This is a genomic window from Arthrobacter subterraneus, from assembly GCF_900099735.1.
GTDB classification, from domain to species: Bacteria; Actinomycetota; Actinomycetes; order Actinomycetales; family Micrococcaceae; genus Arthrobacter_D; species Arthrobacter_D subterraneus.
In genome coordinates, this window is sequence record NZ_FNDT01000002.1 from 172,525 (window position 1) to 287,867 (window position 115,343).

103 protein-coding genes and 1 tRNA gene (2 of these 104 only partly in view) are annotated in these 115,343 nt (G+C 65.1%); 57 read left to right on the top strand and 47 right to left on the bottom strand.

Annotated elements, in window-relative coordinates:
• Positions 1-732, bottom strand: the 5' portion of a protein-coding gene (gene serB / locus BLS52_RS04050; RefSeq protein WP_425425021.1) for a phosphoserine phosphatase SerB. Its footprint begins 150 nt before the window's first position; only the first 732 of its 882 coding nucleotides appear in the window; it begins with the start codon at positions 730-732; its stop codon lies beyond the left edge, outside the window.
• Positions 733-888: 156 nt separating this feature from the next.
• On the opposite strand from serB, the gene BLS52_RS04055 reads away from it, so the two are divergent.
• From BLS52_RS04055 to lplAB, 5 genes are all read left to right on the top strand, one after another.
• Positions 889-1,674 (top strand): ABC transporter ATP-binding protein, encoded by a 786-nt coding sequence (locus BLS52_RS04055; RefSeq protein WP_026543615.1) that lies wholly within the window; start codon positions 889-891, stop codon positions 1,672-1,674.
• Positions 1,675-1,692: 18 nt separating this feature from the next.
• Positions 1,693-2,469 (top strand): sulfite exporter TauE/SafE family protein, encoded by a 777-nt coding sequence (locus tag BLS52_RS04060; RefSeq protein WP_026543614.1) that lies wholly within the window; start codon positions 1,693-1,695, stop codon positions 2,467-2,469.
• On the top strand, positions 2,470-3,282 hold the full coding sequence (locus BLS52_RS04065) for a TrmH family RNA methyltransferase (RefSeq protein ID WP_026543613.1): 813 nt from the start codon (positions 2,470-2,472) through the stop codon (positions 3,280-3,282).
• Positions 3,283-3,405: 123 nt separating this feature from the next.
• Positions 3,406-3,660, top strand: a complete 255-nt coding sequence (locus BLS52_RS04070; protein ID WP_026543612.1) for a type B 50S ribosomal protein L31 — start codon at positions 3,406-3,408, stop codon at positions 3,658-3,660.
• A gap of 96 nt (positions 3,661-3,756) precedes the next feature.
• Positions 3,757-4,830 (top strand): lipoate-protein ligase LplAB, encoded by a 1,074-nt coding sequence (gene lplAB / locus BLS52_RS04075; protein ID WP_090584624.1) that lies wholly within the window; start codon positions 3,757-3,759, stop codon positions 4,828-4,830.
• On the opposite strand, the gene pepN is transcribed toward lplAB, so the two are convergent.
• A complete protein-coding gene (pepN, locus tag BLS52_RS04080) occupies positions 4,815-7,439 on the bottom strand; it encodes an aminopeptidase N (RefSeq protein ID WP_090584626.1) in 2,625 nt (874 codons plus the stop codon). The two genes, lplAB and pepN, sit on opposite strands and share 16 nt — an antisense overlap.
• A 117-nt stretch (positions 7,440-7,556) precedes the next feature.
• Between pepN and BLS52_RS04085 the strand changes: the two genes are divergently transcribed.
• From BLS52_RS04085 to BLS52_RS04095, 3 genes are read left to right on the top strand one after another with little or no spacing between them, the layout of a single operon-like run.
• Complete coding sequence (locus BLS52_RS04085; RefSeq protein ID WP_026543609.1) at positions 7,557-9,152, top strand: circularly permuted type 2 ATP-grasp protein; 1,596 nt, start codon at positions 7,557-7,559, stop codon at positions 9,150-9,152.
• Positions 9,145-10,071, top strand: coding sequence for an alpha-E domain-containing protein (locus BLS52_RS04090; RefSeq protein WP_090584628.1), 927 nt, complete (start codon positions 9,145-9,147; stop codon positions 10,069-10,071). The genes BLS52_RS04085 and BLS52_RS04090 overlap by 8 nt, the downstream gene beginning before the upstream one ends.
• Positions 10,068-10,919: a transglutaminase family protein gene (locus tag BLS52_RS04095; protein WP_026543607.1), complete on the top strand. Its 852-nt coding sequence runs from the start codon at positions 10,068-10,070 to the stop codon at positions 10,917-10,919. Before BLS52_RS04090 ends, BLS52_RS04095 begins: the two co-directional genes overlap by 4 nt.
• Before the next feature lie 44 nt (positions 10,920-10,963).
• Here the strand turns inward: BLS52_RS04095 and glgC are convergent, their stop codons facing one another.
• Positions 10,964-12,205, bottom strand: a complete 1,242-nt coding sequence (glgC, locus tag BLS52_RS04100; RefSeq protein WP_035777360.1) for a glucose-1-phosphate adenylyltransferase — start codon at positions 12,203-12,205, stop codon at positions 10,964-10,966.
• An 85-nt stretch (positions 12,206-12,290) separates the two neighbouring features.
• Here glgC and glgA point away from each other — a divergent pair, with 85 nt between their 5' ends.
• On the top strand, positions 12,291-13,484 hold the full coding sequence (gene glgA / locus BLS52_RS04105; protein WP_090584630.1) for a glycogen synthase: 1,194 nt from the start codon (positions 12,291-12,293) through the stop codon (positions 13,482-13,484).
• Here the strand turns inward: glgA and BLS52_RS04110 are convergent.
• The gene (locus BLS52_RS04110) at positions 13,481-15,568 is read right to left on the bottom strand and encodes an acyl-CoA dehydrogenase family protein (RefSeq protein WP_090584632.1); all 2,088 of its coding nucleotides are present in this window, start codon (positions 15,566-15,568) and stop codon (positions 13,481-13,483) included. The genes glgA and BLS52_RS04110 overlap by 4 nt on opposite strands.
• Complete coding sequence (locus tag BLS52_RS04115; protein ID WP_173400887.1) at positions 15,565-16,284, bottom strand: TetR/AcrR family transcriptional regulator; 720 nt, start codon at positions 16,282-16,284, stop codon at positions 15,565-15,567. The genes BLS52_RS04110 and BLS52_RS04115 overlap by 4 nt, the downstream gene beginning before the upstream one ends.
• A gap of 138 nt (positions 16,285-16,422) precedes the next feature.
• On the opposite strand from BLS52_RS04115, the gene BLS52_RS04120 reads away from it, so the two are divergent.
• The 5 genes from BLS52_RS04120 to BLS52_RS04140 all read left to right on the top strand — a co-directional run bounded on the left by BLS52_RS04120 (position 16,423) and on the right by BLS52_RS04140 (position 21,491).
• Positions 16,423-17,763, top strand: coding sequence for an acetyl-CoA C-acetyltransferase (locus BLS52_RS04120; RefSeq protein WP_090584635.1), 1,341 nt, complete (start codon positions 16,423-16,425; stop codon positions 17,761-17,763).
• 2 nt (positions 17,764-17,765) lie between these two features.
• Entirely contained in the window at positions 17,766-19,106 is a 1,341-nt protein-coding gene (locus BLS52_RS04125; RefSeq protein WP_090584637.1) for a 3-oxoacyl-ACP reductase, read from the top strand.
• Positions 19,106-20,011 (top strand): MaoC family dehydratase, encoded by a 906-nt coding sequence (locus tag BLS52_RS04130; protein ID WP_090584639.1) that lies wholly within the window; start codon positions 19,106-19,108, stop codon positions 20,009-20,011. The genes BLS52_RS04125 and BLS52_RS04130 overlap by 1 nt, the downstream gene beginning before the upstream one ends.
• An 85-nt stretch (positions 20,012-20,096) precedes the next feature.
• On the top strand, positions 20,097-21,335 hold the full coding sequence (locus BLS52_RS04135) for a kynureninase (protein WP_090584847.1): 1,239 nt from the start codon (positions 20,097-20,099) through the stop codon (positions 21,333-21,335).
• Between the two features lie 72 nt (positions 21,336-21,407).
• Positions 21,408-21,491 (top strand) — tRNA-Leu (locus BLS52_RS04140).
• Positions 21,492-21,603: 112 nt separating this feature from the next.
• Here BLS52_RS04140 and BLS52_RS04145 read toward each other — a convergent pair.
• On the bottom strand, positions 21,604-22,206 hold the full coding sequence (locus tag BLS52_RS04145; protein ID WP_026543599.1) for a DUF6318 family protein: 603 nt from the start codon (positions 22,204-22,206) through the stop codon (positions 21,604-21,606).
• A 180-nt stretch (positions 22,207-22,386) separates the two neighbouring features.
• On the opposite strand from BLS52_RS04145, the gene BLS52_RS04150 reads away from it, so the two are divergent.
• Together BLS52_RS04150 and BLS52_RS04155 are read left to right on the top strand one after the other, a co-directional pair.
• Positions 22,387-23,688, top strand: a complete 1,302-nt coding sequence (locus BLS52_RS04150) for a M20/M25/M40 family metallo-hydrolase (protein ID WP_026543598.1) — start codon at positions 22,387-22,389, stop codon at positions 23,686-23,688.
• The gene (locus BLS52_RS04155; protein ID WP_090584640.1) at positions 23,688-24,848 is read left to right on the top strand and encodes an acyl-CoA dehydrogenase family protein; all 1,161 of its coding nucleotides are present in this window, start codon (positions 23,688-23,690) and stop codon (positions 24,846-24,848) included. The genes BLS52_RS04150 and BLS52_RS04155 overlap by 1 nt, the downstream gene beginning before the upstream one ends.
• Before the next feature lie 8 nt (positions 24,849-24,856).
• On the opposite strand, the gene BLS52_RS04160 is transcribed toward BLS52_RS04155, so the two are convergent.
• Positions 24,857-25,090: a DUF5703 family protein gene (locus tag BLS52_RS04160; protein WP_026543596.1), complete on the bottom strand. Its 234-nt coding sequence runs from the start codon at positions 25,088-25,090 to the stop codon at positions 24,857-24,859.
• 41 nt (positions 25,091-25,131) lie between these two features.
• Between BLS52_RS04160 and BLS52_RS04165 the strand changes: the two genes are divergently transcribed.
• Positions 25,132-25,368 carry a hypothetical protein gene (locus BLS52_RS04165; RefSeq protein WP_090584641.1) on the top strand — a complete coding sequence of 79 codons (237 nt, stop codon included), beginning with the start codon at positions 25,132-25,134 and terminating at the stop codon, positions 25,366-25,368.
• A gap of 22 nt (positions 25,369-25,390) precedes the next feature.
• Here BLS52_RS04165 and BLS52_RS04170 read toward each other — a convergent pair whose 3' ends face one another.
• Positions 25,391-26,326 carry an aldo/keto reductase gene (locus tag BLS52_RS04170; protein ID WP_090584643.1) on the bottom strand — a complete coding sequence of 312 codons (936 nt, stop codon included), beginning with the start codon at positions 26,324-26,326 and terminating at the stop codon, positions 25,391-25,393.
• Positions 26,327-26,430: 104 nt separating this feature from the next.
• On the opposite strand from BLS52_RS04170, the gene BLS52_RS04175 reads away from it, so the two are divergent.
• Entirely contained in the window at positions 26,431-27,255 is an 825-nt protein-coding gene (locus tag BLS52_RS04175) for an undecaprenyl-diphosphate phosphatase (RefSeq protein WP_090584645.1), read from the top strand.
• A gap of 61 nt (positions 27,256-27,316) precedes the next feature.
• A complete protein-coding gene (gene mshC, locus BLS52_RS04180; protein ID WP_090584647.1) occupies positions 27,317-28,600 on the top strand; it encodes a cysteine--1-D-myo-inosityl 2-amino-2-deoxy-alpha-D-glucopyranoside ligase in 1,284 nt (427 codons plus the stop codon).
• Here mshC and BLS52_RS04185 read toward each other — a convergent pair.
• Entirely contained in the window at positions 28,597-29,493 is an 897-nt protein-coding gene (locus BLS52_RS04185) for a proteasome assembly chaperone family protein (RefSeq protein WP_026543591.1), read from the bottom strand. The two genes, mshC and BLS52_RS04185, sit on opposite strands and share 4 nt — an antisense overlap.
• 104 nt (positions 29,494-29,597) lie before the next feature.
• Here BLS52_RS04185 and BLS52_RS04190 point away from each other — a divergent pair, with 104 nt between their 5' ends.
• The 18 genes from BLS52_RS04190 (at position 29,598) to BLS52_RS04275 (ending at position 50,041) form a co-directional block, all read left to right on the top strand.
• A complete protein-coding gene (locus BLS52_RS04190) occupies positions 29,598-30,368 on the top strand; it encodes an HAD family hydrolase (protein WP_425425022.1) in 771 nt (256 codons plus the stop codon).
• Positions 30,365-31,519, top strand: a complete 1,155-nt coding sequence (locus BLS52_RS04195) for a site-2 protease family protein (RefSeq protein ID WP_026543590.1) — start codon at positions 30,365-30,367, stop codon at positions 31,517-31,519. The genes BLS52_RS04190 and BLS52_RS04195 overlap by 4 nt, the downstream gene beginning before the upstream one ends.
• A gap of 55 nt (positions 31,520-31,574) precedes the next feature.
• Positions 31,575-32,669 (top strand): tRNA (adenine-N1)-methyltransferase, encoded by a 1,095-nt coding sequence (locus BLS52_RS04200; RefSeq protein ID WP_051470310.1) that lies wholly within the window; start codon positions 31,575-31,577, stop codon positions 32,667-32,669.
• An 88-nt stretch (positions 32,670-32,757) separates the two neighbouring features.
• Entirely contained in the window at positions 32,758-34,542 is a 1,785-nt protein-coding gene (gene arc / locus BLS52_RS04205) for a proteasome ATPase (RefSeq protein ID WP_425425023.1), read from the top strand.
• Positions 34,543-34,604: 62 nt separating this feature from the next.
• Positions 34,605-36,188: a depupylase/deamidase Dop gene (gene dop, locus BLS52_RS04210; RefSeq protein WP_084033229.1), complete on the top strand. Its 1,584-nt coding sequence runs from the start codon at positions 34,605-34,607 to the stop codon at positions 36,186-36,188.
• A 38-nt stretch (positions 36,189-36,226) separates the two neighbouring features.
• Positions 36,227-36,436 carry a ubiquitin-like protein Pup gene (locus BLS52_RS04215; RefSeq protein ID WP_026543586.1) on the top strand — a complete coding sequence of 70 codons (210 nt, stop codon included), beginning with the start codon at positions 36,227-36,229 and terminating at the stop codon, positions 36,434-36,436.
• 6 nt (positions 36,437-36,442) lie between these two features.
• Complete coding sequence (gene prcB / locus BLS52_RS04220; RefSeq protein ID WP_400583039.1) at positions 36,443-37,255, top strand: proteasome subunit beta; 813 nt, start codon at positions 36,443-36,445, stop codon at positions 37,253-37,255.
• Positions 37,256-37,257: 2 nt separating this feature from the next.
• The gene (gene prcA / locus BLS52_RS04225) at positions 37,258-37,989 is read left to right on the top strand and encodes a proteasome subunit alpha (RefSeq protein WP_026543585.1); all 732 of its coding nucleotides are present in this window, start codon (positions 37,258-37,260) and stop codon (positions 37,987-37,989) included.
• Positions 37,989-39,350: a Pup--protein ligase gene (gene pafA, locus BLS52_RS04230; protein ID WP_026543584.1), complete on the top strand. Its 1,362-nt coding sequence runs from the start codon at positions 37,989-37,991 to the stop codon at positions 39,348-39,350. Before prcA ends, pafA begins: the two co-directional genes overlap by 1 nt.
• Positions 39,351-39,479: 129 nt before the next feature.
• Complete coding sequence (locus BLS52_RS04235) at positions 39,480-40,421, top strand: FKBP-type peptidyl-prolyl cis-trans isomerase (RefSeq protein WP_090584651.1); 942 nt, start codon at positions 39,480-39,482, stop codon at positions 40,419-40,421.
• An 11-nt stretch (positions 40,422-40,432) separates the two neighbouring features.
• Positions 40,433-40,828: an FKBP-type peptidyl-prolyl cis-trans isomerase gene (locus BLS52_RS04240; protein ID WP_090584653.1), complete on the top strand. Its 396-nt coding sequence runs from the start codon at positions 40,433-40,435 to the stop codon at positions 40,826-40,828.
• Between the two features lie 51 nt (positions 40,829-40,879).
• On the top strand, positions 40,880-42,859 hold the full coding sequence (locus tag BLS52_RS04245) for a helix-turn-helix transcriptional regulator (protein ID WP_090584655.1): 1,980 nt from the start codon (positions 40,880-40,882) through the stop codon (positions 42,857-42,859).
• 9 nt (positions 42,860-42,868) lie between these two features.
• Complete coding sequence (locus BLS52_RS04250; RefSeq protein ID WP_090584657.1) at positions 42,869-43,201, top strand: hypothetical protein; 333 nt, start codon at positions 42,869-42,871, stop codon at positions 43,199-43,201.
• A 38-nt stretch (positions 43,202-43,239) separates the two neighbouring features.
• The gene (gene tatA / locus BLS52_RS04255; protein ID WP_051470308.1) at positions 43,240-43,533 is read left to right on the top strand and encodes a Sec-independent protein translocase subunit TatA; all 294 of its coding nucleotides are present in this window, start codon (positions 43,240-43,242) and stop codon (positions 43,531-43,533) included.
• A gap of 47 nt (positions 43,534-43,580) precedes the next feature.
• Positions 43,581-44,366 (top strand): twin-arginine translocase subunit TatC, encoded by a 786-nt coding sequence (gene tatC / locus BLS52_RS04260; protein ID WP_245702684.1) that lies wholly within the window; start codon positions 43,581-43,583, stop codon positions 44,364-44,366.
• 49 nt (positions 44,367-44,415) lie between these two features.
• The gene (locus tag BLS52_RS04265; protein ID WP_090584661.1) at positions 44,416-47,232 is read left to right on the top strand and encodes a DEAD/DEAH box helicase; all 2,817 of its coding nucleotides are present in this window, start codon (positions 44,416-44,418) and stop codon (positions 47,230-47,232) included.
• Positions 47,233-47,259: 27 nt separating this feature from the next.
• Positions 47,260-48,912 (top strand): amidohydrolase, encoded by a 1,653-nt coding sequence (locus BLS52_RS04270; protein WP_090584662.1) that lies wholly within the window; start codon positions 47,260-47,262, stop codon positions 48,910-48,912.
• 373 nt (positions 48,913-49,285) lie between these two features.
• Positions 49,286-50,041, top strand: a complete 756-nt coding sequence (locus BLS52_RS04275) for a polyprenol monophosphomannose synthase (protein WP_026543577.1) — start codon at positions 49,286-49,288, stop codon at positions 50,039-50,041.
• Positions 50,042-50,182: 141 nt separating this feature from the next.
• Here BLS52_RS04275 and BLS52_RS04280 read toward each other — a convergent pair whose 3' ends face one another.
• The 4 genes from BLS52_RS04280 to BLS52_RS04295 form a co-directional block, all read right to left on the bottom strand.
• Positions 50,183-50,530, bottom strand: a complete 348-nt coding sequence (locus BLS52_RS04280) for an RNA polymerase-binding protein RbpA (protein WP_026543576.1) — start codon at positions 50,528-50,530, stop codon at positions 50,183-50,185.
• 227 nt (positions 50,531-50,757) lie between these two features.
• Positions 50,758-51,711: an SPFH domain-containing protein gene (locus BLS52_RS04285; RefSeq protein ID WP_245702685.1), complete on the bottom strand. Its 954-nt coding sequence runs from the start codon at positions 51,709-51,711 to the stop codon at positions 50,758-50,760.
• Positions 51,712-51,746: 35 nt separating this feature from the next.
• A complete protein-coding gene (locus BLS52_RS04290; RefSeq protein ID WP_035777340.1) occupies positions 51,747-52,226 on the bottom strand; it encodes an NfeD family protein in 480 nt (159 codons plus the stop codon).
• Between the two features lie 116 nt (positions 52,227-52,342).
• Complete coding sequence (locus tag BLS52_RS04295) at positions 52,343-53,218, bottom strand: methyltransferase domain-containing protein (RefSeq protein ID WP_139186221.1); 876 nt, start codon at positions 53,216-53,218, stop codon at positions 52,343-52,345.
• Positions 53,219-53,305: 87 nt separating this feature from the next.
• Between BLS52_RS04295 and BLS52_RS04300 the strand changes: the two genes are divergently transcribed.
• Entirely contained in the window at positions 53,306-55,297 is a 1,992-nt protein-coding gene (locus tag BLS52_RS04300; RefSeq protein WP_245702686.1) for a S9 family peptidase, read from the top strand.
• A gap of 41 nt (positions 55,298-55,338) precedes the next feature.
• Here BLS52_RS04300 and BLS52_RS04305 read toward each other — a convergent pair whose 3' ends face one another.
• The 4 genes from BLS52_RS04305 to BLS52_RS04320 all read right to left on the bottom strand — a co-directional run bounded on the left by BLS52_RS04305 (position 55,339) and on the right by BLS52_RS04320 (position 58,094).
• On the bottom strand, positions 55,339-55,923 hold the full coding sequence (locus BLS52_RS04305) for a peptide deformylase (RefSeq protein ID WP_090584667.1): 585 nt from the start codon (positions 55,921-55,923) through the stop codon (positions 55,339-55,341).
• 9 nt (positions 55,924-55,932) lie between these two features.
• Complete coding sequence (locus tag BLS52_RS04310; RefSeq protein WP_090584669.1) at positions 55,933-57,174, bottom strand: MFS transporter; 1,242 nt, start codon at positions 57,172-57,174, stop codon at positions 55,933-55,935.
• A gap of 98 nt (positions 57,175-57,272) precedes the next feature.
• Complete coding sequence (locus tag BLS52_RS04315) at positions 57,273-57,692, bottom strand: VOC family protein (RefSeq protein ID WP_090584671.1); 420 nt, start codon at positions 57,690-57,692, stop codon at positions 57,273-57,275.
• 129 nt (positions 57,693-57,821) lie between these two features.
• A complete protein-coding gene (locus BLS52_RS04320; RefSeq protein ID WP_090584673.1) occupies positions 57,822-58,094 on the bottom strand; it encodes a DUF2277 domain-containing protein in 273 nt (90 codons plus the stop codon).
• Positions 58,095-58,207: 113 nt separating this feature from the next.
• Here BLS52_RS04320 and BLS52_RS04325 point away from each other — a divergent pair, with 113 nt between their 5' ends.
• On the top strand, positions 58,208-58,651 hold the full coding sequence (locus BLS52_RS04325; protein WP_090584675.1) for a DUF3054 domain-containing protein: 444 nt from the start codon (positions 58,208-58,210) through the stop codon (positions 58,649-58,651).
• On the top strand, positions 58,648-58,929 hold the full coding sequence (locus BLS52_RS04330) for an Lrp/AsnC family transcriptional regulator (protein WP_026544050.1): 282 nt from the start codon (positions 58,648-58,650) through the stop codon (positions 58,927-58,929). The genes BLS52_RS04325 and BLS52_RS04330 overlap by 4 nt, the downstream gene beginning before the upstream one ends.
• Before the next feature lie 8 nt (positions 58,930-58,937).
• Here BLS52_RS04330 and trpD read toward each other — a convergent pair whose 3' ends face one another.
• On the bottom strand, positions 58,938-59,996 hold the full coding sequence (gene trpD / locus BLS52_RS04335) for an anthranilate phosphoribosyltransferase (protein ID WP_090584678.1): 1,059 nt from the start codon (positions 59,994-59,996) through the stop codon (positions 58,938-58,940).
• A gap of 147 nt (positions 59,997-60,143) precedes the next feature.
• On the opposite strand from trpD, the gene ctaE reads away from it, so the two are divergent.
• The 4 genes from ctaE to qcrB all read left to right on the top strand — a co-directional run bounded on the left by ctaE (position 60,144) and on the right by qcrB (position 64,471).
• Positions 60,144-60,782 carry an aa3-type cytochrome oxidase subunit III gene (gene ctaE, locus BLS52_RS04340; protein WP_090584680.1) on the top strand — a complete coding sequence of 213 codons (639 nt, stop codon included), beginning with the start codon at positions 60,144-60,146 and terminating at the stop codon, positions 60,780-60,782.
• 111 nt (positions 60,783-60,893) lie between these two features.
• Positions 60,894-61,682, top strand: a complete 789-nt coding sequence (qcrC, locus tag BLS52_RS04345) for a cytochrome bc1 complex diheme cytochrome c subunit (protein ID WP_090584682.1) — start codon at positions 60,894-60,896, stop codon at positions 61,680-61,682.
• A gap of 76 nt (positions 61,683-61,758) precedes the next feature.
• Complete coding sequence (qcrA, locus tag BLS52_RS04350) at positions 61,759-62,784, top strand: cytochrome bc1 complex Rieske iron-sulfur subunit (protein WP_090584684.1); 1,026 nt, start codon at positions 61,759-61,761, stop codon at positions 62,782-62,784.
• A gap of 1 nt (position 62,785) precedes the next feature.
• On the top strand, positions 62,786-64,471 hold the full coding sequence (gene qcrB, locus BLS52_RS04355) for a cytochrome bc1 complex cytochrome b subunit (RefSeq protein ID WP_090584686.1): 1,686 nt from the start codon (positions 62,786-62,788) through the stop codon (positions 64,469-64,471).
• A 109-nt stretch (positions 64,472-64,580) separates the two neighbouring features.
• On the opposite strand, the gene BLS52_RS04360 is transcribed toward qcrB, so the two are convergent.
• The 6 genes from BLS52_RS04360 to BLS52_RS04385 form a co-directional block, all read right to left on the bottom strand.
• A complete protein-coding gene (locus tag BLS52_RS04360) occupies positions 64,581-65,363 on the bottom strand; it encodes a GntR family transcriptional regulator (protein WP_090584688.1) in 783 nt (260 codons plus the stop codon).
• Positions 65,364-65,536: 173 nt separating this feature from the next.
• On the bottom strand, positions 65,537-65,938 hold the full coding sequence (locus BLS52_RS04365) for a cytochrome c oxidase subunit 4 (RefSeq protein ID WP_026544043.1): 402 nt from the start codon (positions 65,936-65,938) through the stop codon (positions 65,537-65,539).
• Positions 65,939-67,666, bottom strand: coding sequence for an aa3-type cytochrome oxidase subunit I (gene ctaD, locus BLS52_RS04370; RefSeq protein ID WP_090584690.1), 1,728 nt, complete (start codon positions 67,664-67,666; stop codon positions 65,939-65,941). It abuts the gene before it with no gap.
• Between the two features lie 4 nt (positions 67,667-67,670).
• Positions 67,671-68,552: an aa3-type cytochrome oxidase subunit II gene (ctaC, locus tag BLS52_RS04375; protein WP_090584692.1), complete on the bottom strand. Its 882-nt coding sequence runs from the start codon at positions 68,550-68,552 to the stop codon at positions 67,671-67,673.
• 220 nt (positions 68,553-68,772) lie between these two features.
• On the bottom strand, positions 68,773-69,156 hold the full coding sequence (locus BLS52_RS04380) for a HesB/IscA family protein (protein WP_026544041.1): 384 nt from the start codon (positions 69,154-69,156) through the stop codon (positions 68,773-68,775).
• Between the two features lie 154 nt (positions 69,157-69,310).
• Complete coding sequence (locus BLS52_RS04385) at positions 69,311-70,723, bottom strand: dipeptidase (protein ID WP_090584694.1); 1,413 nt, start codon at positions 70,721-70,723, stop codon at positions 69,311-69,313.
• 60 nt (positions 70,724-70,783) lie between these two features.
• On the opposite strand from BLS52_RS04385, the gene BLS52_RS04390 reads away from it, so the two are divergent.
• Positions 70,784-71,371 (top strand): DUF3043 domain-containing protein, encoded by a 588-nt coding sequence (locus tag BLS52_RS04390; protein ID WP_090584696.1) that lies wholly within the window; start codon positions 70,784-70,786, stop codon positions 71,369-71,371.
• Positions 71,372-71,397: 26 nt separating this feature from the next.
• On the opposite strand, the gene BLS52_RS04395 is transcribed toward BLS52_RS04390, so the two are convergent.
• A complete protein-coding gene (locus BLS52_RS04395; protein WP_026544038.1) occupies positions 71,398-72,465 on the bottom strand; it encodes a quinone-dependent dihydroorotate dehydrogenase in 1,068 nt (355 codons plus the stop codon).
• A gap of 65 nt (positions 72,466-72,530) precedes the next feature.
• On the opposite strand from BLS52_RS04395, the gene BLS52_RS04400 reads away from it, so the two are divergent.
• Positions 72,531-73,586, top strand: a complete 1,056-nt coding sequence (locus BLS52_RS04400) for an alpha/beta hydrolase (protein ID WP_090584698.1) — start codon at positions 72,531-72,533, stop codon at positions 73,584-73,586.
• A 2-nt stretch (positions 73,587-73,588) separates the two neighbouring features.
• Here BLS52_RS04400 and BLS52_RS04405 read toward each other — a convergent pair whose 3' ends face one another.
• The 3 genes from BLS52_RS04405 to leuA form a co-directional block, all read right to left on the bottom strand.
• Complete coding sequence (locus BLS52_RS04405) at positions 73,589-74,380, bottom strand: isoprenyl transferase (protein WP_026544037.1); 792 nt, start codon at positions 74,378-74,380, stop codon at positions 73,589-73,591.
• Positions 74,377-75,126 carry a DNA repair protein RecO gene (gene recO, locus BLS52_RS04410; protein ID WP_090584700.1) on the bottom strand — a complete coding sequence of 250 codons (750 nt, stop codon included), beginning with the start codon at positions 75,124-75,126 and terminating at the stop codon, positions 74,377-74,379. Before recO ends, BLS52_RS04405 begins: the two co-directional genes overlap by 4 nt.
• A gap of 73 nt (positions 75,127-75,199) precedes the next feature.
• A complete protein-coding gene (gene leuA, locus BLS52_RS04415) occupies positions 75,200-76,930 on the bottom strand; it encodes a 2-isopropylmalate synthase (RefSeq protein WP_090584702.1) in 1,731 nt (576 codons plus the stop codon).
• Between the two features lie 227 nt (positions 76,931-77,157).
• Here leuA and BLS52_RS04420 point away from each other — a divergent pair, with 227 nt between their 5' ends.
• Positions 77,158-79,107 (top strand): M13 family metallopeptidase, encoded by a 1,950-nt coding sequence (locus tag BLS52_RS04420; protein ID WP_090584704.1) that lies wholly within the window; start codon positions 77,158-77,160, stop codon positions 79,105-79,107.
• Between the two features lie 6 nt (positions 79,108-79,113).
• On the opposite strand, the gene BLS52_RS04425 is transcribed toward BLS52_RS04420, so the two are convergent.
• The 5 genes from BLS52_RS04425 to BLS52_RS04445 form a co-directional block, all read right to left on the bottom strand.
• The gene (locus tag BLS52_RS04425) at positions 79,114-80,622 is read right to left on the bottom strand and encodes an LCP family protein (RefSeq protein ID WP_090584706.1); all 1,509 of its coding nucleotides are present in this window, start codon (positions 80,620-80,622) and stop codon (positions 79,114-79,116) included.
• A gap of 117 nt (positions 80,623-80,739) precedes the next feature.
• Positions 80,740-81,669 carry a GTPase Era gene (era, locus tag BLS52_RS04430; RefSeq protein WP_026544032.1) on the bottom strand — a complete coding sequence of 310 codons (930 nt, stop codon included), beginning with the start codon at positions 81,667-81,669 and terminating at the stop codon, positions 80,740-80,742.
• On the bottom strand, positions 81,666-82,985 hold the full coding sequence (locus BLS52_RS04435) for a hemolysin family protein (RefSeq protein ID WP_090584708.1): 1,320 nt from the start codon (positions 82,983-82,985) through the stop codon (positions 81,666-81,668). The genes era and BLS52_RS04435 overlap by 4 nt, the downstream gene beginning before the upstream one ends.
• Positions 82,986-83,016: 31 nt before the next feature.
• Positions 83,017-83,490 (bottom strand): rRNA maturation RNase YbeY, encoded by a 474-nt coding sequence (ybeY, locus tag BLS52_RS04440; protein WP_026544031.1) that lies wholly within the window; start codon positions 83,488-83,490, stop codon positions 83,017-83,019.
• The gene (locus BLS52_RS04445) at positions 83,480-84,526 is read right to left on the bottom strand and encodes a PhoH family protein (RefSeq protein ID WP_035777786.1); all 1,047 of its coding nucleotides are present in this window, start codon (positions 84,524-84,526) and stop codon (positions 83,480-83,482) included. Before BLS52_RS04445 ends, ybeY begins: the two co-directional genes overlap by 11 nt.
• A gap of 370 nt (positions 84,527-84,896) precedes the next feature.
• On the opposite strand from BLS52_RS04445, the gene BLS52_RS04450 reads away from it, so the two are divergent.
• Positions 84,897-85,856: a GerMN domain-containing protein gene (locus BLS52_RS04450; protein ID WP_175460083.1), complete on the top strand. Its 960-nt coding sequence runs from the start codon at positions 84,897-84,899 to the stop codon at positions 85,854-85,856.
• 7 nt (positions 85,857-85,863) lie between these two features.
• Here BLS52_RS04450 and BLS52_RS04455 read toward each other — a convergent pair whose 3' ends face one another.
• From BLS52_RS04455 to hrcA, 3 genes are all read right to left on the bottom strand, one after another.
• Positions 85,864-86,619, bottom strand: a complete 756-nt coding sequence (locus BLS52_RS04455) for a 16S rRNA (uracil(1498)-N(3))-methyltransferase (RefSeq protein ID WP_090584712.1) — start codon at positions 86,617-86,619, stop codon at positions 85,864-85,866.
• Positions 86,620-86,628: 9 nt separating this feature from the next.
• Complete coding sequence (dnaJ, locus tag BLS52_RS04460) at positions 86,629-87,756, bottom strand: molecular chaperone DnaJ (RefSeq protein WP_090584714.1); 1,128 nt, start codon at positions 87,754-87,756, stop codon at positions 86,629-86,631.
• Between the two features lie 66 nt (positions 87,757-87,822).
• On the bottom strand, positions 87,823-88,839 hold the full coding sequence (gene hrcA, locus BLS52_RS04465) for a heat-inducible transcriptional repressor HrcA (RefSeq protein ID WP_090584716.1): 1,017 nt from the start codon (positions 88,837-88,839) through the stop codon (positions 87,823-87,825).
• A 144-nt stretch (positions 88,840-88,983) separates the two neighbouring features.
• On the opposite strand from hrcA, the gene BLS52_RS04470 reads away from it, so the two are divergent.
• A complete protein-coding gene (locus BLS52_RS04470) occupies positions 88,984-89,835 on the top strand; it encodes a DUF3097 family protein (RefSeq protein WP_026544026.1) in 852 nt (283 codons plus the stop codon).
• A gap of 114 nt (positions 89,836-89,949) precedes the next feature.
• The gene (locus BLS52_RS04475; RefSeq protein WP_026544025.1) at positions 89,950-90,378 is read left to right on the top strand and encodes a DUF4870 domain-containing protein; all 429 of its coding nucleotides are present in this window, start codon (positions 89,950-89,952) and stop codon (positions 90,376-90,378) included.
• A 30-nt stretch (positions 90,379-90,408) separates the two neighbouring features.
• Here BLS52_RS04475 and hemW read toward each other — a convergent pair whose 3' ends face one another.
• Both hemW and lepA read right to left on the bottom strand, forming a co-directional pair.
• Complete coding sequence (gene hemW, locus BLS52_RS04480) at positions 90,409-91,638, bottom strand: radical SAM family heme chaperone HemW (protein WP_090584718.1); 1,230 nt, start codon at positions 91,636-91,638, stop codon at positions 90,409-90,411.
• A 27-nt stretch (positions 91,639-91,665) separates the two neighbouring features.
• On the bottom strand, positions 91,666-93,519 hold the full coding sequence (gene lepA, locus BLS52_RS04485) for a translation elongation factor 4 (protein WP_026544023.1): 1,854 nt from the start codon (positions 93,517-93,519) through the stop codon (positions 91,666-91,668).
• A gap of 143 nt (positions 93,520-93,662) precedes the next feature.
• Between lepA and BLS52_RS04490 the strand changes: the two genes are divergently transcribed.
• Together BLS52_RS04490 and rpsT are read left to right on the top strand one after the other, a co-directional pair.
• On the top strand, positions 93,663-94,208 hold the full coding sequence (locus tag BLS52_RS04490; protein WP_090584720.1) for a type II toxin-antitoxin system PemK/MazF family toxin: 546 nt from the start codon (positions 93,663-93,665) through the stop codon (positions 94,206-94,208).
• Positions 94,209-94,411: 203 nt separating this feature from the next.
• Positions 94,412-94,675: a 30S ribosomal protein S20 gene (gene rpsT, locus BLS52_RS04495; RefSeq protein ID WP_026544021.1), complete on the top strand. Its 264-nt coding sequence runs from the start codon at positions 94,412-94,414 to the stop codon at positions 94,673-94,675.
• 179 nt (positions 94,676-94,854) lie between these two features.
• Here rpsT and holA read toward each other — a convergent pair whose 3' ends face one another.
• From holA to leuS, 5 genes are all read right to left on the bottom strand, one after another.
• Positions 94,855-95,865: a DNA polymerase III subunit delta gene (gene holA, locus BLS52_RS04500; RefSeq protein ID WP_026544020.1), complete on the bottom strand. Its 1,011-nt coding sequence runs from the start codon at positions 95,863-95,865 to the stop codon at positions 94,855-94,857.
• A 70-nt stretch (positions 95,866-95,935) separates the two neighbouring features.
• The gene (locus tag BLS52_RS04505) at positions 95,936-98,494 is read right to left on the bottom strand and encodes a ComEC/Rec2 family competence protein (RefSeq protein ID WP_175460084.1); all 2,559 of its coding nucleotides are present in this window, start codon (positions 98,492-98,494) and stop codon (positions 95,936-95,938) included.
• A gap of 27 nt (positions 98,495-98,521) precedes the next feature.
• On the bottom strand, positions 98,522-99,400 hold the full coding sequence (locus BLS52_RS04510; RefSeq protein WP_245702687.1) for a ComEA family DNA-binding protein: 879 nt from the start codon (positions 99,398-99,400) through the stop codon (positions 98,522-98,524).
• 94 nt (positions 99,401-99,494) lie between these two features.
• Entirely contained in the window at positions 99,495-100,418 is a 924-nt protein-coding gene (locus tag BLS52_RS04515) for a DegV family protein (protein ID WP_090584726.1), read from the bottom strand.
• A gap of 24 nt (positions 100,419-100,442) precedes the next feature.
• Positions 100,443-102,935, bottom strand: coding sequence for a leucine--tRNA ligase (gene leuS / locus BLS52_RS04520; protein ID WP_035777771.1), 2,493 nt, complete (start codon positions 102,933-102,935; stop codon positions 100,443-100,445).
• 364 nt (positions 102,936-103,299) lie between these two features.
• Here leuS and BLS52_RS04525 point away from each other — a divergent pair, with 364 nt between their 5' ends.
• A complete protein-coding gene (locus BLS52_RS04525) occupies positions 103,300-106,770 on the top strand; it encodes a bifunctional proline dehydrogenase/L-glutamate gamma-semialdehyde dehydrogenase (protein ID WP_090584728.1) in 3,471 nt (1,156 codons plus the stop codon).
• A gap of 89 nt (positions 106,771-106,859) precedes the next feature.
• Here the strand turns inward: BLS52_RS04525 and glpK are convergent, their stop codons facing one another.
• From glpK to BLS52_RS04540, 3 genes are all read right to left on the bottom strand, one after another.
• Positions 106,860-108,374, bottom strand: coding sequence for a glycerol kinase GlpK (gene glpK / locus BLS52_RS04530; protein ID WP_026544016.1), 1,515 nt, complete (start codon positions 108,372-108,374; stop codon positions 106,860-106,862).
• A gap of 81 nt (positions 108,375-108,455) precedes the next feature.
• Entirely contained in the window at positions 108,456-109,199 is a 744-nt protein-coding gene (locus BLS52_RS04535) for an MIP/aquaporin family protein (RefSeq protein ID WP_026544015.1), read from the bottom strand.
• A gap of 135 nt (positions 109,200-109,334) precedes the next feature.
• Positions 109,335-111,071 carry a glycerol-3-phosphate dehydrogenase/oxidase gene (locus BLS52_RS04540; RefSeq protein WP_425425024.1) on the bottom strand — a complete coding sequence of 579 codons (1,737 nt, stop codon included), beginning with the start codon at positions 111,069-111,071 and terminating at the stop codon, positions 109,335-109,337.
• Positions 111,072-111,285: 214 nt separating this feature from the next.
• On the opposite strand from BLS52_RS04540, the gene BLS52_RS04545 reads away from it, so the two are divergent.
• The 4 genes from BLS52_RS04545 to BLS52_RS04560 are packed head-to-tail and all read left to right on the top strand — an operon-like array spanning position 111,286 to position 115,078.
• Positions 111,286-112,197: a sugar-binding transcriptional regulator gene (locus tag BLS52_RS04545; protein WP_051470407.1), complete on the top strand. Its 912-nt coding sequence runs from the start codon at positions 111,286-111,288 to the stop codon at positions 112,195-112,197.
• Between the two features lie 58 nt (positions 112,198-112,255).
• A complete protein-coding gene (locus BLS52_RS04550; RefSeq protein WP_026544012.1) occupies positions 112,256-113,092 on the top strand; it encodes an aldo/keto reductase in 837 nt (278 codons plus the stop codon).
• A 4-nt stretch (positions 113,093-113,096) separates the two neighbouring features.
• Positions 113,097-113,975 carry an alpha/beta fold hydrolase gene (locus BLS52_RS04555; protein WP_245702688.1) on the top strand — a complete coding sequence of 293 codons (879 nt, stop codon included), beginning with the start codon at positions 113,097-113,099 and terminating at the stop codon, positions 113,973-113,975.
• Positions 113,972-115,078, top strand: coding sequence for a glycosyltransferase family 4 protein (locus tag BLS52_RS04560; protein WP_090584730.1), 1,107 nt, complete (start codon positions 113,972-113,974; stop codon positions 115,076-115,078). The genes BLS52_RS04555 and BLS52_RS04560 overlap by 4 nt, the downstream gene beginning before the upstream one ends.
• Positions 115,079-115,095: 17 nt before the next feature.
• Here BLS52_RS04560 and BLS52_RS04565 read toward each other — a convergent pair whose 3' ends face one another.
• On the bottom strand, positions 115,096-115,343 hold the end of the coding sequence (locus BLS52_RS04565; protein ID WP_090584732.1) for a primosomal protein N'. 1,849 nt of this gene lie beyond the right edge of the window; 248 of the gene's 2,097 nt are visible here — the last part of the coding sequence; the start codon falls outside the window, past its right edge; the stop codon is at positions 115,096-115,098.

Here is a 115,343-nt window from a genome sequence, read left to right on the forward strand (position 1 = left end):
GATCGTGCGCTCCAGGGGAATCCCGGCCGCTTCAGACCACGCGCGCAGGCAGCGCTCCTTCTCCGCACGGTCCACCACCGGACCGATCACCGACCCGGTGAGCGTGCCCGCATCCACGCCGAGTTCGTTGGCTTTGGCATGCGTCAGGTTCAGCCGCGCCGCGAGCGGCTCCAGGATCTGGCTGAAACCCCCGGACACAACCGCAACCACGTGGCCCGCCTCCAGGAACGCCTCGATCAGATGTTCCGCTCCCTCGCTCAGTTCGATCCGTGTTCCCACATCCTCGATCACGCCTTCAGCCAGGCCCGCCAGCACGGCCACCCGGGCATGCAGGCTCTGCGCGAAGTCGAGTTCGCCGCGCATGGCCGACTCCGTGACGGCGGCAACCTCCGCTTCGCGGCCTGCATGGGCGGCGAGAAGCTCGATCACCTCCTGCTTGATCAGGGTGGAATCCACGTCCATGATCAGCAGCTTGGTTCCCTCGCCGAGCAGCGCCGGCGGCACCACCGCGATCCCCGTACCGTCCGAGGCCAGCGGAGCGACCGCCGTCCGCAGCGTGTCGATCCCGTGGTCGGTACTGACGGTCAGCCCGGCGACCTGGTACCTGCCGGAATCGCTCCGGCTTTCACCGACGACGACGGCGCCGGTCTCCTGCAGTGCCCGGCGCACCTTCGCCGAGTGGGAATCCTCCAGGCGGGTGCCGAAGCTGACAACCCTGTACATCTCCGTCACGTGCCTGCGGCCTTTCCTCGATCCGACTCCTCACCAGCCATTATGGTGCCCGCCGCAGCCGCCGTGAAACGGGTGGGCGATCCCCGGCGGACCCCCTTGCGCACGCTGGCGTTTCATTTAACGTTCCGGGCCGCTCTTGGCCTAGTGTCTACTCTCATGAGTGATGTTCTTGAACTCTCCGGGGTGAGCCTTGTCCGCGGCGGAAAGGCGCTGCTGGACGACATCGACTGGCAGGTCCGGGAAGGTGAGCGCTGGGTCATAATGGGCCCCAACGGCGCCGGGAAGACCACTCTGCTGCAGATTGCCGGTGCCCGGATCCACCCCACGCGGGGCGTTGCGGGCATCCTCGACGAGGTGCTCGGCGCCGTTGACGTCTTCGAACTGCGTCCGCGGATCGGCCTGGCCTCCGCCTCTCTGGCAGCACAGATCCCCGAACATGAAACAGTCCTCAACGTTGTGGTGACGGCCTCCTACGGAGTTACCGGCCGCTGGCGCGAACAGTACGAGAAGCTCGACGAACGCCGGGCGTTCAACCTGCTCCACAACTGGGGCGTCTCCACCATGCTGAACAGACCGTTCGCGTCGCTGAGCGAGGGCGAACGCAAGCGGGTCCAGATTGCGCGTGCCCTCATGGCGGATCCGGAACTCCTGCTGCTTGACGAGCCGGCGGCGGGCCTGGACCTCGCGGGCCGCGAGGACCTGGTTGCCCGCCTGAGCGAACTCGCCGCCGATGAGGACTCGCCGGCCATCGTCCTGGTGACGCACCACCTTGAGGAGGTGCCGCCCGGGTTCACCCACGCGATGCTGCTGCGCGACGGCGCGGTAGTCGCCGCAGGCCCCATCGATGACGTGCTGGTGGCGGAGCACCTGAGCCAGGCCTTCGACCTCCCGCTCGAGGTCACCCGGCGCGACGGCCGGTACAGCGCCGTCGCGCGGTCCTAGCGCAGCGGCAGCACCAACGTGGACCTGTTGCGCGATGCGCTGATTCTGCTCGGCGGTCTCTGGGCAGGGACCATCAACACAATCGTGGGATCGGGAACGCTTGTGACGTTCCCCATCCTGGTGGCACTGGGATACGCCCCTGTGACCGCCACCATCAGTAACGCCATGGGGCTGGTGGCCGGAAATGTGTCCGGGGCGTGGGGCTACCGCGAAGAACTGAAGGGCAACGGCCGCACGCTGGCGCGGCTCCTGCCCGCTTCACTGCTCGGCGGGATTCTCGGGGCGGCACTCCTGCTGAACCTTCCGGAAACGGTCTTCGAGGTGGTGGCGCCCTTCCTGATCGTCGTGGCCCTCGGCTTCGTGATCTTCCAGCCCCGGCTGCAGCGCTGGGTGCGGCGCCGCGCCGAGGCGAAACCGCCCACGCGTTCCCATCCGCTGGCCCTGACCCTGCTCGTGTTCCTGGCCGGCGTCTACGGGGGATACTTCGTCGCGGCGCAGGGAATCCTGCTGGTCGGCATCCTGGGGGTGTTCCTCCATGGCACCATGCAGGCAGCCAACGCAATGAAGAACGTACTCGTCCTCGGCGTGAACCTCATCGCGGCCGTCTCCTACATGATCTTCGCGTTCGACAGGATCGAGTGGTGGGTGGTCCTGCTCATCGCCGTCGGTTCCCTGATCGGCGGTGTCATCGGGTCGAAGGTCGGGCGGCGGCTTTCCCCCGTCGTACTGCGGAGCGTCATTGTGGTCCTCGGACTGGTGGCGTTGTACGTGATGATCGCGCGGCTGGTGAGCTAGGTGGCCCTGGAACGGCTCAGCGATGCCGCAGACCCGCGCGTCAGCGATTACACCGGCCTCACCGACACGCAGCTGCGCAGGCGCCGGGAACCTGCGGAGGGGCTCTACATCGCCGAGAGCACCAAGGTCCTCCGACGGGCCATCGACGCCGGCCACACGCCGCGGTCCTTCTTCCTGACCGACAAATGGCTGCCGGACCTTGAAGACATCCTTGCCCGGTTCCCCGGGGTTCCGGCATATGTCGGGTCGGAGGCTGTCCTGGAGGAGATCACCGGTTTCCACCTCCACCGCGGAGCGCTCGCCGCGATGAACCGGCCGGCACCCCTCGATCTGGGGGAGGTCCTCAGGGACGCCCGCCGCGTTGCGGTCCTCGAGGACATGGTCGACCACACAAACCTCGGAGCGGTCTTCCGGTCAGCGGCGGCACTCGGGATCGACGCCGTCCTGGTGACGCCGCGCTGCGCCGACCCCCTCTATCGGAGGGCGATCCGGGTGAGCATGGGCACCGTCTTCCAGGTCCCGTGGGTGCGGCTGGAATCCTGGCCCGCGGCCATCGGCACGCTGCGCAGTTCCGGTTTCCTGGTGGCGGCGCTGGCGCTTGGCCCCGGCTCGATCGAGCTACAGGAGCTGTCCCGGCGCAATCACGACCGCCTTGCCCTCATTCTGGGCACCGAAGGTGAGGGCCTGTCGCCGCAGACGGTCCAACAGGCCGACGTCGCTGTCCGTATTCCGATGAACGCCGCCGTCGACTCGCTCAACGTCGCCGCGGCGGGCGCCGTCGCCTTCTGGGAATGCCGGGCGGGTACACGCTGACGGGGCCGCGCTGCTTTCGCGGATCCCGCGCCCGTGCGGTAGAGTTGGTTGCTGGCCCACGGGCCCCTAACTTTCAAACCACCGGTGTCTGGCAAAATCCAGGCAACAACAGAAGGTACCGCCATGAAGTCTGATATTCACCCCAAGTACGCAGCGGTCGTTTTCCGCGATCTCGCTTCCGAGAAGTCTTTCCTGACCCGCTCCACCGTGACCTCTGACAAGACGGTTGAATGGGAAGACGGCAACACCTACCCGCTGGTAGAGGTGGAAATCTCTTCTGAGTCGCACCCGTTCTACACCGGCAAGCAGCGCATCATGGACTCCGCCGGCCGCGTTGAGCGCTTCAACCAGCGCTTCAAGGGCTTCGGCAAGAAGTAAGGCGTCCCGAATATTATTGCTGGGCCCGAACCGGAATTTCCGGTTCGGGCCCAGTGGTTTAACGGGGTGTACAGCGGACGGGGCGTCAGGAGAGCCATGGAACGGGCGGCACGGCGGGAATATCACGGGGAATTCAAGGTGGCGGGCGGCAAACTCGTTGTCGCAGACCTCGGCGTTGCCGACGGCCGGTTCAGCGGTGTGTCCATCAATGGCGACTTCTTCCTGGAACCGGATGAGGCCCTTGACGACATCAACGCCGCTCTTGAGGGTCGGCCCATCGGGACGCCGCACGGGGAACTGGCAACTGCAGTCCGTCAGCGGCTCCGGCCGGACGCCGAAATGTTCGGCTTCTCCCCGGAGGCGGTAGCTACCGCCGTCCGTCGGGCCGTCGGGATGGCCTCCTCCTGGGCCGACCACCAGTGGGAGATCATCGGCCCGACCCCGCTTCCGACGGCGATGCACGTCGCCATGGATGAGGTGCTGACCCGCGAGGTGGGCGCCGGGCGGCGGAACCCCACCCTTCGCTTCTGGGAGTGGGAGAGCCCTTCGGTGGTCATCGGCAGCTTCCAGTCCATGCGCAACGAGGTGGACAGCGATGCGGTCCGGCGTCACGGCGTCAGCGTGGTGCGCCGCATCAGCGGTGGCGGAACCATGTTCATGGAGCACGGAAACGCCATCACCTACTCCCTGTACGTTCCACAGTCCCTGGTTGACGGCCTGAGCTTTGCGGATTCCTACCCCTTCCTCGACGACTGGGTGATGGAGGGGCTCAGGAAGCTCGGCATCACCGCCTGGTACCAGCCCCTCAACGACATCGCGACCGACGTCGGAAAAATCGGCGGCGCAGCCCAGAAGCGGCTGGGCAACGGGGGCATGCTCCACCACGTGACCATGTCCTACGACATCGACGCGGACAAGATGCTAGAGGTCCTGAGGATCGGCCGGGAGAAACTCTCGGACAAGGGGATCAGGAGCGCCAAAAAGCGGGTTGACCCGCTGCGCCGGCAGACCGGACTGCCACGCGAGGAGATCATCCGCGTCCTGAGCGACACCTTCCGCGAGCGGTACCAGGCGGTGGACGGAACGCTGCACCCGGCGGAGGTGTCCGCGGCGCAGGTCCTGGTGGAGGAGAAGTTCGGTACAGCGGACTGGCTCTATCGCGTGCCCTGATCCTGCAACGCCGCAGCCTGCGCCCGCAGCGCACGCACCAGGTGGTCGCGCTCCTCCAGCACGATCCGCCGCAGCGACTGCGGTGCGTCAGCGTGACCGGCGAGCCACGAGTCGGTCAGCACGACGACGGGATGGTCCCGTGGCGCCTCGTCCGCACCGAGGTCATGGTCTCCCGGATAGAGTCCGCGCACAATCCTTGCCGACATTTCGATCGGCAGCTCACGCCACACCCGGTCGATCTCCTCGAAGTACGGGCGCACATACGGCTCGCGAAGCTCGACGGGACCTTCCCGGAAACCGGCGATCGTGGCGCTGAGCAGCTCGTTGGACAGCCGGTCCCCGAAGACGATCTCCTTCCAGGCCCTGGCCTTGACCGCTGCATCCGGGACCGCAGTGCAGGCCGTGGTGAAACCGACACGGCCTGCTGCCGTCCGGTCCCGCTGGAGGGCAGCCTCCAGTTCATCGGCGGTCGCAAGGTTCTGCGCTGCGAGCCCCTGCCACAGCTGCCAGGCCAGCTCATCGTCGACGGCCAGTCCCTCAAGGGACCGGCTCCCGTCCAGCAGCCCACGCAGCAGCGGAGCGGGGGTGGGTGTTTTCCTGGCCACGGCAGCCGTTGCGCGGGCCCAGAGCAGCTGGTGGTCGGATCCCGGTTGAGCGCTCTTCAGGCCGCGTTCGAGGAATGCCGCAAACCGTTCGCGAAGCGCCGGCCGGGTCACCCGGGGCGCATAGCGCTCGATCGCGTGGCCCGCGTTCTGGAGCAGCTGCTGGAGGATCCCCACCACGGTTTCGGCCTGGGCCGCGCGTTCCGCCGCTGCCACGTAATCCTCGGCGCTCAGCAGGGCGTCCCGGGTCGAGGACCAGAGCGCAGCCAGGCACACCGCCCGCGCCAGCGGTTCCTCGATCCGGTCCACAGACGCCAGAAGTGTTGCGACGGATCGCTCGTCGAAGACGAGCCGTGCGTAGGTGAGGTCGTCGTCGTTGATCAGGAGCAGATCCGGTTGCGGGACTCCGGCCAGCGCGCGAATGGCCGTGTGTTCGCCGTCCACCAGGGCACTGTGTGAGGACGTGCGCAGCAGTCTCCCGTTCGCGTCGAGGGAGTACAGACCGAGCCGGACGCTGTGCGGGCGCGGTGCCGATTCCTGGGTTCCCGGGTCCACCGCCCGCTGGGTGATTGTCACGGAGGTGTAGGCGCCGTCGTCGTCGGTTTCCACCTCGGCCGCGAGCTGCGGCACTCCGGAGGTCTGCAGCCATCGGCGTGCCCAGTCCGACATGTCCCGTCCCGAGGCAGTGCTCAGGGCGCCCAGGAAATCCTCCAGCGTCGTATTGGAGTAGGCGTGGTCGCGGAAGTAGGCCTGCGCAGCGGCAGCGAACGCGTCGAAGCCCGCGTACGCAACGAGCTGCTTCAGCACCGACGCGCCCTTCGCGTAGGTGATGCCGTCGAAGTTCAGTTTCGCTGCCTCAAGATCAACGATGTCCGCAACGATCGGGTGGGTGGAAGGCAGCTGGTCCTGCAGGTAGGCCCACGCCTTCCGGCGCGTGGCGAAGGTGACCCACGACGACGGCGAATCCAGTGCCTCCGCCACGGCGAGGGCGCCCATGAAGTCCGCGAAGGATTCCTTCAGCCACAGGTCATCCCACCACGTCATGGTCACGAGGTCACCGAACCACATGTGCGCCATCTCGTGCATGATCGTGTTGTCCCGGGCCTCGTACTGCGCCTGCGTGGCCCGCGACTGGAACACGTAGGACTCGGTGAAGGTCACCAGGCCCGGGTTCTCCATGGCTCCGAGGTTGTACTCGGGAACAAAGGCCTGATCGTACTTGCCGAACGGGTAGGGGTAGCGGAACAGGTCGTGGAAATACGTCAGTCCCCGCCGGGTGCTGTCAAAGATGCGCTCCGCGTCAAGGTGCTTGGCGAGGGACCGGCGGCAGTAGAGCGACAGCGGCACGGTCAGGACCTCGCCGTCGCCGACGATTCCGGTCCACTCGTCGGCCACGGTGGCGTACGGGCCGGCAAGCACGGTGGTGATGTAGGTCGAGATCCGCCGGGTGGGTTCGAAGTGCCAGGTGACGGAGCCGTCGTCGTGCCGGTCCCTGCTGCTTTCCGCTCCGTTGGAGGCAACGGTCCACGATTCCGGGGCGCGGACGTGGAACGTGAAGGTTGCCTTGAGGTCGGGCTGCTCGAAGCAGGCGAAGACGCGGCGCGCGTCGGCAGGTTCGTACTGGGTGTAGAGGTAGGTTGCGCCGTCCGCAGGATCCTCGAACCGGTGCAATCCTTCACCGCTGCGGCTGAAGAGGGCGGTGCCGTCCACGGTGACGGAATTATGCTCGGCGAGGCCGGGGAGCCGGATGCGTGCGCCGTCGACAACCACCGCCGGTTCCAGGGCGGTCCCGTTGAGGTTAACGGTCCCCACCTCCGGGGAAATGAAGTCCAGGAACGTGTCTGTGCCGGGTGCCGGGGAGGTGAACGTGATGACCGTCCGTGAGGGAAACCCGATGCTCGCGCTGTCTTCGGCGGTGCGCAGATCAAGTGTGACGTCGTAGCTGGCGACGCTGATGGCTGCTGACCGGGCCGCCGCTTCATCGCGGCGCAGATTCTCGTTGTGCACCGGCTCATTCAATCATGGTCCACGGCAGCCGCTGCGGGGGCAGGTCTGTGCGGCGTGCTCCCACCGGCGGCCGTGCCGGGGTAGGTGTTCGGGCCTGATGCATGGCAATGTGGACCCATGTCCGAGCTCTTTGAAGACTACGCATCCGTGGCCCGCCGAACAGTCGCCTACGACGAAATGTTCGACGCCGCCAATCACCCCCGGGCGGAGTACCGGCCCGTTGCGGCGGCCCTGGACGAGCTCAACCTCGCCGACGTGACCGCCCGCGCGGATTCGATGGCGCGGACCTTCCTTGACCGTGGGGTGACCTTCGACTTTGCAGGGGAGGAGCGGCCCTTCCCGCTCGATATCGTCCCGCGCGTCATCGCGGGCTCGGACTGGGATGTCCTCGAACGCGGTGTCTCGCAGCGGGTCCGGGCGCTCGAAGCGTTCCTGAATGACATCTACGACAAGATGACCGTCGTCAGCGACGGCGTCATTCCCCGGCGTCTGATCACCTCGTCCGCGCACTTCCACCGCGAGGTGGCTGGGTTCGACCCGGCCGGCGGGGTGCGCGTGCACATTTCCGGCATCGATGTGGTGCGCGACGACGAGGGCACCTTCCGCGTACTCGAAGACAATGTGCGGGTTCCCAGCGGCGTCAGCTACGTGCTTGAGAACCGGCGAGCCATGGCGAAGGGCCTGCCCGAGGCCTTCGGGCAACAGCACATCCGCCCGGTCGAGGAGTACCCACGCCGGCTGCTCGCCGCCCTGCGGAAAACCGCGCCGCCCGGTGTGGAGGATCCCACCGTCGTCGTCCTCACGCCGGGAGTCTTCAACTCGGCCTACTTCGAACACACTCTCCTGGCCGGGCTGATGGGAGTTGAGCTCGTCGAGGGGCGGGACCTCATCTGCCGCGGCAACCGGGTCTACATGCGCACCACCGCGGGTGAGCAGCGCGTCGATGTGATCTACAAGCGCATCGATGATGAGTTCCTCGACCCCCTGCAGTTCCGGGCGGACTCCGTCCTGGGCTGCCCCGGCCTGGTCAATGCGGCGCGAGCGGGCATGGTGACCATCGCCAACGCCGTCGGCAACGGCGTCGCCGACGACAAGCTGGTGTACACCTACGTTCCTGACCTGATCCGCTACTACCTCAGCGAGGAACCGATCATCGCCAACGTCGACACGTTCCGTCTGGAGGAGCCGGCGGCGCGCGAGGAGGTCCTCGACCGCCTGGACGAGCTCGTGGTGAAGCCGGTGGACGGATCCGGCGGCAAGGGCCTGGTCATCGGCCCGGACGCATCGGCGGAGGAACTCGCTGCCCTTCGGGCCCGGGTTCTCGCCGACCCCCGCGGCTGGATTGCGCAGCCGGTACTGCAGCTGTCCACCGTACCCACCATGTCCGGCGGCCAGTTCAGCCCGCGTCACGTGGACCTGCGCCCCTTCGCCGTGAACGACGGCGAGAACGTCTGGGTGCTTCCTGGAGGGCTGACCCGGGTGGCCATGAAGGAAGGCTCGCTGATCGTCAATTCCAGCCAGGGCGGCGGGTCGAAGGACACCTGGGTGGTGGACGGCCAGTCGGACAGCGCACCCGCGGCCCCTGCGGCGGCGCCGCTGCACGAGCGCGTCAGTGTCTGGCCGGTCGAGACCGGCCGGCAGGACCGCCAGCCCGAGCAACAGCAGCAACAGCACGCGGGAGAGCAAGAAGGAGAGGTGCCGGCAGATGCTTAGCCGAATTGCGGAGTCCCTGTTCTGGATCGGCCGGTATGTTGAGCGCGCCGACGGCACGGCACGGATCCTGGACGTTCACCTTGAGCGCCTGAACCAGATGCCCCGTCCCGTCCAGCGCGACGTGTCCCGCCAGCTCCTCGGCGTCATGGGCAGCCGTCCCGAGTCTGAAGACTTCGGCCTGCCCGAACTCCTTGAGGCGCTGGCGTTCGACCGCAGCAGCGCCACCTCCATTGCCGGCGCTCTCGGGGCCGCCCGGGAAAACGCGCGGCGTGCCCGTGAGACCGTGTCCGGGAGCGTCTGGGAGGGGCTGAACACCACGTGGTACGGACTGACGCAGCACCGGAAGGACGTCGTCGGAACGTACCGCTTCTGCCACTGGGTGATCGAACGCACGGCCATGGTGCGCGGTCTTTCCGACACCACCATGAGCCACGATGAGAGCTGGCAGTTCCTGGTTCTGGGACGCAGCCTGGAACGGGCAGACATGACCGCCCGGATGCTCTCCACCCGGGACGTCCACGCCTCCGGCCTGTCCTGGGTGAACATGCTCCGCTGCGCCGGCGCCTACGAGTCCTTCCTCCGTACACGACGGGCTTCCTTCGGGGAACAGCATGCGGCGAAGTTCCTCTTGCTGGACAGGCTCTTCCCGCGCTCGATCGTCTATGCCCTGAGCGACGCCGAGAAATGCCTGACGAACCTCAATCCCGCCTACCAGAGGGTCGGCTTCATCAATGATGCCAGCCGGATTGTCGGCCAGGCCCGCACCTTCCTCGAATTCCACCAGACAGATGACTTGATGCTGGAGCTGCCCGAACATATGGAACGAGTCCAGAAGGCGTGTGCACGAGCCTCCGATGCTGTCTCACGCACCTACTTCTCCCAGGAAGCGGAGCTGTCCTGGGTTGGGGAGGTCTCATGACCCGCCTGCTGATCGACCACCGCACAGGGTACGACTACCTGCGCCGCGTGTCCCTGTCCTACAACGAGGCGCGCATGACGCCGCTGACCGATTCGCAGCAGGTCGTGCTCGAGTCCACGATCAGCCTGAATCCGTCGAGCGCCTCCATGGCGACGTACCGCGATTACTGGGGAACCCGCGTCACCTCGTTCGATGTGCAGGTCCCTCACGACCGGCTCGAGGTGTCCGCCCGGACCCTCGTCGAGGTGAGCCGCACCGAACGGATCCCGTCGCCGGAAGAGGTGGTGGGCTGGGAGCAGCTGCGGTCCGACGACGTCCTGAACGACTACGCGGACTGGCTTTCGGACACCCATTTGACGGCACCGAACGAGGAAATCCGTGAACTCGTGAAGGGCGTCGTCGGCAACCAGGACCCCCACTCCGCCGCGCACGGCATCTTCGACTGGCTCAAGGAGGAAATGCAGTACGTCCAGGGGGTCACCGGGGTGCAGTCCAACGCGCGCGACGCGTGGGCCGAACGCCAGGGCGTGTGCCAGGATCTCGCTCACGTCGCGATCGGCGCACTGCGGAGCCTCGGAATTCCGGCCCGCTACATCTCGGGTTACCTTCACCCCCGCCGGACGGCGGGCGTGGGCGAGGCGGTGGCCGGCCAGTCACACGCCTGGGTGGAATGGTGGGACGGCGAGTGGCGGGGCTGGGATCCGACCAACAGCGGTCCGGTGAGCGACTTTCATGTGTCCGTGGCCCGGGGCCGCGACTACCGCGATGTCTCGCCGCTGAAGGGCATCCTTTCGGGCGGCGGCGGATCAACCCTGAACGTGACGGTGGAAATCACCCGCGTAGCGTAACGGGCAGCCGCCTATCCGGCGGCTGCCCCGCGGGTGGAAACCCGCTACTCCTGGACGATCTGGCCCTTGCTGAGGATGGTGAGTCCGGAGTCCGTCACCGTGAAGCCCCGGCTGAGGTCCATCTCCCGGTCGACGCCGATCTTCGCTCCCGGCGGGATGTGGACGTTCTTGTCGATGATCGCCTTGCGGACCACCGCCCCCGCACCGATGGTCACATGATCGAGCAGGACGGATCCGGACACGTCCGCGCCCTCGTCAACGAAGACATCCGTAGCGAGGACGGACCCCTGCACCGCGCCGCCCGAAATGACGACGCCGTTGGACACGATCGAGTCATGGGCGACGCCCGAGACGCCGGTGGCGCTGCGTACGAACTTGGCGGGCGGGGAAATGCTCTGCCGGGTATAAATGGGCCATTCGAGGTTGTACAGGTTGAACAGCGGCAGCGGCGTGATGAGGTCCATGTTGGCGTCGTAATAGGAATCCAGGGTGCCGACGTCGCGCCAGTACTGGCTGTCCCGCTCGGTGGATCCGGGGATTTCATTGGTGGTGAAGTCGTAGACGGCCGCATCTCCGCGCTCCACGAAGTGCGGGATGATGTCCCCGCCCATATCGTGTTTGGTGTTCAGCCGTGCCGCGTCGATCTCAAGCGCCTCAATGAGCGCGTCGGTGTTGAACACGTAATTGCCCATCGACGCCAGGAAGCTGTCCGGGTCATCGGGCAGCCCGGGCGTGGTTGACGGCTTCTCGACGAATGCCGAGATGCGCCCCGGGTTTGCCTGGTCCACCTCGATGACGCCGAACTGGTCGGCAAGGTGCAGCGGCTGGCGCACCGCAGCGACACTCACCGACGCGCCGCTCCTGATGTGCTCCTGCACCATCTGTTCGAAATCCATGCGGTACACGTGATCGGCCCCTACGACCACCACGATGTCCGGATGGGCATCATGAATCAGGTTGAGGGACTGGTAGATGGCGTTGGCGCTGCCCAGGAACCAGCTCTTGCCGCGGCGCTGCTGGGCCGGGACTGAGGCGATGTACTGCTGAAGCTGGGTGGACATCCGCCAGGTCTCGGAGATGTGGCGGTCCAGGCTGTGGGATTTGTACTGGGTGAGCACCACGATCTGCAGATAGCCGGAGTTCACCACATTGGACAGGGCGAAGTCGATCAGGCGGTAGCTTCCTGCGAACGGGACCGCGGGTTTCGCCCGGTCCGCTGTGAGCGGCATGAGCCGCTTTCCTTCGCCGCCTGCCAGTACCACCGCGAGCACTTTTTTGACTGCCACGGTTCATCCCCTTCCGCTCGTCCTTGAGTATGACCTCGTTCGACTCACACTAGAGGACTGGCCCCGCCTGCACTACGTTGGAAACGTGCGAATAGACATTGTGACAAAAGAGTTCCCGCCGGAGATCTATGGGGGCGCAGGTGTTCACGTCGCGGAACTGGCCCGCGTGCTTGCCGGGCGTGTCGATCTGGGCGTCCACTGCTTCGGTGCGCCGCGGGAGGCTGACTACCATGGCGCCCGGGTGAGCACCTATGGCGTACCCCAGAACCTTGCCGATGCCAACGCGGCGGTCCAGACCCTGGGTACGGATCTGTCCATACTGCAGGGCATCGCCGGCGCCGATCTGGTGCACTCGCACACCTGGTACGCCAACATGGCCGGCCATCTCGCCTCCCTCCTGCACGGCATCCCGCACGTCCTCAGCGCGCACAGCCTGGAGCCGCTTCGCCCCTGGAAGGCCGAGCAGCTCGGCGGCGGCTATGCGCTGTCGTCCTGGGTCGAGAAAACGGCCTACGAGGCGGCAGCGGCTGTCATCGCCGTATCGGACGGAATGCGCCAGGATATTCTGCGCTGCTATCCGGATGTTGATCCTGCACGGGTCCAGGTGGTCCACAACGGTGTCGACACCGAAGCGTGGGCCCCGGACCGCAATGACGACGCCGTCCGCGCACTGGGAATCGACCCGGACCGTCCCAGCGTCGTATTCGTCGGCCGCAACACGCGTCAGAAGGGCGTCCCGTACCTGCTGCGCGCTGCGGCGAAGATCCCGTCGGACGTCCAGCTGGTGCTTTGCCTGGGCGCCGCTGACACGCCGGAACTCGCGGCTGAAACCGCGCGGCTGATCGATGACCTTGAAGCCCGGCGCGGATCAGTGATCCTCATCGAACGGATGCTCCCGCGGCACGAGCTGATCCAGATTCTCAGTACCGCCACGGTCTTCGCGTGCCCCTCCATCTACGAGCCGCTGGGCATTGTGAACCTTGAGGCCATGGCGTGCGGGGCGGCCGTCGTCGCAAGCGCAACCGGCGGAATCCCCGAAGTGGTCGAGGACGGTGTGACCGGCACCCTCGTTCCTTTGGAACAGGTGCAGGACGGTACGGGCACGCCGCTGGATCCGGAGGGATTTGTGAACGATTTCGCGGAGGCCGTCAACGCCCTGGTCGCCGACCCAGAGCGCGCCCGCTCCATGGGAAAACGCGGGCGTACCCGGGCCGAGGAGCACTTCTCGTGGGACTCGATCGCGGAGTCCACCCTGAATGTCTACCGTTCGGTTCTCTAGCTCCTGCCCGCCTTCCGGGCGATAAGGGTCTTCTCGTCCAGCGGCGCGTCGGGGCTCGCCCGCAGGATCCGCGCATATTCCCGCGATTCGTCCTGCCGCCTGCGCTCGGCGCCGGTGGCGATGGCGGCGCGCAGGTGGTCGGGACCGTAGCCGAACGCGTCAACCAGGTCGACGGCGTGCGGGCGAAGCTTCAGCAGCAGCCGGTTGATGTAGGGGCCGAGCGTCCGGGCGCGCTGGGCGGAGAGCCGGCCGTTCATCAGATACCACCCGAGATTGTCTTCGATGAGGCACAAGCCGAAGAGGTCGCGCAGCCACGTGAGCACCTGCCGGGTGCCCGGATCCCCGGTTCGGGGAAGGGCCGCTGTGAACGCTTCCCACTGCAGGAGTTCGGCGTGCGCGCGGGCCGCCTGGATGAGTTCCTGCTGGTGCTGGTTGAAGACGGCGGCTGCCTGCGCCGGGGGAAGCCTGCGCGCGCCCCGGAGAGCGGCGGCCAGTTCGCCCACCATGGTGTCCACACGTCCGCAGAGAAGCTCGTGCTGCGTTCCCTCGTCGCGCAGCGCAATCGCTGACTTTCGCTCCGACCCGGTGTCGACGACGGTCTGGAGCACCCGGCGAAGACCGGTCCTGTGGAGTGTCCGGTCTGCAGCCTGGGTGGCGACGAAGCGGGCGAGGACACCGAAATCAACCCCCTGGAACTCCTTGGCGTAGTCGGCGAGCAGCCGCTTGGCCACCAGCTGCAGCAGGACGTTGTTGTCGCCCTCGAAGGTGGTGTAGACGTCAAGGTCAGCGCGCAGGGACGTATACCTGTTCTCGGTGAGGAAACCGGCACCGCCGCTGGCTTCCCTACACTCCTGGAGAGTGTCGAGGGCGTGCCAGGTGGACAGCGGCTTCAGCGCCGCGGCAAGAGTCTCGAGGTCCTGCCGGTCCTCGTCGCTGGCATGCTCACCGGAGAAGACGCCGTCGAACTTGGTGAGCAGCTCCTCATGGGCGAAGGATGCGGCATAGGTGGTTGCAAGGCGGGGAAGGAGCCTGCGCTGGTGGAGCTGGTAGTCGAGGAGTACCTCTTCGGACAGTTCCGACCCTGTGGTGAACTGACGGCGCTCCACCGAATACTGGATGGCGGTCTTGAGGGCCAGTTTGCTGGCAGCCACGGCGGCGCCGTCGAGCGAAACCCTGCCCTGGACGAGAGTGCCCAGCATCGTGAAGAACCGGCGGCCGGGCGATTCGATCGGGGAGGTGTAGGTGCCGTCCTCGCTGACGCTTCCATACCGGTCGAGCAGGTGAGCGCGGGGTACCCGCACATGGGTGAAGTGCAGCCGTCCGTTGTCGATGCCGTTCAGTCCGCCTTTAAGCCCGTCGTCCTCCCCTCCGATACCCTCAAGGAAGTTCCCTGCGTCGTCCCGCAGCGGCACGTACAGCGCATGCACGCCGTGGTTCACCCCGCGCGTGATCAACTGTGCGAAGACAACTGCTGCCTTCCCATCGATGGCTGCGTTGCCGATGTAGTCCTTCCAGGCGGCACGGAACGGCGTGTGCAGGACAAACTCGTTGGTCTCCGGCTGGAAGGTGGCGGTGGTGGCGATGCTCGATACATCCGACCCATGGCCCGTCTCCGTCATGGCAAAGCAGCCCGGGATGTCCATGTTCATGATGCCCGGTAGCCACCGGCTGTGGTGCTCCTCGGTGCCCAGGTGGAGAACCGCTGCTCCGAACAGTCCCCACTGGACACCTGCCTTGATCTGGAGGGAAGGATCAGCGACCACCAGTTCCTCGAAGCCGGCGATATTCCCGCCGTGATCGTCCGATCCGCCCAGCCCGCTCGGGAACGCACGGTGCACAGCCTTGTTCCGCACGAGCAGGTGAAGCTGGTCGAGGCAGCGCGCGCGGTGCTCTGCGGAGGTGGCCCCCTCTACCTTGTGCAGGGCCGGGTCGGCGGCGAGCGCGCGGGCGGTTCGCCGGGAGTCCGCCCAGCGGCCGAGCAACTGCTCGCCGAGGGCCGCAACATTGACAACAGCGGCGTCGTCGTCGTGGATGGGGAGCGTCGCGGGAACCGGGAATTCCGGACGCGTGGCGGTCTGGGTCATGATTCGTCCTTCAAGGGTGGGTTACGGCGTGGGGTACGGACAGCAGAAGCGTGCGGCACGGCCGCCACAATGCCGTCGAAGAGCCAGGTGGTGATGGAATCGGCAAGGTCGGCTTCGCTGGGTCGGTGGGGCCCGGGGGGTATGGACAGCCACTGTTCGCCGGCGGCACGGACCATACCGATTGCCGCGCGTGGCCACAGAGCGAGCGGCTGCGGAATCGTCGTCGCCGGCTGCTCCGCAAGGTAATCGACCATGGGGCTGGCCAGCATGGCGGAGATGGCGTCGAAGAAGGAACTCAGCGTCGGAGAGCCCTCCAGCGCGGAGCCGGACTCCGGTGCCGGCTGCGTCACGAACACATAGACGTTCGGTGAGGATTCAGCCATCTGAAGATAGGCCGACACCATGGCCCGCAGGCCTTCCCGGGGGGTGGCGGCGTTCCTGGCCGCCTCAATCAGCTGCTCCTGCATTCGGCTGACCACTTCATCGCCCATGGCGCGCTGCAACCCGGCCTTGTCCCCGAAATACCGGTAGAACACCGATTTGGACGTATCAGCGGCCGAGGCGATCTCCTCCATCGAGGCACCCGGTCCGATCCGGTGCACGGCCTTGCGGGCAGTCCTGATGAGCGCTGCGCGTCGGGCCTCGCGATGCTTTGACCACCTGCTGGACCGCCCGTCGACGGCACCGGCACCGGCGGGTGCAATAAGCTGATTCACGATACCCAGCGTATCAGGTACGCTGGGTATCGATAACACTCGAGTCCTGACGTCCTCCTGGTCGTGAGGCCCCTCGGATTCCCGAATTTTCAACCGCATGCCCCGACCCCGCATGTACGCCCCACCCAAGGAGCAGCAATGAACTCACTTCCCAGCGAGCAGAACCCCACCCCGGAAAGCGGCGCAGGCGCCGTTGGGAAGCCGCGTGCCGCCGTCGTCATCGGTGGTAACCGCATCCCATTTGCCCGTTCCGGTGGGTCGTACGCCTATTCCTCGAACCAGGACATGCTGACCGCAGCCCTCGACGGCCTCGTCGCGCGCTTCGGACTGCAGGGGGATCGGATTGGAGAAGTCGCTGCCGGTGCTGTCCTGAAACACTCGCGCGACTTCAATCTGACCCGTGAAGCCGTGCTCGGATCGGCATTGGCAGCTGACACACCGGCCTACGATGTGCAGCAGGCCTGCGCCACCGGACTCGAGACGGTGATCGGCCTCTCCAACAAGATCAAGCTCGGTCAGATCGAGTCGGGAATTGCCGGTGGAGTTGATTCCGCTTCGGACGCCCCGGTGGCGGTCAGTGAGGGTCTGCGGCGCGTACTGCTGGACTTCTCACGGGCGCGGACAACCTCCCAGAAGCTTGCAGCACTCCGGAAGCTTCGCCCGGCTGACCTTTCGCCGGACGCGCCTTCCACGGCGGAGCCGCGTACCGGCCTGTCGATGGGGGAGCATCAGGCCATCACCACCGCCCGCTGGAACATCACGCGCCAGGCACAGGACGAGTTGTCCCTCGCAAGCCACGTCAGGATGGCGGAGGCTTATGACCGAGGCTTCTTCGATGACCTCGTCACGCCCTTCCGGGGAGTATCGCGGGACAGCAACCTGCGGCCTGACACATCGCTGTCGAAGCTGGGGTCGCTGAAGCCGGTATTCGGCCGCAACCTGGCGGATGAAGCCACCATGACCGCCGGCAACTCCACGCCGCTGACGGACGGCGCAGCCGTGGTGCTGCTCGGCTCCGAAGAGTACGCCCGGGAGAACAACCTGCCCATGCTGGCCAATGTGGTGGATGCCGAAGCGGCGGCCGTTGACTTCGTCCATGGCAAGGAAGGCCTGCTGATGGCGCCGGTCTATGCCATGCCGCGCCTGCTGCAGCGGAACAACATGACCTTTGACGATTTCGACTTCTTCGAGATCCACGAGGCCTTCGCAGGGACCGTCCTGGCGAGCCTCGCTGCCTGGGAAGACGATGATTTCTGCCGTAAGCAGCTCGGACTCCCGGGTGCCCTCGGAACGGTGGACCGCAGCAAGCTGAATGTGAACGGCTCATCCCTTGCGGCCGGGCACCCCTTCGCGGCGACCGGCGCGCGCATCGTTGCATCGCTGGCGAAGTCCCTGGCGGAAAAGGGGTCGGGGCGCGGGCTTATCTCGGTCTGCGCGGCCGGCGGGCAGGGCGTCGTCGCGATCCTGGAGGCGCGCTGATCATGGCTGACACCTACCTCAAGCTCGTCAACGCACAGCCGTTGGACAGGGTTGCGAAAGCAGCAGGGCTTCCCCGTCCCGTTCCGCTCCGACGGTACGTTTCCGGCGAGCCGCTGGTCCCGGGCCCCGTTCTGGTCCTGGGCAGTTCGCCTGGAACGCAGGCCGTGGCGTCGATCCTCCTCGAATGGAACCTCGACGTCCGGCGGCATCTGCGGCCGAAGGAGAAGTTCGGGGCAGCCGTCGTCATCCTCGACGAGCTGAGGGACCCGGCTCAGCTGTCGGGTGCTTTTCTCGAGCTTGGATCGGTGCTGCGCCAGCTCCGGCCGGGGGGCCGCGTCATCACCATCTCGAGGCCCACCGCCGGTGCCACGGCGCCGCAGACAGCTGCGGCCCGGCATGCTGTGGACGGCGCCCTGCGGAGTCTGGCCAAAGAACTGCGGGGCGGTGCGACCGCCAATGGAATCCTCCTCGGGGATGACGTACAGACGGATGCGTCCGGTGTGGGCGCGGCTCTGGAGTTCCTGCTCTCGGGCAAGAGCGCCTACGTTGACGGGCAGTTCATCACCATCGGCACCTCTGCCGGTACGCAGGCACGGCGCCGGTCTGCTCCGCTCGCGGGACGTACGGCAGTGGTCACCGGTGCCGCGCGCGGGATCGGCGCGGAAATTGTCCGCGTGCTACACCGGGACGGCGCGCACATCATCGCCGTTGACGTGCCGGCCGCCGGAGAACAGCTCGCTGCGGTTGCCAACGGCGTCGGCGGCACTGCGCTGCAGGTGGACGTCACGGCTCCTGACGCCGCCGGGCGTATTCTCCGGCATGCTGCAACCCGTTACGGATCTCTCGACATCATGGTGCACAATGCCGGCATCACCCGCGACCGTCTGCTGGCCAACATGGATCCGGCGCGGTGGAACTCGGTCCTGGCTGTGAATCTCGAGTCCCAACTGCGCATCAACGAGGAACTCCTTGCATCCGGTGACTTCAGCAGTGCCGGGAGCATCGTGTGCCTCGCCTCCACCAGCGGCATCGCAGGCAACCGCGGGCAGACCAACTATGCCGCCTCGAAGGCCGGAGTAATTGGAATGGTCAGGGCCACGGCGGATGCGCTCGGCGGCTCCGCGCGTTCGATCAACGCAGTCGCTCCCGGATTCATCGAGACCGACATGACCGCGAAGATCCCGTTCGCTACCCGGGAAGTGGCGCGCCGGCTCAGCAGCCTCCAGCAGGGCGGTCTGCCGGTTGATGTGGCTGAAGCGGTCGCCTTCCTCGCCTCCGCGGGCAGTGCCGGAGTCAACGGTCAGGTGCTGCGGGTGTGCGGCCAAAACCTGGTCGGTGCCTGATGGAGCAGCTGTTGCACGCCCCGCCCCGGCTCACCGCCCTGTACGCCGCTGCGCTGGCGCGCTCAGCGAAGCCCGGACGCAGCCGGGAAGCCGGCAGCCTCCGGTTGCCGACTGACCGCCACCGGCTTGACGGGGTGACTGCCGTTCCGGAGAAGGTCCGGGAGTTCCAGCACCTGATGCGCAGTCCGCAGACCGCGTTCCTTCCGTCCGGGTATCTCCATATCGTCGCGTTTCCCGTGGCTGTGAGCGTTCTCGCCCGGCCTGATTTTCCCTTGCCGCTGCTCGGGATGATCCACCTTAGGAACGAGGTGCAGCACCTCCGCCCCGTCCCGACGGACGCCCGCCTGAGCGTGGTCGCGGGGGTCGAGAACCTGCGGCCGCACCGGAGCGGCACCCAGGTGGACGTGGTGGTGGAGGTGGAAGCCGCGGGTGTACCTGTCTGGACGGGCAGGTCAACCTATCTGGCCAAGGGCATCCAGGCGTCCAGCACCCTATCGGCCCCCTCGACACCGGCCGAACCCGGGCGGGACGAGGGCCTGCCCGCCTTTCCCACGGGGGAGTGGTCGCTGTCCGCGGACACCGGCAGGCGTTATGCGGCGGTGTCCGGCGACTACAACCCCATTCACCTGGGTGTCCCCTCCGCGCGGCTACTTGGCATGAAGCGCCCGATTGCGCACGGGATGTATCTGGCGTCGCGGATGGTGGCCGAGGCCGGGCCGGGGGAGGACGCCGGTTTCCGATGGACCGTGGAGTTCCGGACCCCGGTCCCCTTGCCGTCGAAGATCCTGCTGTCTGCCCAGGTGGACAGGTCTGATTCGGCGAAGTGGCACGGAGCCGAGGTGGTCGCGTGGGATCCACGCCGCCGTCGAGCCCATTTCGTGGGACGCCTCGAAGCCCTCGGATAGTCCCATGGCCGCGGAATAGTCGCACGGCCGCCAGCCTGTGCGTCGGGGTGAAAATAACGGCGTGGTGCCCACCTACACTGATCTCATGAATGACGATTCCCGGCTCGCCGCTGCCCGCCGTCTTGATGCCGAGGATCCGCTCGCACCATACCGGCTTCTGTTCGAAGGGCACGACGACGACGCCATCACGGCCTACCTGGACGGCAACTCCCTTGGGCGCCCGCTCAGCGCAACCATCGGGCGCCTGACCGCTTTTGTCCGGGACCAGTGGGGTGGGCGGCTCATCCGCGGCTGGGACGAGGACTGGCTGCAGCTCCCGCAGCAGGTGGGGGACAGGATCGGCAGGATCACCCTGGGCGCCGGCCCCGGGCAGTGCGTGGTTGCCGATTCCACGAGCGTGCTCCTCTACAAGGTCATCCGGGCAGCGCTCGCGCTGCGGCCAGAACGCTCCGAGATCGTCATCGAACGCGACAACTTCCCCACTGACCGGTTTATCGTCGAGGGCATTGCAGCCGACCGCGGCCTGTCGGTGCGCTGGGTGGAGGCCGACCACGACGCCGGCCCTACTCCGGAGGGGGTGAGCCGCGTGCTCAGCCGGGACACCGCCGTCGTCGTCCTCAGCCATGTCGCCTACCGTTCCGCTCACATCGCGGACATGGAGGCAATCACGCGGCAGGTGCATGACGCCGGAGCACTCATCGTGTGGGACCTGAGCCACTCGGTCGGGTCGGTTCCGGTGCACCTGGACGCGTGCGGCGCCGACTTCGCGGTGGGCTGCAGCTACAAATACCTCAACGGCGGCCCAGGGGCCCCAGCGTGGGCCTATGTCGCGCAGCGGCACCAGACCGACCTTTCGCAGCCCATCCAGGGCTGGCTGGGAAGTGCGGATCCATTTGGGATGGGCTCGGGCTACCAGCCCGCGGAGGGGATCCGCCGCATGGTTTCCGGTACACCGCCGATCCTCGGGATGCTCGCCCTGCAGGACATGCTCGACGTTCTCGAAGACGCCGGTATGGACGCTGTCCGGGCGAAGTCGGTCAGGCTCACCTCCTTCGCCGTCGACACGGTCGAGGAACTGATGGGTTCCTACGGGGTGACGATTGCCTCACCCCGCGATCCCGACCAGCGCGGCAGTCACCTGACGATCGACCACCCTGAGTTCCGCACAATGCTCTCCGACCTCTGGAACGACGGCGTTATCCCGGACTTCCGCAATCCAGACGGCCTTCGTCTCGGGCTGTCTCCGCTGTCCACATCGTTCGAGGAAACATTCATCGGAATCCGTGCCATCGCCGAAAAGCTCCAGGCGAACCTCCTCGATTGAACTCCTGGGCCCTGATCGTGTTAGAGTTTTTCTCGCTGCTTTCGAAGGTTTTGATCCTCGAAAACACCACCTGCGCGGGTGGCGGAATGGCAGACGCGCTAGCTTGAGGTGCTAGTCCTCTTATTGAGGGTGGGGGTTCAAGTCCCCCTCCGCGCACAACAAAACCCCGGTTTTCCGGGGTTTTTTTGTGCCCTCATGCGGTGGTGGTACACCAGTGCGCCCGCCCTTTCCGATACTGGAGAGCGGGCGCACCCAAAGCGACGGGATACTACTCGGCGGCAGGGAGCTCCGCGTCCGGGGTCTCCTCGAGATACGTTGCCTTCCAGGCTCCGTCGGAGTAGACGGCAGTAGCTGAGTAGATGGAGCCGGCCGGGTCGAAGGGACGGGTTTCTTCCACCTCACCCTCGCCGTTGAACGCTGTGTACGCATCGGGGTTGACCGGGATCACGGCGTCAACCTCAACTCCCTCGGCTATCTCCTCGGCAGGGGTGGTGACCAGGATCTGCTTCACCTTGGGCTGCCCGCCCAGGATCCAGCCGCCGTCGTCATACCTTTGGCTGATCGCTTCCGCATCGGCCACCGCTGCGTCCGCTCCGTCAAGGGCGGCGAGCAGGGCCTCGACGTCGCCGGTCTGCTGTGCGTAGGACTTCAGTTCAAAGACGTGATGCAGAAATGCCTTGGCGCCGGCGGCGGTGGGCTCCGACATGAGGTCGTTGACGGCAGGTTCGGAAATGTTCTGCGCCGGTGCGGTTGAGGTGGCGGGGGTCGGTGCCGCGTCCGGGGACACAGCGGCGGTGGTACCGGACTCACCGCAACCGGTAAGTACAGCGAGGGCGACAGCGGCGGTGGCCGCGATCCTGATGGTCTTCATGAGCTCCCCAGAGAGGTAAGTGTGCGCCGAATCGGCAGTGACGCCACCCAGACTAACCGTGGCCTGAGGCAACTAGGGCCCGTAAGGCGTTGATCGTGCTGCAGATCACAGCGCCGTCATTACGCCGGGGCGGCGCATCGGTAGGCTGGTCTCATAACCCACTACCGATGGAGGTCTGCAATGGGCGTCGCCCCCGAAGATGAAGTCGTCCGGATCTGCCGCGAACTGATCCGGATTGACACCTCGAACTTCGGAGACAATGAAGGTCCCGGGGAACGCAGGGCAGCAGAATACGCTGCCGGCCTCATCGAGGAAGTGGGGCTGGAGGCGCAACTGTTCGAATCGGCGCCTGGACGCGCATCGGTGATCACCCGGATGGCCGGCAGCGACTCAAGCCTTCCCGCGCTGGTTGTTCACGGCCATCTCGATGTGGTTCCCGCGCAGAAGGAGGACTGGAGTGTTGATCCTTTCAGCGCGGAGGAACGGGACGGGCTGATCTGGGGCAGGGGGGCGGTGGACATGAAGGACATGGACGCCATGATCCTTTCCGTCCTCCGGTCGATGCAGCGCGAAGGAATCCAGCCCAGACGCGACCTCATCTTCGCCTTCTTCGCCGATGAGGAAGCCGGCGGCAATTACGGAGCCTCGTGGCTGGTCGACAACAAGCCTGAGCTGTTCGACGGCGCTACGGAGGCTATCTCTGAAGTGGGTGGTTTCTCCGCCACCATCGGCGGCCAGCGCACCTATCTCCTGCAGACCGCGGAGAAGGGCATCTCGTGGCTCCGCCTGGTGGCCCACGGGCGGGCCGGGCACGGCTCGCAGATCAATACGGACAACGCAGTCACCCAACTCGCGCGGGCGGTGGCGCGGATCGGCGAACACCAGTGGCCGGTTGAGCTGACCCCCACCATGCGCCAGTTCCTGGACGGCGTCACCGAGCTCACCGGAGTCGAGTTCGACGCCGACAATCCGGAGATCCTTCTGAAGGAGCTCGGCACCGTAGCCCGCTTCGTCGGCGCCACCCTGCAGAACACCTCCAACCCCACCGTCCTGAAAGGCGGCTACAAGCACAACGTCATTCCCGGCAGCGCCGAGGCGCTCATTGACGTCCGCACACTCCCCGGGCAGGAGGAAGCAGTCCTCGCGACCATCAAGTCGCTCGCGGGGGATTCGGTGGACGTGAGCTACGCCCACAAGGATGTCTCGCTGGAAGTACCGTTTGCCGGCAACCTGGTGGACATGATGGTGGACTCCCTGCTTGCGGAAGATCCGGGAGCGAAGGTCCTCCCGTACACCCTCTCCGGTGGAACCGACAACAAGTCGCTGAGCAGGCTCGGCATCACCGGTTACGGCTTCGCTCCGCTGCGTCTGCCCGATGACCTGGACTTCACCGGAATGTTCCACGGGGTGGACGAACGGGTGCCGACAGACTCCCTCCGGTTCGGTTCACGCGTCCTCAACCGGCTGCTTACGGGCAGCTGATGCGGGCCACCCCCGAGGAGATTCTTCCCGTAGAGCTTCTTGACCGGTTTCGTTCGCGCGCCGCCGGCTATGACGCGCGCAATGAATTCTGCCGGGAGGATTTCGAGGAGCTTGCCGCACGGGGCTACCTCCGGCTCTTCTGCGGCGGGGACGACGGCGGTGCTGCCGCCGGCATGGCGCAGGCGGTCGCCTGCCAGCGAAGACTCGCTGCGGCAGCGCCTGCGACTGCGCTGGCCATCAATATGCACCTTGTCTGGACAGCGGTGGCGAGGCTGCTCGAACAGGGCGGAGACAGTTCGCTGCGCACCGTTCTCACCGAGGCCTCTGCCGGGGAGGTCTTCGCATTCGGACTGTCCGAGCCCGGCAATGAAGCCGTACTGTTCGACGCCAGGACGGTCGCCGAACATCAGCCGGACGGCAGTTATAGATTTACCGGCACCAAAATCTTCACCAGTCTCTCGCCGGTATGGACCCGCCTCGGAGTCCTGGGCAAGAGCACCGGTGCGGGGAGCGAACAGCTGGTTCAGGGTTTTATCACCCGGGGCTCTGCGGGGATCGAGACCGTCGAGGACTGGGACACTGTGGGAATGCGTGCGACGCAGTCACACACCACGCGCCTGAACGGCGTCGTCATTCCGTCTGAATGGATTTTCCGCCACCTCCCGGTGGGCCCGAACAGGGATCCGTTTGTGTTCGCCGTCTTCGCTGCGTTCGAGACCCTCATCAGTGCTGTCTACGCGGGCATAGCTGATCGTGCCCTCGAACTTGCGGTCCTTGCACCGCTGGAGCGGAGCGCCGGTATGGACGGTGTCCCGGTGGCGTCCCGCCCGGGGGTGCGGGCTGCCGTAGCTGATGCGGCGATGAGCTGGGAGTCGCTCGACGCGCATATCAGGGTGGTGGCCGCAGAGCTTGACGACGGCGTCGATCACGGGGACAGGTGGTTCGCCAAACTCGTGTCGCTGAAGATCCATGCCACCGGCGCGGCCAGGGAGCTTGTGGATGCCGCAGCGTCGGTGTCGGGGGGCCGCGGCTATTTCAATGACAGCGAGGTCAGCCGGTTGTCCCGGGATGTAGCGGCGGGGGCTTTCCATCCGTCCAGCCTTGAGTCGGCACGCCGGACAGTGGCAACCGCATGGCTGGGCCCGGAGCAGCAGGAGTAGTTTGACCTTCACGCGGTGCGCTGGACCCTCAGAACCTTGCGCCTGAGCCAGAAACGGCGGTGACCGCCAAGATAGATGCAGCTGCGTTCCAGTTCCCACTTGCCGTACTCGGCATGTTCGGTGAGGAGCTGGCGCGCCGCGGACAGCGGCTCACCCGCATTTACCGTGAGCACCAGGTACTCATACTGGCGGCCGTAGTCGCGTTTCCGGGTGGCGGTTGCATTCAGAAATTGTTCGCGCATTTCCCTCCAATTTGCTTCACTTTACCGATAACGTCTAGACCATGAGCATCGATCCGCGTGTCGCATTGCAATCGCTGGTTTCCGCACTCGAAGAGCATCTTGCCGCTGCCGCATCGCGCAGGGGAGACGATGATCCGGCGGTCGAAGCCGCTTACCTGTCGATTGCAGATTCTTTCGAGGCGTACGAGGAATCGCTGTATGACGCCTACGGCGAAGTGACGCCGCTCGTTATTTACGAGGACGATGAAGAGGAAGAGGAGCCGGCCAGCAGGTCCTGACGGAGCCACTGATTCCCCGGCGCTAGCGGGGAGCTGAGACCTCGTCCAGAACACCCGATATCTGTTCGGGCAGCGGCGCCAGCGCACACGCCAGCAGGTCCTTCAGTTGGGCCCCGGTGCGCGCGCCCAGCACGGCCGACGCCACGGTTGGCCGGTGAAGCAGCCAGCGAAGCGCCACGTCTGCGGGCGAGAGTTCCAGTCCGCGGGCAGCGGTGCACACCGCATCGGTGATTCTCGCCGCACGGCCGGACAGATACGGTTCGAGATACCCCGCCCACTGCTCAGACGCGGCGCGGGAGTCCGCCGGCAGCTGCGAACGGTACTTTCCCGTCAATGCACCCCGCCCGAGCGGCGCCCAGGCGAAAGTTCCCACACCGAAGGCATCCGACGCCGGGAGAACCTCCTGCTCCACACCACGGCTCAGCAGCGAGTACTCCGTCTCATGGACAGTGATGGGAAAACCGGCAGTTGCACACGCCCTTGCCAACTCCCATCCGGTGTGATTGGTCACACCGACATAGCGGGCCCGCCCCGAGCGGTACGCCCAGTCGAGCGCCTGCAGGGTCTCCTCCACGGGGACGCCCGCGTCGGCCGCAGGGGCCAGCCAAAAATCAACGCTGTCGGTTCCGAGACGCGACAGTGACGCATCCAGAGAATCGAGAAGACCCTTCCGGGAGACGTCCAGACGCCCGGCGGACCAACCACGGGGAACCCCACCGAGTACGGCGAGCACAACTTCGGACCGGGCCACCACATCGCCGAGGAGCGATCCGAGAACCGCTTCAGCCTGGCCGTCCGAGAAACGGGCGGCCGTGCTGATCAGGGTGCCTCCGGCCTCGACGAACACCCGCAGCTGCTCGCGGGCGGCTTCCTCATCGACGTCCATGCCCCAGGTCATTGTCCCGAGGCCGAGCACAGATACCAGTTGTCCGCTACCGCCCACATTTCGCCACTGCATAGGCCTAAGCCTACTGGCCGAGGGACCCGCGCCGAGCGTCAGCGAGGGGTGGGAGGCCGGGGCGCTGACGCGGGTGCCGGAACCGGTGACGTAGGGTCTTATCTGTGAATTGGATCGAAGCGGCCGTCCTGGGCCTCGTTCAGGGCCTTACCGAATTCCTGCCAATCTCATCGAGTGCGCACCTTCGGATCATGGGAGAACTGCTCCCGAGGGCACAGGACCCGGGAGCGGCGTTCACCGCCATCACCCAGTTGGGAACAGAGACGGCCGTGATCGTCTATTTCTGGCGGGATATCCTCCGGATCATCGGGGCGTGGTGGGGGTCGCTGACGCACAAGGTGTCCAGACATAACCCGGATGCGCGGATGGGATGGCTGGTCATTATCGGCACGCTGCCGATCGTCATCCTGGGGCTGCTCTTCCAGGAGCAGATCGAGAGCACTTTCCGCAGCATGTGGCTGGTGGCAACCATGCTGGTTGTCTTCGGCGTCATCCTTGCTGTTGCCGACGCTATCGGACGGCAGCGCCTCACCCTTGACCGGCTCACGTACCGGCACGGCATTCTGTACGGTTTCGCGCAGGCGCTCGCCCTCATCCCCGGTGTTTCCCGTTCCGGCGGAACCATCACCGCGGGCCTCCTGATGGGCTATACCCGCGAGGCGGCCGCCCGGTACTCGTTCCTGCTCGCCATCCCCGCGGTTTTCGGCAGCGGGCTGTACCAGCTGTACAAGAGCGCGGGAACGCCCGGCCCCTACGGTCCGGGCGAAACACTGCTCGCCACCGTGATCGCGTTTGCCGTGGGATACGTCATCATCGGCTGGTTCCTGAAGTTCGTCTCGACCCGAAGCTATGGCATCTTCGTCTGGTACCGGATCGGGCTGGGGCTGGTCATTTTCCTCCTCCTCGGCTTCGGCGTCATCAGCGCGTAAGACAGGGTCCGCCATCCGTGCGGACAGCGAAGCGCCCGTTTCCAACCCGTAAGGTAGAACCGTGATTTCCTGGAGTACCCGTTCTGTTCCGGACCTGCCCGGCACCCCGCCGCCCATCCAGCTCTGGGACAGCGCGCTGGAAGCCTTCGCGAAGCTGCCCGGCGAGCCCCGGCAGGGACTGTACGTCTGCGGGATTACTCCCTATGACGCCACCCATATGGGCCATGCGGCAACGTACGTGGCGTTTGACCTGTTGAACCGGCTCTGGCGCGACGCCGGTTCAACCGTCGATTATGTGCAGAACGTCACCGACGTCGACGATCCGCTCCTCGAGCGTGCCGCGGCGACGGATGTCGACTGGATGGACCTCGCCCAATCACAGACCGAACTCTTCCGCACCGATATGGAGGCACTCAACGTCCTCGCGCCGGATCACTATGTGGGCGCCGTCGAGACGATCGGGGCGATCGTCCCGGTGATTGAAGACCTGCTTGAGCGGAACCTCGCCTACCGGGTCCCGGGATCGGAGACCGAGCCGGACGGTGACGTGTACTTCTCGGTTGAACGGGCTTCGCAGCTTACGGAAACCGCGGGCGGGGCGCAGTGGAAGCCGGGCTTCATCTCCCACCTGAGCGGCGAGGAGATGATCCCTGTTTTCGCTGAGCGCGGAGGCGACCCCGCGCGGCCGGGAAAGCACCATCCGCTCGACCCCCTTCTCTGGCGGGTGGCACGGGAGGGGGAGCCCTCGTGGGACGGGGCATCGCTGGGCACCGGCCGTCCCGGATGGCACATTGAGTGCTCGGTGATTGCACTGCAGCATCTTCCTGCTCCCTTTGCGGTGCAGGGCGGGGGATCCGACCTGATGTTCCCCCACCACGAGATGAGTTCCGGGCACGCCCGGGCCATCTCGGGCCACCCGCTCGCCCGCCACTACGCGCATGCCGGCATGGTGGGGCTTGAGGGCGAGAAGATGAGCAAATCCAGGGGAAACCTGGTTCTGGTGTCGGCGCTGAGGGAAGCCGGAACGGAACCGGCCGCCATCCGCCTGGCCATCCTGGCCAACCACTACCGTTCCGACTGGTCCTGGACATCGGAAGGGCTCGAGACGGCGCATACCCGGCTGGATGCCTGGCGCGCCGCGCTTGCCGGCGCAACCAGGGAGTCGGTCCTGCGTTTGCTGGGGGAACTGCGCGAAGCTCTGGCGGACGACCTCAACGCGCCCGCCGCCCTGCGGGCGGTGGATAGCTGGTGTGCCGAAACCGCCCACCTCACCGGAACCGACGACGGCGCACAGCTGGCAGCGGATGCTTTTGACGCGCTGCTGGGCGTGCGCCTGAAGGACTAGTCCTTCCGCCTCTTCTTGAGGTAGCGCTCAAACTCCCGTGCGATGGACTCACCGCTTGCCTCCGGGAGGTCCGCGGTGTCCTTCGCTTCCTCCAGCTGCCGCACATAGGCTGCGACTTCCGGGTCCTCAGTGGAGAGTTCATCCACCCCGCGCTCCCATGCCTCCGCTTCCTCGGCCAGTGCCTGGGTGTCCAGGCTGACATGGAGCAATTCCTCAAGCCGGTTCAAGAGGGCCAGCTGGGCTTTGGGCGAGGGAGACTGACCGACATAGTGCGGAACAGCAGCCCACATGGACAGTGTCGGGATGTCGGCGAGCTGACCGACCTCGGCAAGAACCCCGACGATTCCGATGGGCCCCTCGTAGGTTGAGGACTCCACATTGAGCGACTCCCGGACCAGGTCGTCGTCGGAAGAGACAGTGATCGGAATAGGGCGGGTGTGCGGCACGTCGGCGAGGAGCGCTCCCACGAGCACCAGGCAATCGACCTCAAGTTCCTTCGCCATACCGACAAGCTCCGCTGTATAGGCGCGCCACTTATAGGAAGGTTCCACGCCGTGAACGAGAATGACGTCCAGGTCGCTCCCGGGAACGGAGGCCCTGCTGATCCGCGTAGTGGGCCACTTGATCCTTCGCTGACCGGAGCTGTTGCGTCTGATGACCGGCCGGGTGAACTGGAAATCGTAGAACTCATCAGCATCGATGGTTGAAATCTTTTCGCCGTCCCACTGGGTGCCGAGGAATTTCAGGGCATCGCTTGCTGCTTCACCGGCGTCGTTCCATCCTTCGAAGGCGGCGAGCATGACGGTGATCCGGCGCCCGGCGTCCCTCTCCGGGAACAGCGCAGGGATGCCGTCGGGTCTACCCTCAGTCTGGTTGTCTTCGAACGTACTCACCGTTTCACCCTAAACCTCTGCCGCTGACCTGTCAGGCGCCACCTCGCCGCTTCGCGTAGAGCGCACCCGCAGGGCGGCCCTGCATGGGCACGTAGACTTGGGGCATGGTCACCCCTTCCAGCGATACGGCTGTGCCCTCGGACATGCAGCGCAGTGCCGGGCACAGTGAGCCTGCCGGGCACCGCCTCCAGGCGGTGCTCTGGGACATGGACGGCACCATCGTGGACACCGAGCCGTACTGGATCGAGGCTGAGTACGGGCTTGTCGCAGCGCACGGCGGAACATGGTCGGATGAGAAGGCTGAAGGGCTGGTAGGCCAGGCGCTCACATTCTCAGCCGGAGTGCTGCAGGAGGCGGGGGTCCAGCTCAGCGTGCGGGAGATCATCGACACGCTCACCGAAGAGGTTACCGCCAAGGTTCGCCAGGCGGTCCCGTGGAGGCCTGGAGCGCGGGAGCTTCTGCTGGAGCTTCGGGACCGCGGCATTCCCTGCGCCCTCGTTACCATGTCCGAGCACGCCCTGGCCGCCGAGGTGGCTTCCCACCTTCCGGACGGCACCTTTGAGCTTCTGGTCACAGGCGACCGCGTGGCGAAGGGAAAGCCTGACCCGGAGGCCTACGAGACCGCATTCGAGGAGCTTTCCGCCCGGCGTCCGTTGGACATGGCCCGGGTCGTTGCGATTGAAGACAGCCTGCCGGGGGTTACTTCGGCGAAGGCCGCCGGAGTGCTTACCCTCGGTGTGCCGCATTTCGTTGCATTGCCGCCGGACTCCAGCGACCATCAGTGGCCCACCCTCGACGGACGCGGGGTGGAGGATCTGGAAAACCTGGTTTACCCGCATGCCGGGGACCACTCCGGCCGCAGGCGAACCGCGTGAGCAGGTCCCGACGGATGGAAGCGGCCCGCCAGGACGGCATACCGCTGGGGCGGATTCTCGGCATTCCAGTGGTTCTCGCATGGTCCTGGTTCATCATCGCGGCCTTTGTGGTCATTGTCTTCGGTCCGCAGGTGGCGGACCTCTATCCCACCCTTGGACCGGGCGCCTACGGCGTCGCGTTCGCCTATGCAGTGCTGCTCGCGGCTTCGGTACTCATTCATGAACTTGCTCATGCCCTGTCCGCCCGCCGGTTCGGCTGGCCGACCACGAGGATCGTCCTGAACCTCTGGGGCGGTCACACCCAGTTCGAGAACTTCGCAGCAAGTCCCGGCAGGTCACTGATTGTTGCTCTTGCGGGACCCGCCGCGAATCTGGTCCTGGCGCTTCTCGGATGGGGTGCACTCCAGCTGGTGGAGCCCACCGGAGTGGCCAACCTCCTCGCCAACATCCTGATCTGGGCCAACTTCCTCGTCGCCGCCTTTAATGTGCTTCCCGGACTACCCCTCGACGGCGGGCGGATCGTCGAATCCGCTGTGTGGCGTGCAACCGGAAGCCAGGAGAAGGGGACCGTAGCCGCGGGCTGGAGCGGGCGGATCATCGCCGTCGGAATTGTGGCCGCCGTGGTACTGGTACCGCTGGTGGCCGGGAGCCAGCCGGGCGTTGTCACCGTGCTTGTCGCCGTCGTCATGGGCGGTTTCCTATGGATTGGGGCAAGCTCGGCCATTTCCAACGCCAGGATGCGCCTCCGCCTCCCCGCGGTGAGCGCGGGGAGGCTGCAACACCCCGCGGTGGGTGTGCTGGCCGGCACCTCGGTGCACCAGGTGAAGCGGCTGATCGCCGACAGGCCGGGTATCGACGTCGTACTCACCGGTCCGAACGGCTTGCCGGAAGCGGTCGTGGACCAGGGAGCGCTCGCGGCCGTCCCCGACTCGCAGGCAGACAGGACGCCGGCCAACGCGGTGGCCCGGGCGCTCGCACCCGGCGCGTACGTCCCCGAATTTGCTGAGGGGCAGGAGCTGGTGCAGTACCTGGCCAGGCTGGCGGGCAGCGAGTACGCGGTCATGGACAGGCAGGGGACCGTCACCGGCCTGCTGCATCAGTCCGTGGTTGTTGCAGCGATCACCGGCCGCCGCCACCCCGGCATCAACTGACACCTACAGCACACGGGCGCCCTGCAGCCGCCTGAAGAACCACCGGAGGATTTTCATGAACACCAGCCAGTCCCGCACGGAAACCGAGCCCGAGGCCGTGCAGCCCCAAGCCCCTCAGCCGCACGGAGCAGCGGCACGCCGCGGGCCTCTGCGTGCCGGCGAGCGCGTGCAGCTGACCGATGAGAAGGGGCGGATGAACACCATCACGCTGACCCCGGGCGGGGCGTTCCACACGCACAAGGGATTCCTCAGCCATGACCAGCTGATCGGTGCCTCCGAAGGGACAATCGTCACCAACACCACGGGCGCCCAGTACCAGGCGCTCCGGCCGCTGCTGTCCGACTTCGTGCTCTCGATGCCGCGCGGTGCGGCCGTGGTGTACCCCAAGGACGCGGGCCAGATCGTCACCATGGCTGACATTTTCCCCGGAGCACGGGTGGTGGAAGCCGGCGTCGGATCAGGGGCGCTGTCCATCTCCCTGCTGCGCGCCGTCGGCGACAACGGGTACCTCCACTCATTCGAGCGGCGGGAAGAATTCGCCGATATCGCAAAGGGAAACGTCGAGACCATCTTCGGCGGCGAACACCCGGCGTGGCAGATCACGCTGGGAGACTTCCAGGAACAGGTCCTTGAGGCTGAGAAGCCGGGCAGCGTGGACCGTGTGGTGCTCGACATGCTCGCCCCGTGGGAATGCCTCGACGCCGTAGCAACGGTGCTCGCGCCCGGCGGCGTCTGGATCAACTACGTCGCCACCGTGACGCAGCTGTCGCGCACTGCTGAGGCAATCCGCGCAGACGGGCGGTTCACCGAGCCTGAGGCGTGGGAGTCAATGGTGCGCGGGTGGCACCTGGAGGGTCTGGCTGTGCGGCCCGACCACCGCATGGTTGCGCACACCGGCTTCCTGCTCACCACACGGAGGCTTGCCCACGGCGTGACCGGCATCAGCACCAAGCGCCGGCCGTCAAAGACCGGGTTCAGTGAGGAAGATCTCAACGCCTGGACTCCGCAGGCAGTAGGCGAGCGGGCCGTATCGGACAAGCGGCTCCGGCGCGTCGCACGGGACGCAAGCTCCACCATCCAGCGGGGAGCCCTTCCGCCCGAGGAGGCGCAGGCGCGGCGCGATTCCCAGGCGGCCGACCCGGTCGACTGAGGCGCGCGGGGCAAGATGACGAAGTTATCACTTTCAGTCGGATCGCCCGTTCACTGCGCTATGGTCAAAGGAGAACGCAACGACAACGGTGAAGGTGGCGATCGCGTTGGATACATCGAATAACGATTCCGGAACGCCGCAGTCAGCGCCTGACTCCGGCCGGTCTCCCGCCGACGGACAGCTTGCCGTCGCCCAGCGCCAGATCAATGTTCTCCGCGACAAACTACGCCACATCGACCGTCAGCTGGCAGCCGCTACCCAGAACAACACGCGGCTCGTCGCTGCGCTCGAAGCTGCCAGAACCGAGATCGTCCGGTTGAAGGCTGCCCTGGAAAAGGAAGGGGCGGCGCCCTTCAGCTTCGCAACCGTCATCGAGGTGAACCCGCGGTCGTCCACCGACGGCTCCAACGGCGCGCAGGCCTCCCTCCAGGACAGCGCGGACATCTTCCAGTCGGGCCGCAAACTCCGGGTCGCGGTCAGCCCGCTGGTCAGCGTGGACCAGCTGATGCCCGGGCAGGAGGTGCTCCTGAATGAATCCCTGACAATCGTCGCGGGTCTCGCATTCGAGCGCGCCGGCGAACTGGTGACAATCAAGGAACTGCTCGGCAAGGACCGGGTCCTGGTCATCGGCCGTGCCGATGAAGAGCGCGTCGTGCGTCTGAGCGGCCCGCTGCAGCAACAGAAAATCCGCGTCGGCGATGCTTTGTCCGTGGACAACCGAACCGGCTACGCGCTTGAGAAAATCGCCCGCAGCGAGGTCGAGAACCTGGTCCTCGAGGAGGTGCCGGATATCGCCTACGAGGACATCGGAGGCCTCGGTCCGCAGATCGAACAGATCCGGGACGCCGTAGAGCTGCCGTTCCTCCATCCGGATCTCTACCGCGAGCACGGGCTGAAGGCTCCCAAGGGGATCCTGCTCTACGGCCCGCCAGGCTGCGGGAAGACCCTGATCGCCAAGGCCGTCGCCAACTCGCTCGCCGCGCGGGCTATCGAACGGACCGGATCCGAGGAAACCCGCAGCTACTTCCTCAACATCAAGGGCCCGGAACTGCTCGACAAGTATGTCGGCGAAACGGAGCGGCACATCCGGCTGATTTTCGCCCGAGCCCGCGAGAAGGCGTCGGACGGTTCGCCGGTCGTGGTCTTCTTCGATGAAATGGACTCGCTGTTCCGCACGCGTGGAACGGGCGTTTCATCCGACGTCGAGACCACTATCGTGCCGCAGCTGCTCAGCGAGATCGACGGAGTCGAAAAACTTGAGAACGTGATCGTCATCGGCGCCTCAAACCGTGAAGACATGATCGATCCGGCAATCCTGCGTCCGGGGCGTCTCGACGTGAAGATCAAGATCCACCGCCCTGACGCCGAAGGGGCCGCGGAGATCTTCGCCAAATACATCACCGAAAATCTGCCCCTGCACCGTGATGATCTCGCCGAGTACGGCGGAAGCGTTCCGGACACAATCCACGCGATGATCCGCCGGACGGTGGAGAAAATGTACTCGACCGAGAAGTCCAACGAATATCTTGAGGTGACCTACGCCAACGGTGATACCGAGATGCTGTACTTCAAGGACTTCAACTCCGGCGCCGTCATCCAGAACGTGGTGGACCGTGCGAAGAAGAGCGCAATCAAGGATCTGCTGTTGAACGGACACAAGGGGCTGCGCATCGAGCACCTGCTGCAGGCTGTGGTGGACGAGTTCCGTGAGCACGAAGACATGCCCAACACCACCAACCCGGACGACTGGGCACGGATCTCCGGCAAGAAGGGCGAGCGCATCACGTACATCCGGACGATCGTCCAGGGCAAGGCCGGGCAGGAGCCCGGCAAGACCATCGAAACGACCGCCAACACAGGACAGTATCTGTGACGGGACCTTCCTCTTCACCTGTACCACCCATAGATGCAGCACCTCTGACAGTCCACCGGGTCATGGGCACAGAGACCGAATACGGGATCATTGCGCCCGGAATCCCGGACGCCAATGCCACAGTGCTCTCCACGCAGGTGGTGAACGCCTACGCCGCTACCCTTCGGGAAGGCCTGGGTAACCTCGCCGGGACGCGCTGGGACTACACGGACGAGGCCCCGTTGTCCGACGCCCGCGGCTGGCAGCTGGGGCGGGCAGCGGCCGATCCGTCGCAACTTACCGACCAGCCTCCGGTTCTCACAGCCGAGCAGGTTGCCATGGTGGATCAGGGGCCCATCGACTCCCCGGAAGACACCGCGGTGCTGATGAACCTGGTGCTCGGCAATGGTGCCAGGCTCTACGTGGACCACGCGCACCCTGAGTACTCGAGTCCGGAGGTGACCAGCCCCCTGGACGCGGTGCGATGGGACCGGGCGGGCGACGTCGTTGTGCAGTGTGCAATGGAGCGGATCGCCCGGACCCCCGGATTTTCCCCTGTGATCCTCTACAAGAACAACACGGACAGCAAGAGCGTTTCCTACGGGTCCCACGAGAACTACCTCGTTCCCCGCAGCGTCCCCTTCGGGAAGATCGCCGCGGCGCTCATCCCGTTCTTCGTGACACGCCAGGTGATCTGTGGTGCAGGGCGGGTGGGGATCGGCGCACTGAACCAGTCGCCCGGTTTCCAGTTGAGCCAGCGGGCGGACTTCTTCGAGAATGAGGTGGGCCTCGAGACGACCGTCCGCAGGCCAATCATCAATACCAGGGACGAGCCGCACGCCGTAGCTGAAAAGTACCGCCGGCTGCACGTCATCATTGGTGACGCCAACCTTTCAGAGGTGTCCAACTTCCTGAAGCTCGGCACCACCTCACTGGTTTTGGCGCTGATCGAGAACGAGCTGGCCCCGATACCGGAAATCGCCGAACCCGTGCGCGAGCTCCAGGCGGTAAGCCACGACCCATCGCTTCGCCACCTCGTCACCCTCGCGGACGGCCGCAGGGTCACTGCCCTGGACGTGCAGGAGATCTACCTGGAAGCGGCCCGTTCCGCCGTAGACCTCCAGGGAGGCGGTGATGAACAGACGGCGGCGGTGCTGCGGCGCTGGGAGTCCCTCATTTCAACGCTGCGCACCGATCCCATGGACGCGGCACAGCAGCTTGACTGGGTGGCGAAACTGAAGGTGCTCGAAGCATACCGGGACCGGGATTCGCTGGAGTGGAAGGACCCCCGCCTGGCGCTCATCGATCTGCAGTACGCCGACCTCAGGCCGGCCAAGGGAATCCACTACCGGCTTGCCGCGCGCGGAGCGATGGAACGGCTGGTGAGCGAGGAGGATGTGCTCGCGGCCGCCTCCAACCCGCCCCGCGACACGCGCGCCTACTTCCGGGGGCGATGCATCTCCTCCTTCCCGAAGGAAGTAGTCGGGGCAAGCTGGGACTCAATCATCTTCGAACTGCCTTCACAGCGGCGGCTGCAGCGGATTCAGACCAGGGAGCCCCTGCGCGGGACGGCGGCACTGACCGAGCGCCTGTTTGACGGTTCGCGCACGGCTGAGGAATTTGTCTCCCGCCTGCAGGGCGGTCCGGAACCCAGCATGGCACCATAGAAGTAGCCGACAACAGGCACCAGAGAAGGGCTCTCACCATGGCAACACAGGATCAGCGAAACACCGGATCACGGCCCCAGGAGCAGGACGAGGTCGCACCGGACCCCACGCCCGCTCCGGCCGCCGGACAGTCGCAGGACACCAGCCAAACCGAGGGTGTTGACGACCTCCTCGACGAGATCGACGGCGTGCTGGAGTCCAATGCAGAAGAGTTTGTCCGCGGATTCGTACAGAAGGGCGGACAGTAGCGCATGCTGCCGGAAGACGCGGCCGCAACCATAGGTCGGGCCGCTTCCACCTCTTTCTCCGACTACATCGCCGCACAGAACCCCGCCGCACTTCCCTCTGCCCGGAACGCAGCGAACCACACCGGTACCGACCTCGCACCGCACGCCACCACGATTGTGTCGCTGACCTACGCCGGCGGCGTGCTCATGGCAGGGGACAGGCGGGCCACGATGGGCAACATCATCGCCAGCCGCCACATTGAGAAGGTATTCCCTGCAGACATGTTCTCTGTGCTGGGGATAGCGGGCAGTGCGGGGATTGCCCTCGATATCACGCGCCTGTTCCAAGTCGAGCTCGAGCATTACGAAAAGATCGAAGGCACCCGGATGAGCCTCGACGGCAAGGCGAACCGGCTCGCGGCCATGATCAGGGCCAATCTTCCGCTCGCCCTGCAGGGCCTGGCGGTTGTGCCGCTGTTCGCCGGCTTTGACACGACACGCAGGATCGGCCGCCTCTTCTCCTATGACGTCACGGGCGGCCGCTATGAGGAGCAGGAACATCACTCGGTCGGCTCCGGATCGGTCTTTGCCCGGGGTGCGCTGAAAAAGTTGTGGAAACCGAATCTCGGTGAGGATGAAGCCGTGAAAGTGGCGGTGGAATCACTGTATGACGCTGCGGATGATGATTCTGCGACCGGCGGACCGGACGTGGTGCGGCAGCTTTGGCCCGTTGTCTATACCGTGAACGGCGCCGGCGCCCGCCGCATCCCCGAGCGCAGCCTTGCCCGGGCAGCGGAGGAGATCATTGCGTCCCGGTCGGTATCAGGGCGGGAGGCCTGACCATGACGCAGCAGTTCTACGTTTCACCCGAGCAGCTCATGAAGGACCGCGCCGATTTCGCGCGGAAGGGAATCGCGCGCGGGCGCTCCGTTGTGGTCCTCACCTGCAGGGAAGGCATCGCGCTGGTTGCCGAGAACCCTTCTCCCTCGCTCCACAAGCTCGGCGAGATCTACGACCGCATAGCTTTCGCCGCAGTAGGCAAGTACAACGAATTTGAGAGCCTACGGCAGGCCGGCGTTCGGTATGCGGATGTTCGAGGGTACTCGTATGACCGTGAGGACGTCACGGCACGCGGCCTGGCGAGCGTGTACGCACAGAGCCTCGGGGCGGTGTTCACCGCTGAGAGCAAGCCGTTCGAGGTGGAGCTGGCGGTGGCAGAGGTAGGGACTACCATTGCCCAGGACCACATCTATCGCCTTACCTTCGACGGGTCCATCGCGGATGAGACCGGCTTCATTGTCATGGGCGGTCAGGCGGACGCGGTGGTGGAGGCGCTGAAAGGTCGCTGGAACGCAGAACAGGATTTCGGCGAGGCCATCCGCGCGGCCGTCGATTCCCTGCGGTACGACGGCGGATCCACCGCCGAACCCCGCGCCCACCTCGGATCGAGGACCCTGGAGGTGGCGGTGCTGGACCGCGACCCGCTGACCGCCCGCGGCAGCATCAGGGCATTCCGCCGGGTCCCTGCGCAGGAACTGGACGCCATGCTCGGCAATGATCGGGCGGCGGTGTAATGGATCGCCGGATCTACGGAATTGAGACGGAGTTCGGGATCGCCTACTCCGGTCCCAACTCGCGGCCGCTGTCGCCGGAGGAGGTGGCCCGCTATCTCTTCCGGAAAGTGGTGAGCTGGGGCAGGTCTTCGAACGTCTTCCTGACCAATGGGTCCCGCCTGTACCTGGATGTTGGGTCCCACCCGGAGTACGCAACCGCCGAATGCGACGACGTGGCCCAGCTGATCGCCCACGATCGCGCGGGCGAGCTCATCCTTGAAGACCTGATCACCGAGGCCCAGCGGAAGCTCGGACAGGAGGGCTACGACGGCCGCGTCTACCTCTTCAAGAACAACACCGATTCCGCAGGAAACTCCTACGGCTCCCACGAAAACTATCTGATACCGCGGAAGCTGGAGTTTTCCCGCCTCTCCGACATCCTGATCCCGTTCCTTGTGACCCGGCAGCTTCTCGTCGGAGCCGGGAAGGTGCTGAAGACACAGTCCGGCTCGCTCTATGCCTTCTCCCAGCGGGCGGACCACATCTGGGAGGGTGTCTCCTCCGCGACAACCCGCTCACGGCCGATCATCAATACCCGTGATGAACCACATGCCGACGCCGAATACTACCGGCGGCTGCACGTGATCGCCGGTGACTCGAACATGTCCGAGACAACCACGCTCCTGAAGGTTGCGGCCGTGGACCTGATACTGCGGATGATCGAAGCCGGCGTCATCATGCGCGATTTCCGCCTGGAGAACCCCATCCGCAGCATCCGGGAAATCTCGCATGACCTCACCGGCCGTCAGCCCCTGAAGCTCGCGAACGGCAGGAGGGTATCGGCACTCGACATCCAGCGGGAGTACCTCGGCCGGGCAAGGTCCTTCGTCGAAACTGAGGGCGCCCACACCCCGCACATTCCCCGGGTCCTGGAGTTGTGGGAGCGCACCCTGGACGCAGTCGAAACCGGAAACCACGCCCTGGTTGACCGGGAAATCGACTGGGCGATCAAGAAGAAGCTCATCGACCGCTACATGGACCGGAACAGCCTGGATCTTGAGGCCGCCCGGGTGGCCCAGATCGACCTGACCTACCATGACATCTCCCGGACACGTGGACTGTTCTTCATGCTGCAGAGCAGGGGAGAGACTGAGCGGGTGGTGGACGACGTCGACATCAAGGCCGCAGTGGACATCCCGCCGCAGACTACGCGGGCACGCCTCCGAGGCGAATTTGTGCGCCGGGCCAAAGAGGCCAACCGGGATTTCACCGTCGATTGGGTCCACCTGAAGCTGAATGACAGGGCGCAGCAGACCATCCTGTGCAAGGACCCGTTCGCCTCGGAAGACGAGCGGGTTACGGCCCTTTTGGAGCACCTCTGAAGGTCCCCGCACCGGGAGGTCGGGGAGAAACTTCCTGACCCAACCCGTTAGGGTAGGTAAGTCCGGTGCCGAGAGGACGGCCGGCAGGAGCGCGGAGCCGCGTTCCCCATCCCACGTGAAAGAAATACCGTGCGCAAAGTATTAGCATTCCTGCTGCCCGCGATGCTGTTCCTGACGGCATGCAGCGGAGCCAGCACACCGGCGGACTTCGACCGGGAAGGCAAGTCGGCCGGTGCTGCCGAAACCCTAGAGTCAGTCGAGGTCACAGACGCAGGCCCTGAGACTGTCCCGGAGGTGGAGTTCGACGCCCCGCTCACCATTACCGACACGGCCGTCCGCGCTGTCACTGAAGGCGACGGCGAAGTCATCGAGGCCGGTCAGGACCTGAAGTTCCATCTGGTGTTCTTCAACGCCGACGACGGCAGCGTCCTCCAGGACTCGTACGGCGCAGGCCAGCCCCAGTCCCTGGCGCTCACGGATCAGCTCAAGGAAGCCGACCCGGAGCTCTACGAAGTACTGGTCGGGAGCAAGGTCGGCTCGCACATCGCCTACACGGCACCCCTTGAGGTCCCGGAAGGATCCGAGGCACCGCCGAACCAGCTGCTGGTCCTGCAGGTCATCAGTGCACAGGATCCCCCCAAGAAGCTTTCCTCCGAGGAAGTCGCGGAACTGGAGGAAGCCGGGCAGCTGCCCACCGTGACCCTCGATGACCAGGGCGTTCCCTCAATCGAGTTCCCGGACAATGACGCACCTGCCGACCTCGTCGTCAAGGTCATCGAGGAAGGAACCGGCGAAGAGATCACCGAGGCGGACACCATCGCCGCCAACTACACCGGGTGGTCCTGGCAGGGCGAGCAGTTCGACTCCAGCTTCGAACGCGGCGAGCCGTCGGAGTTCCCGCTCAGTGGAGTCATCCCCGGATGGACCCAGGGCCTGTCCGGACTCACAGTGGGCTCAAAAGTCCTGCTCGTGATCCCGTCGGTCATGGCCTACGGGGACCAGCCCGCACAGGGACCAGCCGGACCGCTGGCCTTCTATGTCGAAATCGTTGAAAAAGTACCCGCAGAGTAAAAGGAGTCACCATGTCGTTCGGACAGCGCGAATATGACCGCACCAAGCCGGAGGTCGATTTCCCCGGTGAGAACCTGCCGGAAGACCTTGTCGTCAAGGACCTCATTGAGGGCACAGGCAGGGAGGCCCAGGCTGGGGATACCGTCTCGGCACACTACGTCGGAGTGGCCTTCTCGACCGGCGAAGAGTTCGATTCCTCGTGGAACCGCGGCGCGCCGCTGGACTTCCGCATCGGCGTCGGTCAGGTTATCCAGGGATGGGACCAGGGGATTCCAGGCATGAAAGTCGGCGGACGACGCCGGCTGGAAATCCCGCCGCACCTCGCCTACGGAGACCGCGGCGCAGGCTCCGCGATCGCGCCCGGAGAGTCCCTGATCTTCGTTGTGGACCTGATGGGCGTCCGCTAGCCCCGCCGTGTATGAAGGGTCGGCGCCGGGTGAGACGGTATCCTTGCGACCGTGTCAGCGAAACGTACGGAACGCCTGCTCACCCTGGTGATGCTGCTCCTTTCCAACCGGCAGGGATGGACCAAGGAGGAGCTGTTCCGTGAGATTGAGCAGTATGAACAGGCGCCGACCCCTGCTGCCCGGGAGAAACTCTTTGACCGGGACAAAGCGGCACTGCGCGATCAGGGAATACCGCTTGAGGCTTTCACCGAGGACCCATTGTTCGACCATGACAACGCGTCCACCCGCTACCGCATCAACGCCGAGGACTACCGGCTCCCGGGCATGAGCTTTACCGCCGCGGAATCAGCCGCCCTGACCATTGCCGCCGGAATGTGGCAGGAAGCATCGCTGGGTCCGGCAGCATCACGGGCACTCAGGAAGCTTCACGGCAGGGGAGTCGACACTGAATCAGGCCCTCCGGCCGCCATCGATGCCAGGATCCGCACCAATGAGCCGTTCTGGGACACACTCTGGCAGGCAACCACAGCACGCCGCGTGGTCCGGTTCGGATACCGGGCGGCGAGCACGGGGGATGATCGGCAGCGGACAGTACAGCCGTGGGGAATGGGAAGCCGCTTCGGGCACTGGTATCTGGTTGGCTTCGATCTCGACCGTCAGGCTGAACGCTGGTTCCGCCTGACACGGATCACAACGCCTCCCCTCATACGGGCAGGTACCTACAGCGTGCCGCCGGAATTTTCCATGTCGGCGTCACTGGCGAGCCTCACGGCAGCGGAGCGGGGGCGCAGGGCCACCGTCGCAGTGAGGGCGGAAACATGCCATATCCTCCGGGCCAGGCCGGGCGCAGTGTCCTCGCCCCGCGGCGAGGGGTGGGACACCCTCGAGTTCAGCTATTCCGATGAGGAAGCGGCAGCCGGCGAAATCGCCTCCTTCGGAGCGAACGCCGTCACGCTGTCGCCGGAGCCGCTCGCAGCGGAGGTACGGCGCCGGCTGGAAGGTGCCCTGCAGGCGCTTGGCACGGCACCGCCGTCGTTCTCCCTGAACGAAGCTCCTGCCAGGCCGGCCGCCGCCACGTCCGTCAACTCGACGGAGGACCGGCTCCTGCGCCTGCTGGACCTGGTGCCGTACCTGCTGAACCATCCGGGAGTTGAAGTGTCCGTTGCGGCACGTGATTTCAACATCCCGGCGGCCCAGCTGATCAGCGATGTCGAGCTGCTTTTCGTCAGTGGACCGCGCTTCTACCCCGACGGCCTGATCGACATCCAGCTGGAGGACGACCGTATCCACGTGAGCGATCCCCAGTCCCTTGGAGATCCCATCCGTTTCGGGCTTGATGAAGCCTGCGCGCTCCTGGTGGGGCTGGATACACTCATGAACCTGCCGGGCCTTCCCGATGACTCCGCTGTCCGTTCCGCCCGGGAAAAGCTCCGTGCAGGCGCAGGCGACGCAGCGCGGATGAACGACTCAATCGCCACCAGGATCGCCGAGGATGAGCTGGCCCCCGTGATCGCGGCTTTACGGGCAGGGATCGAACAGCGACGCCAGGTGCATCTGCGGTATGTGGTGCCGGCACGGGACGAAGTCACGGAGAGGTTCGTCGAGCCTCTCCGGGCCTTCCTCCACGAGAACGCGTGGTATCTGGATGCCTGGTGCCACCGGGCGGGGGGTCGTCGGAACTTTCGCCTCGACCGTATCCAGAGCATGGAACTGACCGATCGGCCCGTCACCGTGGAGGCTGGAACGCCCCCGGTGATCTTTGATCCGGCGGGCGCGGACACCACCGTGGTGCTTGTCCTGGCAGCCGGCGCACAGTGGATCGCGCAGTCCTATGCTGCGGAACGGACTGCACGGACCGAGGACGGTCGCCTCGCTGCGGAGATCAGGGTCAGCACCACAACGTGGCTTCCTGGCCTGGTGGCGAGTCTCGGCGGCGAGTGCACCATCGCCGAACCGGCGGCCGAACGCGGGAAGGCACTGCACTTCGCCGAGGCTGCCCTGGCGGCATCCGCACACCCCGCCGGCGCCTAGACTGGGAAGATGGAATGGTGGACCTGGATTCTCCTGTGGCTGGCCCTCGCTGCGCTGGCACTTCTCTTCCTCGGTTACCTCGCGTGGCGGATCTTCCGCGGATTCACCGCCCTGATGGACGACGCCGGACGGGCCTCTGAGCTGCTGGCCCCCGGATTCGATGGCCAGGAAGCGCGGACTGCGCCACCCGCGCAGACAGCAGCCTTCAGGTCGCCCGCCGAGGTCAGGGCAGAAAACGCAGTGGCCTCACGGGCGAGGAAATCGCAGCGGCTTGAGCGACGGGTGAGGCGCCGGTCCGTCCGCGGCCAGCCCCAGCTGCTGCGTGACATGCCGCACCTATGACCTAGACTTTAAACCAGACTCACGAGAGGACATTCGTCATGCAGATCCAGGGTTGGCACATTCTTATCATCATCGTGATTGCGATCCTCTTGTTTGGTGCTCCCAAACTGCCGGGCCTGGCACGCAGCGTCGGGCAGTCGCTCCGGATCTTCAAGTCCGAGGTCCGGCAGATGAAGGAAGAAAACGGCACCGACGACCCCAATGGGACCTCCCCGGTGGAGGGCCGGGTCGTGGATCAGCCGCGGCAGGATGATGCACAGCGGGGGAACCAGGATACCCAGCCCGGGACAACCCGCCCCACGGGTCCGGGCAGCACGTCTTCCACCAGCTGAGCACCATGCCGCGGGTCAAGGGTCGCAAGGCGAATCCCGAAGGGCGGATGGCGCTCAAGGAACACCTCATTGAGGCACGGAACCGGTTGTTCAAATCCGGCATCGCGCTGGTCATCGGCACGGTCATTGGATTCTTCATCTATAATCCGGTCCTTGAGGCGTTGTCCGAACCCGTGCGCAACATCAATGAGATTGACGGCCGCAACGCTGCCCTGAACTTTGACGGGGTCGGCTCGCCGTTTGACCTGATGATCCAGATATCGGTCTTCCTCGGTCTGGTCATCGCGAGCCCCGTCTGGCTTTATCAGCTGTGGGCATTTATCACGCCGGGACTACGGGTGAAGGAAAGGCGCATCGCGCTCGGCTTCATTGCTGTTGCAGTACCCCTCTTCATCGCGGGGCTTTATCTCGCCTGGCTGATCCTGCCAAGCGCGGTGCGGGTACTCACGGACTTTACCCCGGCAGGTTTCGCCAACCTGATCTCCGTTCCGGTGTACATCACGTTCCTGCTGCGGCTGATGCTGGCCTTCGGCATCGCCTTCCTCCTTCCGGTTGTGCTCTTTGGGCTGAATCTGGTCGGGGTCATCAAGGGCAAGCAGGTGCTGAAATCCTGGCGCATCACCGTGTTCCTCATCTGCCTTTTTGCCGCCATGGCAGCGCCCGGCGGTGATGCGATGAGCATGTTCTACCTGGCCGTCCCGCTACTGCTGCTGTTCTTCGTCGCTATCGGCCTTTGCCTGCTCAATGACAAGCGCCGCGAAAAGCGCACTGCGGAGCGGGATGCCGATATTGAGGCGAATGCGGACACTCCCTCCAGACTTGATGAGGTCTGACTCCCCACGGATGCAGGAGCGGTGCCGCCGGAGAGTCTAGGCTTGATCCATGACCTCCCCAGCCGAGCGGTACCAGGCAGCGCAGGCACGCAACAGGTATGAAAGAACCCGGCTGCACCAGTTCGAACAAACCCTCGGATTCGAGCTCGATGAGTTCCAGCTGGACGCCTGCACTTCGCTGGAAGCGGGCAGGGGAGTGCTGGTGGCAGCTCCCACCGGAGCGGGAAAAACCGTGGTCGGGGAGTTCGCCATCTTCATGGCGCTCAGCAACGGGCTCAAAGCCTTCTACACCACCCCTATCAAGGCGCTGAGCAACCAGAAATATGCTGAACTCGCCGCCCTGCATGGAGCGGACCGTGTGGGTCTCCTGACCGGTGACACCAGTATCAATTCCGAGGCACCTGTCGTCGTCATGACCACCGAGGTGCTCCGCAACATGCTGTATGCGGACTCCGACACGCTGGCCGGCCTCGGGTACGTCGTCATGGACGAAGTGCACTACCTCGCTGACCGGTTCCGCGGTGCGGTGTGGGAAGAGGTGATCATCCATCTGCCCACCGAGGTCAAGGTGGTTTCTCTGAGCGCAACAGTGTCGAACGCGGAGGAGTTCGGCGCCTGGCTGCACACTGTGCGCGGAGATACCGATGTGGTGGTGTCGGAACACCGGCCGGTGCCCCTCTGGCAGCACGTCATGGTCGGCCAGGAACTCCTTGATCTCTTTGCGGGTGAGGTTGCGTTCGATGAAGCGGCTGCGGAGGGTTCCACCAGCGGCGCCGAAGAGAAGTTCACCGTCAACCCTGAACTGCTTGATCTGGCCACCAGCGAGACGCGGCTGAACCAGCGTGCCCGCTGGGGTTCCGGCGCCAAACGCGGCCGCGGCGGACCCAACCGGTACCAGGCACCGCAGACGGCGGTGAGAAGAGCCAGCCGGCCGCAGGTGATTTCCGCCCTCGACAAGGAAGGGCTCCTTCCTGCCATCACTTTCATCTTCTCGCGCAACGGCTGCGAGGCCGCAGTCACCCAGTGCCTCGACGCCGGGCTATGGCTGACCACGGAATATGAACGCGGTCTGATCAGTGACCGCATTGAGGAAGCAACGCTCGACATCCCCGAGGAAGACCTCGAGGTACTCGGGTTCTGGTCCTGGCGGGAAGGGCTCATCCGCGGCTTCGCTGCCCACCATGCCGGGATGCTGCCGACTTTCAAGGAGGTGGTGGAAAAACTGTTCGAGGAGGGACTCGTCAAGGCGGTCTTCGCCACCGAGACGCTGGCACTCGGAGTCAATATGCCGGCCAGATCCGTTGTCCTTGAGAAGCTCGACAAGTTCAACGGCGAAGCACATGTGAACATCACGGCGGGGGAGTACACCCAACTCACCGGCCGCGCCGGCCGGCGGGGAATCGATGTGGAGGGCCACGCCGTCGTTCTCTGGCAGCCGGGCACCGACCCCGGAGCTGTTGCAGGGCTGGCCTCGCGCCGGACCTACCCGCTGAATTCCAGCTTCCGGCCCACCTACAACATGAGCATCAACCTCATATCGCAGTTCGGGCAGTACCGTACCCGCGAAATTCTTGAGACATCCTTCGCGCAGTTTCAGGCAGACAGGTCCGTGGTGGGCCTCGCCCGTCAGGCCCGTACGCGAGAGGAGTCGCTGAAGGGCTATGCCGAAGCGATGACCTGCCACCTCGGTGACTTCTCCGAGTATTCAGCGATCCGGCGCGAGCTGTCGGACCTCGAGGCAGCCGCGTCGAAGGCCGGTGCGCGGAACCGTCGAAGCGCCGCAGCCGCCTCCCTGGAATCGCTCCGCCCGGGAGACGTGGTGGACATTCCCGCCGGACGTGTTGCCGGTTACGCCGTTGTGCTGGCAGGAGATGCGGCCCGGGATCCCCGGCCCACCGTCCTCACCCTGGAAAAGCACGTCCGGCGGCTGTCCGTCCAGGACCTGGACGGGCCGGTCGAGATAGTTTCGCGAATACGGATTCCCAAGCAGTTCGATGGGCGCAAGCCGAAGGACCGGCGGGATCTCGCCGCGTCACTGAGGAATTCGCTGAATGAGAAGCGCCCACCCGCCAGCCGGACGCCGGCGGAATTCCCGACCGTCGGCACTGAGCGCCAGGAGAAAGCAATCGCAGACCTGCGCCGCCGGCTCAGGTCACATCCCTGCCACGGCTGCAGCGACCGCGAGAACCACGCGCGCTGGGCGGAGCGGTGGTGGAAGCTGCGGAGGGAAACCGACAGGCTTGCCCAGCAGATCAAGGGACGAACCAATACCATCGCGAAGACCTTCGACCGTGTGTCCGAAGTGCTCCTGCACTACGGCTACCTCCAGGAACATGACACCCAGGGCCTGGCCATCACGCCTGCCGGACAGAAACTTCGCCGGATCTACGGCGAGAAGGACCTCCTGATCGCGCTGTCCCTCGAACATGGCGCCTGCAATGACCTGGACCCCGCCGAGCTGGCGGCTCTCGCGTCAGCACTGGTCTACCAGGCCAAGCGGGAGGAGCGCGGCCTTCGTCCCCGGATGCCGTCGGTGTCGCTGGAATCTTCGATCGACATCGTCATCCGCCAGTGGTCACGCCTGACAGACCTGGAGGAACAGCACCGCCTGTCCGTCACCAGCGAACCCGATTTCGGGCTCATGTGGCCGGTCTACAAGTGGGCGCGAGGCAAGGGACTCCAGAACGCCCTGCAAGGGACCGACCTCGCTGCCGGCGACTTTGTCCGGTGGGCGAAGCAGATCATTGATCTCATTGACCAGTTGGCGAAGGTTCCGGACCTGCCGCCGGGCTTCCGTCGCCTGTGCATCGACTCCATTGACCGTATCCGACGGGGCGTCGTGGCCTATTCCGCGGTCTCCGAATAATCCCATTTCTCTCTACCCGAAAGTTGCATGCCTGTGTCCCCTTCCGATTCCAAGCCCATCCTGTACCGCAACGGCTCGGTATACAGCGCAGCAGATCCATTTGCCACGGCCATGCTGGTCACGGCAGACACGGTCGCCTGGGTTGGATCCGAGCACGCAGCGGCCGCGCTGGCCGACAGCAGCATGGACGTGGTGGACCTGCAGGGTGCGCTCGTTGCACCGGGGTTCGTCGACTCCCACTTCCACACCACGGAAACGGGACTGGCCATCACGTCTCTTGACCTCACCGGGGTCAACAGCCTCGGCGAGCTCCTCGACCTCGTCGCGCGGGCGGCAGCTGATAGTTCAGGGACCATCATGGGTAACGGCTGGGACGAATCGCGGTGGTCGGAGCGGCGTCCGCCCACCGCGTCCGAACTGGAGAACGCGTCGGGCGGGGGCCGTGACGTCTATCTCGTGCGTGCAGACGTCCACTCTGCCGTGGTGTCCACGTTCCTGGCGCAACGGCTTGGGCTGCAGCAGTACGACGGTTGGGATGACGGGTTTATTGTGCGTGATGCGCACTTCGCGGCCCGCAGCGCGGTGCGCAGTCCCGGACCCGACGAGCGGGAGGCGCTGCAGCGCACGGCCCTCGACCACGCGGCTGCGAACGGCATCGTCGCCGTCGTCGAGATGGCCGCGCCGCACATTGCTCCCCGGGAGGACGTTCTGTCACTACTCTCGCTCGCGGGGCCGCACCCTGAAGTTCTGGCCTACTGGGGACAGGCCGTTACTTCCGAAGAGGAGATGCGAACCGTTTTGGCAGGTTTTGACGGCAAGGTGCTGGGCCTTGGAGGGGACCTGAACGTGGACGGGTCCATCGGTTCCCATACAGCCCGTATGCGGGTGCCGTACGCGGATGCGCCCCATTCCTGCGGCACCACGTTCATGAGTGCCGACGACGTCGCCGCGCACCTGGGTGCCGCAACATCCGCCGGCCTGCAGGCGGGCTTTCACGTCATCGGTGATGAGGGACTGGACACTGTGATTGCCGGTCTGGAGAAGGTGGCATCCGACCACGGGCTGGAGAGGGTGCGAGCCGCCCGGCACCGGCTGGAACACGTGGAAGTCGCCGACGACGGCGCCATCTCCCGGCTGGCCCATTTCGGTACGACAGTGAGCGCGCAACCCGGCTTCGACGCGTTGTGGGGTGCTCCCGGCGGCCTGTACGAGCAGCGGCTCGGAACCGACCGCTACACGCCGATGAACCGGGTCGGCAGTTTGTTGAGCGCCGGTGTTCCTGTGTGCCTGGGTTCCGATTCACCCGTCACCCGTATGTCGCCCTGGCAATCCATCCACGCCTGCATTGCCCATGCCAGTGCCGAGGAGCGAATCTCGGCTCGTGCTGCCTTTCTCGCACACACCCGCGCCGGTTGGCGTGCGGTGGGGGCCGGGAATCCGCTGCTCGGTCAGCTCCTCCCCGGCGCACCGGCATCCTACGCGGTGTGGGAGGTGGACGAGCTCATGGTCCAGACCCCGGACAGCAGGGTCCAGTCATGGAGCACGGATCCACGTGCTGGCACTCCGCTGCTCCCCGCACTCGATACGGACAACGAGCCGCGATGCCTGGAAACCGTCCACAGGGGCAGACAACTGTATGCGGACGGTGTCCTCGCAGACCGCCAGACCCGGCTGGAGTGACAGGGCCCGGGTCCGCCCTCTGACCTGCACGAACGTCTAAACCAGCAGGTCAGCGGGCTGTTGACACCTCCTCCACAGGACGTAAGCTGTTAGATCTACGGGTCGGAATCCTTACGTTTCGGATTGACCTGACCGAGCCACCGCATACTGCGACGCCAAAGGGGACCACGAGTGAATGTAAGGCTCTTTCGCGCGGTGGAAGGCTTGGTAATCACAACGGGTAGGTTTGCACGTCCTTAGAAAACAGCGCCGATCGATTGATCACTGCTGGCCCGAAGGCGTGCGAACCTACCCGTAGCTCATATACTGGGAAGCCCGTTCGGATAGCTGAACTGCTGCGCTCTGCGCACACGCCCCATCGAAAGGCCCTTGAGTGCGCGTTGTCACGATCATTCCCACCTACAACGAACGCCAATCCCTGCCGATAACCCTTGAGCGGCTCCGGGCAGCCGTCCCCCACTCGGATGTGCTGATCGTGGATGACAACAGCCCTGACGGCACCGGAGATTGGGCAGACCGGTTCGCCGAGGTGGACCCCAAGGTCAAGGTCCTGCACAGGCAGGGCAAGGAAGGTTTGGGGGCTGCCTACATCGCCGGTTTTCGCTGGGCGCTAGAACGGGATTACGACGTCCTGGTCGAAATGGACGCCGACGGCTCCCACCAGCCGGAACAGCTTCCCGCCCTCCTCGAGGCAGCGACCGGCGCACACCTGGTCATCGGGTCCCGTTGGGTGCCCGGCGGCGCAGTGGTCAACTGGCCGTTCCACCGGACGCTGCTGTCCCGTGCGGGAAGCCTCTACTCGCGCACCATGCTCGGACTCACCGTTCGGGACATTACGGCCGGCTACCGTGCGTTCCGGCGGGAGACGATCGAGGCCATCGATCTGGCCGACGTTGATTCGGTGGGGTACGGGTTCCAGGTCGACATGACCTTCCGTGTGGCCCAGAAGGGACTGCGCATCGTCGAAGTGCCGATCACCTTCGTAGAGCGTGAGTACGGAGATTCGAAAATGAGCGGCAATATTGTTTTGGAGGCAATCGCGTCGGTGACCCGCTGGGGGCTCGCTGCCCGCTGGTCCGCTCTCACATCACGCCTGTCCGGCCTCCGATCACCTGCAACGGACGCATAGGCCGCCGGCAAAGGACGCGCCGTCAGCAAGGACGGCCAGGCGGCCGCTATATCCTGCGCCGGCCCGGAAGGGCTGTCCTGGATCCGGACACAGAATCGCCCGGGCACTTCGATGAAGTACCCGGGCGATTCACACATGTTCTCAGGCGGAGCGGCGTTCCCCGCGACGCTCCCGCAGGATGTTGAGCCGATCCTCCAGGATCTGCTCAAGTTCCTCCATTGACCGGCGCTCCAGGAGCATATCCCAGTGGGTACGGACCGGCTTGTCACCGGAGGTGTCTGGACGCTCTCCGTCAACGAGCAACGCTTCCTTGCCGGTCTTTGAAACCCACACCGGAGGAATTTCCGCTTCAGCTGCGAACGTGACGAAAACCCGTTCACCGTCCTCGCAACGGTATTCGATACGCTGCCGGGGTGCCGGCTCAACGCCGGACTCGGTCTCCATGCTTTGGGCGCCTAGGCGCATACCCCGAAGGCTACGGTCGCTCATCTTATCTCCCTCACTTCGTATGGCATGCTGGACTCCCAGCTGCCTCTGCTGCGCGCTCGCCGAGCAGGCAACATCACGACGTTCGACGCCGCGCTACCACAGGTATAACGCCGGGTAACCGCCGTCTGTTCCCAGCGGCGCTCTCATCCGGCAAACACCCCACTATACCGACTGGGACCACGGATCACCCAATCGGTGCCGCGAGCGGCGCGCGGCGGGGCTGATGACTAGTGCACCTGGGGCGGGTGCGTCTCCTCGCCTGTGGCGGGGGAGTCAGCATGGCCAGCCTCGTTCTCCTGCGCTCCGAGTACGTTTCCAATGCCCTTGAGCGCTTCTCCCACCTCGCTGGGGATGATCCACAGTTTGTTGGAGTTGCCCTCCGCAAGCTTGGGGAGGGTCTGGAGATACTGGTAAGCGAGCAGCTTCTGGGTGGGGTTGCCCTTGTGAATAGCGTCGAAGACCTTCTGAATGGCCTGCGATTCACCGTCTGCCCTCAGGATCGCTGCCTTGGCATCGCCTTCGGCCGCGAGGATGGCTGCCTGCCGCTGCCCCTCCGCAGTAAGGATCTGCGATTGCTTGGTTCCCTCTGCAGTGAGGATGGCTGCGCGGCGGTCGCGTTCGGCCCGCATCTGCTTCTCCATAGAATCCTGGATGGAGTGCGGCGGGTCGATCGCCTTGAGCTCCACGCGCGACACCCGGATTCCCCAACGCCCCGTGGCGTCATCCAGGACCCCGCGAAGCTGTCCATTGATCTGGTCCCGCGAGGTCAGTGCCTCCTCCAGATTCAACCCGCCGACAACATTCCGCAGCGTCGTCGTGGTCAGCTGCTCGACGGCCTGGATGTAGTTGGCGATTTCATAGGTAGCGGCACGCGCGTCGGTCACCTGGAAGTACACGACCGTGTCGATGGACACCACAAGGTTGTCCTCGGTGATCACCGGCTGCGGCGGGAAGGAAACAACCTGTTCGCGCAGGTCAAGAAGCGGCAGCAGACGGTCAACGAACGGGATGAGGATCGTCAGGCCCGGCAGGAGCGTGCGCTGATATTTTCCCAGCCGCTCAACCACACCCGCGCGAGCCTGCGGAATGATCCGAACGGATTTCACCAGCACAACCAGGACGAAAGCGATCAGAACAATCAGGACGATCGTGAGTCCGATTGTGCCTGAGTCTGTGAACATGGTTCCCCTTGTGTTGTTGTGGTGCCGAATGGTGTTCAGGAGGAGGTAAGTGGACCGTTCTCCGTTGGTTGGGCTCCTACGACGACGGCGGTCGCTCCGTCGATGCGGGAAACTGTCACGCGGGTGCCGGCCGGCACGGACGAGCCGTCAACAGTGCGTGCGGTCCATGTGTCGCCGCCGATCTTGACGGTCCCGGAGAGCCCGGTGACCGGTTCCAGTGCAAGTGCGTGTTCGCCGATCAACCGATCGATGTTGGAGAGCTGCTCGGCTGAGCCCCGCTTGAGATGCTTCAGGGCCACCGGCCTGACCAGCAGCACCATCAGGAGTGAGACGACGCAGAAGATCACTACCTGGATGAAGAAAGAGGCTCCGGCGAGTGCGCCGATCAGCCCCGCGAGTGCGCCGGTTGCAAGCATCAGGAAGAACAGGTCAAGGGTCAGGGTTTCCACCCCAGCCAATCCGAGCATGAGCACCAGCCAGAGAATCCAGGTGTTCTGTACCAGCCAGTCAAGCATCGCATTTCCCCTCGGTGGCGGCATCTGCAGACAGTCATTCCGTGCACAGGGTGCCTCTTACCATCATGCCAAATCCGGAGGCGGAAATATAGCGTTACGGGAATATCCTCAGCACTTCATCCGTGCGCGCGCCGGCTATAGGACTGAAGTGTGAAGGCGGCCGTCACCGGCAACTCGCCGGAAAGGTTCGAGAGATCGGCTGGCCTCCGGTGGTGCCCGGCAGGCCCCATCATCGCGACGTTGCGCACGTCGCCCGGTCCAAGCGTCATGGTGAATTCCACAGTCCGGGTCGAGATGAGGTCGAAGGCGCCTGCGAGGGAGGCGGCGACGTCGTCGCCCTTTCCGCCGGGAACTCCGAGAAGCCCTGCGGTGCCCGCGATCTCCTGGAGGTGCTGAGGCAGGGGAGTGACCACCAGCAACACTCCGCCGTCTTTCACTATCCGCGCGAACTCAGGGGGGTTGCGCGGGGCGAAGACGTTCAGAAGCAGATCGACGCTGCTATCCGCCACGGGCAGCCGTTGCCACAGGTCGCACACAAGGCAGAGGGCGCCGGGCAGCAGTTTCGCTGCCCGCCTCAGCGCAAACTTCGATATATCGAGTACCACCGCCGCGGACACCGGCACAGCTTCCAGAAGCCTGCTCAGGTAGTAGCCGGTCCCTGCCCCCGCGTCCAGGACGACAGGCCGGTTGACGGCTGCTTCCTTCGCCGCCGCGCACAGAGCATCCGCGAGTCCGTGGAAATGCCCGCTGCCGAGGAAATCGATCCGCGCCTGCACCATCTCAGCGGTATCAGGCTGGAAGCTCGTCCCCCGGCCAGTGAGCAGGTTGAAGTAGCCCTGCCGGGCTGCATCGAACCGGTGGCCGCCGGCACAGCTGAGGAGTTGCGGAGTGTGTTCACGCCCCGGCACCCCGGAGGACGTACCGTCCGGCCCGGCGGCAAGCGGTCCGCGGCAGACGGGGCAGAGAAGGAGGACTCCCGGAGACGGCGGCATTGGACAATCGTAGGGGGCGGCGCCGCTTTGAGCCGCAGCACCATGGGGGCATAGGCTCGGAGTGTGAAACCAGACACACTCAACCTGATGAATACAGTGAGCGCACCCTCGCTCCACCCGGACACCCGACGCTGCGTAGTCTCCGTGACCCGTCCCGACTACGACGCCGACGCCTATGTAGGGCAGCTGTGGGAGGTGCCGCTGGACGGCGGAGCTCCCCGTCGGCTTACCCGGGGGTTCAGGGATACCGCGCCGAAATTCTCCCCGGATGGCTCCATCCTCGCTTTTCTCCGCGCCGGCGAAGGTGGCAAGCCGCAGGTCTATATCACCGACGGCAGGGGAGGGGAGCCGCAGCAGCTGACCGATCGCCCCCTGGGCGTCTCCAGCTTCGAATGGTCGCCCGATTCCCGCCGGCTCGTATTGAGCGCGCGCGTCCCGGAAGACGGCCGCTACGGAACAGTCGACGGCGTATCGGCAGGCCAGGAGGATCCGCGACTGGTCAGCAGCTTCAAGTACCGGATGAACGGCGTCGGTTACACCAGGGACAAGCGGTCACAACTGTTTCTCCTCGACGTGCCGTCCCTGGGGGAGGAGCCGTTCGTCAGGCCGGTGGGGCGGGCTGCGCGCTCGCTCGGGGAGGACGCGCCGACGGCGTTTGCCGAACCGGCGCAGCTGACGGACGCGGATGCGGACCATACCGCGCCCAGGTTCTCATTCGACGGTTCACGCATCCTGTTCAGCGCCTCCCTGGAACCGGACTCCGAAGCGAATCTCCGGTCCGACATTTATTCGATCGCATTGGACGGCACAGACAGGCAGCGCCTGAGCAATTTCACGGAGAACCTTGTCAGCTGCGGCAACCCGGTGCACAGTGCGGACGGCCGCTGGCTCTATTATCTCGGCAGCGCGCTGTCGCCGAGCGGTGTCGATTTCGTTGCACGCAACACCGCCTTGTACATTGCTCCGGTCGATGACCCAACCCAGGCACGGGTGCTCACTGATCCGGAATCCCTCGATCTCGGTGAGATCGGCGAGGTTGTGCCGGCGGGAGGTGACAGCGTCCTGGTGTTCAACCGCAGCCGCGGCGCCGGCGACCTGCGCCGCGTCGATGCGCAGGGAGCGGTGGAAGTCCTTGCCGACGGCGAGTTGATCGTCACCGGCGCGGCGGGTATCAACGGCACCGTCGTCGTCTCCTATACGGACCCGGACACGGTGGGCGACGTGGCGCGCGTTGACGGCCGTGCCCTGACCAGGCTCACGGACTTCTCCGCCGCGCTGCGCAGCGAGACCGCCGTGATCCCTCCGCGTGAAGAGATCTTCACCGCACCGGACGGTTACCCCGTACACGGTTGGGTGCTGATCCCGGAGGGGGAGGGGCCGCACCCTGTCCTGCTCAACATCCATGGCGGGCCGTATGCCCAGTACGGGTGGGGCTACTTTGATGAGGCGCAGGTCTACCTTGACGCAGGTTACGCGGTACTCATGTGCAATCCGCGCGGTGCTGCCGGCTACGGCGAGGAGCACGGCCGGGTGATCAAGGAAGCGATGGGGACGGTGGACATGCAGGACGTCCTCGCGTTCCTTGAGGGTGCAGTCCGGACCTACGACCAGCTCGACGGCGACAGGCTGGGTGTGATGGGCGGGTCCTATGGCGGGTACCTGACCGCCTGGCTGATCGCCAATGACCACCGTTTCCAGGGCGCCATCGTGGAGCGCGGATTCCTCGACCCCGAGTCCTTCATCGGGTCATCTGATATCGGATGGTTCTTCTCGGAGGCCTACACCGGGGCTGAGCCGGAGAAGGTTCAGGCGCAGAGCCCCTATGCCCAGGTCCACAGGGTCCGGACGCCCACGTTCGTGATTCATTCCGAAGAGGACCTGCGCTGTCCGCTCGAGCAGGCCCAGCGCTACTACACGGCACTGAAACGCCATGGGGTGGAGTGCGAAATGCTGATTTTCCCGGGGGAGACCCACGAACTCTCACGGACGGGCACTCCCTGGCACCGGCGTCAGCGTTTTGAGCACATCCTGCGGTGGTGGGCGGAGAAGCTGCCGAGCAAGAAGAACCAGCCCGCCTAGAAATTCAGGGCGCGCTGGGCCAGGTCGATTCCGGGCTGGGCTCAGCGCTCCCTGTACGCGTCGCTGCTCATGAGCGACCGCGTCCTCGCCTTGTCGATGTACACCACGCCGTTCAGGTGATCGGTCTCGTGCTGGACAATACGTGCGGGCCACCCGGTGAAGTCCCGGCTGGCGTCCAGCCCTTCAGGAGTCCGGTATTCAAGGCGCACAGTGCGGTGCCTCTCCACCACGGCCTGCCAACCGGTGAACGACAGGCATCCCTCGAAGAACGACGCCGTTTCGTCTCCCACAGCCGTGTATGCCGGGTTGATCACGGCGAAGTAGGGTAACGGCGGGCGCTCGCGCACCTGGGCAATGTCTTCCGGCTGCGGGATCACGTCTTCGATCACCGCAATCCGCAGGGGAATTCCGAGTTGCGGCGCTGCCAGCCCGACACCCGGAGCCTCGTGCATGGCTTTCCGCATGGTGGCCAGCAGTTCGGCGAGCTCCGAGGAGTCCAGCTGACCGTCGAACGGTTCCGCCGGGTTCCGCAGGACCGGATCACCGAGCTGGACAATCGGTGGCCGCTCCTGTTCGACGACGCCGCGGACCAGCGCGCGGATTCTCTCGCGTGTGTAGGTTCCCATCCACCCATCCTAGGTTCGCCTCTTCAGCCGCGGTGCTGACGCGGGGACGCTGTAATACGCCAGCAGGATTGCCAGTGCGTTGAGGGCCGCGAGGATGAGGAAGGCGCGGGAGTAGCTGCCGAAGGCCGCGGCAAGGCCGGCGCCCGCCCACGGACCCAGTGCCGTTGCGAGGGTAATCGGAAACGCAACCAGCGCGGTCAGCCGGCCGTAATGTGCGGAGCCCCACCGGTCCGTGATGGCCGTGGCGTGCAGGAGGGTGAAGATACCGCGGGCCACCCCGGCTGCCAGCGCGATCAGGATCGCTGCGGTGAGGGTTTCGGTGAGGCCGAGTAGCGCCGTCGTCAGGGTGGTGGCGGACAGGACAATAACGGTCCGCAATCTCAGGGGCAACTGTTCAAAGGCTCCATAACCCAGCCGGCCCAGCACCTGGCCGATCCCACCGATTCCCAGGGCGGTGGCCGCCAGGGTCCTGTCGATCCCGCGTTCCGTCAGCAGCGGCACGAGATTGACGACGGCGGCGAAAGAGGCCAGAGCTGCCAGGCTGACGGCGGCGACCAGCGCGATGAACGGCAGGCTTCGGACGATCTCGGCAGGCGGAGCCGGCTTCGTGACCTGGGTGCCGGCCGGGTCACGATGGGGTTCCCAGGGCCGCCGCAGCCCGAAGAAGTGGGCTGGAACCGTGATCACGAAAAGGGCAGCGGCAAGGATCAGATAGGTTCCGCGCCAACCGGCAGCGGCGGACAGGAGCGCCGTCAGCGGTGCAAAGACCGTACTCGCGAGGCCGCCCACGATAGTCAGTACTGTCAGCGCGCGGGTGCGGCCGTCTGTCCACCAGCGGGTTACAGCGGCGAATGCCGGTGGGTACAGGACCATTCCCATGGCGATGCCGCTCAGGATCCACCCGCCGAAGAATACGGGCAGCGTGCCTGCCGCAGCGACCAGGCACAGCGCCGGCGCCGCAAGCAGGGATCCGACAGTCATCACCGACCGTGGTCCGCGGCGGTCGAGGATGCGTCCGACCAGCAGGCCGGTGAGTGCAGAACAGATCAACCCGGTGGAAAACGCTCCGTTGACCACAGGCAAGGACCATCCGGTACTCGTGCTGATCTGTCCGGCGAGAACGGGAAACGCATAGAACAGAATGCCCCAGCTGGTGATCTCCGTGAGGCAGAGGACAACCAGAACAGTGCGCAGGGAAACGTCCCGCTTACCCCTCCCAAACCACCTCCCGAAAGTGCCGATAATCGACATTATGTCAACTAATCGATATCGTGCTCAGTAAGAGGCGCGAGCGTGAGGGCCGCTTCTCCCCTGCACCGGTGAACCAGGCCGGTGCAGGAGAAGCGCCGCTATTGCTGGGGTACGCCGGCAATGTTGATCAGCCAGGCGACTCCGAACTTGTCGGTGCACATGCCGAACCGGTCGCCCCAGGGCGCAACCTCAAGCGGAACGGTCACCGTGCCGTCTCCCGACAGACGGTCCCAGTAACCCCGCAGTTCGGCTTCATCCTCGCCGCTGAGCGAAATCGAAAACGTGTTCCCGGGGCTGTAGTCCATGCTGTTCGGCGTGTCGGCTGCCATGAGAACCATGCCGCTGTCCGTCGTCAGCATTCCGTGCATGATCTTGTCCAGCTCACTCTCGTCTTCACTGGCAGAAAAGTCCCGGAAGGTACTGAGCGCCAGTTCACCGCCGAAGACGGACTGGTAGTACGTCATGGCTTCCTTCGCTGTGTCACGGAAGCCAAGGTAAGGGTTAAGGCGTGTGCTCATAGCGGTCTCCTCGTTCGACGTCTGCACCGGCGCCCGGTGTCTTCAACCCGGGGCACACTTCCGGCGCGGTCCGTCACCATAGTGCACCACGAACAGGGCGCGGCGACCAGCAGCCGGCGGCGAACGGAATCAGGCTGTGGCAAACCGGCGCGCAGAACGCTCCCTCGCCTTGGCCGCTTCTTCTTCCCGGTCCTTGGGAGGAGCCGACGTGACCAGTTCGGACAGGAGCCGCTCGGTGATCGAACCGATCTCCTCCACCGCCCTGTCAAACGCCTCCTGGTTTGCCCGGGACGGCTTGGTGGCGCCACTGACCTTCCGCACATACTGAAGGGCCGCGGCGTGCACCTCATCGCTGGTAGCTGCCGGCTGAAAATTGTGAAGTGTCCTGATATTCCTGCACATGCTTCAAGGGTAGATCCACGCAGAGAGCAAGGAACAGATTCATACGGGCTTTTATGCCGGCCAGGCGCAGCACGAAGGCCGGCTCCCCGGTCGGGAACCATTAGGCTGAGTGCATGACGCGCGCGAATGCCGGCAGGCGGGACGGAGCCCGGCAAGGGTATCCGGCGTGGCTGGCCGCCGACGTTGTACTGATTTTGCTCTTTGCGATGCTGGGTCACCAGTCGCACTACGGCACGCTTTCCCCCGCCGGAATCGCGGGTACCGCGCTCCCCTTCCTCGCCGCCTATGGTGCAGCCACGGCAGCCCTGCGTCCCTGGCGACATCCCACCGCACTGATGCGCTGTGCCGTTCCGCTGTGGATCGGCACGTCAGCAGGTGGGCTGATCCTCCGTGTTCTTGCCGGGCAGGGCGCGGCGCTGTCGTTCCAGATCGTCGCGGTTTCCGTCCTCGGCCTGTTTCTCATCACCCCCCGCGTTCTTGCGGCGCTGGTGCGCCGTCGCCGCGTCCACTCACCCGCCATCCACTCCCCCAGCAAGAACCAAGGAGCACCGACATGATCACTGCGTTTGTACTCATCCAGACCGATGCCTCCCGGATCCCGGAATGCGCACAGGAAATTTCGGAACTCGAAGGCATCAGCGAGGTGTACTCCGTGACCGGCGAGTGGGACCTCATTGCCATCGCGCGCGTGAACCGGCACGAGGACCTCGCGGACGTCATCGCGGACCGGCTCTCGAAGGTTGACGGTGTGGAGTCGACAACGACCCACATCGCCTTTCGGTCGTACTCGAAACACGACCTTGACGCCGCTTTTTCCCTCGGATTCGAAGGCTGACCCCGGCGTTACTTGCCGGTGACCGCGATCCACCGATCGAGGGCTGCCTGCGCGGCGCCGGAATCGATGGATTCCTCGGCGCGGCGCATATTGGCCCTGATGCGCTCCACGAGCGGCGCGGAGTAATCTGTATCCAGCGCCGTGAGGCCCGCGGCCGCGTTGAGGACAACGGCGTCGCGGACCGACCCCTTCTCCCCTGCCAGCAGTGAGCGGACCACCCGCGCGTTGCTCCGGGCATCCGAGCCCCTCAGGGCCTCGACCGTGGCCACAGGCAATCCGAAATCTTCGGGATGGACCGTGTGCTCGCTGATGGCCCCGCCCCGGACTTCCCACACCGTGGAAGACCCGCTGGTGGTCAGTTTGTCGCGGCCGTCGCTGCCGCGAAACACCAGCGCCCGAACCCCCCTGACGGCGAGAACGCCCGCCATGAGCGGCGCCATCCGTTCGCTGGCGCAGCCAAGCGCCTGCGCTTCGACGCCGGCCGGATTGCTGAGCGGGCCCAGGAAATTGAAGGCGGTCGGGACGCCGAGCTCCCGGCGCGGCACAGCGACGTGCCTCATGGATGGATGGAACACCTGGGCAAAGCAGAAGGTGATGTTCGCCTCCTCCGCCGATCGGGCGACGTCGGCAACGGACAGATCCAGTCGCACGCCCAGCGCCTCAATGACGTCCGCGGCCCCGGACGATGAGGACGCACCGCGGTTACCATGCTTAATCACGCGGGCACCGGCTCCGACTGCCACCAGCGAGGACATGGTGGAGATATTCAGCGTGTTGAGCCCATCTCCCCCGGTGCCGACGATATCCAGGGCCGGGCCCGCGACGTCGATCCGGTGCGCCCTGGCAAGCATGGCCTCGACCAATCCGGTGAGCTCCTCGACCGACTCGCCCTTTGCGCGCAGCCCCACCAGGAACCCTGCGATCTGGGCGTGGGACGCGACGCCCTCCATGATCGAGTCCATCGCCCATCGTGCCTGGGCAGCCGTAAGATCCCTGCCCTCGATGAGGTTCGAGATCAGCTGCGGCCAACTGATTGGCGGGGCTTCTGGATCGGAAAACGCGCTCACCCCCCTAGGTTATCTACGAAATGTAGAAAGTCAGCACGTTGTTACTCCGCGCCGTTGCAGGCAACGGATGCCCCTGCGCAGCTGGAATGGCGCGCCGACCCCGTTTCGCATTGGTGAACTGGGAACTTTTAGAGACATAATGTCAGGGTGACGACAGCGACCCATGCCCCCAGCTCCACTGCGCATCCAACTCTGAACCGGCCGAACATGGTCTCGGTTGGCACGGTTGTATGGCTTTCCAGTGAACTTATGTTCTTCGCCGGACTATTCGCCATGTATTTCACATTGCGTTCCACCTCCGGCGAACTCTGGGCTGCCGAGACCGAGAAGCTGAATGTGCCCTTCGCCCTGATCAACACGATCATTCTCGTGTCCAGCTCTTTCACCTGCCAGATGGGTGTGTTCGCAGCGGAACGCCTCCAACCGCGCAGGGTCGGTGGAATTTTCAAGATCACCAAATGGGGCATGGTCGAGTGGTATCTGCTGACCTTCTTCATGGGTGCGGTGTTTGTCGCCGTCCAGGCGTACGAATATGCAGAGCTTGTCGCCGAGGGTATTTCCATCTCATCGAATGCGTACGGCTCGGCGTTCTACATCACCACCGGCTTCCACGGCCTCCACGTAATCGGAGGCCTGATCGCCTTCCTGTTCATCATCGGCCGTGCCTACGCAGCCAAGCGGTTTGGGCACTTTGAAGCGACGTCGGCGATCGTCACTTCGTACTACTGGCACTTCGTCGACGTGGTGTGGATCGGGTTGTTCATCATCATCTACTTCTTGAAGTAAATTGCCCTTGAACCCATTTCTACCCGGGGTAGAATTAGCGTGGCGGTCGCGACGGTGGCTGACACCAACCGTAGAACGTTCCAACGCAATACAGAAGGCAGGAAACAGGACGTGAAGGCACTTTCGCAGAGGCGGCGTCACCCCCTGGCAGCAGTAGCGCTGCTACTCATGGGATTGTTGCTAACAGGCGGCATCTACGCCGTCGCGAGCAACGCGAACCAGGCCAAAGCGCAAACAACATTTTCAGCCGGCGACATCGAGGAAGGCGAGAAACTCTTCGTCGCCAACTGTGCAACCTGCCACGGCATAGGTGCCGTGGGAACCGCGGACGGTCCATCGCTGATCGGCGTGGGAGCTGCAGCAGTCGACTTCCAGGTGGGTACGGGCCGCATGCCGCTCCAGATGCAGGGACCGCAGGCGCTGCAGAAGCCGGTGCAGTTCACTGGTGAGCAGATCCAGCAGATGTCCGCTTACGTTGCGTCGCTTGGTGCCGGCCCAGCCATCCCTGGCGAGGAAGAGCTTGACCTTGAAGGGGCTGACCCTGCTGCCGGCGGCGAACTGTTCCGCGTGAACTGCGCGATGTGCCACAACGCCGCGGCTGCCGGCGGGGCCCTGACCCGGGGCAAGTTCGCACCGTCGCTCGAAGGTGTGAGCGATAAGGAAATCTACGAAGCGATGGTCACCGGACCGCAGAACATGCCGGTATTCAACGATGCGAACATCACGCCAGAGGGTAAGCAGGACATCATCGCCTTCCTCAACATTATTGAAGAGCAGGGTTCCCCGGGCGGAGCGGACCTCGGTTCTCTCGGACCAGTCTCCGAAGGCCTGTTCATCTGGGTCGCGGGCCTTGGCGTCATCATTGCATTCACCGTCTGGCTTACCTCCCGCTCTTCGTAGCGACGTGCCAAGCTGGCAAAGAACCAAATTACACAGGATTGATGAGTGAAGTTTCTAAAGAAGGATGAGAGGGATCATGGCCGACCATAGTCACGGCAGCCCGGAAAACGCGGTTACCGTAGCTAAGCCTGGTCAGGGCGGCGTGCAGAAGTTCCAGGATCCTGGACTCCCGCCGCACCGGCCGCGTTTGGCAGATACCGATCCCCGCGCAGAGAAGCGCGCAGAGCGCCAAGTCGGAGTGCTTTTCCTGATTTCCATCTTTGGAACGTTGCTCTTTTTCTTCGGGTACTTCTTCATCCCGCTCGACGAGACAATCGGTACTCTTCGCCTGCAGAACCTGCTGCTGGGTCTTGGAACGGCATTCGCAATGCTCGGCATCGGCGTTGGCATCGTGCACTGGGCGAAGACCCTGATGCCCGACCATGAGGTCGCCGAGGACCGCCATGAGATCCGCCCTGAGAAGGACCGTGCGGACGCTGAAAAGATCATTGGCGACATCCTTGAAGAATCCGGAATCAAGCGCCGCCCACTGATTCGCAATACTCTGTTGGGTGCAGGAATCCTTGCGATTTTTCCTGCCATTGCAATTTTCCGTGACCTCGGTCCGCTGCCCGGCGACGTCCTGCGCGAGACCATGTGGGACGAAGGCGTGCGCCTGACCCGCGACCCGAGCGGCACCCCGATCAAGGCCTCCGACGTCACGATCGGTTCTGCGTTTCACGTCATCCCGGAAGGACTCAATGAGGCTGAGCACAAGCTTGAAGAGAAGGCCAAGGCCGTCGTCCTGCTGATGCGCCTCAACCCCGAATCCCTCAACCCTTCGCCCGGACGCGAAGACTGGGGTTACGAAGGCATTGTTGCCTACTCCAAAATCTGCACCCATGTGGGCTGCCCCGTAGCCCTTTACGAGCAGCAGACTCATCACCTGCTTTGTCCGTGCCATCAGTCCACCTTCGACCTCACGCAGGAGTGCAAGGTGATTTTCGGCCCGGCCGCACGTCCGCTCCCCCAGCTTCCCATCTCGGTTGATGAAGAAGGCTACCTGGTGGCGACGAGCGACTTCCAAGAACCCGTAGGACCAAGTTACTGGGAGCGTGGCTGACATGAGCAGCTCGGCAGCTGGGCAGCAGTACCAGCCCAAGACCAGCGTCGGCAGGATCACCAACTTCGTTGACACCCGTGTCGGCGGATCCGCCATCGTGAAGGAGTTCGGACGCAAGATCTTCCCGGACCACTGGACGTTCATGTTCGGCGAGGTTGCGCTCTACTCCTTCGTCATTCTGTTGCTCTCGGGCACGTTCCTCACCTTCTTCTTTGACCCCTCAATGGCGGAGACCCACTACGACGGCAGCTATGTACCGTTGCGCGGCATTGAGATGTCAATGGCCTACGCCTCGTCGCTTGATATCTCATTTGATATCAGGGGCGGCTTGTTCATGCGGCAGGTCCACCACTGGTCAGCGCTCCTCTTTGTAGCGGCCGTCTCAGTGCACATGCTTCGTGTGTTCTTCACCGGTGCGTTCCGCCGCCCGCGTGAACTGAACTGGGTGATCGGCGGCGTCCTGCTGATCCTGGCTATGGCTGCCGGCTTCACCGGCTATTCCCTCCCGGATGATCTGCTGTCCGGCAACGGCCTGCGCATCATCGACGGTGTTGTGAAGTCGATCCCGGTGGTTGGAACGTACATCAGCTTTTTCCTCTTCGGCGGAGAATTCCCCGGGACCGTGATCATCCCGCGGCTGTATGTTCTGCATATCCTGCTGATTCCGGCGCTTATCCTGCTGCTGATCGGGATTCACCTCTTCCTGGTGGTGGTCCACAAGCACACGCAGTTCCCCGGCCCGGGCCGCACCAATGACAACGTGGTTGGCTTCCCGGTTGGACCGGTATATGCGGCCAAGGCGGGTGGATTCTTCTTCATCGTCTTCGGCATCATCGCAGCCATCTCGGCGGCCTTCACGATCAACCCGATCTGGAACTACGGTCCTTATGACCCTTCCCCCGTGTCCGCCGGCACCCAGCCGGACTGGTACATCGGATGGGTCGACGGTGCGCTCCGGCTGATGCCCGGTGTGCTGGGCAACTTCCCGTTCGAATGGAACATTCCGTTCCCATGGGGTACCAATACGCTCTCCCTGAACGTGCTGCTTCCAGCGCTCGTGCCCGCCGGCATCGTCTTCATGCTGCTGTTCGCCTGGCCCTGGATCGAAGCCTGGGTTACCAAGGACCGCCGCGAGAAGCACCTTCTCGATCGGCCGCGCAACGCTCCGACCCGCACCGGCATCGGTGTAGCCGGTGTTGTGTTCTACTGCGTCATGTGGGCAGCGGCCAGCTCCGACCTCATCGCCACTCACTTCATGGTTTCCCTGAACGATGTGACGTATTGGCTGCGGGCACTCCTGTTCATCGGCCCGGTCGTAGGATTCATCGCAGCCCGGCGCATCGCGCTTGCCCTCCAGCGCAAGGACCGCGAAATCGTTCTTCATGGACGTGAGACGGGACGGATTGTACGTCTTCCGCACGGCGAGTTCATCGAAGTGCATGAGCCGGTGGATGAGTACAAGCGCTACAAGCTGGTCAGCTTCGATTCCCCCGAAGTTCTGTCGGCACAGCCGGATGTCAACGGTCATGTACCCAAAACTGAAAAGCGGCGTGCCTGGGCGTCACGCTTCTTCTTTGAGGACCGGGTTGCACCGGTTACCCCGGCGGAACTTGAGCAGGCCCACTCGCATGGGCATCACGGCGAGGTGGCAAGCGAGCACGACAAGGCTGCCATCTCAAGCCACTAGTTTCGGATCAGCTGTAAAAGGATCGGCCACACCAGACGGTGTGGCCGATCCTTTTTGCCGTAGGACACCTCATCCCTGCGGTGTACTGCGGTACGTCGCGCTCGGCTATTCAGCTGAACCGTTTGGCTGTGTAGGTCCTGGGCGTACGCACGCCGGGCCGCTGCAGCGGAACCCACAATTTGTACCTGTCCGCCCGATAATACGAAACCGAGTAATCAACCATGGCGCGGGCAACATAGGCGTGCCGCTGGATCTTCAGCAGCGGCGCACCCATTTCCACGTTCAGTAGCCGTGCAATGGACGGCGAGGCGGCCGTTGCCTCCACGGTATCCTCGCCCCATTCCATCACCAGTCCATACTTCTCACTGAGTACGTTATAGAGAGACGTGGGCGGCTCATCCTCAAGGATTCCGGGCACACGATGTGCCGGGATGAAGTTTTCATCAACGCTCATCGGTTCGCGGTCAGCCAGGAGTTGCCTGCGGAACCTGACGACCGGCGCCCCCTGCTCGATCTGGAGTTCCCTGGCGATAAGGGGCGTCGCTGCCATTTGTTCGAAGCTGAGCACCCTCGCATCGGGCACCATGCCGCGCCGGTGCATCTCCTCGCTGTAGGAGGTGAGCTTCATCTGCAGATCGAGCTTTGTGTGGGCCACGAAGGTTCCCAACCCGACGATCCGTTCCAGAACTTCCTCGGCTACCAGAGCATCTATTGCGTGGCGTACCGTCATGCGGGCAACCCCGAAGTGTTCCGTGAGCTTGCGTTCGGACGGGATCGCGGTTCCGGGCTCCGTATGCTCCGTGATGTACTGCCGCAGGGCCTCCCTGAGCTGCACGTGCTTGGCTCCGCGCCCGTCCAGAGTTGTGCGAAGCTCGCTGAGTTTGTTCCGCATGCTGGCTCCTCGATCTGCCACGGTGCGCAGGAGACTGGACCGGTCTGGTCAGTCCATTCTACGCGGCCGCCATGACGGAGATGCGAGGAGGAACGGCCCGTACCCGCCAGGGAAACGCAGAAGGGCCCGCACGCCAGGTGCGGACCCTTTACCGGTTAGGAACAACGCGCCGATCAGTGCGCGTGGTCTCCCCTGCTGTATTCATAAACCCAACCGACAAGAGCGATTGCGGCGAGTCCGGCGGAGACGTAAAGAATCCACCAACCGGCGGCGAGGCCGAGGAACCCGCCGGCCGCGGAGAGCCCGAGTACCAGCGGCCACCAGCTCCACGGGCTGAAGTGTCCCTGCTCGCCGGAGCCTTCATGGATTTCCGCATCCCGGCGGTCCTCAGGACGCAGCCCTACGCGACGTCCGGTGAAGCCCAGGTAGAACCCGATCATGCCGGCGAGGCCACCTACGAGGAGGATACCGAGAATGCCGACCCACTCGGACCAGTTGGTCAGGAAACCGTAGATCAGGGATACCGGGACAAAGAAGGGTACTCCCCAGAAGAAGAGTCGTGTTTCAACCTTCACTTAACCGTCCTTCCGATCGGCGGATCCGAGCACCTGAGCCACCGGTGCAGGTGAACTAGGGGTGTGCCACTGCGCGAGCTCCGGGTGGTGCAGATCCAGTGCAGGGCGCTCCGAGCGGATACGAGGCAGCGATGTGAAATTGTGCCGGGGCGGCGGGCAGGAAGTAGCCCACTCAAGCGACGCTCCGAAGCCCCAGGGATCGTCGACCTCGACCTTGGTGCCGCTGCGCCACGTAACGTACACGTTCCAGAAGAACGGAATCAGCGATGCGCCCAGGACGAAGGATGCAATTGTCGAGAACTGGTTCATGGCAGTGAACATGTCCTCAGGCAGATAGTCGGCGTACCGGCGGGGCATACCGATCACGCCGAGCCAATGCTGGATAAGGAACGTTCCATGGAAGCCGAGGAACAGCATCCAGAAGTGGATCTTGCCCAGCCGCTCGTTCAGCATCTTCCCGGTCCACTTCGGCCACCAGAAGTAGAATCCGGCGAACATAGCGAAGACCACGGTGCCGAAGACGACGTAGTGGAAGTGGGCGACCACGAAGTAGGTGTCGGAGACTTGGAAGTCCAGCGGCGGTGACGCCAGGATAATTCCGGTCAGGCCACCGAATAGGAACGTCACGAGGAACCCGAGACTCCAGAGCATCGGGGTCTCAAAGGTGATTGACCCTCGCCACATAGTGCCAATCCAGTTGAAGAACTTCACACCGGTAGGCACTGCGATCAGCATGGTCATGAAGGCGAAGAATGGCAGCAGCACGGCGCCCGTTACGTACATGTGGTGGGCCCATACCGTCACCGACAGAGCAGCGATCGCGATCGTAGCGTACACGAGACCCTTGTAGCCGAAGATCGGTTTACGGCTGAAAACCGGGAAGATCTCGGACACGATGCCGAAGAACGGCAGGGCGATGATGTACACCTCGGGATGCCCGAAGAACCAGAAGAGGTGCTGCCACAGGATGGCGCCCCCATTGTCCGGGTCGAAGATGTGCGCCCCGAACCGGCGATCGGCTCCCAGAGCAAACAGCGCGGCCGCCAGCGGCGGGAAGGCCATCAGCACGAGAATGGACGTGACCAGCGCGTTCCAGGTGAAGATCGGCATGCGCCACATCGTCATGCCCGGAGCACGCATACAGATGATCGTGGTGATGAAGTTCACGGCGCCCAGGATGGTGCCGAAGCCCGATAACGCCAGACCAAAGACCCACAGGTCCCCACCCACTCCGGGTGAGAATGTTGTATTGGACAGCGGCGCATAAGCGAACCAGCCGAACGATGCGGCGCCCTGCGGGGTGATGAAGCCGGATACCGCGATAGTGCTGCCGAACAGGAAGAACCAGAACGCCAGGGCATTCAGGCGCGGGAAGGCGACGTCCGGTGCACCGATCTGCAGCGGCATGATGACGTTGGTGAAGCCCGCGAACAACGGCGTTGCAAACATCAGCAGCATCACCGTGCCGTGCATGGTGAACAGCTGGTTGTACTGCTCCTTGGTCTGCAGGATCTGCATCCCCGGCTCGAAGAGTTCGGCGCGGATGACCAGAGCCATCACGCCGCCCAGGCAGAAGAAGACAAACGACGCGATCAGGTACATGTACCCGATGGTCTTGTGGTCAGTGGAGGTTATCCAGTTGACGACGATCCGGCCCTTGGACCGCGGGACCACCCGGGGTGCAACGGTAGTGCCGGCGTCCTCGGCGGTGTATTCGTAAGTAGACATCTAATCAATCCTGCCCAATTTGCTCGTCAGCTCCGCTGGGGCTCTCGCCCGTAACAGTCTGCGGATTGCGGTCGTACTCTTCGCCCAGTTGGCCGTCCTCCAGGGTCTCCAGGTGCGCTTCGTATTCCTCTTCGGAAACAACCGCCACGTTGAACAGCATCTCCGAGTGGTACTCGCCGCACAGCTCGGCGCACTTGCCCTCGAAGACGCCTTCACGCGTGGGGGTAAGGGTGATGTAGTTTTCCCGCTCGGGGATCATGTCGCGCTTCTGCAGGAAGGCAGGCACCCAGAAGGAGTGGATAACGTCCCGGGAGTTGAGGCGGAACTCGACCGTCTGGTTGACGGGAAGATAGAGCGTCGGCAGTGTCTCAGGTACACCCGGCTCACCGTTAAGTTGGGCCTGGACGCCGGCGTCGTATTTGTTCTCGAGGACGTAGTTGAAGTCCCACGACCACTGCTTGCCGCGGACGTCGATGATGACATCCGGGTCCTCAACCCGGGCGTCGATCGCCTGCTGGTCGCGGTCGGTGAAGTAGAAGAACACCAGCACCATGAAGAGCGGGATGGTCAGGTAGAACACTTCCAACGGAAGGTTGTAGCTGATCTGGCGCGGGTAACCGGTTTCATTCCGACGGCGGCGGTACGCCACAATGCACCAGATGATAAGGCCCCAGGTGATCACGCCAACTATCAGGGCGGCGATCCAGGAGTTGACCCAAAGGTCAATGATCCGGCCGGTGTTACTGGTGTTGTCACGCTCAGCGGGCAACCAGCCTTTTTGGACTTCTGATGAACAACCAGACAAGAACAGCGCAGCCATGACAACGAGGCTTGAGACCTTGAAAATCTTTGCGCGTCGGCTGCCGGTTCGGTCCTGCGAACTCACAGACGGCCCTTCCTTTTCTTACGTGCGGTGCCACCGACGGTGACAGCATCTCCGGTGCACGCCGCTACTTAAGCTGCTGCCTAAACGCGATGCACTTTCAGTTTTACTACTCACTGTAGAGCTTACCCGCAACGGTAGCCATCCTGTGACAGGAAAGCCCCCGTCACGTACCGTTTCGGATACATGACGGGGGCTTTGACACCTGCCCCTGGACGGGCTGTCAGTGGAAGGAATCGCCGCACGCGCAGGAACCGCCGGCGTTCGGGTTGTCGATCGTGAAACCCTGCTTGGAGATGGTGTCCTCGAAATCGATGGACGCACCGGCCAGGTATGGCACGCTCATCCGGTCGACGATCACCTCAACACCGTCGAAATCCCGGACGGCGTCCCCGTCCAGCACCCGCTCATCGAAGTACAGCTGATAAATCAGGCCCGAGCATCCACCGGGCTGAACAGCTACCCGGAGCCGCAGATCGGTACGCCCCTCCTGCTCCAGCAGGCTTCGCACCTTGCCGGCGGCGACATCGGACAGGTTCACTTCATGGACCGGCAGTTCGGTGTCTGCGGCCGTCTCGGTGGTCGGTTCGCTTGTTGATGTGCTCATGTGTGCGTTCTCCTTAGCTTTGTGCCTGCCGGGCCGGCTCTCGTGCCGGCGAACACGACACCGGGCGGCATATGGCTAGCGCCTCGCAGCGCTGTCCATTCCATGGTACGTCCGGTGCTCGGGGCCTGCCCAGCTATGTAACGAACCATGCACCTCAAACATTCCGGGGTGCCCCGACATTGAGCCGTGCAAGCATCAGCGCTTCTGCGAGCACCGCCCGCCGGAACTCGCCGAGGTGCAGCGATTCGTTGGCGCTGTGCGCCCGCGAATCCGGATCCTCCACACCGGTCACCAGAATCTGCGCCTCCGGATAGATCTCGGTGAGGTCGGCAATGAACGGGATGGATCCGCCAATTCCGGTCTCGACGGCGTCCGTTCCCCAGGCGGCCCCCAGTGCCCACAGGGCAATTTGGGCGGCAGGGCGGTCTGTGTCGGTGGCGAAAGGATTCCCGGATTCTCCGGGGGTGAAGTTGACCGTGGCGCCGAATGGCGCGTGCTTGATCACATGCCGTTCGACAGCCGCCATCGCCTCCTCAGGATCCTGACCGGGCGCAAGTCGAAGACTGAATTTCGCGCGGGCAGACGGCAGCAGAGTGTTTGATGAAACCGCCACGCCGGGAGCATCGATGCCGATAATCGAGAGTGCGGGCTTGGTCCACAGACGGGACGCGAGGGAGCCCGTGCCTGCGAGCCGGACACCGTCCAGCACTGAGGCATCGGCGCGGTAATCTGCCTCCGGGTACTCAACCCCCGCCGAGTCGGAGGCGACCAGCCCTTCGATGGCTACGCTGCCGTCGTCGTCGTGCAGGGTGGCGATGAGGCGGGCCAGCAGGGTGGGTGCGTCCAGAACCGGACCGCCGAACATGCCTGAATGCACCGCGTGTTCAAGGACGCGGACCTCGATGGTGCCGTCCACCAGGCCGCGCAGGCTGGTTGTCAGCGCCGGTACCCCGACCTTCCAGTTGCTCGAGTCGGCGACAACGATGACGTCCGAACGGAGCAGTTCGCGGTGCTCCTCCAGGAACCGGCGGAAGGTGGGAGACCCGGCCTCCTCCTCCCCCTCGATGAACAGCGTGATGCCCACGCCGAAGTCTTCGCCGAGTACCTCGGTGATGGCCCGGATTGCCGCGACGTGCGCCAGGACGCCGGCCTTGTCATCCGCTGCTCCCCTGCCGTACAGCCTCCCATTGCGCTCCTGGGCTGCGAACGGCTCGGTTTCCCACAGCTCTGCCGCACCAGGCGGCTGAACGTCGTGGTGTGCATACAGCAGGACGGTCGGCTTACCGGCAGCGGCCGGTCGCCGCGCCACCACTGCCGGGCCGCCCTGCACACCGCCGTTCTCGACGCGGAGGATCCTGACGTCTTCAATGCCCGTTGACCGCACGAGGTCTGCAACGGCTTCAGCGCTGCGGTCGAGTTCCGCCGGATCGAACGCATCCCAGGCGATGCCCGGGATGGCAACGAGCGATTTCAGCTCATCCACGGTCCGGGGGAACTCGGAGTCCACGCAGGAACGCAGGGCAGCAACGATGGTGTCCGGCAGGGCATCAGTAGATAGCTTGTTCATGCATTTGAGCGTACACAGCCGGGCGGAAGCGCGACCGCCTGGGGCGGGTATCCTAGAAAGGTGTTTGGACGAAAAAAAGACGCTGCACTTGCCGAGAATCCCACTGCGCCCGCCGCCGATGACGCACGCCCGAAGGTGACCGGGAAAGGCGCGCCGACGCCCAAACGCAGCGCCCAGGTTGCAGCACGCAAGCGCCCGCTGGTTCCGAATGACCGGAAGGCGGCGCGCGAGGCGAACCGCCTGGCCCGCCGGGAGGAACAGCTGCGCATGCGCCGGGCGCTTGAGAACGGCGATGAACGGCACCTGCCTTTCCGCGACAAGGGCCCCGCACGCCGCTACGTCCGTGACTACGTCGATGCGCGGTGGAACGTGGCCGAGTTCCTGATGTTCGCCGCCCTGGTCTTCGTGTTCCTCAGTTTCATCCCGAACCTGACACTTCAGGGATACATCATGCTCACGTTCTGGGTGATCATCGTCGCCGTCGTGATGGACTGCCTGCTCCTCCGCCGCAAGCTCAAGGCCCGTCTGACGGAGAAATTCGGTGAACCCGGCCGGGGTGACCTCTGGTACGGCATCTCCCGCGCCATGCAGATCCGGCGTCTCCGGTTGCCCAAGCCCCAGGTCGGCCGCGGGAAATTTCCTGCCTGATCCGTCGGCTCGACCCGTTCAGCCCCTCAGCGTGCCCCGTTCGCGAGGCCACGGTTGATTGACGAGGCCCAGAACGGTCCCTCGTACAGGAACGCTGTATAGCCCTGAACGAGGGTGGCCCCGGCCTCCAGTCGCTGCCTGACGTCGTCGGCGGTTTCAACTCCCCCCACCGAAATGAGGGCGAGATCCGGCCCGGCGGCCTGCCGCAGCCTGGTCAGTACCTCCAGCGAGCGGTTCTTCAGAGGAGCACCGCTCAGACCGCCGACACCGCAGGCCATCACCGTCTCCGGGTCAGTAACCAGACCCTCACGCGTGATGGTGGTATTGGTGGCGATGATGCCCTCCAACTCCAGCTCCAGCGCAAGCGCTGCAACCTCCTCAATGTCCTCATTGCTCAGATCCGGCGCGATCTTCACCAGCAGCGGAACGTGTCTGCCGGCACTTTCGTCAGCGGCTTTGCGGACAGCCTTCAGCAAGGGCCGGAGGGAGCGGACACTCTGCAAGAGCCGCAGGCCGGGAGTGTTCGGCGAACTGACATTCACCACGAGGTAGTCGGCGACGGGCGCCAGAGCCTGGGCGGAAACGCGGTAATCGGCGATGGCGTCGCGGAGATCCACCGTCTTGGTCTTGCCGATATTGACTCCGATGACCGGGCGCAGGTCCGGGTACCGGCGCTGTAGGGCCTTCCGGGCTGCTGCGATCCGCGGGGCGACAGCGGCCGCACCGTCATTGTTGAAGCCCATGCGGTTGATGACAGCGCGGTCCTTGACCAGCCGGAACAGACGGGGCTTCGGGTTGCCCGGCTGAGCCTGCCCTGTGATGGTGCCCACTTCGATGTGCCCGAATCCAAGGTCCGTCAGCGCCACGATGCCGTGGCCCTCCTTGTCGAAACCGGCTGCCAGCCCGAACGGCGATGGGAAGGTGACGCCGAAAGCCGTGGTGCGCAGTTCGGGTGAAGCCCGCGTGAGGCGGCGCAGCACGCTGCCCGCAGGAGTGCTGCCGGTCCAGCGGATCAGCCGGAAACCGATCCGGTGCGCGCGTTCAGGGTCCATACCGCTGAACACGACGCGGAAGAAGGCAGGGTAAATACGCATGAACCAAAGTTGCCACGGCGCCTGCCGCTTCACCAAGTTGATGCCGGCGTCGATATCCTCGATCAATGGGCATCAACTGGCAGCCGGATCATTTGGGTGACGGCTTCGCGCTCACGGAGCTCGACCTTGGCGCCGACGAGGAAGGCCCCTGCGTAGCGACGCTGGTCTCCTATACCCCGCCTGCGGTCACCGAACCGCGTGATCTGCGCACCACGGCACGCAGGATGATGCACCGGCTCGGTCTACGCCCTGAGTTGCCGGATCCGATACAGGCTGTCCTCTATGTGCACGGCTGGAGCGACTACTTTTTCCAGCACGAGCTCGCGCATTTCTTCACCGAACGCGGTATCGCGTTCTACGCGCTGGACCTTCGCAAATTCGGCCGCAGCCTCCGGGACTGGCAGACCCCCGGTTACGTGACGGACCTGTCAGCGTACGACGACGACATCAACGCCGCGCTCGCGGCGCTCACCGTCGACATCGAAGCGCGGACGGGGGCACCGCCGTCGGGCATCTCGCTCATGGCACATTCGACCGGTGCCCTTGTCGCCTCGCTGTGGGCGCACCGCTTTCCAGGCCGGGTGACCGCCCTGATGCTGAACAGCCCCTGGCTCGACATCCAGGGCAGCGCCATCCTCCGCACAACCACCCAGGGCCTGTTGGAACCAATCACCCGTTTCCGCCCCAAGGCACGGCTCAAGCTTCCGGAATTCGGTTTCTACTGGCGAAGCATCAGCAATCAGGCCGACGGCGAATGGGAACTGAACGGACTCTGGCGTCCGCAGTTCGGTTTTCCTATCCGCGCGGGTTGGCTGACCGCGGTGCTCAACGGGCATGCGCAGGTGCGGCGCGGACTGTCCATTGAGGTCCCCATCCTGGTGCTGGCCTCCGCACGCTCAACCATCAGCCCGGTATGGAATGAGACGATGCTCTCCTCGGACAGCGTGCTGGACGTGACGGTGATGACGCAGCGCGCTCTCCAGCTCGGTCCGCATGTCACCGTGTGCCGGTTCGACGGCGCGCTGCATGACACGCTGCTGTCCGCCGGGCCGGTGAGGCAACAGGTCTACGCGGCGATCGACCGCTGGATTGGCTGCTACGGCAGGCCGGCGCAGGGCTGAGGTCAGGTCCTGGCCCTGTCAACCGCTCCACCGTAGCGCCGGTCGCGGGAGGCGTATTCCTCGACAGCCCTCCATAGGGTGCGGCGGTCGACGTCAGGCCACAGCACGTCCATGAACACCATTTCCGCGTACGCCGACTGCCACAGCATGAAATTGGAGGTGCGCTGCTCCCCGGAGGTACGCAGGAACAGGTCGACGTCAGGGAGGTCCGGCTCGTCCAGGTAGCGCTGGACGGTGTTCTCGGAGACGGACGAGGCCCTGAGCCTGCCGGCTGCCACGTCCTCGGCGATGGCACGCGCGGCATCGGCGATCTCCGCACGTCCCCCGTAATTCACGCACATGGTCAGCGTGCAGACCGAGTTGGACCGGGTGCGCTCCTCAGCCACCTCGAGTTCGTTGATGACCGAGCGCCAGAGCCGCGGGCGGCGGCCTGCCCACCGGATCCGCACGCCCCATTCATTCAGCTGGTCACGTTGCCGCCTCAGGACGTCCCGGCTGAAACCCATGAGGAACCGCACCTCTTCCGGGGAGCGTTTCCAGTTCTCGGTGGAGAACGCATAGACGCTGACATGGCTTACCCCAATGTCGATCGCACCGGCAATGACGTCGAGGAGTGCTGCCTCACCGGCCCGGTGCCCCTCCGTGCGCGGCAGCCCGCGCTCATTGGCCCACCGTCCGTTGCCGTCCATGACGATTGCAACGTGGGCCGGAACCAGTTCAGCAGGTAGCGGCGGCGGGACCGCACCGCTGGGATGCGGCCAGGGTTGCACCGGCACGCTGGGGGATGTTGTCACACACGCTCCACATGTTTGAGGGACTTTACTGCTCGTTCCAGATGCCACTGTACGTAGGCGGCAACCAGTCCCGCACCCTCCCGCCGGGCGGAATCCACGGCTGCATCCGCCGCCGGCCAGTCGCCTGAGAGGAGTGCACCCAGAAGGACCATGGTCTCCGCCGATGGGGAGGCCGCACCGGGGGGCCGGCACGAGGCGCACACTGCACCGCCCAGTGCGGCCGAGAACGCCGTATGGGGCCCGGGCGCTCCGCACCGCGCGCAGTCGGTGAAGCTCGGTGCCCAACCGGCGGTGGAAAGAGCACGAAGGAGGTAGGAGTCGAGAATCAGCTCGGCTGGATGGAGGCCCCTGCTGAGCGCGGACAAGGCGCCGATCACGAGACCGTACTGGGCGCCGGCGGATTCGCCGTCCGCGTCTGTCAGCTTCTCTGCAGTCTCGGCGATCGCCGCGGCGGCCGTATAGCGCGAATAGTCCGCGGCGATCCCGTGCCCATAAGCGCCGCGCGTCTGCGCCTGCGTCACGACGTCGAGAGTGCGCCCGGCGACAAGCTGCAGGTCGACCGTCATGAAGGGTTCAAGCCGGGCACCGAACTTGCTGCTGGTCCGGCGTACGCCCTTCGCGACGGCGCGCACCTGACCGTGTTCGCGCGTCAGGAGCACGATGATGCGGTCGGCCTCACCGAGCTTGTAGGTGCGCAGCACGACACCTTCTGCGCGATAGCTCCGCGATGCGAATGATTTGGGCACGTCTTATTTTCCCACTCACCGGGACGGGCACGGCCTTCGCCGCGCCCGGCCCGGCGGGCTGCCGGCAGGAACGCTAGCTGCGATCCCGGATGGCGCGGTTGACTGCGGAGATGACAGCCTTCAGCGAGGCCATGGTCGAGTTGGAATCGATGCCGATGCCCCAGAGCACCCGCTCCCCCACAGCACACTCCACGTAGGCGGCCGCCCTGGCGTTGCCGCCCGAGGAGAGCGCGTGTTCCGTGTAGTCCAGCACGCGCACATCCACGCCGTCCTGTCCAAGGATCGCCAGGAGCGCGTCGATCGGTCCGTTGCCCTGGGCGGTTCGTCGCTGCTGGACGCCGTCGGTCAGCAGCGTGGCCGTCAGGTTGAACCGGCCGTCCTCGGAGGTGTCCGTATTGGTGGACGTCAGGACATAGTGGCCCCAGGAACCGTTCCGGGACGGAAGATACTCGTCCTGGAAAATTTCCCACAGCTCGGCCCCGCTGACTTCGCCGCCGACTGTGTCCGTGCGGCGCTGGACCACTCCCGAGAACTCGATCTGCGCCCGCCGCGGCAGGTCCAGGCTGTGTTCGTGCTTGAGCAGGTAGGCCACTCCGCCCTTGCCGGACTGGGAGTTGACGCGGATCACGGCTTCGTAGGAACGTCCGATGTCCTTCGGATCGATCGGCAGGTAAGGCACGGCCCAGGGAATTTCCTCAACTGTCTTCCCTGCCGCCTCGGCATCCGACTCCATGCGCTCGAAGCCCTTCTTGATGGCATCCTGGTGGGAGCCGGAGAAGGCGGTGAATACCAGGTCCCCGCCGTACGGGGAACGTTCGGGAACATTGAGCTGATTGCAGTATTCGGCCGTTCGGCGGATGTGGTCCATGTCGGAGAAATCGATCTGCGGATCGATGCCCTGCCCGTACAGGTTCATGCCGAGGGTGACGAGATCCACGTTGCCGGTGCGCTCGCCGTTGCCGAACAGGCATCCCTCGATGCGGTCGGCGCCTGCAAGATACCCCAGCTCCGCGGCCGCTACACCCGTGCCGCGATCATTGTGCGGGTGAAGGGAGAGGATGACGGCGTCGCGGTCGGCCAGGTTCCGGCACATCCACTCGATGGAATCCGCGTACACGTTGGGCGTCGCCATCTCCACCGTCGCCGGCAGGTTCAGGATCATCTGGCGGTCCGAGGAGGCCTCGAAGACAGCAGCCACCTCGTTCGAGATCCGCGCCGCGAACTCAAGTTCAGTACCGGTGAAGGACTCCGGCGAGTATTCGTAGGTGATGTGGGTGTCACCCATGTTCTCCTCGAACTTGCGGCACAGCCGCGCGCCGGTCAGTGCGATATCGACGATGCCGTCCATGTCCTGGTTGAAAACCACCCGGCGCTGCAGCACCGACGTGGAATTGTAAAGGTGAACAATGGCCCGGTCCGCGCCCTCAATGGACTCGTAGGTGCGCTCGATCAGGTGTTCGCGCGCCTGCGTGAGCACCTGGATGGTCACGTCATCCGGAATCCGGTCGCCCTCAATGAGCTGGCGGACAAAGTCAAAGTCGGTCTGTGACGCCGAGGGGAATCCCACCTCGATTTCCTTGTAGCCCATCTGCACCAGGAGGTCGAACATCTTGTGCTTGCGTTCGGGGCTCATGGGATCAATCAGCGCCTGGTTGCCGTCACGGAGATCCACGGCGCACCAGCGCGGTGCCTTGGTGATGAGCTTGTCAGGCCAGGTGCGGTCCGGCAGTTCCACGGTGATCTGGTCCTGGAACGGAACATATTTGTGGAACGGCATTCCGGATGGTTTCTGTGCATTGCGCATGGCGACGTGGCCTTTCCTTGGGTGAGCGTGCAGGGCTCGGGCTTTCCAGGGTGGTGGCCGGCAACACAGACTCCGCAGCGGGGGTTCGGCCTCCGACATGGTAGTCAGAATTGACTAGACAGTCGGTTGAGCCCCGCCACGGCAGCTAAGAAGGAGCAGCTCTGCGCGCACAATTCAACACTAGCACGGCCCCTAGGATGAGAAGACGCACCAACGAAGGAGCTTCCATGGCCGCTTCCGGCATCAATCTCGCGAATATCGACTCCGATGTCCGCCCTCAGGACGACCTCTTCCGCCACGTCAACGGCGGCTGGCTACGGTCCACGCCCATCCCCGATGACCGCGCACGGGAAGGCTCGTTTTCCCAGCTTGCCGATGCCGCAGAGCTGGCAGTGCGGCACATCGTGGAGGACGCGGCAGCAGCCCGGGACGACGACGGCGACCGCTTCCGCATTGGGGCGCTGTTCGGGGATTTCATGGACACGGACCGTCTGGAGTCAGAAGGCGCCGCACCCGTTCAGCCCCTGCTCGCCGAGATCGATGCGGCCGGGACGGTCGAGGAGCTGGTCCGCCTCGACGCCCGGCTGACGCGGGCGGGCGCCGCAGCCATGGTGCTTCCCTACGTCAGCAACGACGCCGGTAATCCGGAACGCTACCTGCTGCACCTCTACCAGTCGGGTCTCGGGCTTCCGGACGAGTCCTACTACCGCGAGGAAAAGTTCGAGGACGCCCGGTTGGGATACGCCGAGCTGCTGCACCGGCTCTTTGAACTGGCCGGACGGCCCGAGAGCCGTGCTGCTGCGGCGACCGTGTTCGATCTGGAGGCGAGACTGGCGTCGTCGCACATGGATACCGTGACCAGACGGAATCCGCAGGCCACCTACAATCTCCGCGCCACCGGTGAACTGACCTCTGCCACGCCGCACCTGGGAACCTGGCTGACTGAGCTAACGTCCGGCGTCGGACTTCCCGACGAGCTCATTGTGAACCAGCCCGATTACCTTGCCGCGCTGATGGTGAGCCTAGATGAGGTTCCGCTTTCCGCCTGGAAGAGCTGGCTTGCAGCCAGGGTACTGCTCCACGCGGCCCCGTTCCTCAGCGACGACTTCGTGGACGCGCATTTCTCCTTCTACGGCACGAGGCTCAGCGGCACGCCCCGGCTGAAGGAACGGTGGAAGCGCGGTGTGGCGGTCGTCGAGGGCGCGCTCGGCGAGGCGGTCGGGCGTGAGTACGTCTCGCGGCATTTCCCGGAGTCGCACAAGGCCACCATGCGCGGGCTGGTGGATAACCTTCTGGCCGCTTATCGCGAGCGGATCACGCACCTCGAGTGGATGAGCGGAGAAACCCGCGAGCGTGCGCTGGAGAAGCTCCGCCTGTTCACCACGAAAATCGGCTACCCGGACCGATGGATCGACTATTCTTCGCTGCGGATCGTACCCGGCGACCTGTACGGCAACGTACGCAGGTCCACCGAGTTTGAAACTAACCGGCAGCTGGAGAAACTCGGCGGGCCGATCGACCGCGGCGAGTGGCACCTCACACCGCAGACCGTAAATGCCTATTACATGCCGACCATGAATGAGATTGTCTTTCCAGCGGCCATTCTCCAGCCTCCTTTCTTCGATGCGGACGCAGACCCGGCAGCGAACTACGGCGCTATCGGAGCCGTCATCGGGCACGAAATCGGACACGGTTTCGATGACCAGGGCTCACAGTTTGACGGAACCGGCGCCCTGCACAACTGGTGGACGGAAGCGGACAGGACGGCGTTCGAGGCTCTCACGGGGCAACTGGTCACCCAGTACGCTGCCCTCGCACCCGCGGAGGCATCCGATCACCCGGTCAATGGCAAACTTACCCTCGGCGAGAATATCGGAGACCTCGGCGGGCTGGGTATCAGCCTGGCCGCCTACGTGATCAGCCTGGAGGGAGCCGAACCTCCGGTGATCGACGGACTGACCGGGATCCAGCGGTTCTTCTACTCGTGGGCGGAGTGCTGGCGGCAGAACATCCGACCCGAAGAGGCGGCACGGCGCATCGCGATCGACCCGCACTCGCCGAACGAGTTCAGGTGCAACCAGGTGGTACGCAATCTGGACGAATTCCATGATGCTTTTTCCGTGGCCGCTACTGACGGACTGTGGCTGGCCCCGGAAGATCGCGTGCGGATCTGGTAGCGACGCTCAGGACTGGCAGGTGACCTGCGCGGCCGTCTGGCCGCGCAGGTCACCGGTGACGCCCTCGGTCCTGATGACGTCGCCCTCGGTGAAGTCGCTGCCCACGGACAGCTCCAGCCCCACCGTGGTGGCGCTCGGTACCACCTGGACCTCTGCCAGCCCGAACAGCTCTGCGACGGCGGGGCCGATTCCCTCGTAACCCGGGCCGACAAACAGCTGCGTTGCCGGGAGATCGGTTGCATCCGCCACGGTCGCCTGCGTGTAGCCCTCGGCGAGAAGCACCTCCTGGAGCTCCTCACCGCGGTCGGACTCCCCGGATGCGTTAAGTACGGTGATGGGCACCAGCGCCGGGTCGAACCCGAGTTCCTCCGCGGTTTCAGTGGGCTCGGGCTCCTCTTCGGGTCCGGCGCTGCTGCTGGGGCTTGCGGTTGCCGAGGGTGCCGGCTCCTCCACCGGCTCGGTGATGTCCCGGTCCTGGCGCAGAGCGGAGAACAGGTCGTCCGCCTTGTCCTCGTCGAGGACAAGGCGGTTGGTGTCCGCCTCGTACGGAACCACCGGCACCGTCACGAAGGCTACATTGCCCAGGTCGACGTCCTGCAGCCGGCCGGCGAGCTTGAGCAGCTCCGGTATTTCCACCAGCCCGTCGTCGACCGTCAGGTTCTGTGTGACGGCTTCAGCGATCGAGTAAAGGCGGGGAATATTGTTCAGGGTGCCTTCCTCCTTGATCTTCCGGGCGAGGGAAGCAAGGAACGCCTGCTGGGCACGGATGCGCCCCTCATCTCCGCCGGTGCCGAAGGAATGCCTGGTCCGCAGGAAGGCCAATGCCTGCTCGCCCTCGATCTCGCTGGTCCCGGCCGGCAGTTGCAGTCCCGAGTACTCGTCGTCGACCTTCTGGTTGACGCAGACCTCCACGCCGCCCACCGCCTTGGAGAGCTCTGTGACGGCGTTGAAGTCGGCCATCATGAAGTGGTCCACCTGGAGCCCGGTGACCTCGTTGATGGCCGCTACCGTACAGCCCGGCCCTCCGTTCGCCAGAGAGCTGTTGAGCTGGCCCAGGGCCATGGAATCGCTGGACTCCCCTGTCCCCGGATTGACGCAGGCGGGCAGCGGAACCATGAGGTCACGCGGAAAACTCACCATGGTGACGTTGCTTCGGTCGCCCGACATGGTCATCAGCATCATGACGTCCGCCTGGCCCTCTTCATCCTCCGGGTCCCCGCCCTGCCCTGCCCGGGTGTCGCTGCCGATGATGAGGATCTGGACCGGGTCCCGGCTGAGGTCCACCGGAAGCTGTGTCTCGCCGTCGGTCGAGAGATTAAGGGGTTGCGTCGCTACATTGCCCTGAAGGCGCACCACGGACAGTGCAACGAATCCCACAACAGCGACGAGCACCGCAACGAGTGAGATCGCGACAATCTGCAGTACGGGCACCCTGCCCCGGCCAAGATGACGCCCGCCCGCGCCCAGCCGGATGCCATCCGGGGAGCTGGTCTGCCCACCGCCGGGTACGCTCATCAATCTATGGCCTTTCAGTTCGTTTCAAAGACATGGCCCCCGTAGAGCGGGGCATCTGTAGCACAACGAGCAGGTGCCCGCCGAAGTGCCCGGAGGTGGGCAACGGAGCCGCGACGGCTAGAAACCGAGCTTCACCAGCTGTCTGGGATCACGCTGCCAGTCCTTGGCAATTTTCACATGCAGGTCGAGGTACACCCTCGTACCGAGCAGAGCCTCGATACCCTTCCTCGCCGTGGTCCCGACCTCGCGCAGCCGTGCGCCGCCCTTTCCGATGATGATCGCCTTCTGGGACGGACGCTCGACGTAGAGGTTGACCCGTACATCAAGCAGCGGGTTGTCGTCGCTCCGGCCCTCACGTGGCACGATCTCCTCCACCACCACGGCCAGGGAGTGTGGCAGCTCATCGCGGACGCCTTCCAGCGCCGCTTCCCTCACCAGCTCAGCGACCATGACAGCCTCCGGCTCGTCCGTGAGTTCTCCGTCCGGATACAGCGGCGGCGACTCCGGCATATGCGAAGCGAAAACATCGGCCACTGTTGACACCTGATAGCCGTCCACCGCCGAAACGGGTACGACGTCGGCCCATCCGTCGGCGCCCAGAACCTCACGGCCCAGCTCGGTGACGGAGAGCAGCTGACGGGCGAGTGCTTCCTTGCTCACGAGGTCGGCTTTGGTGACGACCGCAATGATCGGCTTCCGCTGCAGCCTGGCCAGCTGGGCTGAGATGAAGCGGTCGCCGGGCCCCACCTGCTCATTCGCCGGAAGACAGAACCCGATGGCATCCACTTCTGCGAGAGTGTCGGCGACCAGGTCGTTGAGCCGCTGTCCGAGGAGCGTCCGCGGGCGGTGCAGGCCTGGCGTGTCCACGAGGATGAGTTGTGCGTCCTCACGGTGGACGATGCCGCGGATGGTATGCCGTGTGGTCTGGGGTTTGGCCGAGGTGATAGCCACCTTGTGCCCGACGAGCGCATTGGTCAGGGTGGATTTCCCTGCGTTTGGCCGGCCGACCAGCGAGATGAAGCCCGCCCGGTATTGTTGGGTGCTCATGTGTTTTCCACCGTTTCCCTTGAGTCTTCATTGAGCTGGTTCGGCTGCGCCTCGTCGTCCGGAGTGCGTTCGACCCGCCAGGCAAGGATGTGCGAGACACGGTTGCGCCGGCCCTCGACCCGCTCTGCCCGCAGCGCGATGTCGCCGACCTGCACTTCACTTCCGACGATGGGAACGCGCCCGAGTGTTTTCGCCAGGAGGCCGCCGACTGTATCCACCTCGTCATCCTCGAGGTCCAGGTCGAAGAGTTCACCGAGATCGTCGATGCTCATGCGTGCGCTGACGCGGAACCCGCCCTCGGGCAATTGCTCCATCTCGGGCACTTCGGAGTCATATTCATCGACGATCTCGCCGACTATCTCCTCGATGAGGTCTTCCAGAGTGACGAGGCCGGCGGTACCGCCGTATTCGTCGATGACAATTGCAACGTGGGTCGATTCACGCTGCAGCTCCTGGAGGAAATCCCCCACCGGCTTGGACTCCGGCACATAGCGGACGTGGCGGCATACCCCGTCAACCGGATCACGCTCGCTAGGGTTGTTGCCGTTCAGGACGGCCACCACATCCTTCAGGTACAGGATCCCGCGGACGTCATCAGCGTTGTCGCCGATGACCGGCACCCGCGAATAGCCTGACCGGAGAAAAAGCGACATCGCCTGACGCAGCGTGGAGCCTGCCTCGATGGACACCATGTCTGTGCGCGGCACCATCACTGACCGGACCTTGGTATCTCCGAGCTCGAAAACCGAATGGATGAGCTCGGCTTCACTGTCCTCGATCATTTCGGCCTCGTTTGCCCGGGACAGCAGCTCCCGGAACTCCTCCTCGGTGAAGAACGCTGCCTCAGCGCGGGCCGAGCCCGGGGACAGTGCGCTTCCGATTCCAACCAGCCAGCGGGGAATGGGCCCCAGGATGGACCGCAGAACACCCACCAGCCGGGCCGTGAGCGGCACCAGTTTCGCCGCGTGGGTGCGTCCCAACTGACGCGGGGAGACACCCACCAGCACAAATCCCAGTCCGGCCATGGTCACGGTGGCCAGCAACCCGGCAATCCAGATGTTGTCCAGCACATCAGCGAACAGAAGCGCCACGGCCACCGCTGCAGCCATTTCGAACCAGACCCGCCAGAAACGCAGCGCGTGCAGGTGTGCCACGGGTGACTCGAGGATGCGCCGGACCGGCTCCCCCACCGGTCCGTTCAGGTGGGACTCGGCCTCCTGCCGCGGCAGGTAACTGAAGGCCGCCTCGGCAGCGGTGACAAGAGCGGCAATCAGGACGAAAACGATTGCCATCAGGGCCAGGAGTAACACGATCATGGTGACGACGGCTCCGATGCTGCGAGCGTGGTCACTGGGTGGTTTCCCGGGGGGCCGCGCCGCCCAGGAAATCGGCGAGCAACTGACGCTGGAGTCCGAACATCTCCTTCTCCTCTTCGGGCTCGGCGTGATCGAACCCGAGAAGGTGGAGCATCCCGTGGGTGGTGAGGAGCAGGAGTTCCTCGTTCATGCTGTGTCCGGCGGTACCCGCCTGCGAACGCGCCACTTCCGGGCACAGGACAACGTCGCCGAGGATACCCGACGCGGTGGGACGGGTTGCCGTGCCCGGCCGCAGCTCGTCCATGGGAAAGGAGAGGACGTCGGTCGGTCCCGGCTCGTCCATCCACTCGATGTGGAGCTTCTCCATTGCCTCGACGTCCACCAGGATGATCGACAGTTCCGACTCCGGGTGGACGTAGAGGCGCTCGAGCACGTGGCGGCCAAGGCGCACCAGGGCTTCGTCATCCACCTCGACGCCGGATTCGTTGTTTACCTCAATGCTCATGGCGACCCGCCTTCGCTGTGCCCCGCCGGCCGTTCATGGACACCCGCTGCGACTCATCCCAGGCACTGTAGGCAGAGACTATGTCCCCGACGAGGCGGTGGCGAACGACGTCGGTCGCATCCAGGATGGAGAACGCAACGTCATCAACGCCCTGCAGGATTTCGCTCACGACGCGCAGGCCGGAACTGGTCCCGCCGGGCAGGTCGACCTGGGTGACGTCACCGGTGACCACCATTCTGGAACCGAAGCCGAGCCTGGTGAGGAACATCTTCATCTGCTCCGGAGTGGTGTTCTGGGCCTCGTCGAGAATGATGAACGCATCATTGAGGGTGCGCCCCCGCATGTACGCGAGAGGCGCTACTTCGATGGTCCCGGCCGCCATCAGCCGTGGGATTGAATCGGGGTCCATCATGTCGTGCAAAGCGTCGTAGAGCGGCCGCAGGTAGGGATCGATCTTGTCGTTGAGGGTGCCCGGCAGGAACCCGAGTCGCTCCCCCGCCTCCACCGCCGGACGGGTAAGGATGATCCGGTTGACCTCCTTGTGCTGGAGCGCCTGCACCGCCTTTGCCATTGCCAGGTAGGTTTTGCCCGTACCGGCCGGACCGATGCCGAAGACGATGGTATGAGTGTCGATCGCCTCAACGTAGTTTTTCTGGTTCACGGTCTTCGGACGGATGGTCCTGCCCCGGGAGGAAAGAATGTTCATCGACAGCACGTCGGAGGGCTTCGCCGCGCCCTGCGTCTTCAGCATGAAAAGCAGCTGTTCGAGCACTTGTGCCGTAACCGGCGTCTGGCTGGCCGCAAGGCTGCGAATCTCGCCGATCAGGCGCTCGGTGCGACCGACGTCCGTGGGAGGGCCGGTGATGGAGAGTTCATTGCCGCGGACGTGAAGACTGACTCCGGGGAACGCGCCTTCGATCATCGCGAGGGCTTCATCGTTGGCACCCAGCGACTGCACCATCTGGTCCGCCGAATCGAATTGGACAACCCGGCTGTCCAGGCCCGCTGCCCCCATACCCACTGCAGAATCCGTCATAGTATCGGCCCGCGGGCCTTCCATCTCTCCTTGTGCCGCCGGAATCACCGGTGATGTGCGTGTCCGGGTCCGGAACGGGCCCTGCTACTAGCGTACCGCCGCGGGCCTGCCACCGCTCGCACCAGCCCCTCGCCGGAAGCGCCTCCGGAGCAAATATCTCAGGAACGCAACGGCCCGATATCGATCGCGTTTCAGTCAGGCGGCGATTCGGGAAAAGCACCCGGCAGAGGGTGTTTCCTGTGCCAAGCTGGATTGGGAGTGCGCGCAGCAGGATCCGTTGCTGCCGACATTAACCCACAAGCGGCGGCACCTGACCCGGTGAAGCCCATCAGAGCGAACCGGCAGGATGGAACGGGAGGAGCAGGAACAGGTGTCTCCCTTCCTTCTTCCCCGATGCAGGCCCGCAGCGCCGGCGAGGGCCGCTGTCTTCGTTGCGGTGGCTCTCGCGCTCCAGGCCTGCACTGTCCAGGCGCCGACCGGCCCTGACGCGGCGATCACCTCTGAAGCGGAAGTGCTGCTGGAATCCGCGGCGAGTATGCCCGAAGTTGCCCTGCGAAGCCCCGCTGCCGTGGACGCCGCTCCCCTTCTTCCCGTGTATTGGCTGGGCGACCGGAACGGGCTTCTGTACCGGGAATTCCTCCCCGCCGAGTCGACGGGGGATCCGGTTGCAGCCGCCGTCCAGGCAATGACCAGCGCCGAGCCGCTCGATCACGACTACTACAGCCCGTGGCAGCCCGCCTCGTCGGTCAACACCTCCATCTCACCGGACAACGTGATCACGGTAGATATCTCCTCGGATTCCTTCACCGCGGGAATCGATGCGGCCGCTGCCGGCCAGGCGATCCAGCAACTGGTGTACACAGCGACGGCCGCCGCAGCCAATTCGGGACTCGTCTCGGGCGGCAATCCGAGCAGTGTGCGTCTGCTGGTCGACGGCAAAGCCGGTTATACGGCGTTTGGACATATCGGCCTGGGAGCGGTGCTGCAGCGGGACGTAAGCGCAGTTGCGCCCGTCTGGATCATCAACCCGCAGGACGGATCGGTCCGCAGCGACCGTACGGTGATCATCCAGGGCAGCACGACGACGACCCACACCGGTCTTGAATGGCGTGTGCGGCGGGTGGACGGCGGCGGCGTGCCGGCGGAGGATGTGGTGGCGGGAACGGTCCCGGTGGAAGAGGGGACCGGCACGGTAGGGCTGTACGAGTTCAGCGTCGCCCTGGAACAGGGCACCTACCTCGTGGAGGTCTACGAGGGTTCAGAAACCGAGCCGGGGTCGGGGCCGGCAGAAAACGCAATCGCCGACGACAAGTTGATCAGCCTCAGCTGAGGCGCGGCTACCAGCGGCCCGAGAGCTGGTTCAGCACCGCGATCGCAGCAGGACCGGCTGTGGATGCACGGAGTACATTGCTTCCGAGCTGAACCGCAACAGCGCCCTGATTCACAAAGAGCTCGACTTCCTGCGGACTGATGCCGCCCTCTGGACCCACAATGACCGCTACAGTTGCAGCGCCCATCGCCGGCGTGCGCGCCCAGTATTGCGCAAGTGACAGCTCGGCGTCCTCATGCAGCAGGACCGGGCACTGCACTCCGGCCAGCCAGCGGGCAACTCCGCGCGAATCCAGGACGTCGAGGACCTCCGGTAGGCGGGTGCGCCGGCTCTGCTTGGAGGCAGCACGGACCAGGGATTCCCATTTCAGGCGCCCCTTGGCCGCCTTCTCGGCGCGCCACCGGACAATGCTGCGGTCCGCCTGCCACGGCAATACTGCATCGACGCCCAGTTCAGTGGCTGCCTCCACTGCCAGCTCCCCGCGGTCTCCCTTGGCAAGCGCCTGCACCAGAACAAGCCGTGTTTCAGGCGGCGGATCGAATGAAACCGCATCAACCCTTAGTACGACGGCGTCGGCCGCGGAATCAACTACGGTGCAGCTCAGACGGTGGCCGCTGCCGTCCACCACGTCGATCGACTCTCCAGTGGCGATGCGCTTCACTGTGGCGGCGTGATGGGCTTCCGGGCCCCGCAGCGTGAGGCTGGAGCCGGCAACGGCCCCCTGGACAGCGGCAGGATCCCCGAAGAAGGCCTGGTTGGTCACGGCTGCCGGTCAGAAGTTCCCGAGCCGCTCGCGCAGCCGCGCGAAGACCCCCGACCCGCTGCTTGCCAGCTGGCCATCCGTGAACTGTTCGCCGCGCAGTTCAGCGAAGCGTCGGAGAAGCTCTTCCTGTGCGCCGTCGAGATTGCGCGGTGTCTCGACACTGAGGTGGACCAGGAGGTCCCCCCGCCCGTAACCACGCAGGTGTGTGACTCCGAGGCCCTTCAGGGTGATCACCTCACCGCCCTGCGTACCCGGCCGGATGGTGAGCTCCTGATCGCCGTCGAAGCTGCTCAGTGTCACCGTGGTACCGAGGGCGGCAGCCGTCATCGGGACGCTGAGCGTCGCGTGCAGATCATCTCCCTCCCGCAGGAAGGTCGGGTCGCTGTTGACCCGGATCTCCACGTACAGGTCGCCCTGCGGTCCGCCGGCCGTTCCCGCCTCGCCCTGACCGGAGAGCTGGATGCGCGTGCCTGTGGCCACCCCTGCAGGCACCTTGATGGTGAGGCTGCGGCGGGAACGGATACGGCCGTCACCGTTGCACTCATTGCAGGGATGCGGGATGACGGTGCCATACCCCTGGCAGGTACCGCAGGCCGCCGTCGTCATGACCTGGCCGAGGATGGAGCGGACGGCCCGCTGGACCTGACCGGATCCGCCGCAGATGTCGCAGGTCTTCGGCGAGGTTCCGGGTTGGGTGCAGGAACCGTCGCAGGTAGGGCAGACCGCTGCGGAGTCCACCTCGATCTTCTTGTTGGTGCCGAAGACGGCGTCCTTCAGATCGATGCGGACAGCGATCAGCGCGTCCTGGCCACGCTGGGTCCGCGACGGCGGGCCGCTCGGCCCGCCTCCACCGAAGAACGTCTCGAAGATGTCGTGGAAGGCGAATCCGGAACCGGCATAGCCGCCGCCGAAGCCGTTGTCAGTACCGTTCTCATTTCCGGTGGTGTCATAGACACGTCGTTTCTGCGGGTCCGAAAGCACCTCGTAGGCGCGCGTGACCAGCTTGAACTCTTCCGCGGCGTCCGGCCCGGAATTCACATCCGGGTGGAACTTGCGGGCGAGCTTCCGGTACGCCTTCTTGATCTCTTCGCCGCTGGCATCGCGTGCAACACCAAGGACCTCGTAGTGATTACTCACTCCTGCACATCTCTTCCTGTAATCTCACCGCGTGAGCGGCTCTGGTTCATGGGCTCCGTCATCCGGTCATGATTCATCGAGGATGCGGGAAAGGTAACGGGCCACCGCTCTCACTGCGGCCATGGTTGTGGGGTAGTCCATTCTGGTAGGTCCGAGGATGCCGACCTTCGCCAGCGCGTCCGGTCCGTACCCGGTGGCAATCACGGAGGCTTCCGCGAGACCGCCGTATGGATTCTCACGACCGATCCGGACGGACACTCCAAGCGCATCCTGCTCCATTTCGGAGAGCAGGCGGAGCATCACGACCTGCTCTTCGAGCGCTTCAAGGACCGGTCCGATAGTGAGGGGGAAATCGAGCGTGGAGCGGGCGAGGTTGGCGGTGCCCGCCATGACGATGCGGTCCTCGCGGTTGGCCCCTGACAGCTGCTCGAGGCTGTGGGCGAGCGACTTGCCGAGAGCCTGCCGGGCGGGCGGAAGTTCTGCCGTGCACGCCGCAAGCTCCTGGGGCACTGACGGCAGACGCACGCCCGACACCTTCCCCAGGAAGCGATGGCGAAGGTCGGCGAGCTCATCCTCCTGGGTCCCGGCAGGTACGGAAGCCACCCGCTGCTGTACTGCGCCATTCGTGGAGATCAGCACCACCAGGACACGGCCGGGTGCAAGCAGTACAAACTCGATATGCCGCACTGAGGCGGCACCAAGGTGGGGATACTGCACCACGGCCACCTGATTGGTCAGCTGGGCGAGGAGCCGGACGGTGCGGTCCAGAACGTCGTCGAGGTCATCGGCGCTTTCCAGCAGTGCGCGGATGGCGCGCTTCTCCGGGGCCGAGAGGGGCTTGACCTCGGCGATGCGGTCAACGAACAGCCGGTAACCCTTGTCGGTGGGAATGCGCCCGGAGCTGGTGTGCGGAGCCGTGATGAGGCCCTCTTCCTCAAGCAGCGCCATGTCATTGCGGATGGTCGCCGAGGACACACCGAGCCGGTGGCGTTCAACAAGGGCCTTTGAGCCGACCGGCTCGCGGGAATGCACGTAGTCCTCAACGATGGCTCGCAGCACCTCAAGCCGTCTGGGCTCGCTCATGGTTCACCTCCGATGTACTTCAACGCCGCTCTACGAGTTAGCACTCAACACGCCTAAGTGCCAAGTCTAATACGTTCGACCTGATTGTTAGCATTGGCTCTGCCTGTTCCGAAGGCAGGAATCTGCGGAAGCGAGCCAACTCACATGTCGTATCACCAGTGGGGCGCCCAGAACATCTCACAGCCCCGCCGCTCCGTCCTGGAGAAAATCGAGGCGCGCCCCGGCGTCGTGCTCGAGGATGTCCAGAGCGGATTTGTCGGTGAGATCCTCCGGACCGAGAAGTCCGGCGGGATGCACATCATGATCCTCGAGGACCGGCGGGGCAAACAACGGACCTTCCCGCTTGGATTCGGGTTCCACTTCGAGGGGTCTCCCGTGGAGATGGTGCCCGCGCTGGCGCAGCCGGCAGCCCCCGCGCGGACGGCGTCCGGTTCCGTTCGCGTTGAGGGGCACCGGGCTCGTGCGGCGCGTGCCAGCAGGATCTGGGTCGAGGGCCGCCATGACGCCGAACTGGTGGAGAAGGTGTGGGGAGACGACCTCCGGGTGGAGGGCATCGTCGTCGAGCCGCTGCATGGCGTTGACGACCTGGCCTCCGCTGTCAGGGACTTCGGGCCCTCCCCCGGGCGCCGTCTTGGCATCCTCGTGGACCATCTGCTGCCCGGCACCAAGGAAGCCCGGATCGCCGCCGAGGCCACGGCCGTTCCCGGTGCGGCAGGGAACGTGCTCATTGTCGGGCATCCCTACGTGGATGTGTGGCAGGCGGTGAAGCCGCGCGCCCTGGGTCTCCAGGAGTGGCCTGTTATCCCCCGCAGCGAGGACTGGAAAACCGGGATCCTCAGCCGGTTGGGCTGGCCGCACGGCAGCCAGGCGGATACCGCCAATGGCTGGAAGCGCATCCTCGGCGGGGTCAACAGCTACGCCGACCTTGAGCCGTCCCTGTTGGCGCGGGTGGAGGAAGTGATCGATTTCCTGACCGTTCAGGCATCCGAAGCGTAATCTGCGCGGCCCGACCGGCGGAATGCTACTCCGCACGGTCCGTCAACCAAGTACCCTTAGGAAGTAAACCCTGCGCAGAGCGCGGTGAAGTCCCACAGTCGACAGGAATGTTCGTTGTCTAACAGTGCAGACCGGAACGGTGATGCGAAGTCACGTCCGGCACCCCGGGAGGAAGTCCCTCTTCAGGGTGCCAGCTCCAGTGCTCCACCGCTGACGCCGTCCGAGGACCGCCAGTGGGCGACGCTCGCGCACTTTCTCGGAATCCTCGGGTTTGTGCCCTCGCTGGTCATCTTCCTGATCTTCCGTGACCGGGGCCCTTTCACCGAACAGGAAGCAAAGGAAGCATTCAACTTCACCTTCCCGCCGAGCCTCGCTGCGGGCGTGTGCCTGCTGCTGTCCCTGATACCCGGAATCGGCGGGATCTTCGCAGTGCTGAACGCGCTCATCTGGGTCACCCTGGCAGGCTTCGCCGTTGCGGCGGGAATCCAGGTCAACCGCGGCAGGCCGTACCGGTACCCGTACAACCTGCGGCTGTTCCACTAAACGGTCAATCAACCGGTCAATCCGGCAGCGTCAGTCCGGCAGCAGGCGGCGCACCACGGCGTCAGCCAACAGCCGTCCGCGGTTACTCAGGCGCACCACGCCGCGGAATGCTTCCCGGGGCTCGATCAGACCGTCGGCAATGAGCCCGGCCACGGCATTACGACCCGCCGGATTCAGGTCCGCCGTCGGATAGCCCTCCGCCAGCCGCGTGCGCAGGAGTACGTCCTCAACGTAACGGGCGCCGTCATCCAGGGTCTCCCTTCCCGCAGCCGGAGACTCGCCGGCCTCAAGCCGCTGCGCATAGGCGGTGGGATGCTTGACGTTCCACCATCGCGTCCCACCCACATGGGAGTGCGCACCGGGGCCGGCCCCCCACCAGTCGTGACCCTTCCAGTACGCGAGGTTGTGGCGGCACCGGTCCTCATCGGTGCGCGCCCAGTTGCTCACCTCGTACCAGGACATGCCCGCGGCCTGCAGCGCGCATTCGGCGAGTTCATATTTGTCGGCGTGATCATCGTCGTCGACCGCAGGAACCTGGCCGCGCCGGATCCTGCGTGCCAGGGCCGTGCCCTCCTCGATAATGAGTGCATACGCGGACAGGTGATCGGGTTCCAGGCTGAGTGCCGCGTCGAGGGATGCGCTCCAGTCCTGAAGCTTTTCCCCCGGAGTTCCATAGATCAGGTCGAGGCTCACCTTGAGGCCTGCCTCCCGCGCCCATTGAACAGCCAACGGCACCCGCTCCGGGGAATGGGTCCGGTCGAGCACCGCCAGGACATGGGGCACCGCGGACTGCATGCCGAAGGACACCCTGGTGAAACCGGCCGCAGCCAGCTCCTCAAGCGAGGCCGGCGTCACCGAGTCGGGATTTGCTTCCGTAGTCACCTCGGCCCCGGGTCGCAGCCCCCAGAGGGTCCTCGCCGTCGTGAGGACACGGGCAAGGTCCCCCGAGGGCAGGAGGGTAGGCGTGCCGCCGCCGAAGAACACGGTGTCAAGGGGGCGGCCGGTCACACCGGACCGGTCCAGTGCGCCTGCCGCAAACTCCAGCTCACGCTGCACCGTGGGCGCGTAATTGGCCTGCGATGCTCCCCCGCCGAGCTCGGCCGCGGTATAGGTGTTGAAATCACAGTAGCCGCAGCGGACGGCGCAGAACGGTATGTGGACGTACAGTCCGAAGTCCCGGTTGCTGCTGCCCGCGGCAGCCGAAGAGGGCAGCACACCGTCCGACGGCGCGGGGTCGCCGAGGGGAAGCGCGCTAGGCATACCTGCCCCCGGACTGGAGTACTTCCGTCACTTCCTGGCTTTGTCCTTGGACTCGTCCGACGACAGGGCGGCAATGAAGGCTTCCTGGGGAACTTCCACCCGCCCCACCATCTTCATGCGCTTCTTGCCCTCTTTCTGCTTTTCGAGCAGCTTGCGCTTACGGGTGATGTCACCGCCATAGCATTTGGCGAGCACGTCCTTGCGGATCGCCCGGATGTTCTCCCTCGCGATGATGCGGGCGCCGATGGCTGCCTGGATGGGCACCTCGAACTGCTGCCGTGGGATCAGTTCGCGCAGCTTCCCGGTCATCATCACACCGTAGGCGTAGGCCTTGTCGCGGTGCGTGATGGCGGAGAAGGCGTCCACCTGCTCTCCCTGGAGCATGATGTCCACCTTCACCAGATCGGCAACCTGGTCCCCGTCGGCTTTCCAGTCGAGTGAGGCGTACCCGCGTGTCCTGGATTTGAGCATGTCGAAGAAGTCGAAGACAATCTCGGCGAGCGGCAGCCGGTACCGGATTTCCACCCGATCTTCGGAGAGGTAGTCCATGCCGCCCATGACGCCGCGCCGGCCCTGGCACAGCTCCATGATGGTGCCGACAAATTCGTTGGGAGCAAGAATGGTGGCGGAAACCATGGGTTCGCGAACCTCGGCGATCTTGCCGGCCGGGTACTCGCTGGGATTGGTGACATGAACCACGCTCTTGTCCTCAAGCGTCACCTCGTACTCGACGTTGGGGGCGGTGGAGATGAGGCTCAGGTTGTATTCACGTTCGAGACGCTCGCGGGTGATCTCCAGGTGGAGCAGGCCGAGGAAGCCCACACGGAAACCGAATCCCAGTGCTGCGGAGGTCTCCGGCTCATACACGAGTGCGGCGTCGTTCAGCATGAGCTTTTCCAGCGCATCCCGCAGCACCGGGTAGTCCGCTCCGTCAAGCGGGTACAACCCGGAAAACACCATCGGCTTGGGATCCGCGTAACCGCTCAGCGAGGACGACGCCGGCTTTGCCAGGTTGGTGACTGTGTCTCCTACCTTGGACTGGCGCACGTCCTTCACTCCGGTGATGAGGTAGCCGACCTCCCCCACACCGAGGCCCTTGGAAGGAGTGGGCTCCGGGGAGCTGACGCCGATCTCAAGCAGTTCGTGGCTTGCCCTTGTGGACATCATCTGGATGCGTTCACGCGGGCTCAGATGCCCGTCCACGACGCGGACATAGGTGACAACACCGCGGTAGGTGTCATACACGGAGTCGAAGATCATGGCCCGGGCGGGCGCGCTCGCGTCTCCGACCGGCGCGGGGAGGTCGCTCACGATCTTGTCCAGCAGCGCCTCCACGCCGACGCCGGTTTTGCCGGAAACCAGCAGCACGTCCTCCGGCTTGCCGCCGATGAGGTTTGCGAGCTCCGCGGCGTATTTTTCCGGCTGCGCTGCCGGCAGGTCGATCTTGTTGAGCACCGGGATGATCGTGAGATCGTTTTCCATCGCGAGGTACAGGTTGGCGAGTGTCTGCGCCTCGATGCCCTGCGCCGCGTCCACCAGGAGGATTGCTCCCTCGCAGGCGGCAAGGGACCGCGAAACCTCGTAGGTGAAGTCGACGTGGCCGGGAGTATCGATCATGTTCAGGGCGTAGCTGACGCCGTCGAGTTCCCACGGCAGCCGGACCGCCTGGGACTTGATGGTGATGCCGCGCTCGCGCTCGATATCCATGCGGTCCAGGTACTGTGCTTTCATATCCCGCTGCTCCACCACTCCGGTGAGCTGGAGCATCCGGTCGGCCAGCGTGGATTTGCCGTGGTCGATGTGGGCGATAATGCAGAAGTTCCTGATAATCGCCGGATCCGTGGCAGCGGGCACCGGAGCGGTGCGGGCCATGGGTGACACTGACGTACCTCTTACTTTGTGGGACGGTTTGGGTTATCCACGGAGGGATCGACGACGCCGGGGCCGCGGACCGCGCGGAAGTGCAGGCTCCATTGTCCCATGGGGACGTGTCGAGCCCGCAATCTGGCGGGTACGCTGGCCGCATGGCATCTTTGGGACAGTCGCTGCTTCGCCTGGCCGGGGCTGCATTGAAGTCCGTTGCGTCGCGTCAGGCACGCTCCCGCACCGATACCCCCGACGGCGGACGCACCGCGGGGCGGACGCCGACCCGGAAGCGGACACTGCGCCGTCGCGCCGCAGAGCCCGCGCCGCGACGCCCATCCGCAGTCAGTTACGATCCCCGGCCCGGAGACACCGCCGACCCGGGCGAGATCGTCTGGACCTGGGTCCCCTACGAGGACGACCCGCGCCAGGGGAAGGACCGTCCGGTACTGGTCATCGGCAGGGACGGAGCGGAACTGCTTGGCCTGATGCTCACGTCACGGGACCGGAACAACGCCCGCAACCGCCATGAAGGCTACGTGGATATCGGCAGCGGACCGTGGGACAGCCGCGGCAGGCCGAGTGAGGTGTACCTGGAGCGGGTGCTTCGGATCGATGAGCAGGATGTGCGGCGCATCGGGGCCACCCTGGAACGGCCGCTTTTCGACCGGGTCCTGTCCCGCCTGGATCGGTCCCCCGGGCGGTGACCGGCAGCCGCACAGACACGCCCGATCGTCCGGAGGCGCCGTGCGCGCGGACGGTCCGTGAGTTCTGGTAACCTGTATAGCTGTGTGTCCGCGCAGGTCGACGGGCACTTCGGCTCGGTCGCCACGGTATCCCCACGCCGCTCAGTCACTGGCCGCACCGAAATCCCTCACGACCAGTCCGCAATACAAAGAGAGTCTTATACGTGGCAAATATCAAGTCCCAGAAAAAGCGCATTCTCACCAATGAGAAGGCACGTCAGCGCAACAACTCGATCAAGTCCGAGTTGAAGACCGCTATCCGTGCGGTAACCAACGCGGTGGAGTCCACCGACAAGGCCGCTGCTGAGGCTGCGCTTTCCGTCGCCAGCCGCAAGCTGGACAAGGCAGTCAGCAAGGGTGTGCTGCACAAGAACAACGCAGCGAACCGCAAGTCGGGAATCGCACGGCGGGTCAACAACCTCGCCTGATCGCTTTACTTTCGCGGCGTGCAGCTGCGTGGCCGGCCCCCGGGCCGGCCACTGCTGTTTAAGGGAGATCGTTTAAGGGCGTGATCGTTTAGGGGTGGTGCTGTCAGGCGCCGGGCGCGGACCTGCAGAAGTGGGCGTACCGCCCTGTCAGTGCGCGGCAGTTGGTAGCCCTCAAAGGGTCAGCGTGAGCCGGCTGTTCCGGATCCGCCCAGGGCAATGGCGGTCACCGCGCGTTCAACGGCATAGACGGGATCCCGCGATTCACCCTTGACCTGTGCATCGGCTTCCGCCAGAACCTGAATGCAGTGGTTGAGCCCCTCCGGCGACCATCGCCCGGCCTCACGGCGCGCCTGGTCCACCTGCCAGGGCGCCATCCCCAGATCCCGGGCAAGCTGGGCCGAACTGCCCCTGAGGCCATATACCTTGGCTACCGCGCGCAGCTTCATTGCCAGTGCAGCGATCAGCGGTACCGGATCAGCTCCCGTGGACAGCGCGTGGCGAAGCATTGCCAGTGCCTGTCCGCCCCGGCCGGCCAGTGCCGCGTCGGCCACCTTGAAGCCTGTGACTTCAATCCTGCCGCCGTAGTACTTCTCCACCAGCTCGGCGGAGATTACGCCGTCGGCATCGGATCGAAGCTGGTGGCAGGCAGCCGCAAGTTCCGACAGATTTGAGCCCACCGCGGCCACCAGTGAGCGCACAGCATCAGGTTCGATCCGCCGTCGGGCAGTGCGGAACTCCGCTGTCACAAAATCGACCTTCTCAGAGTCCTTCTTCAGCGGTTGGCACTCAACAAGCACGGCCCTGCCGGACTTGAGGGCATCGAGCAGCTTCTTGCCCCGGCTACCGCCGGCATGGTGCATGACCAGCACCACGTCGGGAGCGGGATCGGCGATATACCGCAGCGCGTCCTGCAGGAAGGCGTCATTCATCTGCGAGAGTCCGCGGACTTCGATGATCTGCGTACCGCCGAACAGCGATGGGCTGCCCATCATGATCAGTGAGCCGGCCTCATACTGGGCGGCATCCAGCCGGACGGTCTCGGCGTCAGGCTCCGCCTCCCGCATGCGCCGGCGGACAGATTCGAAGCCCTGCGCAGCGAGGTACTCCTCGGGACCCGACAGCAGGATGACCGGTGCCGGGGCAACCTCCCGCCAGCTAGCAGTAACCGCAGCTGCAGGGGTTGGGGACACGGGCGTCGCTCCTGAATCGAAAAGGGATTGGCTGGATCAACTTTGCCACGGGTGCCGGACGCATCCAAGCTCACCGGAAGGACCTGATGTGGAGCGCATCCGCTTCAGCGGTAAGCAGCACTGTGCCGCGCAGGTCCGTCCGCGCCACATGCACGCCGGCCGTATCCAGCGCGGCGAGCGTCTCTGCATGCGGGTGTCCATAATCATTCCCGCCACCGACGGAGATGACTGCCACCCGGGGGGATAATGCCTCGATCATGCCGGCCCCTCCGTTGCGGGCACCATGGTGTGCAACCTTGAGGATATCCACCCCCGCCTCGGTGAGCTGCGCGTTGTCCGCGAGGAAACGGTCAGCGGCGTCCTCCTCAAGGTCGCCGGTAAGGAGGATCTCGACGCCGGAGGTGCCGTCCGGACCCGCTGCGGTGACAAGAAGGACCGCGGAGGCGTTGTTTTCCGAATCGGCCGCCATTCCGGCTTGCGGCCAGAGCACGGACCAGTCCGCAGTGCCGGCCCTCCCGGCGACGCCGGTGCTCACCAGCTCGCCCACTATGCCGGCTGCTGCCGCCGCCTCCGTCACGGTCCGGGGCAGTGATTCCCCGGCGGTGGAGTAGAGCAGGCGGTGAACCGAGCGACCCTCAAAGACCCCCGAAACCCCGCCATAGTGGTCCTCGTGCAGGTGGGTGAGGACAAGCACATCCACCGTGTCCACCCCCAGCCGGTCAAGGCACCTGTCCATCAACGCCGGATCAGGACCCGCGTCAAACACCATGGCGCTGCGCGGTCCGGTCCTGACGGCCAGCCCGTCACCCTGCCCCACGTCGCAGGCGGCTACCGTCCACCGCTCTCCGCCGTTCCCGCGGATCCCGTTTCCCGCCCACAGCGCGGCGAGGCCGAGAACGCAGCCGATCGCCAGCCACGGCACCGTCCGCAGCAGGAAACGCGCCCGCCGGTTTCCATCCGCCCTGCCCCTGCTGCCGTCCCCGGTGAGGGCACGCACTACATCTGGAACACGACGCATCCGGCCCATGAGCTGAGGCCCCCACATCACGGCGGCGAGTACAACTGCACTGCCGGACGCGCTCAGGAGCATCCCCCGGGTACCTGACGGCCAGGGAATTGCTGCAAGCGGCGCCGAGGCGAAGAACCGCGCGATCTGGGCCACGCCGGCCGCAGCCCATCCGGCGCCCGCAGCGAACGGTGCAGCACCCCACGGAACCACGGCAGACAACACAACCGACACCATCCCCACAATGGTGATGAACGGGACCAATGGGGACGCCGCGATGTTGGCCGCCAGGGAGTAGGTCGGCAGGCTTGGCTGCAGCAGTGCCAGAACGGGCGAACAGAACAACTGGGCGGCCAGGGGAACTGCGATCAGCTGTGCAGCCCACACCGGCATAACCGCGCCCAACCGCGCAGCGATGAGCGGTCCGGCCAGCACCAGACCGCTGGTGGCTGCGACGGAGAGAATGAACGCATAGTCGCCGCTGAGCCACGGGTCGGCCGCGAGAAGGACAGCGATGGACAGAAACAGGAGGGTCATGGACAGCCGGCCACGGCCGGTCAGGACCGCGAGCACGCCGATGGCGCCCATGACCGCGGCCCTCAGGACGCTCGGTTCCGGCCGAACGAGCAGAACAAATCCGGCCAGCGCAGCGACCCCAGCTGCTCCGGCGGCCCACCGCGGCAGCCTGCAGCCGCGGCAAAGCAGGAACACGAAGGCGAGCACGTAACTGCAGTTCGCCCCGGACACCGCCGTCAGGTGGGTAAGCCCGGTTGCCTTCATCGTGTCGGCAAGGTCCTGGCTCACCGACGACCTCGCGCCGATGACCATTCCGGGCATCAAACCGTCATCGGGGGCGCCGCTGGCAGCCGACAGTTCCAGAAAGCGCAGCCGCAGCCGGTCCACCGGTGAATCGCGTGCGGAGGCCCCGGCAAGCGGCACCGGCTCCGTCGTCGCGATGAGCAGCGCCGCTGCGCGGGACCCGGGATCGGTCGCCCGCGGCCGCGCCGCCGCGCGCACCACGTCTCCATGGCCAACGGAACTCCATTCCGGGCCTCCGAGGACCACTACCGGCGTGCGTGCACTGAATCTCGATCCGTTGAAAGTGCCATCAAGGAGTTCGGCTTCAAGAAGCCACCGAGGGGAGCCGTCCGGACCGCCGGTCCGCGCCTGGCGCGGCTCGCCCGTAATGCGGAGTTGGGCGGTGATGTGTGCGTGGCCGGCGACGGCGGAGGATAGCGGGGCCGACGCCCGCTGTTCGATGTGCGCGGCAGCGGACAGGGCCACCATGGCTGAGACCCCGAGCGTCAGGAGCAGGACCCGCAACACCGGAGGGCTTTTCGGTCTCCGCACCGCAACCGCGATGCAACCGAGGGTACATACTCCCAGCAGCGTTGCGGCCAACAGCGCACCGCCAGCCCCCAGCCGGATCATCAGCGCGGCCGCCACCCAGGCAGCCGCTGCCCCGGGAAGCAGGCGCAGATCCCGCGCCGGGCTCTGCCGCGCTTCCGCGGAGCCGGCCCTCCGCGGATGTGCGCGCTCCCGACGCCGGGCAGAAGCTGGCTGCGGCGTCTTTGAACCTGTGGCGGATACCCCGGTCACGGGCGCCCGCGCGGCAGACCGCACGAAAGGCTCCCACGCGGCGCGCGCCATTCAGACCGTCACCAGCGGCAGCAGGGCTTCGAGCATGGCCGGTCCAATTCCGGGTACGGCGTCAAGATCCTCGGGACGGGTGAAGCTCCCATGCTCTGTCCGCCATTGCACGATCCGCTCTGCCAGCACTGGACCCACCCTCGGCAGCACCTCGAGGTCCGCTGCGCCCGCCGTGTTGATGTTGACGGGCGCAGCGGTCTGCCCGGCCGCAGCGGCAGCCCCGGCATCTGGCGGCGGCAGCGGTTCCCCGATGCGGGGAACCAGAATCTGCTGGCCATCCAGGACTGCGGCGGCGAGGTTCACGGCGGACAGATCCGCTTCAGGCAGGGCACCCCCGGCCCTTTCCAGTACCTCGAACACCCGTGACCCGGCTGCCGCCTCGACCACGCCGGGCGCCTGCACCGCACCGGCCACATGAACGACGACGGTGCCTGCGCCTGACGCTGGAGTCCCCTCTCCTGCCCCGCCGCCCGCCTCGCCTTTCCCGGCCGGCTCTCCATTCCCCGGCGGCGATGAACGTTCCGCCGCGGGGCCGGCGCCGGGTGCAGGCCGGGATGACGGCCGCGCGTCGGCGTTGATCGGGACCACTTCCGCCGGACTCCTGTCTGTCCCGGCAAACTGCCAGCCGCCGACCGCAAGGGCGCATCCTGCCGCCATCAGCGCAGCCCGCCTGGTTGCCGCCCAGCGCCGCGGCGGCTGAGCCCGTGCAACTGCCCCCGCGACGCCTGCAGGACCGGCTTCGGCTGAGGCGAATTCCGGCCCCGGGTCCATGGAATGCCCTCTTCGCCGGTCCGGCTCGGCACGGCTCAGCTGTAGGGCGCGATCCAACCGGTCCGGGGCGGAAGTGCGCTCCTGGGTTGCCCAGCGGTGCCTTGCCATGCCGACCAGCGTAGGGACCCCGGCCTGCTTCGCCGACGGCCCGAGGGACTATGTGGGCAAACCGCAGGGAGCCGGCTGAATGTGGAGCGGAGGATCAGCCGTGGTCCGGGCTGAGTGGATCCGAGAGAGCGACGGCGAGCACGCCCAGCCCGGTGTGGGCGGCGAGGACGGCCGGCATCCGGGTCAGCAGCGCCTCGGCGCCTGCAGGTACCCTGGACGCCGCCGCTTCGGCCTCTGCCCTGTTACCGAAGTAGTGGAACGCCGCGATACTGCCTGCGGCACGCTGCCGGAGGTCATCGCGGACCAGTTCCTCGAGGCGCTGCCGGGCCCGTGCAGCGCTGCGCACCTTCTCCAGGGGCTCGATCGCCCCGTCCCGGACAGTCAGGAGCGGTTTCACCGCGAGCAGGGTCCCGAAGAAGCCTGCAGCTGCCCCGATCCGCCCTCCCCTGCGAAGCTGCTCAAGGCTGGGTACGTAGAAGAAGATCCGGGTCCCTGCGCAGTACGCAGCCGCCCGTAAGGCTGCCTCGGAAGCGGTTGCCCCGTCCCGGAGGGCAAGGGCTACGGCTGCCACCGCGCATCCCTGCGCCATTCCGACGGTTCCACTGTCGACCACGTGGACGGGCACGGATACGGTGCGCGCCGCCCAGCGGGCCGCCTCGACGGTGCCGGAGAGCTTGCCCGAGAGGTGGATCGACACGATCTCCTGCGCCCCCTCACGCTCGAGCCGCCGGTACACGTTCTGGAACTGGCCCGGAGAGGGGCGGGATGTCCGCACTTCCGAACCCTCGACCAGCGCCACGGACAGGGGTTCCAGCAGGTTGTCGGCTCCTTCGCCGTAATGGCGGCCGCCGATGATCACCGGCATGGGCACGATCGTCACGCCTACCGCGGGTCCGTTCCCCGTGATCCAGTCCTGCGGAAGCGCGGCAGCGGAATCCGTGACAACGGCCGTCGCCGGTTCCGCGGAGGCTTCTCCGACGACGGCAGCCGTGCCTCTTCGGCGATCAAACCAGGCCACTGTGGAACCTTCTCCCCCGGCAGGTCAGGCCGGAACGATGTTCACCAGTTTGGGCGCTCGGACAATGACCGTCCGGATCTCCCGACCCGCCAGCGTGCGCTGGATCTGGGCGGAGCCGAGCGCAAGCTCCCTGAGTGCATCCTCGGTGATGTCCGCCGGGACTTCCAGGCGGTCGCGCACCTTCCCCTGCACCTGCACGACGGCGGTGACCGTGTCCTGGACGAGCAGCGATTCATCCAGCGGCGGCCAGCCGGCTGCTGCAACCGAAGCGGGATGGCCCAGCCGCTCCCAGAGGTCCTCCGCGGTGTAGGGGGCGAAGAGGCTCAAAATAACCGCTGTCACTTCTGCCGCTTCACGGACGGCAGGGTCCGCGCCGCCCGGTCCCGAGTCGATCGCCTTACGCGTGGCGTTGACGAGCTCCATGAGCTTGGCGATGACCACGTTGAACTTGTTGTTGTGCAGCAGTTCAGCGGCGTCGGCGAGGGTGCGGTGTGTCACCGAGCGCAGCGCACGGTCCCCCAGTGCCGGGTCGGTGCCCGGTGCCGAGGTGACGTCGGCGCCAAGCCGCCAGGCACGGGCCAGGAACTTCGCCGAACCCGACGGCGACACATCCGCCCAGTCGACGTCGTCCTCCGGCGGGGAGGCGAACACCATGGTGAGCCGGATGGCGTCGACCCCGTAACGGTCAAGCTGTTCGCCCAGGTTGACCCCGTTACCGAGGGATTTGCTCATGGCCTTGCCGCCGTTGAGCACCTGCCCCTGGTTCAGCAGCGCGGAGAAGGGTTCGGTGAAGTTGACCAGTCCGAGGTCAAAGAGCACTTTGGTGAAGAACCGGCTGTAGAGCAGGTGCAGGATGGCGTGCTCCACTCCGCCCACGTACTGGCCCACGGGCAGCCACTGGTTGACCTTGTCCGGATCGAACGGCGCGTCGTCGCACTGCGGGTCGGCAAACCGCAGGTAGTACCAGGATGAATCGACGAAGGTGTCCATGGTGTCGGTGTCCCGCGTCGCTGGTCCGGAGCACTGCGGGCACTGTACGTTGACCCACTCGGTTGCCGCAGCGAGCGGCGAGGTTCCCTTGGGCGCGAGGTCCTCCCCGCGCAGATCGCTCGGGAGCCGCACCGGAAGCTGGTCATCGGGTACCGGCACCTCACCGCAGGCACCGCAGTGGATGATGGGGATGGGTGTGCCCCAGAAACGCTGCCGGGACAGGAGCCAGTCCCTCAGTCGGTAGTTGACCGTGCGCTCACCCGTGCCCTGGGCCGCGACCAGTTCGATGGCACGCTGGATGGCCGCTTCCTTGGTCAGGCCGTTCAGCTCACCGGAGTTGACCAGGGTGCCTTCACCGATGGTCGCCTTGCCGGAGAACGCAGGGTCCTCTTCGCCGGTATCCACCACCATGCGCACGGGGAGCTCGAAGGCGCGTGCGAAGTCAAGGTCCCGCTGGTCGTGGGCGGGAACCGCCATGATGGCGCCGGTGCCGTAGTCGGCGAGCACGTAGTCGGCTGCCCAGACCGGCAGCTTTTCGCCGTTCAGCGGGTTCACCGCGTAACGGCCGGTGAAGACGCCCGTCTTTTCCCGTTCGGTGGACTGCCGTTCGATATCGCTCAGCGCGTTCACGCTCTCGCGGTAGCGGTTGAGCGCGGGCGCAAGCTCGCCAGTCACCAGCTCCGCGGCGAGGTCCGCGTCTGCGGCAACGACGAAGAAGGTGGCTCCGTGGAGGGTGTCAGGCCTCGTGGTGAAGACCGTGACGTCGCGGGCAGGCAGGTCATCATCGGCTTCGATGGTGAAAGTTACATGGGCGCCCTCTGACCGGCCGATCCAGTTCCGCTGCATCGCCAGCACCCGTTCAGGCCAGTGACCGGTCAGCGGCTCCATGTCCTCGAGCAGCCGGTCGGCGTAGTCAGTGATACGGAAATACCACTGATTGAGGCTCTTCTTGGTGACCGGGCTGCCGCACCGCTCACACGCGCCGTTGACTACCTGCTCATTGGCGAGCACGGTCTGGTCCCGCGGGCACCAGTTGACCGGATGGTCCTTGCGGTAGGCGAGCCCCTTCTCGAAGAACCGCAGGAACAGCCACTGCGTCCACCGGTAGTAGTCGGGATCCGAGGTGTGCAGCCGCCTGGACCAGTCCGCGCTGATGGCGTAGCGCTTGAAGGACGCCGCCTGCGTGTCGATATTCGCGTAGGTCCACTCGCTCGGATGCGCGTTGTGCTTGATGGCGGCGTTTTCCGCCGGCAGGCCGAAGGAGTCCCAGCCGATCGGGTGAAGAACGTCGTAGCCGAGCTGCCGCCAGTAGCGGGCGACGACGTCGCCCATTGCGAAGGCTTCGGCGTGACCCATGTGAAGGTCCCCGGATGGGTAGGGAAACATGTCCAGCACGTAGCGGCGTTCCCTGCTGCCGTCGTCGACCGGGGTGAAGGTGTTGAGCTGTTCCCAGACCGGAAGCCATTTGGCTTCGATATCCGCGAAACTGTAGGTACCGGCGTCCGACTCTTCGGCCGTGGGTTTCATGCTCACTGTTACTTGCCCTGTCTGTTGATCACTGGTGACCGTCTTCAAATTCGCCGGACCGCTCCCGGTGGTGTGCCTGGACGCCGAACGGGACCCGGACATACAAAAGCCCCTCGACACTTCGAGGGGCGGCCGCGCGGAATGCGCGGCTAGATAAGGAGCAGTTGCGCGAACATGCTTTTACCTTAGCGCAGTTTGGTCTCCGGGGCGTTTTCGAAGCGTTACCATATTTCCATTGGACTCTTTTATCTGTTATTGAGCCCAGGACGCCGAGGCGGAATGCGCCCGCGGCTGATCGGCCAGCCACCCCGAGGGGTGGACTGCTTCGCAGGCACTCTGGCCCGTCGTCGTTAGGTAGACGAACATGACACAGACAATTCCTACCGCAGATCCCTCACCGCTGGCCCTTGGCGATGACGCAGTCGCGCTGGTGCGCCGGTGGCTGCACCTGGATGAGGCACGCACCGCGGCACAGCGGCCCGCAGCCACCGTGAGCTCGCGTGGCTCCAAGTCAGCGCAGCTCCTCGCTGAGGTCCTCAAGGACCAGAACGGACTGGACTTCACGATCGGATTCGTGGACCGGGTGATCCGCCCCGAAGACCCGTCCGTCGCTGCACGGAACCTCGCCCGCCTCGCACGGAAGGCGCCGTCGTTCCTGCCCTGGTATATGAAGGGAGCTGTGCGCCTGGGAGGGGTCATGGCACCGGCCCTTCCCCGGGTGGTTGTGCCCGTTGCGCAGCGGGTGCTGCGCGAGATGGTGGGCCATCTGATCGTTGACGCCCGTCCCTCCCACCTTGGCAGGTCGATCGCCGCCCTGCGCGGGGAGGGTGTCCGCCTCAATATCAACCTTCTCGGTGAAGCAGTGCTGGGCGACCGGGAGGCGGATGCGCGGCTTACCGGAACCCGGGAACTGCTCGCGCGCGACGACGTCGACTATGTCTCCATCAAGGTCTCTTCGGTTGTGAGTACGCTCAACCTCTGGGATTTCGAGGGGACCGTCGAGCGGGTGGCCGAACGGCTGCTGCCGCTGTACCGGCTGGCGGCGTCCTCACCGGCTCCGAAGTTCATCAACCTGGACATGGAGGAGTACCACGACCTCGATCTGACGGTGGCGGTGTTCAAGCGCATCCTGGAGACGCCGGATCTGCGCAACCTAGAGGCGGGAATCGTGCTCCAGGCCTACCTGCCGGATGCGCTCGCCGTCCTCCAGGATCTGACCGCGTGGGCCCAGGAGCGGCGTGCGGCCGGCGGTTCCGCCATCAAGGTGCGCCTGGTCAAGGGCGCCAACCTGGCCATGGAACTGGTGGATGCCGCCGTCCACAATTGGGAGCCCGCCACCCTTCCCAGCAAGCAGGCGACGGACACCAACTACAAGCGCTGCCTGGACTGGGCCCTGCGGCCCGAGAACGCGGACGCGGTCCGGTTGGGCGTGGCCGGGCACAACCTGTTCGATATTGCCCTTGCGCGTACCCTGTCCGTTGCCCGCGGTGTCGAGGACCGGATCGAGTTCGAGATGCTGCTCGGCATGGCCGAAGACCAGGCCGCCGAGGTGCGCAAGGATGTCGGGTCGCTGCTGCTGTACACCCCGGTGGTGAAGCCCGCGCAGTTCGACGTCGCCATCAGCTACCTGATTCGCCGCCTTGAGGAGAACGCGAGCCAGGAAAATTTCATGAGTGCTGTCTTTGAACTGACGAAGAACAGTGAACTGTTCGAGCGCGAGAAGGACCGTTTCCTGGCCTCGCTCGCGGAGCTTGACTCCACGGTTCCAGAGCCCAACCGGTCACAGGCTCCGGACCGCTTCACCGCGACCGGGCCGGGGAAATTCCACAACCAGTCCGATTCCGACCCCTCGCTACCTGCTATCCGGGCGTGGGCCGCCGGCATCCTCGACCGGGTTCCCGGTTCCACCCTGGGTGTTTCCCTGGTCGAGTCCTCCCGGCTCGATGCGGAGGGTGAGGTGGATGCCGCCGTCCGGTCGGCACGCGCAGCACAGCGGGACTGGTCTTCCCGGACCGGTGCGGAGCGGGCGGTGGTGCTCCGCGCTGCGGCTGCCCAGCTTGCTGCCCGCCGGGGTGACCTCGTGGAGGTCTCGGCAAGCGAAACCGGGAAGACCATCGCGGAGTCCGACCCGGAGATTTCGGAGGCGATCGACTTCGCCAACTACTACGCATTTCTCGCCGAAGAGCTGGACCAGGTGGAGGGTGCACGCTTTGTTCCTGCCGCGCTGACCGTGGCCACCCCGCCGTGGAACTTCCCCGTTGCCATTGCGGCCGGATCCGTCCTCGCTCCACTGGCCGCCGGAAGCGCCGTGATCCTGAAACCGGCACCCCAGGCCAAGCGGTGCGCCGCCGTCATGGTTCAGGCCCTGTGGGACGCCGGCATCCCCCGCGACGTGCTGGTATTTGCCGACGTCGAAGAGGGACCCGTCGGCCAGCACCTGATTTCCCACCCGGACGTGGACCGGGTCATCCTGACCGGCGCATATGACACCGCCAGGCTCTTCCGCTCCTGGCGCAGGGACCTGCCGCTGCTGGCCGAGACGAGCGGTAAAAATTCGCTGATCGTTACGCCGAGCTCGGACCTGGACCTTGCCGCCGCCGACGTCGTCAGATCGGCTTTCGGGCATGCCGGCCAGAAGTGCTCCGCTGCATCGCTGGCTATCCTGGTGGGCTCTGCGGGCACCTCCGCCCGCTTCCGCAACCAGCTCATCGACGCCGCGGCTTCCCTGAAGGTCGGGTACCCGGAAGACCCTGAGACCGAGATGGGTCCGATCATTGAGCCGGCCGCCGGCAAGCTCAAGGACGCCCTCACCACCCTCGGAGAGGGTGAATCATGGCTGGTCGAGCCGAAACAGCTCGACGACACCGGACGGCTCTGGAGCCCCGGCGTACGGACCGGGGTCCGGCCGGGCAGCTACTTCCATCTCACGGAATTCTTCGGCCCGGTGCTGGGGATCATGCACGCCGAGTCGCTCGAACAGGCCATCGAGTGGCAGAACGCCAGCGCCTACGGACTCACCGGCGGCATCCACTCGATGGACCCGGACGAGGTGTCGCAGTGGCTCGACTCGGTGGAGGCCGGAAACCTCTACGTCAACCGCGGAATCACCGGAGCGATCGTCCGGCGGCAGCCGTTCGGCGGTTGGAAGCGCTCGGCGGTCGGGCCCGGCGCCAAGGCGGGTGGACCGAACTACCTCATCCATCTCGGCAGCTGGGAGCGTGAGGAACTGCACGCCGGGAACGTCCACGCCCCGCTGAACGATTCCGTCCGCCGCCTGCTTCATGCAGCGGAGGTGCCGGACGGAGACCGGGGCTTCCTTGCCCGATCGGCAGCTGACGACCAGCGCCACTGGGTGCGCACCTTCGGCACCCATGAGGACGTATCGGCCCTCGGCGTGGAGCGGAACGAGTTCCGCTACCGGCCGGCCCCCGTCACTGTCAGGCTCAATGAATCCGGAACCATGGCGGACATCCTCCGCGTGGTTGCAGCCGGGGTGCGCAGCGGCTCCGCCATGGCGGTCTCCACGCCGGAACCGCTGGCTCCGGCGGTCACGGCAGTCCTCTCGGGTCTGGAAGTGACCCACCGGGTAGAGGACGACGCCGCGTGGCTGGCAGCTGCGCCCTCAGCGCGCCTCGGCCGCGTGCGCCTGGTGGGGGGCGGCTACCGGGAGCTCTGCGAAGCCACGGACGGCGATCCCGACGTGGCGATCTACGCTGGGCCGGTCACCGAGGCCGGCCGGATCGAGCTTCTGCCGTTCCTTCGGGAGCAGGCGGTCACGATCACCGCTCACCGGTTCGGCAACCCGGACAACGTTTCAGGTGAAGTCCTTCGCTGACGGCTCCCTTTAACCCGCCGAGCGGGCGGAGATGACGAGGTCCTCGTCATCTCCGCCCGCCCGAGCCGGGCAGGTGGCTGCTGCTGCCCCTAGTTCACGTCCTCATCCACCCAGTCGAAGGTCTTGGTGACGGCCTTCTTCCAGTTCCGCATCTGACGATCGCGTTCCGCACCATCCATGGTCGGTTCCCAACGCTTGTCCTCGGACCAGTTCGCGGCAAGCTCGTCGGTGTCCTTCCAGAAGTCGACGGCGAGGCCCGCGGCGTAGGCTGCGCCCAGCGCGGTGGTCTCCGTGACCTTGGGGCGGATGACGGGAATGCCCAGGATGTCTGCCTGGAACTGCATCAGCGCATCATTGGCAACCATGCCGCCGTCGACCCTCAGGTCCTCCATGTTGACGCCGGAGTCAGCGTTGGCGGCGTCGAGCACTTCGCGGGTCTGGAAGGCGGTCGCTTCCAGGGCGGCACGTGCGATGTGGCCCTTGTTCACGAAGCGCGTCAGACCGACGATCGCGCCGCGGGCATCCGACCGCCAGTACGGTGCAAAAAGTCCCGAGAAGGCCGGAACAATGTACACGCCGCCGTTGTCCTGGACAGTCTTGGCGAGCTGCTCCACCTCGGGAGCGCTGTTGATGATCCCAAGGTTGTCGCGGAGCCACTGGATCAGCGAACCGGTGACGGCGATGGCCCCTTCCAGTGCGTAAACGGGCTTGGCATCGCCGAGCTTGTAGCAGACGGTGGTGAGCAGGCCGTTCTTCGAGTGGACAATCTCCTCACCGGTGTTGACGATCATGAAGTTGCCGGTTCCGTAGGTGTTCTTGGTGCCGCCCTTCTCGAAGGCAGCCTGGCCGAACGTGGCAGCCTGCTGGTCCCCCAGGATGCCCGCGACGGGCACCTCCCGGAGCAGCTGTGAGCTGTGCACCTTGCCGTAGACCTCGGAGGATGAGCGGATTTCCGGCATCATCGAGGCCGGTACGCCGAATGTGTCAAGGATGGCGGAGTCCCAGCTCAGCGTCTCGAGGTCCATGAAGAGGGTGCGTGAAGCGTTCGTCACATCGGTGATGTGCACCCCGCCGTCGGTCCCGCCGGTGAGGTTCCAGGTCACCCAGGAATCGGTGTTGCCGAACAACAGGTCCCCGGCGTCGGCCTTCTCCCGTGCACCCTCGACGTTGTCGAGAATCCACTTGATCTTGGTTCCGGAGAAGTAGGTTGCCAGCGGCAAGCCGACCTGCTGCTTGAAACGTTCAACTCCCCCGTCCGCCGCCAGCTCGTCCACGATGGGCTGGGTGCGGGTGTCCTGCCAGACAATGGCGTTGTAGACGGGCTTGCCGGTGTTCTTGTCCCACACCACCGCTGTCTCACGCTGGTTGGTGATGCCCACTGCGGCGATGTCGTGGCGGGTCAGGTTTGCTTTGGAAAGTGCGTTGCCGATGACTTCGCGGGTGTTGTCCCAGATTTCCATCGGGTCATGCTCCACCCAGCCGGCCTTCGGGAAGATCTGCTCGTGCTCCTTCTGACCGGAGGACACAATGTTCCCCTGGTGGTCGAAGACGATCGCGCGGCTTGAGGTGGTTCCCTGGTCAATGGCGATAACGTACTGCGGCATTAATTGCTCCTCGTTGAGTTTGGTGCGGGGTTGGTTGGACGGTGGCGGTCCGGGCGATCCGGACCGCCGGTCGGTTGTAGGTCAGGCTGGGGCAGGGAAAGTGACCATCATGGCAACCAGGCCGCCGAGCAGGCCGCCGATGATCGGCCCGACGACGGGAACCCAGGCGTAGCTCCAGTCGCTGCTTCCCTTGCCCCGGATAGGCAGGAAGGCATGAGCGATGCGTGGGCCGAGGTCACGGTTGGGGTTGATGGCGTATCCGGTGGGTCCACCGAGCGATGCGCCGATACCGACGACGAGCAGAGCCACCGCAAGAGGGCCGAGGCCGGACGGCGTACTTGCAAAGGCAAGGATGACGAAAACGAGCACAAACGTGCCGATCACCTCAGTCACCAGGTTCCACCCGTAATTCCGGATTGCGGGGCCCGTCGAGAAGACACCGAGCTTGTTCGCCGGGTCGGGTTCCTCGTCGAAGTGCTGCTTGTAGGCGAGCCAGCAGCCCACCGCACCCAGAATGGAACCGAGCATCTGCGCAGCAAAATAGGCGAGCGCATTGACCAGGTTCTTGTCCACTCCGGGAGCGAACTCGCCCACGTCGCCGTTGGCCCAGAGACCGACGGTGACGGCGAAGTTCAAGTGGGCCCCGGAGAGCGCGGCGACGTAGACACCGGCGAAGACCGCGAGTCCCCAACCGAAGTTGACCATCAGGAACCCGCCGTTATTTCCCTTGGTTCCCGCCAGCGCGACGTTGGCCACCACGCCTGTACCAAGCAACAGCAGCATGAACGTGCCGAATGTTTCGGCGACGAATACTTCCAGAGACATCTTTGACTCCTCCATTGATTCAACTGTGGGCCGATGCGGCCCCGGTGCCGTGATGGTCGCGACACCGTGTAACTCCCCCGGCAGCTGTTGCCGTTGGTTCCCAGCCGCCTCAAACGGCTGGAGGCTGCCCAGGACTCAGGCAACCAAACTTTGCACACTCACCTTGTGCTTCTCCTGCAGGACACGGCGTGTTTCCTCGACTTCACGCTTCCTGTCCGACTCGGACCAGCCAAGGAGCCCGCCCAGGACATCAGCGATTTCCTCCACGAGTTCGGCCGACAGCAGACCGTTGAAGGCCAGTGCAGTCCGCCTGATGAGCACGTCTGAAATGTGCTGCACCTGCTCGTGCCGGACCATATATTCAAGCTCGCGGGTTGAGACTTCACGGGTGGTCTGCAGGGGTGCGTCTCCCCCTTCGGCGAGAAAGGCAGCAACGCCGGCGGCGCGGGTGCCATAGCGCCCGAGCAGGAGCCTGACACGTTCCGGGGGCAGACCTGCACTGTTGGCCTCGATCCAGGCCGCGACGTCGCGGGGTTGCTGCGGGAAAGCCAGCCCCCCGCCGATAGGCAGGGCCGCGGTGGAGACTGTCCGGCCCCGCTGCAGCAGCTCGAGCACCTCATTTGCGAGGTGTTCGGAGAGTGCGCGGAAGGTTGTCCACTTGCCTCCGACCAGGCTGAGAATGGGGCGTCCCGAGGTGGTGCCGCGTTCGATCCGGTAGTCCCGTGACACAAAGCCGGGCTGCGTGTCGTCGTGGCGCGGCAGCGGCCGCACTCCCGAGAAGGAGTAGACAATGCTTTCCCTGCTGACCCGTACGGTCGGAAACACGTGGTGGATGAGGTCGAAGAAATAGTCGATCTCGGCGTCGGTACACACGGCCGGGGTATCCATGTCCGTCTCGATGTCCGTGGTGCCGACCAACACCCGCTCGCCCATGGGATAGATGAGGACGATTCGTCCGTCGGAGTGCTCGAAGAATATCTCCCGCCCGTCGCAGGCCGCCAGCAGCTCGGGATGGTCGAGCACCACATGGGAACCCTTCGTTCCGCCCATGAAGCTGCTCCCCTGCCCGAGCGCACTGTTGGTGCCATCCACCCACGCGCCGGTGGCGTTGACGACGACGTCCGCCTGAATGGTGAAGACGTCACCGGAGAGCTCGTCGCGGAGCACCACCCCGTCTGCGTTGCTTCCGACCGCGCTGACGTAGTTGACCGCCCGCGAGCGGGGGTTGGCGGCCAACCCGTCCTGGAGGACGTCCAGGGTCAATCGCTCAGGGTTGTGGACCGAGGCGTCGAAATAGGTGGCGGTGTACTTGACATCGGGGCGCAGCCTGGGGAGCTGCTGAAGGGATTTCTTCCGTCCCACGAACCGGTGGCGGGGCACCGTTCCGCCAGCGCGGGAGAACGCGTCATACAGGGTTAGCCCCGCCTTGATCAGGACGGCGCCGCGCTCACGGGGAGCTCCCTGCCGGTGGGTCAGGAAGCGCAGGGGCGCCGCCATGATTCCGGAGAACGTGCTGAATATCGGGATGGTTGTCTGGAGCGGCTTGACGTAGTGCGGCGCGAGTTTGAGGAGCGCGTTCCGCTCGATCACTGATTCGCGTACCAGCCGGAACTCGCCGTTCTCGAGATAGCGGATGCCGCCGTGGATCATGTGGGAGGAAGCGCCCGAAGCGCCCTGGCAGTAGTCGCCGCGTTCAACGAGCGTGACGTCGATGCCCTGCAGCGACAGGTCACGGAAGGTCCCGACCCCATTGATTCCGCCTCCGATGATCAGTACGGAGGCCTTCCCGCCGTCCCTGAGCTGCTGAACGCTCTCGCGCACTGGACGGTTCTGTTCTGCCGACGGCGTCGTCGACCCGGTGCTGTTTCTCACGGGCTGTCAGGCTCCTTGACTGTGGTGGTGGTTTCGGGATCTGACCCCTATTCTTTTGAGCATTGGGAATATTCGTCAATCACTTTGCACAAACGTGCACATGCCCCCGGAGAAACCTGTGAGCCCTGCCGCCCAAAATGGTGCCAACCGCGCAAATGTCCGCAATTCCGATCCGACGCCGCCGCGGAGCCGTGACGCCTTGCGTGCGGCCCAGATGTACTACCTCCAGGACCTGACAATGAATGCGATCGCCAGGGAATTGCGAACCTCGAGGTCCACCGTGTCGAGGCTGCTTTCCATGGCGCGCGAGACCGGACTGGTACAGATCCAGATCAACAATCCCCTTGACCGTGCGCCGGCACTCGAGCGTGAAATCCGGAACAACTTCGGTGTCGATGCACACGTGGTACCCGTGACGGATCTGGTGAGCGATTCGGACGTGCTGGACCGCGTGGCCATCCAAGCGGCCCGGACGCTCGGTCCGCTGGTTGATTCCAACGCGATCATCGGGGTTGCGTGGGGCTCGACCATCAGCGCGGTCAGCCACCACCTCACCCGCAAGGTCACCCATGACAGCACTATCGTGCAACTGAACGGTGCCGGCAATACCCAGACAACAGGAATCACGTACGCCAGCGAGATTCTCCGCAGGTTCGGCGCGGCCTACGGTGCGCGGGTTGAGCAGTTCCCCGTTCCGGCCTTCTTTGACCATGCTGAGACGAAGACAGCAATGTGGGCTGAGCGCAGTGTGAAACGCATCCTCGACCTGCAGGAGCGGATGACCATGGCGATCTTCGGCGTAGGCTCCACCGGATCCGGTATACCCAGCCATGTATACGCGGGCGGCTACCTGGATGAGGAAGACCTTGCCATCCTGCGCCGGAACCAGGTTGTCGGCGATGTGGCGACCGTCTTCTTCCGCGCAGACGGTTCGCACAGCGACATCGTGCTCAATGAACGAAGCACCGGTCCCGACCTCGGTATGCTGCAGCAGGTCCGCAGGCGGATCTGCGTGGTCTCGGGCGAGTCGAAAATCAATGGACTGCGCGGCGCACTCGCCGCAGGACTTGCCACGGACCTGATTCTTGACGAACGCTCGGCCCGAACGCTGGTGCACAACAGCTAGTCCGACGCGCGCGGCAGGACCCTGCATCTGCGCCGCCGCCGCTCGGTAGAGTCAGGGTATGCATAAACCCGGCAAGGTATCGCTTTCCAACGGTGTGGTCATGGACCGGTTGGGGTATGGCCTCTACAAGGTGCCCGCGGATGAGGCACACGGGCTGAGTACACTCGCGCTCGAGGCAGGATACCGGCTTCTCGATACGGCGGCGATGTACGGCAATGAGGAAGGCGTGGGCCGCGCGGTCAGGGACGCGGTGGACGCCGGCTACGTGGACCGGAGCGATATCTTTGTCACCTCCAAGGTATGGAACGACAGCCACGGCTACCGTGCCACCCACGAAGCCTTCGACGAATCCCTCAAGCGTCTCGGTCTCGATTACCTCGACCTTTACCTGATCCACTGGCCGTGTCCGGGCAGGGACCTGTATGTCGATTCCTGGCGGGCGCTCGAGGAGCTCTACGCGAGCGGTCGCGTGCGCGCCATCGGAGTGTCCAACTTCCAGCGCCACCATCTGGAGAGGCTACTGACCGAGACGGAAGTTGTCCCGGCCGTCAACCAGATTGAACTCCACCCGTTTCTCCAGCAGGAAACTCTCCGGAAGTTCAACGCAGAACACGGAATTCTCACTCAGGCGTGGAGTCCGTTGGGTCGCGGAACACTGCTCAACAACCCCACCATCACGCATATCGCGGCCAAGCACCGCCGGTCTCCGGCGCAGGTTGTCCTCCGCTGGCACCTTCAGATCGGAGGCACCGCGGTGGTCAAGGCAAGCTCCAGGGACCGGATCGTGGAGAATCTGCACATTGAGGACTTTGCCCTCGACCCGGTAGACCTGATTGCCATCGCACAGCTCAACTCGGATACGCGCGTCGGTTCCCATCCGGATCGGGTCAACTGAGGTGGTGTCGCTCACCCGCGCCGCTGATGTACGGACAATCCGGATGGACGGCGGCCTTCGACGGTTCTGGGACTTCCCCGCGGTGCACAGCACCGCAGAGGGCCCGGCCATCTTCATGGTGCACGGATTCCGCGGCGATCATCACGGACTGCTGCGCATCGTCGAGGCGCTCCCGGAACATCGGGTTCTCGTCCCTGATCTCCCCGGCTTCGGGCAGTCCGATCCCCTGCAGGGAACACACGACGTCGCCGCTTACGCTGCCTTTGTGCGGGGCGGTGTGGACCGGCTCGCACTCGGGAGCCGGACTGTGCTCCTGGGCCACTCCTTCGGTTCCATCATCGCCGCCAGGGCGGCGGCCGATGCCCCGGATGCTTTCTCCTCGCTGGTCCTGGTCAACCCGATCAGCGCCCCGGCGCTCGAGGGATCAAGCCGGATGGCTACGCGCCTGGCCGAACTGTACTACCGGGCGGGCGGAGCCCTGCCGGAGGGCGCAGGCCAGGCGCTCCTGCGCAACCGGCTGATCGTACGGGCCATGAGCGAGCTGATGGCGAAGACCGGGGACCGCCGCCTGCGGCGCTGGATCCACGCCCAGCACAGGGCCTACTTCAGTGCGTTTGCCTCACGCGAGGTTGTGTTGGAGGCATTCACCGCGTCGATCACCGCCACGGTCCGCGACAGCGCTTCCAGCCTCAACCTGCCCGTCCTGCTGATCGCTGCGGAGAAGGACGATCTTGGGACCGTCGAGACGCAGCGTGGACTCGCAGCGTTGATCCCCGATTCCACCCTCGTGGTCCTGCCCGGGGTAGGGCACCTCGTCCATTATGAAAAGCCCGATGCTGCTGCAGCGCACATCACCGACTTTGTGAAGTCGAGGGTCCGATGAGGGTCGTGATCGACGCGCGGTTCACCCGCACAGACCACCATGACGGCATCAGCCGCTACGGCGCCAGCCTGATCGAGGCCCTCTCCCACCGTGCCGACGTGACCATGCTCATCCACGACCGCCGCCAGCTTGCACTGCTGCCGCAGGTACCGCACGTGATGATCAACAGTCCCCTCTCCCCTGCTGAGGTCTTCATCGCCCGGCGGATCAACGGCCTCCGGCCGGACGCCGTGTTCTGTCCGATGCAGACCATGGGCTCGTTCGGGCGCCGCTACCCGCTGGTGCTCACCCTGCACGACCTCATCTACTACCAGAACCGCACGCCCCCGGGGTTCCTTCCGCTGCCCGTCCGCGTCCTCTGGCGGCTGTACCATCTCGCGTACTGGCCGCAACGGGTCTTGCTGAACCGGGCGGACGTTGTTGCCACCATCTCGGAGACCACCCGTGCCCTGATGCAGCAACACCGGTTGACGCGCCGCCCGATCCGCATTGTGGGCAACGCGCCGCAGCCGGGCATGGTGCCCCGGTCCGCCGGACCCGCGCCGGCAAGGACCCTGCTCTACATGGGTTCCTTCATGCCCTACAAAAACGTGGAAACCCTCCTGGCAGGTATGGCGGGGCTGGACGGTTACACGCTTCATCTCCTGAGCCGGATCACCCCGGAGCGGCGGCGCGAGCTGGAAGCGCTCATACCCGCCGGCGCAGAGGTTGTTTTCCACAATGGAGTGAGCGATGACGACTATGATCATCTGCTGCGCTCCGCCACCGCCCTGGTGACGCTCTCCCGCGCCGAAGGGTACGGACTACCCGTCATTGAGGCGATGGCAGTCGGCACCCCGGTCATCGCCGCCGACACGCCGATCTTCCGCGAGGTGGGGGGCAGCGCGGCGCTGTATGTCGACCCGGACTCCCCCGCCGGGTTCAGCAGGGCGGTCCGCACACTCGACGATCCGCGCCGCTGGGAGGCTGCCTCAGAGGCCGGCCGAGCACAGGCCGGCAGCTACACCTGGGAGAAATCCGCTGATTCACTCCTCGCGGCACTGGAGGAAGCCGTTCAGGCCCGGGGAAGCGCGCCCCGTCCAACGCGCTGTGAGGGCCACTGACTTTCGAGAGTCACTGACTAGAGAAGCTCGGCAGCGTCCACCCGGACATGGACCGGTTCGCTGGTTCGCCGGGCCGACAATGATGCCCGGCGCGACCGCAGGGCACCCACCACCTCCGCAGCGTCCCGGTAGCGGAAGAACAGCAGGGTGCGATGGGATCCCGCCGCGGACTGCTGGCCCGGCTTCTGCGCCGGCGGAGGACCTGCCGCGTCCCGCACCGCGGTGGGCCCCACAACCCTGCACGACGGCGGCAGCTGAAGACCGT

Coding starts and splice junctions, on each gene's coding strand:
- BLS52_RS04055 (WP_026543615.1), top strand. CDS start 889: ATGAGTGATGTTCTTGAACTCTCCGGGGTGAGCCTTGTCCGCGGCGGA.
- BLS52_RS04070 (WP_026543612.1), top strand. CDS start 3,406: ATGAAGTCTGATATTCACCCCAAGTACGCAGCGGTCGTTTTCCGCGAT.
- lplAB (WP_090584624.1), top strand. CDS start 3,757: ATGGAACGGGCGGCACGGCGGGAATATCACGGGGAATTCAAGGTGGCG.
- BLS52_RS04085 (WP_026543609.1), top strand. CDS start 7,557: ATGTCCGAGCTCTTTGAAGACTACGCATCCGTGGCCCGCCGAACAGTC.
- BLS52_RS04090 (WP_090584628.1), top strand. CDS start 9,145: ATGCTTAGCCGAATTGCGGAGTCCCTGTTCTGGATCGGCCGGTATGTT.
- BLS52_RS04095 (WP_026543607.1), top strand. CDS start 10,068: ATGACCCGCCTGCTGATCGACCACCGCACAGGGTACGACTACCTGCGC.
- BLS52_RS04110 (WP_090584632.1), bottom strand. CDS start 15,568: ATGACCCAGACCGCCACGCGTCCGGAATTCCCGGTTCCCGCGACGCTC.
- BLS52_RS04120 (WP_090584635.1), top strand. CDS start 16,423: ATGAACTCACTTCCCAGCGAGCAGAACCCCACCCCGGAAAGCGGCGCA.
- BLS52_RS04125 (WP_090584637.1), top strand. CDS start 17,766: ATGGCTGACACCTACCTCAAGCTCGTCAACGCACAGCCGTTGGACAGG.
- BLS52_RS04130 (WP_090584639.1), top strand. CDS start 19,106: ATGGAGCAGCTGTTGCACGCCCCGCCCCGGCTCACCGCCCTGTACGCC.
- BLS52_RS04135 (WP_090584847.1), top strand. CDS start 20,097: ATGAATGACGATTCCCGGCTCGCCGCTGCCCGCCGTCTTGATGCCGAG.
- BLS52_RS04145 (WP_026543599.1), bottom strand. CDS start 22,206: ATGAAGACCATCAGGATCGCGGCCACCGCCGCTGTCGCCCTCGCTGTA.
- BLS52_RS04150 (WP_026543598.1), top strand. CDS start 22,387: ATGGGCGTCGCCCCCGAAGATGAAGTCGTCCGGATCTGCCGCGAACTG.
- BLS52_RS04155 (WP_090584640.1), top strand. CDS start 23,688: ATGCGGGCCACCCCCGAGGAGATTCTTCCCGTAGAGCTTCTTGACCGG.
- BLS52_RS04160 (WP_026543596.1), bottom strand. CDS start 25,090: ATGCGCGAACAATTTCTGAATGCAACCGCCACCCGGAAACGCGACTAC.
- BLS52_RS04165 (WP_090584641.1), top strand. CDS start 25,132: ATGAGCATCGATCCGCGTGTCGCATTGCAATCGCTGGTTTCCGCACTC.
- BLS52_RS04170 (WP_090584643.1), bottom strand. CDS start 26,326: ATGCAGTGGCGAAATGTGGGCGGTAGCGGACAACTGGTATCTGTGCTC.
- BLS52_RS04190 (WP_425425022.1), top strand. CDS start 29,598: ATGGTCACCCCTTCCAGCGATACGGCTGTGCCCTCGGACATGCAGCGC.
- BLS52_RS04200 (WP_051470310.1), top strand. CDS start 31,575: ATGAACACCAGCCAGTCCCGCACGGAAACCGAGCCCGAGGCCGTGCAG.
- dop (WP_084033229.1), top strand. CDS start 34,605: ATGGGCACAGAGACCGAATACGGGATCATTGCGCCCGGAATCCCGGAC.
- BLS52_RS04215 (WP_026543586.1), top strand. CDS start 36,227: ATGGCAACACAGGATCAGCGAAACACCGGATCACGGCCCCAGGAGCAG.
- prcA (WP_026543585.1), top strand. CDS start 37,258: ATGACGCAGCAGTTCTACGTTTCACCCGAGCAGCTCATGAAGGACCGC.
- pafA (WP_026543584.1), top strand. CDS start 37,989: ATGGATCGCCGGATCTACGGAATTGAGACGGAGTTCGGGATCGCCTAC.
- BLS52_RS04240 (WP_090584653.1), top strand. CDS start 40,433: ATGTCGTTCGGACAGCGCGAATATGACCGCACCAAGCCGGAGGTCGAT.
- BLS52_RS04250 (WP_090584657.1), top strand. CDS start 42,869: ATGGAATGGTGGACCTGGATTCTCCTGTGGCTGGCCCTCGCTGCGCTG.
- tatA (WP_051470308.1), top strand. CDS start 43,240: ATGCAGATCCAGGGTTGGCACATTCTTATCATCATCGTGATTGCGATC.
- tatC (WP_245702684.1), top strand. CDS start 43,581: ATGGCGCTCAAGGAACACCTCATTGAGGCACGGAACCGGTTGTTCAAA.
- BLS52_RS04265 (WP_090584661.1), top strand. CDS start 44,416: ATGACCTCCCCAGCCGAGCGGTACCAGGCAGCGCAGGCACGCAACAGG.
- BLS52_RS04270 (WP_090584662.1), top strand. CDS start 47,260: ATGCCTGTGTCCCCTTCCGATTCCAAGCCCATCCTGTACCGCAACGGC.
- BLS52_RS04280 (WP_026543576.1), bottom strand. CDS start 50,530: ATGAGCGACCGTAGCCTTCGGGGTATGCGCCTAGGCGCCCAAAGCATG.
- BLS52_RS04285 (WP_245702685.1), bottom strand. CDS start 51,711: ATGTTCACAGACTCAGGCACAATCGGACTCACGATCGTCCTGATTGTT.
- BLS52_RS04290 (WP_035777340.1), bottom strand. CDS start 52,226: ATGCTTGACTGGCTGGTACAGAACACCTGGATTCTCTGGCTGGTGCTC.
- BLS52_RS04295 (WP_139186221.1), bottom strand. CDS start 53,218: ATGCCGCCGTCTCCGGGAGTCCTCCTTCTCTGCCCCGTCTGCCGCGGA.
- BLS52_RS04300 (WP_245702686.1), top strand. CDS start 53,306: ATGAATACAGTGAGCGCACCCTCGCTCCACCCGGACACCCGACGCTGC.
- BLS52_RS04305 (WP_090584667.1), bottom strand. CDS start 55,923: ATGGGAACCTACACACGCGAGAGAATCCGCGCGCTGGTCCGCGGCGTC.
- BLS52_RS04310 (WP_090584669.1), bottom strand. CDS start 57,174: ATGTCGATTATCGGCACTTTCGGGAGGTGGTTTGGGAGGGGTAAGCGG.
- BLS52_RS04315 (WP_090584671.1), bottom strand. CDS start 57,692: ATGAGCACACGCCTTAACCCTTACCTTGGCTTCCGTGACACAGCGAAG.
- BLS52_RS04320 (WP_090584673.1), bottom strand. CDS start 58,094: ATGTGCAGGAATATCAGGACACTTCACAATTTTCAGCCGGCAGCTACC.
- BLS52_RS04325 (WP_090584675.1), top strand. CDS start 58,208: ATGACGCGCGCGAATGCCGGCAGGCGGGACGGAGCCCGGCAAGGGTAT.
- BLS52_RS04330 (WP_026544050.1), top strand. CDS start 58,648: ATGATCACTGCGTTTGTACTCATCCAGACCGATGCCTCCCGGATCCCG.
- qcrA (WP_090584684.1), top strand. CDS start 61,759: ATGGCCGACCATAGTCACGGCAGCCCGGAAAACGCGGTTACCGTAGCT.
- qcrB (WP_090584686.1), top strand. CDS start 62,786: ATGAGCAGCTCGGCAGCTGGGCAGCAGTACCAGCCCAAGACCAGCGTC.
- BLS52_RS04360 (WP_090584688.1), bottom strand. CDS start 65,363: ATGCGGAACAAACTCAGCGAGCTTCGCACAACTCTGGACGGGCGCGGA.
- ctaD (WP_090584690.1), bottom strand. CDS start 67,666: ATGTCTACTTACGAATACACCGCCGAGGACGCCGGCACTACCGTTGCA.
- BLS52_RS04380 (WP_026544041.1), bottom strand. CDS start 69,156: ATGAGCACATCAACAAGCGAACCGACCACCGAGACGGCCGCAGACACC.
- BLS52_RS04385 (WP_090584694.1), bottom strand. CDS start 70,723: ATGAACAAGCTATCTACTGATGCCCTGCCGGACACCATCGTTGCTGCC.
- BLS52_RS04395 (WP_026544038.1), bottom strand. CDS start 72,465: ATGCGTATTTACCCTGCCTTCTTCCGCGTCGTGTTCAGCGGTATGGAC.
- BLS52_RS04400 (WP_090584698.1), top strand. CDS start 72,531: ATGGGCATCAACTGGCAGCCGGATCATTTGGGTGACGGCTTCGCGCTC.
- leuA (WP_090584702.1), bottom strand. CDS start 76,930: ATGCGCAATGCACAGAAACCATCCGGAATGCCGTTCCACAAATATGTT.
- BLS52_RS04420 (WP_090584704.1), top strand. CDS start 77,158: ATGGCCGCTTCCGGCATCAATCTCGCGAATATCGACTCCGATGTCCGC.
- BLS52_RS04425 (WP_090584706.1), bottom strand. CDS start 80,622: ATGAGCGTACCCGGCGGTGGGCAGACCAGCTCCCCGGATGGCATCCGG.
- era (WP_026544032.1), bottom strand. CDS start 81,669: ATGAGCACCCAACAATACCGGGCGGGCTTCATCTCGCTGGTCGGCCGG.
- BLS52_RS04435 (WP_090584708.1), bottom strand. CDS start 82,985: ATGATCGTGTTACTCCTGGCCCTGATGGCAATCGTTTTCGTCCTGATT.
- ybeY (WP_026544031.1), bottom strand. CDS start 83,490: ATGAGCATTGAGGTAAACAACGAATCCGGCGTCGAGGTGGATGACGAA.
- BLS52_RS04445 (WP_035777786.1), bottom strand. CDS start 84,526: ATGACGGATTCTGCAGTGGGTATGGGGGCAGCGGGCCTGGACAGCCGG.
- hrcA (WP_090584716.1), bottom strand. CDS start 88,839: ATGAGCGAGCCCAGACGGCTTGAGGTGCTGCGAGCCATCGTTGAGGAC.
- BLS52_RS04470 (WP_026544026.1), top strand. CDS start 88,984: ATGTCGTATCACCAGTGGGGCGCCCAGAACATCTCACAGCCCCGCCGC.
- hemW (WP_090584718.1), bottom strand. CDS start 91,638: ATGCCTAGCGCGCTTCCCCTCGGCGACCCCGCGCCGTCGGACGGTGTG.
- BLS52_RS04490 (WP_090584720.1), top strand. CDS start 93,663: ATGGCATCTTTGGGACAGTCGCTGCTTCGCCTGGCCGGGGCTGCATTG.
- BLS52_RS04510 (WP_245702687.1), bottom strand. CDS start 99,400: ATGGCAAGGCACCGCTGGGCAACCCAGGAGCGCACTTCCGCCCCGGAC.
- leuS (WP_035777771.1), bottom strand. CDS start 102,935: ATGAAACCCACGGCCGAAGAGTCGGACGCCGGTACCTACAGTTTCGCG.
- BLS52_RS04525 (WP_090584728.1), top strand. CDS start 103,300: ATGACACAGACAATTCCTACCGCAGATCCCTCACCGCTGGCCCTTGGC.
- glpK (WP_026544016.1), bottom strand. CDS start 108,374: ATGCCGCAGTACGTTATCGCCATTGACCAGGGAACCACCTCAAGCCGC.
- BLS52_RS04535 (WP_026544015.1), bottom strand. CDS start 109,199: ATGTCTCTGGAAGTATTCGTCGCCGAAACATTCGGCACGTTCATGCTG.
- BLS52_RS04545 (WP_051470407.1), top strand. CDS start 111,286: ATGTACTACCTCCAGGACCTGACAATGAATGCGATCGCCAGGGAATTG.
- BLS52_RS04550 (WP_026544012.1), top strand. CDS start 112,256: ATGCATAAACCCGGCAAGGTATCGCTTTCCAACGGTGTGGTCATGGAC.
- BLS52_RS04560 (WP_090584730.1), top strand. CDS start 113,972: ATGAGGGTCGTGATCGACGCGCGGTTCACCCGCACAGACCACCATGAC.